The sequence below is a fragment of the Komagataeibacter melomenusus genome (assembly GCF_013155395.1).
Taxonomy (GTDB): domain Bacteria; phylum Pseudomonadota; class Alphaproteobacteria; order Acetobacterales; family Acetobacteraceae; genus Komagataeibacter; species Komagataeibacter melomenusus.
Genome location: NZ_JABJWC010000010.1, coordinates 1 through 87,721, shown reverse-complemented (window position 1 = coordinate 87,721; position 87,721 = coordinate 1). Strand labels below are relative to the sequence as shown.

The following is an 87,721-nucleotide window of genomic DNA, read 5'->3' as shown; positions in this document are numbered from 1 at the left end:
GGTGGGGTGTCATTGCTCATGCGGCGGTTATTTCTTCATGTCCTCGTGCCACAGATGGCCCGACTGCGAGAGCAGGTTGCGCGCGCCTTCCGGCCCCCAGGTGCCTGCGGCATAGGGTTCGAGCGGGGCCTTGTTCTCGCGCCAGCCCTGCTCGATGGGGTCGATCCAGCGCCATGCGGCGGCCACTTCATCGCGGCGGATGAACAGGATCGGGTCGCCGCGCACCACATCGAGCAGCAGGCGCTCATAGGCATCGGGGTAGCGGATGTTGAAGGCTTTCTCGAACTCGATGTTGATGTCGGCCTGGCGCAGGGCCAGGCTGTCGGTGGGGGTGGGGTCCTTGGTCGAGACCGAGAGCATCACCCCCTCATCAGGCTGGATGCGGATGATCAGGCGGTTGGGCTCGGGATTGTTGGTAAAGATCGAGCACGGGGCCGATTTGAACTGGATCACGATCTCGCTCGACTTTTCCGCCATGCGCTTGCCCGAGCGCAGGTAGAACGGCACGTTGCCCCACCGCCAGGTCAGGATCTCGGCCTTCAGCGCCACGAAGGTTTCCGTCTCGCTGGTCACGCCTTCGCCAAGGTCTTCAAGGTAGCTGCCCACTGTCCGCTCGCCCGTGGTGCCGCGCATGTACTGCCCGCGCGAGGTATAGATGGCCACGTCATCGGCCGAGATGGGCTTGAGCGCGTGCAGCACCTTGAGCTTCTCGTTGCGCACGCTGTCGGCCTCGAGCGAGACCGGCGGGTCCATGGCCACGAGGCACAGCACCTGCAGCAGGTGGTTCTGGATCATGTCGCGCAGGGCACCCGAGCGGTCGTAATACGCGCCGCGCCCCTCCACGCCCACGGTCTCGGCGGCGGTGATCTGCACGTATTCGATGGCATCACACGTCCACAGCCGCTCGAACACCGGGTTGGCGAAGCGCAGCGCGATCAGGTTCTGCACTGTTTCCTTGCCCAGGTAATGGTCGATGCGGAAGATGTGATTCTCGGGGAAGTGGCGGCCCACGCTGTCATTGATGGCCTCGGCGCTGGCAAGGTCGGTGCCGATGGGTTTTTCCAGCACCACGCGTGACTGTTCGGTCACCAGTCCCTCGCGGCTCAGGTTCTCGCAGATCTGGCCGTACAGCGCGGGCGAGGTGGCCAGGTAGTAAACCCGGATGCGCGTTGCGGGCACCGCGTCGAGCAGGGTTTTGAGCGTGGGCCAGTCGCTGTCGGCTTCCGCGCCGTTCAGGCTTACGTAATGGACCATGTTGATGAAGCGCTGCACGGTTGCCTCATCAAGGGCATCGGGCTTGACGTGCTCGTGCAGGGCGTCTGTCGCGCGCTGCTGGTAGTCCGCGCGTGAGAGCGGCGAGCGCGCGGTACCGATGATGCGCGAGGCATCGGGGATCTGCCCGTCACGGTAGCGGTGATACAGCGCAGGCAGCAGCTTGCGCATGGTCAGGTCGCCCGTTCCGCCGAAAACGATGTAGTCAAAGGTATCAACGGGGGGAAGATGTGCCATCGAACGTGGGCCTCCTGCCTGTATCTGGTGCCCCGCATGGCCGGGCGGGCATGCTTGACGTATGCGGACATGACGCGAAAGCGGCATATGGGGTGCAGCTTCGATTACGGCCCGGCTCTCCGGCCTGTCAAGTTGGCATTGACCATCGGGCGTCGGCGCGATAATCCCGCCGTTCCATCCCGTCGCCTAGTGACATTCCCTTCATGTGCGCGTGGGCGGGAGCGGCGCAATCACGATATCTGGAGAAACCTGCCATGAATGCTGATAATTTCGAGGCGGATGACAACCCTGCCGCAGTTGGTGGCATCGCAGCCGATCGCCTGCGCAGCATCATCGAACGTGTTGAGCGGCTGGAGGAAGAGCGCAAGGCGCTTGCAGGCGATATCAAGGATATTTTCACCGAGGCGAAGTCGGCTGGCTTCGATGTCAAGGTGATCCGCCAGATCATCCGCCTGCGCAAGCAGGAACCGGCGGAAGTGGAGGAGCAGGAAACCCTGCTCGACATCTACCGCCGCGCGCTTGGCATGTAACCCGCGCAGGTTGTAGGATCGTCCCTTCAACACCCGCGCTGCCGGTGCGTGGCGGCTGGCCGTGGCCGCGCCGGGGCACTGCCCGTTCAGGTTGCTCGCTGCATGATGTCATCGCTTTTTCCGCAATGGATGCCCGCCTGGGCGCAGGCCGTGCTGCTGGTGGGCGGCATGCTGTTTACCCTGTTGTGGATGCTGGTGCCGTTTGCCGTGTTTGGCGTAAAGGGGCGGCTCGATAACCTGGCCATCCAGCTTGATGACCTGCAGGCCGAACTGCGCGTGCTGGCCCTTGGGCTGAACGCACAGGCGACACAGCCCCCGGCCGTGGCCGAGGCACTGGCCGACCGGGCGCCGCCCCCACCCGCTGAGGCGCCCGTGTGGGAGCCGGCCCCGCCTGCGCCGTCCGTGGAGAGGGACCGGGGAGGCGATGCGCCTGACATCCCCGCCTATGAACGGCGCCCGCCGCGTGCCCAGCCTGCCTCCCCGCCTGCGCCCCCGCCACCTTCCCGGCCTGTTGAGCCCGCGTCCATGTCGGCTGCGCGCACGCCGGTGGAAGAGGATGGCTGGCCGCCCCCGTCGCGCGGGCCATCGCCCGCGCAGCCTTATGTGCCCCGTCGCCCCGTGCCCTCTCATGATGCCGGGGCGGAACCGGGCCTGGCCGAGTGGAGCCGTGAGCCGGTGCGGCCTGTGCCCCGTGGGGTACCGGCGGCGCGTCCGGTCCGCGCTTCGGTCTGGCCGCCTGAGCGCCGTGCGCGCGCCGAGCCAACCCTGCGTTGGCCGCCGCGCCCGGAATAGGCGCGGGAGGCGTTTTTCAGGGGGGAATGGTTCTGAAGCTTCTCTTCATATCAGCCTGTCAGGCTTTCCATTTTTGCCAGCAGCACCAGATCATCGCGGTGGATCAGTTCATCCGCGCCCTGCCAGCCCAGCAGGGCCTCGATCTCGTCTGACTGGTGGCCCGCGATGCGCCTTGCCTCATCTGCCGCATAGGCGGCCAGCCCGCAGGCAATTTTCTGCCCGCCCTGGTCCACCACTGCAATCATGTCGCCGCGATCAAAATCGCCGGTCACGTCGGTCACGCCCGCGGGCAGCAGGGAGGAACCGCCTGCCAGGGCGCGCACCGCGCCATCATCAATCACGGCTCGCCCCGCAGGGGTCAGGCTGCCTGCAATCCAGTTCTTGCGGGCCGAGCGGGCATCTTCTGCTGGCAGGAACCATGTGCAGCGCCCGCCATCGCGCAGGCGGGCCAGCGGGTGCAGCCCTTCACCTTTTGCAATGGCCATGGCGCAGCCTGCCTGGGTTGCGATGCGCGCGGCCATGAGCTTGGTGCGCATGCCGCCAGAGGAATAGCCCGGCGGGGGCGCGCCGCCCATGGCCTCGATGCTGGCGGTCAGTTCTGCTATTACGGGCAGGTGCCGGGCATCGGGGTTGGTGCGGGGATCAGCGGTGTACAGCCCGTCGATATCCGACAGTAGCACAAGCTGGTCGGCATTGATCATCTCGGCCACGCGCGCGCCAAGGCGGTCATTGTCGCCAAAGCGGATCTCGGTGGTGGCGATGGCGTCGTTCTCGTTGATGATCGGCACGCAGCCAAGTGCCAGCAGCGTGTTGAGCGAGGCCCGCGCATTGAGGTAGCGGTTGCGATTCTCGGTATCATCGGGCGTAAGCAGAAGCTGGGCCGCTGTTATGTCAAAGCGCGAGAGGGCATCGGTCCAGGCCTGCGCCAGCCGGATCTGGCCAACGGAGGCGGCGGCCTGCTTTTCCTCCAGCCGCAGCACGGGGCGCGTCAGGCCAAGCTGGTGGCGGGCAAGCGCAATCGCCCCTGATGAGACGACCACGACTTCCGTGCCCTGCGCCCGCAGGGCCGCGATGTCCTGCGCCACGCTGTCCAGCCAGGGCTGGCGGGGAGCCGCCTGCTGCGGGTCCACGATCAGGGCGCTGCCAATTTTTATGACAACGCGCCGCGCGTGGCTGAGCTGGGGCAGGGCGGTCTCGGTCATGTCTCGGGGGTCTCCGCTTTGTGCTGTTCGGCCTTCTCGGCGCGGTCGCGGGTCACGTAATCCTGCAGGCGGCGCAGCACGGTATCGACATGCATGTGCGCGACCGATGACATGGTCATGATTTTGTGCCCGCTGGCCTGCTCAAGGGCCGTGACCCGCTCCTCGATTTCCTCGGGCAGGAGGGCGTCGATCTTGTTCAGCACGATGATCTCGGGCTTGTCGGCCAGGCCGCCGCCATATTCGCGCAGTTCGTGGCGGATGGTGCGCCATGCATCCACCACGCCCTCGGTCTCGGCCGTGCCGTCGATCAGGTGCAGCAGTACCGCGCAGCGCTCGACATGGCCGAGAAAACGGTCGCCCAGCCCGCTGCCTTCATGCGCGCCCTCGATCAGGCCGGGGATGTCGGCAATCACGAATTCTTCCGTCACCGACAGCCGCACCACGCCAAGCTGCGGGTGCAGCGTGGTGAAGGGATAATCCGCAATCTTGGGCCTGGCCGCCGATACGGTAGACAGGAAGGTGGACTTGCCCGCATTGGGCAGGCCGACCAGCCCCACATCGGCAATCAGCTTCAGCCGCAGCCACACCCAGCGTTCCTCGCCCGGCCAGCCCTTGTCGGCCCGGCGGGGCGCGCGGTTGGTGCTGGTCTTGAAGTGCGCGTTGCCACGCCCGCCATCGCCGCCACGGCACAAAAGCAGCCGCTTGCCCGCCACATCAAGGTCGCCAAGCATGGTCTCACGGTCTTCATCAAAGATCTGGGTGCCGATGGGCACCTTGATCACCACCGTTTCGGCGGCAGCACCCGTGCGGTCCGAACCTGCACCATTGCCGCCCTTGCGGGCGCGGAAATGCTGGGTGTAGCGAAAATCGATCAGGGTGTTGAGGTTATCGACCGCCTCGAAGATGATATCGCCGCCACGGCCGCCATTGCCCCCGTCCGGACCGCCAAATTCGATATACTTCTCACGGCGGAAGGCCACGACACCGTCGCCCCCGTCGCCGGATTTTACGTAGATTTTGGCCTGGTCAAGAAACTTCATTGCCTGCGATCCGGTTGGGGCGAGAATGCGTGCCCCGTATGCATGCATGATACCAGAAAATGGCGTGCTGGCGTCATACGAAAAAGGGGGCGGCCAGAATGACCGCCCCCTTCAATTCGGGTAATCCCGTGGTGATAAGGCGTATGCCTTATTCCGCTGCCAGCGGCAGGGCTTCCACGGAAACGTGCACGCGGCCTTCAGCGCGGCGCACGAACTTCACATGGCCATCCACCAGGGAAAACAGGGTGTGGTCGCGGCCAACGCCAACGTTCACGCCGGGCTTCATCTTCGTGCCGCGCTGGCGCACGATGATGTTGCCTGCGACGACGCTCTCGCCACCAAATTTCTTGACGCCAAGACGACGCCCGGCGCTATCGCGCCCGTTACGGGACGAACCGCCTGCCTTTTTTTGTGCCATTGCCTGAACTCCTTAAAACTGAAATCTCTGATCTGACCTGCCCGGACCGTGCGGCCCGGAGAGGGATCAGGCGGCGTTGATCGCGGAGATGCGCACCACGGTCACCGGCTGGCGGTGGCCATTCTTGCGGCGGCTGTTCTGCCGGCGGCGCTTCTTGAAGATGATGACCTTGGCCAGGCGGTCCTGCGCGATCACGGTTGCCGTGACGGTCGCACCCTTGACGGTCGGTGCACCAATGGTCGTGCCGCTTTCGCCGCCAACGGCGAGAACCTGGTCGAACGTGATGGTGGCGCCGGCTTCGGCTTCCAGCTTCTCGACCTTCAGGACGGCATCTTTCGCAACGCGGTACTGCTTACCGCCGGTACGGATAACTGCAAACATTCTCTATCTATCTTTCCGATCTCTTGGCGTGCGCGGCATTGCGGGAATGCAGGCGGCACGGCCCAGTCGCTTTTTTATATTGGCCACATTGCAGCGGCGCCCCGTCCGCGCGGGGTGAATGCGGGCTTTTACTGGCTGCGGGCGGGCAGGTCAATATTTTTGTGGCGCTGTCGAATAGGTAAAAAAGACCCCTTGCGCGGGCGGGCATGCCACCCTATAAGCCGCTGCATCACCGCGTGCAGTTGGAGAGGTGCCGGAGCGGTCGAACGGGGCGGTCTCGAAAACCGTTGTGCGTGCAAGCGTACCGTGGGTTCGAATCCCACCCTCTCCGCCACTGCATCGCGTGTGTTTTTCCCAATTTAAATTGCTGATTTGCGCCATTGAGGCAGCAGTGGCATCGCGTGCGTCAGGCCGTGAAACACGGGCATGACGTGCGGTGCGGACTATTGATGGTGAGAACAAGTGCACGCGCCAAGCTGCACACGCTGTTGTGCGCAAGGACGGCAAGAGCCGCTATCTCTTGATAAAACATGATCATGTGCGGGAAAATGTTCCGTCGATGGGCACCGAACGTTTTCGGGCAGGTTCAGTCAGGTAGTCCCGCACTTCCGGGCTGGCTGGCAAAACCATGTATCCGGTATCCAGATCGCCCAGAAGTACAGACTCTTCACGTGGGCGAAGCCGCCAATGGAGTGCGATCAGTGCGCATAACGCGGCATCCAGTTTGTCCTGATCCTGCTTTCGTGGCCGCGCGATCTTGCCGCAGGCATGGCACCATTCTGCCAGTTCCTTGCAGCCCAGCAGATGTGCCTGTTGCGCGGCAGTGGCTACGACGCGGTTCCAGTCGTCCAGGTGGAAATTTTTTGTTCGGGCCGGGTTATATTTAGGAGCGCTTAGTCGCCCAAAGTACCCGTCGCCGAATGATGCCAGTGCAAGGGCTGGGAAAACCTCGATCAGATAAAGTCCATTGGTTGCTAGTCGGGCTTCTTCGGGATGTTCCCGTGCTTGCAGCGCGTTCAGGAAGCGCCAGATTGGCGAATCATCGCAGAACATGCCTTTTCTTTGCCTGTTGGATGGCTGTACGCCGCCGCCAAGCCAACTCACGAGTGAAGCTACTGCACGTTCTACCGGGCGCATACTGGTCAAGTTGGGCACTATTGTCGGCTGGTCCAGCGCGATAAGTGTGGTGCCGCTGTCATCGGGGGCGCGGCGTACGTTTCGTATGAAAGCGAGTGCCTGATCAAAGGATACCAGTCGTGGGGCATGAAACTGTACCGGATACCCATTTTTGATGCTGACGGCGCAGATGGCTCCGGGGGCTTTCGGATTATCTGTCCATGCGGAATCAAAACCTACATAAATGTCCATAATTGTTCATTAACCCTGTCATTGGGTCATGGTACGGTCATGCACCTTCGTGCCGCCCGCATAGGTCGCGCGGATGCTTCGGTCATCGCCCAGCATCATCAGCGTGAACAGCAGGTCGGCCGTGCTGTCGCACATTTCCGTCCGCAGGGCCTGTAGCGGCGTGGCCTTCGGGTCGAGAATGCACAGGTCGGCATCCATGCCCACGGCTACCGTGCCGATCCGTCCCTCAAGATGCAGCGCCTGCGCGCCGCCCCGGGTCGCCAGCCAGAAGGCCTGTACCGGGTGCAGGCGGTGGCCGCCCGTCTGCGCGATCTTGTAGGCCTCGTTCATCGATTGCAGGTGCGACAGGCTGGTGCCCGCGCCAATATCGGTGCCCAGCCCCGTGCGCACCGGGCGTTTTGCATCCATCACGTCAAACAGGCGGAAGGCCCCGCTGCCCAGGAACAGGTTCGACGTGGGGCAGTGTGCCAGCGCGCAGCCGCTTTCGTGGCAGCGGCACAGGTCGTGCTCGTCCACATAAATGCCATGCCCCATCACGCTGCGCGGGCGCACAAGGCCCGCGCGGTCATACACATCAAGGTAGGAGCGGCTGTCAGGGAAGAGTTCGGCTACCCATGCCACCTCGGCCCGGTTCTCGGCCAGGTGGGTCTGCATGAACAGGGTCTCGTCAGTCTTCAGCAGTGCGCCTGCCAGTTCAAGCTGTTCTGGCGTGCTGGTGGGGGCGAAGCGGGGGGTGACGGCATAGAACTGGCGGTTCCTGCCATGCCAGCGCTCGATCAGCGCGCGCGATTCATCGTAGCCGCGCCGGGCGGTATCGCGCAGGAAGTTGGGTGCGTTGCGGTCCATCAGCACCTTGCCCGCCACCATCAGCGTGCCCAGCCGGGTGGATTCGGTAAAGAATGCATCGACCGATTGCGGGTGCACGGTGCAGTACACCGCCGCCGTGGTGGTGCCGCAGCGCAGCAGTTCGCGCAGGAACGTGCGCGCGATGGTGGCTGCATATTCCCCATCGGCAAAGCGGCGCTCGGTGGGGAAGGTGTAGCGCTCCAGCCATTCCAGCAACTGCTCGCCATAGGCCGCGATCATGGGCAGTTGCGGGTAATGGACATGCGTATCGATAAACCCGGCCGAGATCAGGCATCCCCGGTAATCAGCCACTTCGGTGCCGGGCGGCAGGTGGGCCACGGTTTCGCTGTAGGGGCCAGCATGGGTGATGCGCCCGTTGGTGACCAGAACCAGCCCGTCAGGTTCCTCCACCAGCGCATCGGCGGGCGGCATGAGGAACGGGTTGCCCCGAAAGGTGATGATATGGCCGCGAAGGGCTGCGTGGGCCGGGGGCGTGGGGGCAGGGGTCATGTTGGCTCCATCTCCCTGCCGGTCCGGGCGGTGTGTCAGGACATCTCGCTGGTGCGGTAAGGCTGGGAGGCATCAAGGAAGGCGGCGTTGGCGCCAAGTTCATAGGAAATGACCAGCAGATACGCAATGGCGCGGGTGATCTCGATGCGCGACGTGATGTTGCCTTCCGCCGCCTCGAGCCGGCGCAGGCTGCGCGTGGCCCCACGCGCCACCCGCGCCGTGCGGCCAAAGCGCCCGTACCGCCCGCTGAACTGCGACATGCGGTTGAGGAACAGCTCGATGGCGCGATCCGCTGCCGGTGGCAGTTGCCCGCGTTCGAGCACCGTGCGCAGCCGGATGATGTTCAGCCCGATGGTCATGGCCGAGAGCGTGCCCTGCAGATAGGCCTCGATGGTGGGAGTGGGCGTGGGGCCGGCATGGCGGATCAGGCGCGAGAAACGATCGGTATTGCGCCCGATCCATGACTGCGTGCGCGGCATGGGCTGGGCGGAGGCCAGGTGGCGCAGGTCATGCAGCGTGCGGTTGCGCATGCGCCAGCGTTCCTCGTCATTGTCAAACGGCAGCACCGCGCGGAAGATCAGCACCGCAAAGCCGATGCTGCACAGCAGCGCGAAGGAGGCGTTGAAATACGCAATCTCGTTCAGGCGCGTCTGGTTGCCTGGCCCCACGAGGTTGGGCAGGAACAGACAGTAAGAGGCGGCAGCCCCTGCCGTGGCCGGGTTGCGCGCGGCAAGGCCACCGGCAATCATGGGCAGGGCGAGGACGGCGGCCAGCATCTCGAACTCGGCCGGGCGCGGCAGGAACAGAAGCACCAGAAAGCCCGAGACCAGCACCGCCCAGCACGCCCCACGCAGGAAGTTCATGGTGCCCACCACCGGGTTCTCGCGCGTGGCGAACAGGCCGCATGTGACCGCGACCATGGTGATGAAGCCGATGCCGTTGGCCCAGGCCGTGACCTCCCATATCAGGGCGGAGGCGCCAATGGCCACGGCGGCGCGGATGCCGTTGTAGGCGGCTTCCTTGAAGTCGCGGTGCGCCTCGATGCGGAAATGGAAGTGATCGCCCCTGATCTCGTGCTGGCTGGCATCGAATTCCGCAATGGCCTGTTCCAGTTCGCCCAGCAGCTCATCAAGCGCATTGTGCAGGATGCGGCAGTTCAGCAGGTCATCCACCTCGGCGGTCTCGATGGTGGAGTCGATGCTGATTTCATGGCTCAGCGCGTCGATGATGCGCTGGCGGCACACGCCACGCAGGTCCTGCAGGTCCTGCTGGATATGTGCAATCTCCGAATCGTTTTCCAGCCGTGCGGGCACGCCGAGCAGGAAGGTGCGGGTCAGCAGCGAGGTCTCGGTAAACTGCTCGTTGGTGGTTTCCAGCGCCTTGATGCGCGCCATCATGCCCAGGCCCCGCGAAAGCAGCACCGACACGGCGGCAAGGGCCGCGCGCGCGTGGTCGCCCTCATGCCCGTGCGGGCCCATCTCGACTTCACTGAACTCGATCTGGTCATTGATGCTCAGGATAGTGCCGAACAGGGCGCGCGAGCGCACGAAAGCCGCGTCATCGCCCGCGAGCAGGTTGGCCACGGCATCGGTTGAACTGCCCAGCGCCATCTGGATCTTCTGGCGCATGTTGCGCCGCGCGCTCGAGGCAAGGTTGTGCGCGAACAGCACCGCCACCAGCGTCTCGCACGTAATGCCCAGCACGATATAGGATGTGCGCGACATTGTGATCATGAAGATGTTGTCAGGATCGCGTGTCGCGGCAAGCGCGATGATGGCGCAGGTATAGCCCGACAGCACCAGCGCGTAAGAACGGAAGTTGCGCACCAGGGTCGCGCACATGCAGCATAGCCCGATCCATATGCTGATGGCGGGAAAGAACAGCCATGGCGCCTGCGGAAACGAGCAGACCAGGATCACCGCGCTGATGGCGCCCACGGCGGTGCCCACCAGTCGCCACCGTGCCTTGGAGAGGCTCTCCCCGCGCGAGCCCTGGGCTACGATCCACACGGTCATGGCGGCCCATGGCGGGTCGTCGAGTTCCATCCACATCGCGATCGTCAGCGCCATCAGGGCTGCGACCGTGGTGCGTACGGCAAAGCCGAGTGCTTCAGGCGTGGGGGCGTAGAGCCATTTCAGGCCGCTCATGCGCGCATAGCCCGGTGCGCGGATGGTGGGGAAATGCTTTCCGCTGAAAAGGCGGGTCAGGAAAGAGGGCAGAAGATTGAGGTCTGCAGGCACGATATACGGCTTCCGGCGGCAAGGGGCCCCATACCCATAACCCATCTTGGCATGACGTAATGGTGTTGCGCGTGCATATCAGGCATCGGCTTTCCTCGTGACGGATCATGTCACGGCAGGGGCCAGGCGGCTGGCGGCCAGGCGCAGGTCGTTGACAAAGCGGTCATATTCGCGCGCCCGCGCCGCCTCATCGGGCAGGCGCAGCAGGTAAGAGGGGTGAACCGTCACGAGTCCGTCCGATCCATCCTCCAGCGCAATGAGGCGCGAGCGCTCCCGGCTGATGGTGACAGCCCGCCCCAGCAGCGCCGAGGCCGCCGTGACGCCAAGCATGACCACCACCGCGGGGCGGATGATGCGCCGCTCGGCGGCCAGCCACGGGGCGCAGGCTGCAATTTCCGCCGGGCCGGCCTTTTCATGGATGCGGCGCGTGGGGGTGCGGCGGAATTTGAAGTGCTTGACCGTGTTGGTCACGTACGTATCGTCGCGCCCGATTCCGGCTTCGTGCAGGGCGCGGTCAAACAGTTGGCCCGCCGGGCCGACAAAGGGGCGGCCGGCGCGGTCTTCAATATCGCCGGGCTGTTCGCCTACGAACATCATGCGCGCCGTCTCCCGGCCTTCGCCAAACACGGTCTGGGTGGCATGGGCGGCCATGGGGCAGATCAGGCATGTTTTGGCCGCCAGCGCCACCGCGCGCAGCGACGTGATGCGGGTAATATCAAGGTCGGGCACCATGGGCAGGGCGGGTGGCGGCAGGCTGGTCGGGTCAAGGGGCCGTGGCGCCTGGCCGAGGGCTTCGCGCAGCATCTCGTGGCCGGTCCAGCGCAGCGTGCGGTCGGGCATGTCAAGCTGCCAGGGGGCGAACGAGCGTTGCAGGGTCAGGAACCGTGCATTGCTTTCGGGCACAAGGTCGGGCGTCTCCATGCGGCCCTGATACGGGGTGGTGCCATCGTGGCCGGAAAGGGCCTCGCGGAACGCATCGCGCAGGTGCCGGGTGTGGGTGATGACGTCATCCCTGGCCCTGGCCATGCGGTCCGCCGCCTCTTCACCTGTCGGCATGCCCATGACGTGGTCATAAACCAGCGTGTAGGCGAGGGTGAAGCGGTCGGGCAGGGCGGACTGCACCATGATGGCCGCAAGTTCCATGACCGCGCGCGGCACGGTAAAGCGTGCGGCTTCCGGGTCTGGCGCGGGCAGGGTGGCGGATTCGGTACCGCCTGCGATCTGCCATGTAATGTCGGCAGGCGGGGTGTGGCGGCCCGCAAGGCTGCGCGTGGCCGTGCGCCAGCCTGCGAAGTCGGCTTCATGGGCAAGGGTGACGGTCATGTGGGGCATGGTGGCGGTCTCATCACGGTGGCGGGCAGGCGCAGCAGTGCCCGCGCGGTGATCAGACAAGGCCCATGGCCCGCGCGCTGCGCCACATCATGTAGAGTGCCACGATAAAGATCAGGCATGCAAAGATCAGCCGCAGGCGTTGTGGGGTGCGGCCCAGCCTGCGCGCCGCAAGCGTGCCGCCCAGGCCGCCGACTGTTCCGCCCGCGACTAGAATGGCCGCCATGGGCAGGTCAACCATCCCGGCCGCGCCGTAGCTGACCGATGTGGTCAGCCCGAAGGCGCACACCGCCACCAGCGATGTCGCGATGGCATTGAGCATGGGCATGCCAGTTGCCGCCAGGAGTGCTGGCACGATCAGGAAGCCGCCCCCGATTCCGAAGAAGCCCGAGCAGAATCCTGTCGCCACGCCATAAAGCAGCACGGGCATCATGGTCGTGCGCTCGGCGGGGGCGGGGGGCTGCGCGTCCGTGCCGCAGCCGCGCGCCATCAGCCCGCCCACGCCCAGCATGACCAGCGCGAACAGGAACAGAAGGTGCTGCCCGTTGATGATCTTGCCGCACGCGGCCCCCACCAGCGCGCCCCCTACGCCTGCCCCTGCGAACACGCTGGCGCAGGCCCACCGCACGTTGCCCGCCCGGGCGTGGCTGGCAAGATTGAACAGGGCATTGACCGTAACCGCCACCGCACTTGTGCCGATGGCGCGGTGCGGGTCGCTCATGCCAACCACATAAAGCAGCAGCGGCACGGCCAGGATGGAGCCGCCGCCCCCCACAAGCCCGAGCGTGAAGCCAATGATACCGCCGCTGCCCAGCCCGAGGGCGACCTGCGCCAGGTTAGCCATGGGCGCCAGGTCAGCCATGGTGCGTGTGGCCGGGCATCGGGGGCTGGAACGGGTGGCTGGAGGTCATGTGGCGGGTCCGGTTCGTGGCATGTAGGGCTGACTAATGGTTTATCTGTTTAGTATATTATGTATGTGTTTTATCAAGCGCTATATTCCGCCCCTGCGGCAGGCGCGCTGTTGCACGGGGGGCGAATATGGTACAGCACGCGTACAAACCGCCAGTTGATAAGGGAGCTTCCCATGCCCAACATGCCCAGAACACGCGAAGTGGCCGAAAGCCTTGTGCAGCGCTTGCGGCTTCTGGCCCAGCCCCAGCGGCTCATGGTGCTGGCCTGCCTGCTCGACGGTGAAAAGAGCGTGGGCCAGATCGAAAGCGAGACCGGTATCGGCCAGCCAACCCTGAGCCAGCAGCTTGCGGAACTCCGGCGCGCCGAAATTGTTATAACCCGCAAGGAGGCCCGGCAGGTTATTTACAGTATTAAGGATAGTATGGAAGAAATGCGCGTGCGCCTGATCTGTGCCGTCTGTGACCCGGATTTTGACATGGAGCGCCTGGCAGGGCTGGTGCGCCGGGGAACGGCGGCACCCGCCCCGGCTCCGGTCAAGGATGAGCCGGCGGCCTGCTTCGCCCGGATATATATGGAATCGTGACGGCGCGGTTGGGAGCGTATTTCAAAACAACATATTGATGGGAACAATAAAAGCTTTCCCGCAGTGCTGCCTTTGTTCGGAATGGCGGCCTTTTCCGGGGCGTTCTGAAAAAAGCGGCTCGCAGAAAACGCCCATATGATGGCCGGAATTCTTCGGATTGAGTTTTTTCGGTGCATTTTGAATCAATTTTATACAAATAAACGCTTTTCATGGGCTCTGTTATTTAATACTGGATGTTCCATATAATATAAGAGGTATAGGTAATCAGAATAAGCGTTGTCGGTTTAATGTCGAGTATTGTATTCAACATTCTGTCCGTATATGTAAACGTAATGAAGGATCGTGAATAAATCACGAAATTTGATTGTAAGTTAAAAAGGCGCAAAAACCATGTCTGATACCGAGCAGGATTTCTCGTGTCTGGAACTGACCGCACAGATCGTGTCGGCGCATGTTTCCAATAACAGCGTCGGCGCCGATGTGCTGCCTGACCTGATCCGTAATGTTTACACTGCACTGTCAACCGTTGGGCGCCCGGCAGAAGAACCCGAGAAGCTTCAGCCTGCCGTGCCCATCAAGCGCTCGGTGTTCCCCGATTACATCGTCTGCCTTGAAGATGGCAAGAAACTCAAGATGCTCAAGCGCCATCTGCAGAGCGCCTATGGCATGACCCCAGACCAGTACCGCGAGCGCTGGGGCCTGCCCGCCGAATACCCCATGGTTGCCCCCAACTATGCCGAGCGCCGCTCGAGCCTTGCGCGCGAGATCGGGCTTGGCCGCAAGATCACCGCGGCCTCGGCTGCGGCAGCGGCATCTGAAGCCAGTGGGGCGGAAGGGGGTCGCGGGCGGCCGGGCCGTCGGCGCAAGGCATGATACGGGCCTGTTTTTACGTTTGATCCTGTCTTCGGTATGGGCAGTATCCATGGTATTGCCCTAACCATGGATACCAGCCCCGATATGTCTTTGCACGCCACGTCACGCCGCCGCCAGCTTCTGCTCTGGCGGGGGAGTGCCGTGGCTTTTTTTGTTCTGGCCTGCCTGCTGGCCATCAGCCGTTCGGGTGGGCTGGCGGGGCACGCGCCGCATCTTGTCCATCTCAAGCTGGCGGGCGTCATCGGCACGGATGAGCATGAGAATGTCGAGGCGCTGAAAAAGGCGGCGGATGATGCCTCGGTCAAGGGGCTGGTGCTTGAGGTCAACAGCCCTGGCGGCGCGGTGACGGGCGGGGAGGTGCTGCATGATGCCGTGGCCGCCTTTGCGCGCCGCAAGCCGGTTGTCGTGTCCATGGGCAGTGTTGCGGCTTCGGCGGGGTATATGGTGTCGGTGCCTGCCAGCCGCATTTTCGCCAACCGTTCCACCCTGACCGGCTCGATTGGCGTGCTGCTGGAATCGCCCGATGTGTCCGGCCTGCTCGAACGGGTGGGCGTGCATGTGGACCAGCTTGTATCCGGCCCCATGAAAGGCCAGCCTTCCGCCGTGCAGCCGCTCTCGCCACAGGGGCGCGAGATGCTGCAGGGGGTTATTGCCGATCTTTACGGTTTTTTCGTTACCGTCGTGGCGCAGGACCGGCACATGAAGCCCGAGCGCGTGCGTGAACTGGCCGATGGCCGCCCCTATACCGGCCAGCAGGCGCTCGGGCTCGGGCTGGTTGACCAGATCGGCTCGCTTGATGATGCGCGGCAGTGGCTGCTCGGCGCCACGCATCTGCCCGATGATGCACCGGTGAGCGATATCGGGCCGCAGGCAACCCGGGTCAACTGGCGGCACTGGATCGCGGGCGTGCTGTCGGGCGTGCCGGGGGCGGAAATGCTGTTGGGGGAAAGTAGTATGCTTGACGGGGCCGTTGCGATCTGGAAACTATAATTTCTCGTTTAATTTGAGGGGAACAGGATGACCAGATCGGAATTGATCGCCGAGCTTGCCGCTGCCCGACCCCATATCCCCCTGCGGGATGTGGAACGTATCGTTCAGGTCATCTTTGCTGAAATCAGCAATGCCCTGATGCACGGCGACCGGGTGGAATTGCGTGGCTTTGGGGCGTTTACCGTCAAGAAGCGCGATGCCCGCACCGGGCGGAACCCCCGCACGGGGGAAAGCGTATCGGTGGATGAGAAGGTCGTGCCCTTCTTCAAGGCAGGCAAGGAACTGCGCGAACGCGTCAATTCAGCCCCCGCTGCCGATTGAATGCGGCGGCGGGCATTGTGTTTTTCAACGATGCCCTGAAACAGGAAGAGAGAAGCCGATGGGTGCTGCCTTTTTTCAAAAAGGCGGCGTTCCTTCAGGCTTGTGGGCAGGCCGTCACCCCGGCCGGAAGGAACCGGCACGGGTGACGTCGTGCGCGCTTAATGGCGGGCGTTGATTTCCGCGAGCAGGAAGTCACGGAAAACGGCCACGCGCTTTGAGGTGCGCAGTTCCTCGGGGTAGACGAAGTAGGCATCCACCGTAGGCAGCGGCACCTCGGGCAGGATCTTGACGAGGTTGGGGTACTGCGATGCCGCATAAAGCGGAATCGAGCCAATGCCGATGCCGGCCGCGATGGCGCCCGCCATGGCGGCAAGGCTGTTGACCTCGAGGCGCGCCTGGCGGCGCTCATCGGAGGGTACGCCGGTCTCGGCCAGCCAGTTGATGTGCGGCACGGGCGGGTGATACCCCCCGAACAGGATCAGCTTGTGGGCGTTGAGTTCTTCCAGCGTGCGCGGCGTGCCGTAGTCATTGAGATAGGACTGCGAGGCATAGATCGGCAGCGGGAAGTCGGCCAGGTGCCGCTGGATCAGGTCCGGCTGGCGCGGCGGGTGCATGCGCACGGCCACGTCGGCCTCGCGCATGCCCAGATCAAGGTCGTTATCTTCCAGGATCAGGGTAATCGAAATATCGGGGTTGGTTTCCATGAACCGGTGCAGCCGTGGCGTAAGCCAGCAGGTGCCAAAGCCGGTTGTGGTGGTCACCCGTAGCCGACCGGCCGCCTTTTCCTTGCTTTCCGTCAGCAGGGACTGGGTCATGGCGAGCTTGGAAAAGACTTCCCGAACCGTCTGGTTCAGCGTCTCGCCCTGCTCGGTCAGGATCAGCCCCCGGGCATGCCGGTGGAAAAGGGGAACCTGCAGCGCTTCTTCCAGGGCTGAAATCTGCCGCGATACCGCAGACTGGCTCAGGTTAAGCACGTCGCCGGCATGGGTGAAGGACCCTGCCTCGGCTACAGCATGAAATATCCGGAGTTTATCCCAGTCCACGCGTTGACTCCGCTTTCTATTATAAAGGGCGCGCCAAATGTTATGACACTAAAGGCTTGTGGTGAAGGAAATGCTGGTGCAGGTCAAGGACTCATGCAGTCCTTTACTGACCTTGGGCAAGAAAGCGCTCGGCCTCGAGTGCGGCCATGCAGCCGGTGCCCGCGGCAGTGACCGCCTGCCGATATACCTTGTCCTGCACGTCACCTGCGGCAAATATGCCTGGCACCGAGGTGCGTGTGCTACCGGGTGTCGTGACGATGTAACCATCCGTATCAATGGCCACGACATCACGAAAAATTGTGGTATTCGGGGCATGGCCGATGGCAACGAACACGCCATCCACATCGATATGACTGCTCTCGCCCGTGACCGTGTCGCGCAGGTCCGCCCCCGTGACCACGGCGGGCGTGCCGCTGCCGGTAATGCGTTCGACCGCCTTGTTCCACAGCACCGAGATCTTGGGGTTGGCATGCAGGCGGTCCTGCAGGATCTTTTCCGCCCGCAGGCTGTCGCGGCGGTGGATCAGGGTGACGTGGCTGGCGTGGTGGGTGAGGTACAGGGCCTCCTCCACTGCCGTGTTGCCGCCGCCAATCACGGCCACGCGCCTGCCGCGATAGAAAAAGCCATCACACGTGGCGCAGGCCGAAACACCCCCGCCCTGGAACTCTTTCTCGCCCGGCACGCCCAGCCACTTGGCCTGGGCGCCGGTGGCGATGATGACGCTGCGCGCCTCGTACACCGTGCCGGAATCGCCCGTGGCGTAAAAGCGGCCGCTGCCGTCCCTGCGGGTGAAATCGCATGAAACGATGATGTCATCCATCATCCGGGTGCCGACATTGCGGGCCTGCTCGGCCATCTGCTCCATCAGTTCCGGCCCCTGTATGCCCTTGGCAAAGCCGGGATAGTTCTCGACATCGGTGGTGATCATGAGCTGGCCGCCGGGTTGCAGCCCGGCCACGAGAACGGGCGAGAGGCTGGCGCGCGCGGCATAGATGGCAGCAGTATAACCGGCGGGACCCGCGCCGATGACAAGCAGGTCGGTAGAAACGGTCTGGGGCATGAGATCGGGAAAACCTATCGTATCGTCATAATTTCCTTTGGTATGGTCGTCCACTGGCGTCCGTGCAAGGGTTGGAGTAGAAAGTGCTTCATTATCGTGGCACCCGGCCCGGCGGTTGCCCCCTTGTCGAGAGATGGAATGTGCATGGCGGAACGGATGGCTGATCTGGATGCGATTGATCGTCGGATTGTGGCCGAACTTCAGCTCGACGGACGCATGACGAACGTGGAACTGGCGCGGCGGGTCGGCATTTCCGCGCCTCCATGCCTGCGCCGCATGCGCAGGCTGGAGGAGGACCACGTGATCCGTGGCTACCATGCCGATACCGATGGCGCGCGGCTGGGCTGGTCAATCACGCTTTTTGCCCTGATCGGCCTGGACAGCCAGAAGGAAACCGTGCTCGCCGCCTTCGAGGCGCAGGTCTCGGCCTGGCCGGAGGTGCGCGAGTGCCACATGATTCGCGGCGGTGGCGATTTTCTGGTGCGCCTCGTAGCCCGCGACGCAACGCATGAAAACCTGCTGACCCGCCAGTTGACCGAAGCCACCCATGTGGTGCGCGTGCAGACGCTCCAGACCATCCGCACCAGCCTCAACCGCCCCGGCGTGCCTGTGTGAAGGCAAGGGCGTGACGTTCAGGGACCGCGGCTGGCTGTACCTGCTTGGCCTTGTGGCCTGCCTGCGGCTGGTGGTGGCGGCATTCCTGCCGCTTTCGCCGGATGAGGCCTATTACCGTATCTGGGCGCTGGCGCCTGCGGCAAGCTACCTGGACCACCCGCCCATGGTGGCGGCATGGATCAGGCTGGGTATGGCGCTTGGCGGCGATGATCCGTTTGGCGTCAGGCTGGTGGGCGTGCTGGCGGGGGCAGGGGCCTCGTTTTTCGTGTTCCGGGCGGTGCGTGACCTGCTGCCCGGGGCCACGCCCGCGCTGGCCTGGCGGGCCTGTGCGCTGTTGCAGGCAACCCTTGCGCTGGCCATCCAGTCCGTTGTCATGACACCGGACATGCCGGTGCTGTTCTTCCTGTCCGTGCTGCTGTGGCTCATGGGGCGCATCGTGGCCGGAGGGGGCGCGCGCTGGTGGCTGGCCGTGGGCCTTGTGGCCGGGCTGGCGTTTGACAGCAAATACACCGCCGTGCTGCCCGTGGCGGGGATTGGCCTGTGGTGGCTGGGCGTGAGCCTGTTGCAGCGCATGAAGGGGCAGGGCAGGCATTGGGCCGCGATTGCGGGTGGGCTGGTGCTGGCCGTGCTGTGCGCCATGCCCGTGCTGTGGTGGAACGCAACGCATGGCTGGGCCAGCTTTGCCCGCCAGGGGGGGCGCACGGCGGACTGGCACCCGGCAAGGGCCTCTCAGTTCCTGGGCGAATTGCTGGTTGGGCAGGTGGGGCTGATGACGCCGGGCATTGCCGCGTTTTTCCTGTGGGGGCAGGTGCGTGCATGGCGGCTGGCCCGACAGGTGCCCGGTGCGGCGCTGCTGGCCTGTATGGTCGCCGTGCCCGCCTGCGTGTTCGTGCAGCATGGCATAGGCGACCGGGTGCAGGCGAACTGGCCGGTGGTGATCTATCCGGCGCTGGCCGTGGCCACGGCGCTGGTGGGCTGGCGCTGGGGGCGGTGGGCGGTTGGCGGCGGGTTGCTGGTGGGCGCACTGGTGTACGGGCAGGCGCTGTTTGCCCCGCTGCCGCTTTCTGCCCATACCGATGTGGCGCTGCGGCAGATGGCAGGGTGGCGTGGGCTGGCGGCGGATATCAGCGCCGTGGCCAGACCCGGCGAATTCGTGGCCGCATGCGATTACGGCACGGCGGCGGAACTGGCCACGGTCCTGCCCGGCCGCACCGTAGTGGGCATGGAGCCGCGCTGGGCGCTGTTCAACCTGCCGCATGACGTGACGGGCGGAGGCATCATGGTCTGCAACCCGCGCCGCACGTTTGATACGGATGTCTTCGCCTCAGTGGACAGGCTGGGCACGGTGATGCGCGGGCGCAGGGGGCGTGTGGCCGAGCCGGTTGGCCTGTACCGCGTGCAGTTGCGCACTGACCTGTCAGCCGCCCGGCGCCAGGCAATGGCGCGCCTGCCGACAGCGGGCGGAAGATAGGACCGGACGCGGCAGGGGCGCGTGCAGGCACAAAGAAGATGCTTCATGCGCCCCGATTACTGGCGGCAAGGGGCCGGTTTGTTCGTATTCCCTGACATGTTCTGTCAGGAAAGGGCGCTTTATATCCTGCTTTCAATCGATATTCTGTCATTCCGGCCCGCGCATTCTCCGCACATAGCCCGTAAGGATGACTTCCGATTTCAAGAGCCTACCATAAAGGCAACGTTGCTGAAGATTTACGGATCGCCACCCGTAGAATACTGGAAACTGAACGGCTGGAAGATCTGTCGGTGCGTCGCCTGGCACGGGAAGTCAAGGTAGCGCCAGCTAACTTCTATAATCATTACGGTAATCTGGATGATCTTCTGCTGGAAATTGCTGCGGATTCCTTTCAGGCTTTCCGCAGCCAGATCGCCCATATCAGCCGGACATCCACGAACCGGACGGAAGCATGGAAACGGATCGTTTTCCATGTCGTCAACTTTGCCCGCCATAATCCCCAGCTCTATCGGCTGATGTCCGGCCATGTTCAGGATGCCTGGGCCTGTCCCCGCTACCGACTGGCGGCAGGCGCTGCGTTTGAAGACCTCATGGCGCTCATATATGGCTACAGGGTCTTTGCCATGACCGATGATTTCGGCCCCGATGACATGAAAACCCTTGGGGACAGGGTGCAGCTTGGCTACGGGCTGTACGCCATGCTGTGCGGTCTGTCGAACATGCTTGCTCTCAATGGTGGTATAAAATCATTTGCCCTGGCTGATACATCCCAAGACAGTCTTGCCGCTTTTCTGAACAGTATCCTCGATGCCTTCCTGAAAGGCAGGTTGCCGGAGGGTGCTGGCAATACGGCATGAATGAAAACGATAAATATCTTTGCTGAAGCTGCTTGCCAGAAAACCGCGGGCAAGGCGGTCTTCTGCCCCCACAGCCAGCCTGCCGGAATGTCCTCGCCGCATATGGCCGGTGGCGTGCGGGTGAGCGGCCCGCACGCGGCTCAGTCCACCACGGGCAGTGCCTGGCGTACCTGTTCGAGCATGGCCTTCATGCGGAAAGGTTTTTCCAGCAGCGGCAGGGGGGCGTAGCCTGCCAGGCGGTCAGGATCGCCGCTCATCACGATGACATGGCTGCCGCGCGCGCGGGCGGCGGCAATGAAGGCATCGGGCTCGCCATCGGGCAGGGTCAGGTCCACCAGCGCCAGTGCGCAGGGGTGGCTTTCCAGCGCGCGCATGGCATCGGCCACGCTGGGGCATATGGTGGCGGTAATGCCGTCGGTTTCCAGCATGGTGGCAACCAGTTCGGCAATCATGGCCTCGTCTTCAACGATCAGCGCGGTGCGGGCGGTCATGACAGGAGGCTTTCGGCCCGGTGGTGGGGGGCGGTATCGCCCGTGCGGGTTTGCGGGGCGAGTGGCCACGGCGCAATGCCACGGGCTGACAGGGCCAGGGCGCCGAGTTCGGGCAGGCCGGGGCTGAAGGCGGCCGGGTGGGCATGCACCTGCTCGAGATCGAACCAGTCCACCGCATCCGCGTCGTCGCCGGCATGGATGTCGGTCCAGCCATTGTCGTGGCATTTCACGGCCACGATCAGGTAGTGAAAGCGGATTTGGCCCCTGCTGTCACGATCGATCAGGTCAAAGGCGGTCAGCGTGCCTTCGGCATGGGTGATGAAGCCGGTCTCCTCGCGCAGTTCACGCGCGGCGGCATCGAAACAGGTCTCGCCATGCTCGATACGCCCGCCGGGAAAGCCCCACAGCCCCTGATCGGGCGGATTACGGCGGCGCACGAGCAGCATGCGCCCCTTGCGCACGATGATGGAAAGAACGGCTCCGGCCAGTGTCATGTTATCGGACATGAATGGAATATATCGGATCACGGCCCCGCATCCATGCCTGTACGGGACCGACGCGTTCCCGATTGCGTGAACACGCCCGCGCGGGGCGCGCGGCCAGACGCTATCGGTGCAGCACGATATGTGCCCGGCAGCGCGGCGTGCCATAGATGCCCACAATGGTCTTCCCCTCGGGGTGGGCCTCGAACACCATGGGGAAGGCCGCGCCCGAGGGCTGCTGGAGCAGGGTCTCGGCGTGGTAGTGGGCGTATTCCTTTTCGGGCTTGCCCCGCAGCGGCACGGAGCCATCGGCGGGGGTGAAGGTGAGGGTTTTCGACCCGACCTGGAAGGTGGAGGTATCGCGCGTCTCATCGGAGCAGTTGCCCTTGTCGGCCACGAGCTGGCCGGTCCACAACCCTTTCGGATCATGCAGCGCATCGGCTGCGGCGGGTGGGGCAAAGGCCACGATGCCGACAAGGCCAAGGGCCACCACTGCTGGCCGCGCGAGGCATGCAATCATGTAAACGGACCTCCGGGTTCGGTTTTGGAACACGGCAGGCGACATGGGCCTGCCTCATGCCTTATATTGTGCTATCTGCGCCCGAAAGACTATCCCACCCTTGCGCCGGGTCGCCCGTTCATGCTGGAAGCCCTGTGTATCGATAATGCCGCGACCGAAAGACACATGATGAACGACACCGTGAATACAGCCCCCCCACCGGCAGGACTTGATGAAACCCTGCATGAAGACCGGATCCTGATTCTGGATTTCGGCAGCCAGGTCACGCAGCTGATTGCCCGCCGCGTGCGCGAGAGCGGGGTGTATTGCGAAATCTGGCCGTATTCCAGCACGGCCGAGCGGATTCGGGCCTTTGCGCCCAAGGGCATCATCCTGTCAGGCAGCCCGGCCAGCGTGCTTGACGAGAATGCGCCCACCATTCCGCCGGTGGTGTTTGAACTCAACGTGCCGGTGCTGGGCATCTGCTATGGGCAGCAGGCCATGTGCCGCATGCTGGGCGGCAGGGTCGAATCATCCGAACACCGTGAATTTGGCCGCGCGCATATCGATATCATCAAGGATTGCGCGCTGTTTCGCGGCACGTGGGCGCGCGGTGGGCGCGAGCAGGTGTGGATGAGCCACGGTGACCGCGTGACCGCGCTGCCGCCCGGCTTCCAGGCCGTGGCCGTGAGCGAGGGCGCGCCGTTCGCCATCATCGCCGATGAAGGCCGCAGGCTCTATGGCGTGCAGTTCCACCCCGAGGTGGTGCACACCCCGCATGGTGCAGCCCTGCTGCGCAACTTCACGCACGGCGTGGCGGGGTGCCGGGGCACCTGGACCATGGCGGGCTTCCGTGACATGGAGATCGCGCGCATCCGCCAGCAGGTCGGCAAGGGGCGGGTGATCTGCGGGCTTTCGGGCGGGGTTGATTCCTCGGTGGCCGCCGTGCTGATCCATCAGGCCATTGGCGACCAGCTGACCTGCATTTTCGTTGATCCGGGCATCCTGCGCGCCGGTGAGGCGGATGAGGTGATCCGCACCTTCCGTGACCGCTTCAACATTCACCTGATTCACCGCGATGCCTCCGACCTGTTCCTCAATGCGCTTGAGGGGGTGAGCGACCCCGAAATCAAGCGCAAGACCATTGGCCGCCTGTTCATCGAGGTGTTCGAGGAAGAAGCCGCCAAGCTTGGCGGTGCCGAGTTCCTGGCACAGGGCACGCTCTACCCCGATGTGATCGAGAGCGTGAGCTTTACCGGCGGTCCGTCGGTGACCATCAAGTCGCACCACAATGTGGGCGGCCTGCCCGAGCGGATGAAGATGCAGCTTGTCGAGCCGCTGCGTGAACTGTTCAAGGACGAGGTGCGCGAACTCGGCCGCGAGATGGACATTCCCGAAGCGATCGTGGGCCGCCATCCGTTCCCCGGCCCCGGGCTGGCCATCCGCATCCCCGGCGCCATCACGCGCGAGAAACTGGCCCTGCTGCGCCGTGTTGATTCCATTTTCCTTGAGGAAATCCGTGCAGCCGGGCTGTATGACGCCATCTGGCAGGCCTTTGCCGTGCTGCTGCCCGTGCGCACCGTGGGCGTGATGGGCGATGGCCGCACCTATGATTACGCCTGCGCCCTGCGCGCCGTAACCAGCACGGATGGCATGACGGCGGATATCTATCCGTTTGACATGTCTTTCCTCAACCGTGTGGCCGGGCGTATTGTCAATGAAGTGCGGGGTGTGAACCGCGTGACATATGACATTACCTCCAAGCCGCCGGGAACGATTGAGTGGGAATGATTCACAAGGGGTCCTGAAGTATCCCATTCCCTCCCCGAACCCTACCTAACATACTGAAATAAAAAGTTAATGTCGTCGTCTGCTATTGCAGACTATCGATGTGCACAGGTTGGTTTTGACGGTATGCGTGACGGACCTCGTCAGGCTTGCCAGTCGGGAATTGTGTGAATACCGTCATGGGCAGATGGGCCTGTGACGGTATTTTTTTTACAATAAGTCTTTGTAAACAGATGCTTTTTCGCCGAAACAGCCCACCAAAATCCCTTGACGGTATTTTCGGGTCGGAGGCGGTGCAATGCTTACGGATGCTGCAATTAGATCGTTGAAACCAAAAGGAAAAAAATACAAGGTCGCGGACCGTGACGGGATGTATGTCCTCGTCACGGAAAAAGGCGTGGTGTCCTTTCGAATGGACTACCGTCTGAATGGACGGCGCGAGACCGTGTGTTTGGGGAAAGACGGTCCAGGGGGACTATCGCTCGCGCGTGCACGGGAGAAGTGTATTGATGCGAGACGCGCTCTCGCGGAAGGAATTTCTCCGGCGATCGAGAAGCAGCGCAACAAGCGGCGCCTCAAGGAGGCCAGAAGCTTTGGCAAGCTGGGAGAGAAATGGCTGCAGGCTGCAGCAATGGCCGATAGCACCCGGGCCATGCGTCGCGCAATTTTCGAACGGGAACTGCTTCATGTCTGGAGCAATCGTCTTCTGACCGAGATCACGCCGAATGATCTCAGGACGCATTGTGCAGCGATAGTCGATCGCGGTGCGCCGGCGACGGCGATACACGTTCGGGATATTGTAAAGCAGATCTACAACTTTGGTATTTTGCACGGAGAGAAGGTTGCCAATCCTGCCGACGAGGTCGGACCATCATCGATCGCGACCTTCGTTCCCAAGGACCGTGCACTTTCTCCCGCTGAAATTCGGGTGTTGTTCCGGGTGATAGAAAACGTACCGACGTTGCCGACCATCCGCCTGGGAATGCGGTTCTTTTTACTGTCCATGGTCAGGAAAAGCGAATTGCAGGACGCTGTCTGGGATGAAGTTGATTTCGAGAATGCTGTCTGGACAATTCCTAAAGAACGCATGAAGCGTTCAAAGGCACATAATGTGTATCTCTCTCATCAGATGCTGGACATATTGATCGCATTGAAAACGTGTGCAGGAAATTCGCGGTACCTACTACCGTCTCGCTATGATGCAGACGCGCCGATGTCCCGCGCGACATTCAATCGCGTGACCTATTCGGTCGTCGATCAGGCCAAAAAGGATGGGCTGTCGTTGGAAGCTTTTACGGTCCACGACCTTCGTCGCACGGGATCAACGCTTCTGAATGAACTGGGCTTCAATAGCGACTGGATTGAGAAATGTCTTGCTCATGAAGACGGGCGTTCTTCGCGGGGCGTCTATAATAAAGCAGAATACGAGCTACAACGGCGTCATATGATGCAGGAGTGGTCGAACACCGTGGATGCCTGGATCGCAGGTAAGAAATACGTGCCCAACCTGGTGTCACCATCTATGCCGTTGTTCGAGCCGGATCCTGCCCTTTGATCGGGCGCGTTCGCCTCTGCCTTACGTCGGGACCTCTTGCCGGCATATTTGGTTTCGAACGCCGTTCTTCCAACCATGCTTCCACTTCGGCCAGGTCCCACACGACACAGCGTGGCGAAAGACAGAAGCGGCGCGGGAATTCACCGCGTTGTTCCATTTCGTAAATTGTGCTGTCGGCCAGTGGCACCATTTCACGCAGTTGGTGCCGACGGATTGATTTCCGGGGAGACGATATGGCTCTGGCGTGCATTGATCTAACCTTTCCTGTTGGCGCTAATAATAAGAGCCAATAGGTATCGTTGTGCGGAAGTGTATTTTCTATCGCAGGAACAAACGGGATAGAAACGGATAAAAATAGGATAGGGGCAGCTGTTTATACAGGATCTGGATGTCTGTACAGCATAAGGTCAGTCTGTGAAGAGACAGTTCTCAATGCGTATGCCCTGTTGCATGATTGGCGGATCGTCGGAACACGCCTCATTGGCGACATGAGGAACCCAGATTGAAGTTCTGGATAACAGACGTTGCATTACAGTTCCCCCATTTCTGCAACGTGGGGATTTCAACCGATTGGCAAGTGTGGATTGACTGGCAAGAAAATCGGTCCGCCTCAGTACGCACAGGTCTTGAGGCGGCTGCCCAGCCTGAATGAGGGCAATCCAGCATGGATTTATTCATTCGGCCTCTTCCTCGGATAGGGACAAAGCAGAGACTGGCTCCGAAAAGGACACAGGACGCCGTGCTGCATCGTTGATATGCAGGCTGAAGACATCGGGACGGGCGTAATGTCCCGCAATGTCGAGGTCGTATTTCCCTCGGATGACATCATCCAGATCGATATCGGCCGTTATGATGGCTTCGCGGTCATAGACCGGGCCAGCGATGATCTCGCCAAGCGGATTGACGATTACGCTACCACCACGGATGAGCACGGTTTCGGGGTTGTTGCCCTGATGACACTCATACTGTTCCGGGGCATCGGCACGCGTCATGTACTGACACGCGCTCAGAACGAAAGTTCGTCCTTCATAGGCGACATGCCGCATCGAGGCCTGCCAGATGTCGCGCTCGTCCACCGTAGGCGCACACCATAGGTTGATACCGCGTGCATACATGCTCTGGCGCAGGTCCGGCATGTAATTCTCCCAACAGATTGCGGCACCGATACGGCCGATCCCCGTCTCGAATATCGGGATGGTGGAGCCGTCCCCCTGTCCCCAGACCAGCCGCTCGGTTCCCGTTGGCATCAGCTTGCGGTGCTTGCCAAGCAGCGTACCGTCAGGGCCGAAGAAAAGCGCCGTGCAGTAAAGCGTGGCGCCATCGCGTTCGATGACACCGACGACGAGATGCGCCTTCATCTTCGTCGCAAAGGAACCTATCCGCGCCGTCTCCAGCCCTGGTACGGCGATCGCCGACTTCCAGTAACGCAGATACGCGTCACGCCCTTCGGGAAAGCGGCTTCCCAGAACCGCCCCGAAAGTCAGCCCCTTGGGATAGCCCCCGACATAGGCTTCGGGAAAGACCGCAAGTTCGACACCCTGTGCCGCAGCGGCCTCGCAATGCGCCTCCATGCGCTCCAGGGTCCATGGCGTGTCAAATAGGCTGGTTCCCGTCTGGATGACGGCGACGCGATGCTGGCTCATGTCCTGATCTCCCGTGGCTGTGGCTGTGGCTGTGGCTGTGGCGGAGGGCGGTGGCGAGGAGAGTGGACTTTCGCCCGTTATCGGGCAAATTGAATGTTTTGATAGTCAGAATCACCATGGTCGATATTTCTCGTCTCGATTTCAATCTGGCCACCACCTTCCTGGCGCTTTGGGAAGAACGTAGCGTATCGAAGGCGGCACGGCGGCTGTCACTGAGTCAGTCGGCCGTCAGTGCGACGCTTGCACGCCTGCGTGAAGCGGCGGATGACCCCTTGTTCGTGCGCACGCGCGACGGGATGCAGCCGACCCAACGGGCCATTGCGATGGCCGAACCGCTGCAAAGTGGGGCGGCGCTGATCCATTCGGCTTTTTCGTCGGTGACTGCTTTTGATCCGGCAACCAGTCGTCAGCATTTTTCCCTGGGCATGTCAGACGATTTTCAGATTGCGGCCGGTCCCTTGATCGCCCGGCGACTGGCCGCAGAAGCACCGCGTGTTTCAGTAACCTTTAGGCAGGCCAACCGACACAGGGTCGAGGCTCTGTTCGAGGCAGGTGAAATCGACTTTGCCGTGGTCGCGCAGCCGACCGTGCGCTCCGGCCTACTGCAGCAGCAGATCGGACAGTCCGGTTATGCGTGCCTGCTTGATCCGGCCGCCTGTGGCATCACACTGCCCCTGTCACTGGAGGACTATCTGACGCTGCCGCATATTCTGGTATCGTTCTCCGGGCGCAAGGGGATTGTGGATCTGGTATTGAAGAAGATCGGGCGTACACGCCGGGTGCAATCTGCATTGACGCATTTCTCCGCATTGCCGCCGTTTCTGGCTGGCGCGCGCGCGGTTGCCACGCTGCCCCTTCATGCCGCAAGGAGCCTTGCCGCCGTCTCGGACCTGACCGCTTGCGCCGTCCCCATCAATCTGGGGCAGTACTCCGTCTCGTTACTCTGGCAGCGCATGGCGGATAATCCTTGGATGCGTCAGATTATCAGTGATGCATTCCGAGGGGTGTTACTTGATGTGGGGGCAAACTGTGAGGACTGACCCAGCATGCTCAGTGCCCGCATTTCGATAACGGACTTGCGGCTCCCCCCGCTTTCCCGCCTGTCTTCTGGGTAAGAACAAAGTGCATAGGCAGCAGTCGCCTTCATGTCGGTCATAAGATAAAGCCGTTGAGACATCCCGAAAGCGGTCATACCTTCGCGCAAAAATATGGATATACAAATGCGCATAAACATGTGCTATATTCTGGTCACTAGTATATAGGAGCAAAGCTATGGTTCGCGTGCATTCCGGCACTCCATCACGTCGCCCCACAAATGTGACGCTACCCGCTCAGCTGCTCGAAGAAGCCAAGTCGTTAGATCTCAACATCTCGCAGGCCTGCGAGCAGGGGCTTAAGTCAGCGATCGCGTCGATCCGTGCTCAGCAATGGCTGGCAGACAATCGCGCTTCTCTCGAAGCCTCACGGCAGTATGTTGAAGAGAACGGGCTTCCCCTGGCGGACTATCGGAACTTCTAAGTGGCCCGTTTTGATGTGTATCGTCTGGCCGGACGGGGAGAAGCACGTTTCGTTCTGGATGTGCAGGCAGATCTTCTGGACGCCTTGGGTACCCGTGTCGTTGTTCCGCTGCTGCCGCAGGGAACCGCACCAAAGCCTGCAAAGAGGCTGAACCCGGTGTTTATGGTTGACGACTGTCCCTTTGTCATGATGACGCAGTTTATGGCCGCAGTTCCAGACCATGATCTGAAGAAGATCATTGCTTCATTGTCGCTTTGCCAGGACGAAATTACTCAGGCGCTTGATTTGCTTCTCACAGGTTTCTGAAACGCGACGGTGGTCGGCTTACGCCTTGATCCCAGACATTCCGTCCGTAAGCGACGTTCCCGTAAGCCGACATTGATGGGTAGATTTCTGCGCGGCAACATTGCGGGGACTGAACGCACGACAGGGCAGGTGGAGAGACCAAAAATGCCACCTGCGGACACTAAACGTCTCGTCATTATGATGCGATCATCATCCTATAACGCTACCTGCCTAACAATGATCCTCTGACGCCAGTTCGTGCGTGATTATGAGCGCCGCATTGACGTGTCACAGTGTGAATAGCCCCAGAATTTATATTTAGGGGCAGCTGCTTTGGTGGGCATGAGAGATGTGTTTTTGATTTGCGACAATGAGAAATAGTTCATCACGCAGCAACTGCGTCGTTCAGAGTTCTCACAATTTGAATAATCTCTTTAGCCTGATCTCGGTTGAAGATGCCGGCGATGCCCATGTCGTCCAGATCGGTGAACGGACTCTCGTAGAAGCTGGCCGGGTCGACATACCCGGCCTCCGTCAGGCTATTGATAACCAAGTCGAGGAACTCGGTCTGGTCGGCGTTCAACTGGTGTAGCCCCACGAATGTGCTGAAAGCCTCCTTCGCGGCAGCTTTGTCCAAGCCGGTCAATGACCGCAAGAAGCGCCCGAGACCCCCTTCCTTGTCGAGGTCAGCGATGAGGGTATCATTCGCGATCTCCTGCTCGATCAGCATGCGCTGCAGCTCTTCGAGATCCTGCTTGGTCAGGGGCTCACCCCGGCGGACCTTGATCAGGGTGATGTGGTCACGATGATTGTCGATGAAGTGACGGACCTTCATCTTGAAGCGCGCCTTGTCCACGCCGCTGCCCACCTCCGGCATGGTGACCTCGGTCCCTTCGCCGATGTCATCCTCGAAGTCGGTGACGACCACCTTGCGCTCCACCGGCTTGATGAGCTCAGCCAGGTGGCGAAGGCGTCGACGCACGGTCTCCAGGATCTCCGGTGTGATGCTTTCCCAGAAGGTGTCAGTCTGAATGTCGAGAATCAGCTCCATTTCCTTCGCCACGAGAGGCACGTTGTCGATGCCTTCCAGCGCCGAAGCGAAGCTGATGATCCGCATCTGGAGCCGGGTGAAGGCTCCGGTCTGCTTCAGCAGCTCTAGCTGTGTGGTCAGAAGCAACAGGTCGAACTGCTTCGCGGGCAGGTTGCCATCCTCGAAGGCCGTTGGCAGCCCGGCGACCTCCCCGATCAGCGTCAGCCGGTCGTCGAGGGTCAGGTTGTCCCAGCCCTTCGGGTCGCGGAACTTCTCGACACTCCGCCGCTTGGCCCGGACGATGAAGTTGTCCAGTGGCATGCCAAGTACCTCGTCATGGAGCCGCCTTTTGATGTCCTTGATCAGCACCTCGTGCGGCTCGCCAGCGTCTGCCAGGGCCTCGATCAGTTCGACGCGTGAGCCGAACAGTCGCTCGCCTAGCGGCTTGGCCGCGGGGCCATCAGTCCTGTTAGGGTTCTCTTGGAAGAACTCAAGGTTCTGGCAGTAGTCGAAGATGACGAACTGCTGCTTGTCCTCGCCCGGGCCGAACAGATCGGGGCACAGGCGGGTGCCTCGACCGACCATCTGCCAGAACTTGGTCTTGGACCTGACGATCTTGAAAAAGACGAGGTTCACGACCTCGGGCACGTCGATGCCGGTATCCAGCATGTCGACCGAAACCGCGATGTGTGGGGCCTTGTCCGCTTCGGAGAAGTCGTCAATCAGCGACTGGGCGTAGCTGACGCTGTAATCGATCAGCTGGGCGAATTGCCCCTTGTAGTACGGATAGGCCTCATTAAAGCGGTCGACGATGAACCGGGCGTGCTTGCTGTTCTTGGCGAAGATGATCGTCTTGCCCAGCCGGTCGCCCCCCTCGACCTTGATCCCGTTGCGCATCAGGTGCTCCAGCACCTTGTCGACCGTGTCCTTGTTGAAAAGCCACTTGTTCAGGTCGGCACTTTCGACGCGGTCCCGCTCTGTGCCTTCCTCGTCCCACTCGATGGCGTCCCAGGCTTCCTTCTCTTCGTCGGTCAGCTGATCGTAGTCGATGCCGTCGCGCTGGAACTTCAGCGGCACGGAGATGGTGGTCGGCCGCACGAGGTAACCATCGCCCACGGCATCATCAAGGTCGTAAGCGTCGGTTGGCACGCCCTTCTCAAGCCCGAACAGGGAATAGGTGTCCTTGTCGATCTCATCGCGCGGTGTTGCGGTCAGCCCGACCAGCAGGCTGTCGAAATACTCGAAGATCGCCCGGTATTTGCGGTAGACCGACCGGTGCGCCTCGTCGATCACGATCAGGTCGAAATGACCGGGGCCGTAACGCTTTTCGCCGCCCTTGCTCTCCTCGATCAGCCCCATCATTGTTGGATAGGTCGACAGGCAGACCCGCGCTCCGGCGTGGTCGTTCTTCTTGGTGTCGTGCCGCTCAAGCAGGTTGGCCGAGGGCGTCGAGGGCAGATGCGCCTTGAACGCCCCGTGGGCCTGCTTCACCAAGGCGATCCGGTCGGCCAAGAAGAGCACGCGCTTCACCCGGTTGGCGCGCATCAGCTGGTCGATCAGGGCGATGACGGTCCGGGTCTTGCCGCTGCCCGTGGCCATGACCAGCAGGGCCTTGCGTTGAGCGTCGCGTTCGATGGCCTCCCCCACACGGCGAATGGCGCGCTGCTGGTAATGGCGCCCCGCAATCTCCGGGTCTACATCGACCTTCGCCAAGGGGCGGACGTTCTCGCGACGCTGCAAGAGCAGCTGCAACTCATCCTTCTTCAGAAACCCCGAGATCCGTCGCGGCGGATAGGCCTGGTCGTCCCAGATCCAGTGCTCATAGCCGTTACTGGTGAAAATTACCGGGCGGCGACCGTATCGCTTTTCCAGACAGTCAGCGTAGAGCTTCGCCTGCTGCTGCCCCGTCCGGCTGTCTTTTTTCGTCCGCTTGGCCTCGACCAAACCCAGTGGCTTCCCGTCGTCACCCCAGAGCACGTAGTCGACGTAACCGTCACCGCTCTGGGTGGGCATGCCCGTCACGGCGAACTCCCGGTCCCGCTCCTGATCGAGCGGCCAGCCCGCCTCGCTCAGAAGCAGGTCGATGAAGTTGTCGCGGGTCTCGGCCTCGCCGTAATCATGGTCGTCCTGCACCGTGCTGTTAGCCTTGCGCAGTGCGGCCATTTCCGCCCGAACGGCGGCTAGCTCCGCATCCAGCTTGGCGCGCCCCTCTTCAGAGGCACGAAGGGCTTCCTCGGCCTCCACTGCGCGCTTGCGCTCGGCCTTTATGTCCACTTCAATCTTCTGAATCTGCGCCACGGTGCTGGCGGTGATTGTCAGCGACTTCTCCAACTTCCCGGCGTCGAAAGTCAGCGCCGGGTCCGGGCGCTTGATCTTTGCGTAGGTCCGGGCAATCCAGTAGCAGACATGGAACAGCTCGCGCACACAGGCGCTGGCATCATAGGCGCTCAGAGGCTTGCCGGTGTCATGGGCGGCGCGGTTGCCCTGGTCCTTGATGTAACGGGCCTTGATGACGACGGCGGGGCCGGTCAGTGCCGCCAGGCTCGGCTCTGCAATCATCGCGGCCAGCGTGTCGGTGTAGACCCTCCGCAGCGCCGGGTCGGTCCGGTAGAGCCATTTCAGCGCCGTCTCAAGCGTCAGTCGCGCCCAGAAGCACGCGCCACGCGGGTCGGAGAGCGCGTGGGTCTCGGCCTTGCTCGCCGTCTTGAAGATGGCTGGAAAGTCCGCTGACAGAAAACTGAACTGGCTCATGTATTAGCCCCCTGAAAATCGAATTCCGTTTCACCCAGAATAGCTTGATCAAGAGAGAAATCGGCTCCTGTGGTCACGAACTGACGTATGCCTCTTTGGATTGCATAGTTTTGGTAACACTGGTGAAACTGGTGGTCATCTAATCCTCAACCCAAATAAATTTTTTCGCGATCAGTGGTCGAATTTAGGTAAGGGAAAAGCCCCGTGAGGACGACGGACATAGACAGCAAGTCACGCATATCAATTTCACACTTACGGCTTCTTGGGCGGCCAGCATGCCTAATGCCGGGATAATCTGAGGCAAACCGGTAGAGTTCTTTCGCTGAGTTCAAAACAGCAGCATGCGGCCACACCTGTGCCGTGTCGCACATCGCACCAAAAGTATTTACCTCATTCCTCCTGCGTGCTCCGCTAGCTATGTCCGCATTGAAAGCCAGTACATCCGGATGCTGGGACAGAAGTGCCTCCAGCAGATTGAATTGCGCGGCGATGCAGCGTTTGACCCGGGTCGGAGACCGTTCATCCCGCAGGTCAATGATCGTTTCTTCGAAAGCTGCCATCAACTCGGCCAGATCAGGATCCTGATCTGTTGCTGTCTTCAGCTCCCGCAGCATCTTTGTGAACATGCACGGGAGAGTCGGATAGATCGACATCCGGCGGTTATAGGACGGTCGGCGGACGTCGTAGCGAAAGCTGAACTTCTCAATGAAAGTCTGGACGGCAACGAGGTACGCGTTTGACAGCTGATCGCCGCCGGCATCATCGAAGGGTTTGAAGGATTTCTCCAGAATTTCGACAATGGCATGTTCCGAGGGCGCGTCATCGAAAAAGTTGCGGATGTAATCCCGCGCGAGCCCGTCGTCTGTGCTGGCATCCATGTAGGTCTCCAGCGTGGCTTGATGTCGTTCAAGAGCCGCTTCGTAGGTTGCCCGCGCCTCAAGGTCCTCCAGCAGGTGCAGCTCACCGTCGTTGTTGTAAGATTGGTATGTCGGGGCGACCGGCGGCATCGGCCTTGGTAACGCCGACTGCAGGATATCCAGCCACAAGTCTTCGACCTCGATTTCGTTTTCTTCAATGAACTCGAACAAAGGTTCAAGGACCTCGATCACCAGCAGGCTTTGAACACCCAGAAATTCACCACGCATCAGAGCTTCCCCCGGAAGGCGCGGTGCTGGAGGGAGGCGAAGATGGAGGTGGCTTTTTCCTGAGAAATTTGGTAAAATTCACGTTGTCTCTCTAGCTTCGTCACGCGATTTACGAAATTCTCCTGCGCACCAATGGGCGGCATTGGAATGTCAAATCGGCGAGTTTGATCAGTCGTCAAATTTGTCCAGATGGCACCTGTTCCCTTGGCCTTATTTTCGGTCATCCCAGCCAAAAGAACTTGATACAGGAAACGGGGCATAATCTTCTCAGAGAGATCTCGAAACCCGACAAATCCATCGTGGATACAGGCGTCACAGGCCAGAATTGCGGGTAATCCGACCGCTCCGCTGACAGCCATGACAACGGAACCAGCGTCCATATGTCGACTCTTTCTGGCTCCTGCCTCCGTCAAACTGTCGATGCAGGGAGTCACGAGCATTCCGTCTCGCGTAATGTCGGCAATCATCAGCCTCGGAACATCGCCACCAAAGTAGCGCGGATCACCTTGTGGTCTTGGTGAACTTCCTCGGACGATTGTGCAAAGCTCCCCGAGCAGTTTCCGGGGTATGTCGTGGTCGGACCGGGGAAACATCTCATGAAAGATTGCCTGACCGAGAGTGTTCAGTTTGTCGAGGGCGCGGGTGCGGAGGCGGCAGAGCTCTGCTGCCTGATCCAGTATTCCCGCAATCCGCTTCTGCTCCTCCAGCGGCGGGAGGGGGATTTTTAGACCACGCAGAACATCCAACTTGATGCCTTTGACCGTCGCGCCTGTTGCTTGTTCTAGGAGTTTGTCGCTGTTACCTAGGAGTGCGTGATATAGGTACCGGGTATCTACGTCAGGCTTTGGAAAGAGAGCTTTCAGATCTTGATTAATTGCAAGGTCGATAGTGTTGATTGCGGCCTTTCCAACCGCCATGCGAGTTGGAACAATGATATGGCCAGCAGGGATTACTTGGGTGGCTGACGCAGCGACACCTTCAGGCGTTATCCTGTCGACGGTTCGATCCAGAACTCCGCTCTTAAAATCCTTTACTGATGCCCATGGTATGTCTCCATTCCAATATGCTGGAACCTGCTTATCAGGGGTGCCTCCACCTCTGATGTCAACGATCTCTCCCAGAGGGATCAAATTCGTCATCCCAGCATCCCCTCAAGCCGATCCAGCCCCTCGGCGATCTCGGCCTCCAGCGCGCGCAGCTCGGCGATGATCTCGGCGGGGGCGACGTGGGTGACCTCCTCGTGCTCGATCTCCTTGTAGCGGTTCAGCGACAGGTCCCATGATCCGGTGGCGATGATGTCCTCCGCGGGCACCATGAAGCTTTGCGCGGTGCGGGGCCGCGCGGCCTCGGCGTCCCGATCATTCCAGCGGTCGAGGATGTCGGGCAGGTTGTTTTTCGCATGCTCCTCGGGCGAAAGCGCCTGCATCGGGCAGACGCCCAGCTTTTCGGCCTCCATAAGGGGCGTGCGCTTGTCATCAAGGCTGAAGCCGTCCGCCGTCATGTCGTAGAACCACACCCCCTCCGTACCGCCGACGCCGGTCTTGGTGAAGACCACGATGGCGCAAGACACACCGGCATAGGGACGGAAGACGCCCGAGGGCAGCTTGATGATGGCGTCGAGCTTGTGTTCCTCGACCAGCATCTTGCGAACGCCCTTGTGGGCGGTCGACGAGCCGAAGAGCACCCCGTCCGGCACGACCACGGCCGCGCGCCCGCCGATCCGCAGCTGCCGCAGGAAGAGCGCCATGAAGAGCAGTTCGGTCTTCTTGGTCTTGACGATCTTCAAAAGGTCCTTGGCCGTGGTGTCATAGTCGAGCGATCCGGCGAAGGGCGGGTTGGCAAGGATCAGGGAATAGGTGCCCGCGTCGGTGCCATGCTCCTCAGCCAGACTATCGCGGTAGGAAACATCGGCGTTCTCGACCCCATGCAGGGTCATGTTCATCGCGCCGATCCGCAGCATGGTCGCGTCGAAGTCGAAGCCGTGGAACATGCTATTGTGGAAGTGGTCGCGGGTTTCCTTTTTTCGCAACATCTCCGGGTGGTGGTCGCGCAGGTATTCGCCCGCCGCCACGAGGAAGCCGCAGGTGCCCGCCGCCGGGTCGCAGATGGTGTCGCCGGGCTGCGGCTTCATGATGTTGACCATCAACTCGATGATGTGTCGGGGTGTGCGAAACTGGCCATTGGTGCCCGCGCTGGCAATCTTGCCCAGCATGTATTCGTAAACGTCGCCCTTGGTGTCGCGGTCATCCATGTGGATGTCGTCGAGCATCTGCACGACCTTGGCCAGTAAGTTGGCGTTGGAGAAACCAAGCCGCGCGTCCTTCATGTGGGTGCCGTAGGACGAGCCTTCCTCACCTAACTGGCGCAGGAAGGGGAAGACGTGCTCATCCACGATGCGCATCATCTCTCGGGCCTCGAAATGCTTGAAGCGGGACCAGCGGAGATTGTCGTAGGGCTCGCCCTTGTCGTCGGCCCCTTCGGGGAAGATACGGCGGGCGATGGGAAGGCCGAGGTCTTCTGACTTGCGCTCCTCAACCGTCTGGAGGTCGTCAAGCCGCTTGATGAACATGAGGAAGGTGAGCTGTTCGATCACGGAAAGCGGGTTGGAGACCCCGCCGGACCAGAACGCGTTCCAGATCTGGTCTATCTGGGTTTTGATTGTGCCTGTGATCACTTGCTGCCTGCTGTAATTGTCGCGCGGTTCATGTGCATGAGGGGCGCCTTGTAAATGACCGGACTTCGATCTCATGGGCGCGGGCCATGACCGTTTCCAGCTCGTGGTTCATTTGCCGTTCCATCCAGGACCGGGCGGAGGTGCCGAATGCCTTTTCAAGGCGTAGCGCCATCTCCGGCGAGATGCCGGACCGCCCATTCAGGAGGTTGCTGAGAGTCTGACGGTTGCACCCGAGCACCCGTGCGGCATTGGTGACGGACAGGCCGTTGGGATCAAGGCACTCTTGGCGAACAAGGATTCCGGGATGGGTCATGCCTGCTCCTCCATTGCTGAAACCGTAGAGTGATAATCGACGGTTATCAATAGGTCGTCGTGCGCATAGTCGCGTGAATTAGTGGATAGGCCCACATTCACGCAGCCAAGATGCCGGTCAGAATGACAGTTGGGACGGAATGTCCGCTTCTACCTTGTGGCAAGGCTGCGTTCGCACGCGCGGCGAACTTCCGATATCGCCCTTTGTGTCGGAGCCTACCGCCATGCTGCGCTCGCCAGCTATGGGCCGCAACGACCTCGCCACGGCTGCGAGACTGGTGGCCTGGCCTTGGCTCGACAGTTATTTACCCCGATGCTTCGTTGCAAAGGGGGCCAGACCGACGCATAGCAGATGCAACTGGTCGAGCATGACACAATTCATGGTATCCGTTATCAATTCGGATAAATTTCCAATTATATATCGATAATTACTACAAATATAAAAAATAAAGTAGTAATTGTAGATAAAAACGATCACGATGGCAGTGGACACTCGTTCTAAAAATTGTACAGGCCTCGTTTCTACTGGGAACAATCGAAAGCCGACAGCAGCCCCAATGAATGTCCGTTATTTTGAGGTCTGCGCGGAAACTGGACATTCCGCTCTCCCCCCATTACCGACATCTTTCTACCGGGAAAGGGGGAGAGCGTGCTGGCTTGGGTGCAGCCGTCAGAGTCAGAGGGCTGCGCGGATTTTCGTGACGGGTTGAGAGGGTGGGAGAGTGTCTCCTGTCCGCCCGTCATGGAGTTTTCGCCATGGCGACCGCAATTCCCAAAATTACCCTGAGTTCCTCCCGTGACATTCCGTTCAACAGGTTGGTGCTGTCCCAGTCCAACGTGCGGCGTGTGAAATCCAGCCTGTCAATCGAGGAACTGGCCCGCGACATCGAGCGCCGCGGACTGCTGCAAAGCCTGAATGTTCGCCCCGTTCTCGACGATACCGGGGCCGAGACCGGTACCTATGAGGTGCCTGCCGGCGGACGACGCTTCCGTGCCCTCGAACTGCTGGTGAAGCAGAAGAAACTGGCTAAGACGGCACCCGTGCCATGCGTGGTTCGCGAAGCCGGATCGGCCATTTTTGCCGAAGATGATTCCTTGGCCGAAAACGTCCAGCGCGTGGCCCTGCACCCGCTGGATCAGTTTCGCGCCTTCCGTGACATGCTGGAGAAAGGCATGTCCGAAGAGGAAATCGCCGCAGCGTTCTTCGTCGCACCGGCCGTGGTCAGACAGCGCCTGCGGCTGATGACCGTGTCCGACAAGCTGCTTGAGATCTACGAGCAGGACGGCATGAAGCTGGAACAGCTGATGGCCTTTTCCATCAGCGATGACCATGCCCGCCAGGAGCAGGTCTGGGACATCGTGTCCCAGAGCCATAACCGTGAACCCTACGTCATCCGCCGCATGCTGACAGAAAAGACCGTGCGGGCTTCGGATTGTCGCGTACGCTTCGTCGGACTGGACACCTATCTTGCGGCCGGTGGGCCTATCATGCGCGACCTGTTCGAGGCCGATGACGGCGGCTGGCTGCAGGATCCGGCCATTCTGGACCGGCTGGTCATGGAAAAGCTGCAGGAGGCGGCTGAACAGGTCCGCGCCGAGGGCTGGAAGTGGGTCGAAACCGCCCTGTCGTTCCCATGGGGGCACACACGGCAGTTCGTCGAGATCGATGGCACGGAAGTGCCCCTGACCAATGAAGAGACAGCCCGTCTCGAAGCCCTGCGTGCCGAGCAGGAAACCATCGAGGCTGAATATGCCCAGGCCGATGAATATCCGGACGAGGTGGATGCAAGACTGGGCGAGATCGAGCAGGCCATTCTTGCCCTCGAAGAACGGCCTCTCGCATTTGATCCCGCCGACATGGCGCGGGCAGGTGTGTTCGTCAGCCTTGCCAGCGATGGTACGCTGCAGGTGGAGCGCGGCTTCGTGCTGCCCGAGGATATGCCTGCCGAGCGGGAAGAGACCGATGATGCCGACGGTTCGGATGAATACGCTCACGGTGCATATGATGGGCCGAATGAACGTATTGCTGATTATGGCAGTGATGAAGGCGCAGTGGGCGATAGCATTGCTGCCGACGTCGAACCCGAGGAAGAAGACGGGATAAAACCACTGCCTGACCGGCTTCTCAGCGAACTGACGGCCTGGCGCACGCTGGCCTTACGAGACGCGTTTGTCGGCAACCCGCACATCGCCCTGACCGAACTGCTGCACACCTTGGTGCGCGATGTTTACTGGCAGACACCGGGTGCGGATTGCCTGGAAGCCTATGTCCGGGAAATCTCCCTGCCGGTCCATTCGCCCGACATGCCGGGCAGCGTGCCGGCCCATGCGCTGCGCCAGCGCAACGAGGGTTGGAAGCATGATCTGCCTGAGGACGAGGACGCGTTGTGGCGCTGGATCGACGGGCTGGACGATGCCAGCCGTATGGCGCTGCTGGCCCACTGCCTGTCCTTCGGCATCAATGCGCTTTACGAGCGCATGCCATCGTATGGGGCGGTGTCCCAGCGCAGCGTCAGCGAGCGTCTCAAGCGTGCAGACCGTCTGGCGGCAGCCCTCAGCCTCGATCTGGTCGAGGCGGGCTGGCAGCCGACCGTCGAGAATTATCTCGGTCGGGTGACCAAGGCCCGCATCCTCCAGGCGGTGCGCGAAGCGCGCGGCGATGAGGCGGTCGAGCGCATTGCCCACCTGAAGAAGCCCGACATGGCGCGCGAGGCCGAGCGGCTGCTGGAGGGGTCGGGCTGGCTGCCCGAGGCGTTGCGGACCGCGAGGCTGGCCGATCAGGCACTGGTTGAAACAGTGACGGCAAGCGAGGACGTGGAGGCCATTGCCGCCGAGTAGTCTTTATGAGGTCTGGAACTTTGAGACAGCGGCTTCCGGTACCCGGAAGCCGCTTTTTTCATGTCCGCCCTCCCGGGAAGAGGGAGAGGTCGGCTTCGCCTTGGGTGCCGAATAACCGGCATCAGAGGAGAGTTTTCCGTGACCACAACCACCATCCTGCCCCCTGCGTCCCGTGGCGCCGCGTCTGGCGGCTTCCGGATTGATCCTTCCCGTGGCGAACGGAGCGCCCGCGTCTCGTCCGAATGGTTCTCGCGCCCGGATGACGAGCGCTACCTGTCCCTGTCTGACCTGCATGCCGCCACACTTGCCCGTGCCGAGCGCGCCACCGTCCGCACGGTGGAAAGCCGCGCCATTCGCGTGGAAGCATCCCGCGACAATGCCGAGCGCCTGACCCTGACCGTGCCGGGACAGAATGACCCGATCGCACCCACACACTGGTCTTTCGGCCAGATGTGCAGCCTGGTCGGCGCGCCATCGTCATACCTGCGCAATCTTCCCGCTCCGCTGGCGGCGATCAACCTGCAGCACGGGCTGCTGTCGCACCGCACAGAACTGGTGAAAACGCTGGAAACCGAGGACGGCCGCGTCGAACTGCGTGCCGTAACCGGTCCCGATTACGGCCGCATCTGGGATCATGAACTGGTCGGCGCAGTACGCAAAATCGCCGGTGATGGCACAGGCGATACCAACTGGAAGGTGCCGGGCGTGATCGACTGGGCCACCATGACCCACAATCCCTATGTCGACATCACGAAGGAAACCACGACGCTTTACGCATCGGATCGCGATGTCTTCCTGTTCCTGGTCGACGACACCCATCCGATCGAAGCCGGACGCCTGCCCAATGGCGATCCTGACCTCTATTTCCGGGGCTTCTATGCCTGGAATTCCGAAGTTGGTAGCAAGAGCCTTGGTATTGCGTCATTCTATCTGCGCGGAGTGTGTCAAAATAGAATGCTCTGGGGCGTCGAAAATTTCGAACAGATCACGATCCGGCATAGCAAGTTCGCCGCATCGCGTTTCGTGCATCAGGCGACACCGGCCCTGCGGAATTTCGCCACGACCAGCCCGGCGTCGTTCGTCTCCGGCATTCAGGCTTCGCGTCGGGCGCTGATGGCAAAAACTGACGAGGACCGCGAAAGTTTCCTGCGTCGTCGCGGGTTCTCGAAACCGGAAACCACGAAGATCATCGAGACGGTGCTGCACGAGGAGGGACACAAGCCCGAGAGCGTGTTCGATTTCGTGCAGGGAATTACGGCACTGGCGCGGACGAAGACCAATCAGGACACGCGGCTGGATCTGGAGGGCAGGGCACGCAAGCTGATGGAAAAAGTGATCTGACACGTTCCGAGATGAACCATGTGGTTTCACCAGGCCCGGCCCTGCGCCGGGCTTCTGCTTTTTCATGGAGACAGACCATGGCGGACTTCTTTACGCATTTCTCGTGCGTTCTTGATGTCGGCTCCGCACGCAACGCCGCCCGCGCGATGACGATCTATCTGGATCTGCTGGCCGAGTACCAGATCGATGACGCAGGGGGGATACCGTTTGCCGTCTCGGTAGAACCTGCCCATGGAGCCGGCAGGCTGTGGATTCGGGACGATAGGACGGGTGATCCCGCCCAGGTGGTCGTCTTTGTCCTGCGCTGCGCCCGTAAATTCCGGCTCACTGGCCGCTGGGGCTTTCAATGGGCCAATACCTGCACACGCCCGCGCGTGAACGCCTTCGGAGGCGGTGCGCACGTCATTGATCTGGGAAGCAGGGAGACGGTGGCATGGATTGCTACTTACGGATGGCTGGAGGATACCATTGCCGGAAAAACGTAAAAGCGGATCAGGGGGCGCTGACCGACAGCGTGCCAACCTTGGTGGCCGCGCGCATGAAACGCCTGTCGAATGTCGCAAAACCGCTGCAGCCCTTTGCCGCGGCAAGATGGAGCGCGTCCGCAAAGTCCATGCCCGCTTCCGCCCAATCGAAGGCCTGGGCCACAAGCGTCGCATCCTCGACCGTGACCGTGGGCAGGCCCGCAAAGGCGCGCAGGGCCGGGATCACCCTGTTCTTCGGCATGTCATACACCCCGCGCAGAACCCATTCGGTTTCCAGCACGACGGTGCGTGGCACGAAGACCAACTCCCCGTTGACCACCGCACGCGCCTTTTCGGCCTGTTTCGGATCATCGCCCGTCAGGTAGCGGACGATGATGTTAGTATCGACCGCGCGCATGGCGTTTCCTGATTTCCGCGTCCAGACCTGCCTGCATCTCATCAATCGATTTCGGGCCGCCTGTGGGCGGGAGGCTGCCAAATACATCTTCGGGCCGGGTGGCCGCGAAAGCTTCCTGCAGCGGACGGAGCAGGACGCCGCGTTCGGTGTTTTCAACCACCAGCCGTGTTCCGGCGGGCCAGTGCAACTGTTCGCGCAGCGCCTTGGGCAGGATCACCTGCCCCTTGGTCGAGACGGTTGTGGTGAGGGGATCGGCTGGCATCACCTGTCTCCATTGTAAGACAGGTGTAAGATAAGGATCGCCCCCGCCAGATGCAAGCAGATCCTTCCCAAGGGACGTTTATTTCCCGCCGTTCAACGCGTCCTTGAGCGCCTTGGCCGGGGTAAAGCCCAGCTTGCGTGAAGCCGCGATCTGGATCGTGGCACCCGTCGCCGGATTACGGCCTTCCCGGGCTGGTACATCCTTGACCTTGAACTTGCCGAAGTTCGGCAGGGTCACTTCCTCGCCCCTGATCGCAGCCTGGGTCATGGCCTCGACCACTGCGTCGATGACCTTGCGGGTATCGGCATTGCTCAGGTCAGCCTCGGCGGCCACGATCTCGACGAGATCCGAAACCTTCATGATGATGTCCTTTCTAGCGGCAAAAATGCGGTCTTCTGATCACCCGTTATGGCCAAAATCAGGCATGGCACAAGCAACAGACTGTCGCAGGCTGGCTGACGGCCACCGGTTGACAGGGAACAACCGTCCATTTTTTAGCCCATGGCCGCCGGTTTTTACATTCAGAAGCCAATACGCTTCCATCCTGCGTGGCCTCGCGGAAACTGGGTAACGCAGTCCCTTTCAACCATGATGTTCTCAGGAGGCATGATGCACCAGCACGATGCGGTCGACCTTGCCCGCCGTCTTGCCGGGCAGGCCGAAGCAGTCTGTCGGCATTATCTGCCTGCGGGACGCAGGCAGGGTAATTACTGGCTGGTTGGCGACGCGCGTAACACCCCGGGTCGCTCCATGTTTGTCCGGCTACAGGGCAGCGCAGAGGGAAAAGGCGCGGCTGGTAAATGGACTGATGCCGCCAGCGCCGAACATGGCGACCTGCTTGACATCATCCGCGAGGCGCGGGGCCTGACAGACTTCCGGGACGTGGCGGATGAAGCGCGCCATTTTCTGAGCCTGCCGCCGGCACATCTTTCATCGCGGCCTTCTCCGGGCAGCTCGTCTTCCTTTTCCCGTAATGGTGACGCGACAGGGTCAACGGAGGCGGCCCGTCGGCTATTTGCCATGAGCAGGCCGATTACGGGCACAATCGTGGAAACGTATCTGCGTAAACGCGGCATTACGGAACTGCACGAAACCGCTTCCCTGCGTTTTCATCCGCGCTGCTACTATCGGGCAGATGATGGCGGTTCCACCGAAACATGGCCTGCCCTGATTGCTGCAGTCACCGATCTGGACGGCAGGCTGACCGGTGTGCATCGCACATGGCTGTCACCGGACGGGGAGGGGAAAGCGCCAGTCAAAACGCCACGACGGGCGATGGGACAACTGCTGGGCCATGCGGTCCGTTTTGGCGCGGCATCCGGCGTCATGGCCATGGGTGAAGGGATCGAGACGGTGCTATCGATCAGCATGGTCTTGCCGGAACTGCCCCTGGCGGCCTGCCTGTCATCCGCCCACCTCGCGGCCTCCGCATTCCCGGCCTTGCTCAGGCGTCTTTATGTTATCCGTGATGACGATCCGGCAGGCGACCATACGGCGAAAGCCTTGTGCCAGCGGGCACAGGCTGTCGGGGTCGAGGCGATCGTGCTTTCGCCCCGGCTCGCAGATTTCAATGATGATCTCCGCCATCTTGGTCGCGGTGCGCTCCGGTCGGTCCTGCGTCCGCAGCTTGCCCCGCAGGACGTGGCACCTCTCATGGACGGTACGGTCTGATAACCGTTCGGTAGCGCTACAGGCCGGAACCCCCACCATCTCGCATGGTCAGGTCAAGGATTCCCCGTTCGGCAGGGCGCGCCCATGGCCTTCCAGGAGGGGAGCGGGCGACAGCCGGGCCGGGCCTGCAATGCCCGGTGGCAACTATTTTCCGTCGCGCGGCCAGCCGCGCTTTACATCGCGAAACAAAATAGCCGCCACCGGTCATCCTCCGCGTTGCTTCGGCCACGCGAGCGCGGTTCCGGCCTGTCCCGACCGCCGCAATCCGCCCCCGGGAAGGCCGCGATGGGCGCGGCCGACTGAAACCGGAGAGACCCCTCATGACCCGCACGCAGGATGACAGCTTCGAACCCGCCCACGCATCGTCACCGACAGATCATGTCCTTACCGAACTCCAGCTCTACGGCTATCGCCCTTTCGAAGACGAACCCGACGCCAGGCCGTTACCGGAAGCCAGCACCATTGGCGGCGCAGTGGCCGATATCTTTGACGCCATGGTGGCGACGCTGAGTGAAACCCGTCTGGAACCCGATCTTGAAACCCTGCTCTGGTCCATGGGCAATGTCTTCCACCGCACGGTGGTGCAGGTCGAGCGTGAACTGGACCGGAACGAACAGGCGCAGAAGCAGGCGCAGCGGGAGCAGGATGGGAGCGAGATCCGCTCGGTCGAACTCGAACGCATGCTGGCCGAGGGCCAGACCCTGATCGAACGACGCAATGCCTACGAGATCTTCCGCGATCATGCTGCCGATCTCTTTGAACGCCATACCGGTTCGTCCTGGCGCCCCGGACACGGCTCGCTGGTCAGTCGCCCCACCATGACCGCCACGATGGTCGACAGCAGGGATTTCCTGCATGCCCGTCGCAGGGCTGACACCGAACTTCTGGTCCCTCCAGGTCCGAAAGTGGCCATTACCGGTGGCCTGGACTTCAATGACCACCAGTTGATCTGGGACCGTCTCGATCGGGTGCGCGGTCGGCATCCTGACATGGTCCTGCTGCATGGAGGCTCACCCCGGGGTGCCGAACTGATTGCGGCCCGCTGGGCTGAACACCGCAAGGTCACACAGATCGTCTTCAAGCCCGACTGGTCCAGACACGCCAAGGCGGCGCCCTTCCGACGTAACGACACCATGCTGAACGTCATGCCGATCGGTGTCCTCGTTTTTCCGGGCACCGGCATTCAGGAAAACCTTGCTGACAAGGCCAGAAAACTCGGAATTCCGGTCTGGAAATTCGGCAGCGGTGGCGTGTAGGCGCCATCGTTTCCATAGCCGCATGACGGTTCCATATCAGGACCTGTCATGCGGCCATACAGTCGGAATCATTAAATAAAACTTCGTAACGGATATCGGGACGGACAGCCCGATAATGTTCTGGCACCTTCCTGATGACTGTTGAAACCGAATGCTTCCCATCCGCCAGCTTCCCGCATCCCTCTGCCTGTTACTGCCTCTCGCGCTGGGGGCCTGCCATGGACAGGGCCATGATCATGACACCACCTGTCGAAGGGGGCCGCCACCGGGAGGACGCCCCGATATGGGGGGCGGATTTCATGGTGGCATGACAGAGGGTTTCGGGGGCGGCTTTGGTCCCGGCGGCGGTATGTCGGGCATGATGCCGGGTGGTGGACCCGGCGGCATGATGGGCGGGGGCATGGGCGGCGATGGGCCGCCCGATGATGACTTCGGGAGCCACAGGAGGCCGCCACCGGATATGGACCGCTCTGCCACCCGCTGCGGTCCGCCACCCCGCCCACGCGAAGGGCAGAGGCAGGGCGGAACACCACCTACAAACGTGCACGAAGACGTGGATGTATCAAAAATTCAGATCGGCGGATCGGATTGAATGGCGTGTACGGTATCCCGTTTCATGGCGATCCTTTGCTGTTTCTGCTGTCTCTCCGGATGTGCCGAGCACCGGCAACCCCTAGACGATGACGGCCTGCCCGTTACCGACGGATCAGAAACCGGCGGTCCACCAGGCGGTGGCCGGGGCGGTCCGGGCGGTGGTGGAGGAGGCATCTGGTCGGATGTGCTGCATACCGCCATGCAGACCGGCATGGGTTTCCTGCATCACTAGAGACGGATCCGCATGGCGCGAACATGACCTGCATCGCGCCATGTTTTCAACGTGACGGCCGCCGCCGAATTCAGCTATAGTTTCCCTGCGTCAAGGTGGTGGTGGCAGACGCGATCGTTCAGCCGTGTCCAGCGGAGATCGCATCATGCTTGTTGTCGCACCTTTCCTCTGCGTCGCCAGCGTCGGCCTTCTGTGCTGGCTGGTCTTCACCCTTGCCATCTATGCCCTGCCTTTTGCCATTGGCGTGGTCGCCTTCCTGCATGCCATCCACGCCGGCGGTGGCGCGATCGGTGCCGTCGTGACAGGATTCCTGGCAGGCGTTGTGACACTGCTCGCGGGCCAGATGGCGTTTGCTCTGGTTGCAGTCGTCTGGTTCAGGATGATGCTGGCACTGATCTTCGCCATACCGGCAGCACTTGCCGGTTACAGCACGACGCTGGGACTGGCGCAGACCGACTTGTCCTCAGGCATCTGGGCACACCTGTTTGCCATAACAGGCGCCGCACTCGTCGGGGGCACCGCCTGGGTCCGTATGTGGGCGTTTATCCCGGCCGATGCACAGGAGCAGGATAGGGGCAGGCCCAGGTCCCATTCGCACCTTGGGTAACAGGTGCATCCAGACCTGGCTGTGTTTTCCTCGATTTATCACGCGTCCCTGAAACAGGATCGAAGGGAAAGGGTGTCGGAACGCCGATCGACCGTCCGTGGGACAGTGGTGGCCATGGGTTCGCCGGAATGCTGCCGCAGGGCGGCTTCGTTATCCCAGCATGCATGAACCCCAGTGACAGCCCGATGTCATTGGCACGGCAGGTCAGGGGCAGGCATGCGGTTCCTCGTCGGGATCCGTGAGTGCAGGTGGCACTTACGCCCTGATTGTAAGCATCGGCCGACCATGACGGAACAGCCAGTAGGGCCACGTCTTCTTCCGGGAATGCTGTCAGGCAGCGACCATCACGTCCTCTTCATTGGCTGATCTGCCCGAAGGACAGCTGCGCCTCGATCGCCCTTGGGCAACGGCACGTCGCAACTTTCTTCCCCTGGGGCTGCGCCCCATTCCTCGCGAGACAAGAAAGTTCCGCCGCTGCCGTCCTCCGCGATGCTGCGGTCCGCAAGCGGATGCCCGGTCGATCGCCTTCGGGCGGACGATCGCCATCGAGGCCGCGGTGGTCGCCGCCCGATAACAGCAGGAGAAGTCACATGGCCAACATCGGTTCCTTCAAGAAGGTCGGCAACGAAATTCAGGGCGAAATCGCCACGCTGTCCCTCCAGACGAAGAATGTCCGCATCGTGCCGGAAGCCAACCGCGCCAATGACAACGCACCCAGCTACCGGGTCTTTGTGGGCCGGGCCGAAATCGGAGCCGCCTGGTCGAAGCGCTCCGGCGAGGGCCGCGACTACCTGTCCCTCAAGCTCGACGACCCAAGCTTCAACGCTCCGATCTTCGCCAATCTGTTCCGGGACGAAGACGGCGAGGGATACAGCCTGATCTGGACCCGGCCCCGCCGGCCAAACGGGGACTGATCCCACCCAATGCCCCGCCCGGTTGTCCGGGCGGGGTTTCTCCCACCAGACGGACCCAGCCCGTGCCCCCGACAAAGGCGGCGCCTTATGACATCGGACTTGAACGACTCGAAAGCGACTAATATAGTCGTATTTCTGGTGCGGGCCGTCAGTCTGTCGGATGTGATCATGGATGATCACTGGCCGACAAGTCCGGGCGGCACGGGCCCTGCTGAACTGGACGCAGGAAGAGCTTGCCACGCACGCCCTTGTAGCGCTGACTGCCCTCAAGCGGCTTGAGTCCGAGCGCGGTCTGGCCGTTCATGAGAGCACTGCGGATCAGGTCCGTCGCGCACTGGAAACAGCAGGGATCCTCTTCATCACATCCGACAGGGGCCACGGCGTCATGTTTCTTAACGGGACTTCCGATCCAGTGGCAGGGCAGACTGACCGTCATCGTCCCCGCAACCGCTCCTGAGTAACCTGCCATGGACAAGCCGCCACGCGACCCTGCGGTTGCTGATGTCGCCCCTGAAGCCACCTATCTGACCGGGTATGACGAGCAGCACCTGATCACCTATCTGCGGCTACTGGATGCAGAAGCCGACCAGGCCGACTGGCAGGATGTTGCCCGCTTGGTCCTGCACCGTGATCCCGCGGTCGATCCGGAGCGTACCCGGCAGTGCTGGATGAGCCATCTTGCCCGGGCACACTGGATGACGTCTCATGGTTTCCGTCATCTCCTGCGTGGCGGTGCCCCCAACTGACCCTTGGCCCGTTGCATCAACCGCAACGGGTCTTGCGGTGCGCAGGGATAGCGCGAACGGTCATCTACGGACATAATCGGGCGGGGCGAATGCTCGCCCTGTTACCCCCGTTCTGCATCGGAGATGACGCCATGAGCCGCGCCAACTGGCGATCGGCGGGCGCGTACGAGAGCCTGCGGTCACTCAACGCCCCTGCCTTTGCCCTGCAGTTTCTGTGCCGTAATTCAGATTTCCAGCACGACCGGCGCAGGCTTCAGCTTGCGACACAGGCAGGAACGCTGCATTCCGATGACGCCGAGGCCTTCGCCCGGCACTGGGGGTTGCGATTTCGACCCTGCGGATCATGCGGAAGTGCCGTCATCTGCGGTTTGGACGGCGCGCGCGTTTCCGGGCGTGACGGTTCTGACCACGATGCCGGTGGACCTGACTGACGACCGCTTGGGTTTTCGGTCAACTCTGCCGGAGGCGACACAGGCAGTCGGAAACACCGAAACTGTCATTCATCTGGCCGGAACAACATTGCACGTCCTGGCTCTTACTCCGGAAAGCAACGGAGGGGCAGTTCTTCTGCCTTTTGATCGCCTGTTTGAAATCCGTATTGCTGCGGCCCTGCAACTGTGGCGTGCCGCCATGGGGCAGAGTGCCGGTTATGATCCCACCATACTGTCGCCAGCGCGCCGGGACCGACTGATTCTTGCCCTGCGTTTTCTGGATGGAAGCGGGGCAGGGGCCAGTCGTCGCGAGATGGCACCAGTCCTGTTTCGGCGGGAAGCCATTTCTGCACGGGACTGGATCGGGCATGACCTGCAGGCACGCATGGATCGTCTGGCCCGGCTTGCCAATTCCATGAGACAGAGGAATTATCGTCGTCTGTTGCTGCATCCGTTTCGGGAACGGATATGAATCATTTGGTCGATCCGTTATTGGTCGTCAGATGGAGGATATACGACAGTTCAGGCATCGTGAAAGTCTATGGCGTTTCCGTATCATTTTTGATGTTTCATATGTTTTTTCAGGTCTCCCTATCGAAGTCATGATCGGTGCCTGGTCCGTTCAGGCCAGCCTTGGGAAATGTTCATTCTATCTGACTGAAACGATGAATACGGAAATAGTATCCTGTGCTGGATGAACCACGTTGTTCCTGAAATTATCTTGTAAAAATGCAGTGGTGACGAACTGGCTTGAAACGGCTTACAATGTGAAGCAGATTGCGTATTTTACTACGCAATACATGATAAATATAAATCAGGGATAGTCATGGAAAAGCAGATTCATTCCATTCTGGATCAGGTTGACGGATTGCTTCCGCTTATACTCGGATATGCAAGTCAGTTCTTTCTGGCTCTGATCGTTCTTTTTGTGGGCTGGAAGCTCGTCAACGCCGTAACGCGGGCGATGGGCCGGATGATGGAAGCCAGTCATATAGAGCCGACATTGCGCGGATTCCTGCTGAGTGTGGTCGGGCTGTTTCTGAAAGCTCTACTGCTGATCAGTGTGGCATCCATGGTCGGCATTGCAACAACATCGTTCGTGGCGGTTCTGGGTGCCGCCGGTCTGGCGGTAGGCATGGCATTACAGGGTAGCCTCGCCAATTTTGCTGGTGGCGTGCTGATCCTGCTGTTTCGCCCGTTCAAGGTTGGGGATTCGATTGCGGCGGGGGGCAGTTCGGGAACGGTTACATCAATCGAGATGTTCCGTACCGTGCTGCTTGATGCCAATAATGAGATCATTTACATCCCCAATGGAACATTGTCGAACAACATCGTGATCAACAGCTCGGAGTCAGACCGGCTTGCCGGTTCGGTCAGCCTGCTGATTGATTACCAGGACGATCTGGACAAGGCCCGGGCACTGTTGCTGGGTCTTACGGAGAATGACACGCAGGTACTCAAGAATCCCGCGCCGTCAGTGTCTTTTCTGCCAAAACCGGCAAATATTCAGGTCACGTTGGGGTTCTGGTGCGCACCTGGTGATGTCTCGGGACTGGTTGCGAAATATTCCGAGGCCTCGATTAAAGTGCTCCAGAAGAATGGATATCGTCTTGGAGTCACAGCGCGGGCTGCTGCATGACCACGGCGGGTTTCACGGCGCTGTCCTGAAACCCGCCGATGAGCGAGGACAGACAGCTTCCTTCTTATGAAGATCATTTACGACCGCCAGATTACCCGCATCAAGGCAATCCGCATCGTTATGCCTCGACCGATGCATGACAACTGGCGGCCGACCTGACTGCTTCCCGACCGGATCGACATCATTGATCCCTGCTTCGGGCATGGTGAGGCGTCCTCCCCTCCAAACGGCAGTTCATTATGGCAAGGCAATTGATTCCCATGACCGATGCGCAAAACACACATCGACTGCCCACGCACCCAACCGCGTAGTGTTTATCGGCAACGGCAGTTCTAGTGCGGCAACACTGCTTCGGTTACTCTTCGGCAAGCTTGCCGACGCCATCACACATTTGGTTCGACGATGACCGCGCGCCTTGCGACGGTCACCAACTCAGGTCGACGCCGTTCAAGACGTCAGCAGGATGCAGATCTTCGACCTGAATGGAATTTATGCTTTCATACCATGTAAGCTTTTCTTCGCCACTCATGTCGCTACGTTGTGGTTTGGCTGGCCCTTATCAGGCGCTCGAATTCGTCGCAGGATTTTTCAATTCTGTTCCTGCGGCTATGAACTTTCGGGACGGTCTGCGGATGTATCGGTAGTGTTACACTTCGGGTGACCCGCCTTCTCTTTCGGAATAGCGGTAGCGCTTCACGATTACTCCGCTGCCTGATTTTCAGGGCCATTCACATTTTATTCTGAGGCCCATTCATCGACTGGCCGGTTGGCCATGTCATGTGCCCTGTATCCTTTTTTGCGCGCCCGGTCGCTGTCTTCGCTACCAGCCGGAAACAGCTTGCGGGCATCTTCATAGGCGAACATTGCCGCCTTCGCCGCTTTCAGGCGTTCATGCGCATTTTTGCTTGGATTCAGGGCTTTAGCCATCCAGGCGTCGCCTTTGCGTTCGCATTCATTGGCAGGGATCATCATGGGGCCTTTTCTGACCGGGTTTCCTGTACATAAAATACTCGAAAGAATACGGTCAGGTCCAGTCACAGCGCTGAAATCCCCGCGTTCTCGGGATAGGCAGGGTGAACGAAGCTTCGCACTGTTCAACCGTAGCCTGTGTTTTGCCAGCAGGTTTTGGCATGAAGGGCGGGCCGGAGGATAGGGCTTTCCCTCAGCCTTCCCATCGTACCATGCGCGAAGCGAACCGCGTCAAGGACGCACGGTCCCTCCAATTTTGCCTGGTGCCCCGTAACGGGCGCACCAGACAAAATCGGCTCCCCCACGCGCCGGCAAGCCGGTCGCCTGCGGCGATCCCTGACCCGGTCCGCCCGGGCATGAACTGTCTGTCCTGTCTTCGAAAAACGAAAGGAGCAGGACAATGATCACACTCAACGATACCATCCACGCGCTGCGTAACGAACTGACCAGCTTTCACCTGAGCCGCCGCGAGCGCCGACAGGTCGAGCGGGAACTCAGAGAAGCGCTCGCACGCCGTGATGCCGAGGCCCCCGTCTGACGGGGGCTTTTCTTTCCAGTTTTTGTGTCAACCCATCATAATGCTGAAAAAAACCAGTGTTCTCGCCAGTGCCTTCCTGCCCGGATGCCGTCATATGCCCTGATGAGATCGCGGTTCATATAGGCCAGCCGTGCAAGGGCCGAAGCGGACGTGTGAATACATAAGTGAAATGTGAACCAAGACTTATGTCCTGCTTCGATCCACTTTCAATAAAGACTGGTACAGCCTGCCTGTTTATTGCCGTTTTCCATTATGGGTGCGACCGGGCACACATTGTTGTGCCCGGTCGCGCCGGTTTCGTCAGAACGCCGCGTCGATATCAACGACGTTGATCAGCTTGTGGTTGATGAACTCCTTGATGCCAAGACCGATCAGTTCACGGCCATAGCCGGAGTTCTTGATGCCACCGAACGGCAGGTCCGCCTTGGGCGACAGCGGATGGTTGATGAACACCATGCCGGTGCGGATGGCACGGGCCACCCGTGCACCGCGCGCTTCGTCCTTTGTGAATACGGAACCACCCAGCCCGTAGGGGGAGTCATTGGCAATGCGGATGGCGTCCGCCTCGTCCTTCGCACGGTAGATCTGGGTTACGGGGCCAAAGAATTCCCAGTGACGGGCTGCATTCTTCCCATCAAGGTTGGACATCAGCAGCGGCTGGAAAAACGCACCCTGTTCGGGCACTGGTGCTCCGATGATCTCGACCTTCGCACCCAGGTCCATCGCCCGCGTAACCTGATCGCGCAGGTCGTTCGCTGTGGCCTGTGAGGACAGGGGGGCCAGTGTGGTGGCCGGGTCCATCGGGTCACCGGCCTTCAGGGCGGCAACACCTTCCTTGTAAAGGGCAAGGAACTGGTCATAAACCGCATCTGCTACGATCAGCCGCTTGGCCGAGACACAGACCTGACCGGCATTCCAGTGGCGGCCGATCACTGCCCAGCGGGCCGCCTTTTCCACGTCGGCGTCATCCAGCACGATGAAGGCATCCGCGCCGCCCAGTTCCATGGTCGCCTTTTTCAGCGCCTTGCCCGCAATGCCGGCGATAACGGTGCCCGCACCTTCCGAACCCGTCAGGGCGACACCGCACACACGCGGGTCGTTCAGGATCATGGCGGTGTGGGGGCGGGCTGCATACAGGTTGCGGAACAGGCCCTTGGGCAGACCCGCTTCGGCCATCAGCGTATCAAAGGCTGCGGCACACTGCGGCAGGTTGGAGGCATGCTTGAGCAGCACGGCATTACCGGCCGAAAGCTGCGGCGCGATGATACGCACGACCTGATAGAAGGGGAAGTTCCACGGTTCGATCGCCAGCACGATGCCCAGCGGTTCATGAACCAGCACGGGCTTGCCTTCCGCCGGGTTGGCGACGGGCAGGATTTCCGGCTTCAGCAGTTCTTCAGCGTGGTTTGCATAGTATTCGAAAATCTCGGCGGAAAGAATGACTTCCTTTTTTGACTCTTCAAACAGCTTGCCCATTTCCAGCGTGCCAAGGCGGGCATATTTATCAATGTCGCGGCGCAGGATGGCGGCCGCCGCGTTCATGACCTTTGCGCGGTCGGCAAAGGACGTGTCGCGCCAGCTTTCAAAAGCGGCATGTGCTTCGGCCAGTGCGGCCTGTACTTCCGCATCCGTTGCATCGGGGAAGGTTGCGACAACTTCGTTGGTATAGGGATTGGTTGATGCGTAAGCCATTTTGGATATCTGTCCCTTAATATAGTCCGTTATGTCCGGGATACGGCGTGTGGCCGTATCCCGGTGGTCGTTCAGTGGAAATCAGGTGGCGGCTTCAAGTATCTGGCGGCTGACATCCAGCGTGACATCACCGTTTTCACCCAGATGGGTCATGCCGTGATCTTCAAGCTGACCAACCAGGTCGTTGATGCCTTCAGCCCCGATGTCGTAGGCAGACAGGCGGGTCGGCACGCCAAGGTTTTCGAAGAATTCCTCGGTCTTGCGAATGACGGCATCGATCCGCTGGTCTTCCGTGCCCTCGGTCAGGTTCCACACCCGTGCGGCATATTGCAGCAGCTTGGCGCGCTTTTCGGTGCGGCGCACCTTCAGCAGGGCAGGGAACACCATGGCCAGCGTGCGTGCGTGGTCGATATGGTATTTCGCCGTGATTTCATGGCCAATCATGTGCGTGGTCCAGTCATGCGGCACGCCTGCGCCGATCAGGCCATTCAGCGCCAGGGTCGCAACCCACATGAGGTTGGAGCGCAGGTCATAATCATCCGGTGTTGCGACAATACGCGGCCCGATTTCCACCAGGCTTGACAGCAGCCCCTCGGAAAAGCGGTCCTGTGCCATGCCATCGACCGGATAGGTCATGTACTGCTCCATCACATGCACGAAGGAGTCCACGACACCGTTGATGACCTGCTTCATGGGCAGGCTCATGGTGCGCATGGGATCCAGCACGGAAAAGCGCGGATAGACCAGCGGGTTGGAGAACAGCAGCTTGTCGCCCGTGGACTGGCGTGAAATCACGCTCAGGCAGTTCATTTCGGACCCGGTGGCGGGCAGGGTGACAACGGTGCCCAGCGGCAGCGCCTTTTTTGCGGCCTCGCCCTTGCTGACCAGAATATCCCACGGCTCGCCTTCATACGGCACGGCGGCGGCAACGAACTTGGTGCCATCCATGACCGACCCGCCGCCCACAGCCAGCAAGAAATCGAGCTTCTCTTCCCGCACCATGGCCACGGCCTTCATCAGGGTTTCATAGGTCGGGTTGGCTTCAATACCACCAAACTCACGGAAGGTCCGGTTGCCCAGCGCCGCGCGGACCTCATTCAGCGTGCCGCTGCGTTCGGCGCTGGCGCCACCATACAGCACGAGCACGCGGGCTTCGGGCGATAGCTGTTCATCAAGACGGGCGATCATGCCCTTACCGAACAGGACCCGCGTGGGGTTGTAGAATTCGAAATTCTGCATCTTCACACCTATTGGACCGGTCGTCTCTATTAGACCGGTCATCTATTAAAATCGCGGAACAGGCCGTTGGCGGCATGTCCGACACGCTAGATTTCCAGAAGCAGCCTGCTTGCCTCCCAGGCATGATCAAACGGCGGAGAACTATGGGTGATCTTCACCATGAGCGTCGACCCCAGCCAGAGCTGATAAAGGGAAGCCGCCAGCATCAGCGCGGATTGTGTGCTGCCGATAGACCCTTCTTCCTGCCCTCTGGCAATGACGGTGCTGATCCGGTCAATGACAGTACGGGTGCCAACGTCCAGAATGGCGCGCATCCGTTCGGACAGGTCCGAGACCTCCGCTGCCAGCTTTACGATCAGGCATTTGTTGCCGATCTGCCCTTCGATATGGGTATCGCGCCAGAACTGGCAGTAGCGGGTAATCCGCTGTGCGGCGTTCTCATCGTCGTTTCCCAGGATGTCATCCATCTTTATCAGGTAATCGTCGATATAGGTCTGGAGCAGGGCCTCGCCAAAGGCTTCCTTTGATTCGAAGTAATGGTAGAACGACCCCTTGGGAATACCCGCGACTTCGAGTATCTGCGCCAGACCGACGGCCGAGAAACCACGCTGGCCGATAAGCGGCCGGGCCGCTTCCAGAATGTGCTGCCGGGCAGCGCGATGTTTCTCTGCGATCTTCATGGAAGTCTATATACGGGTGGCCAGTCGGGATGTCCAGACAAAAATTAGACCGGTCGTCTCTTTCCTGTTTTCTGACCGGATGAGGTAGGGGAAGGCGCGCCACCGCGGCAGCCTTGAAGTCCGCTGTCCCGATCAGAACAGCGGACTTTTAAGCTATCCGGCGGCAGGGACCGGCTTCCCTGTTCAGGCCGGGGTATGCACCAGTTTCTTGTTGATGAATTCTTCAATACCCAATGAGGACAGTTCGCGGCCATAGCCGGAATTCTTCACGCCACCAAACGGCAGGCCAGGGGCGGTCCATGTCGAACGGTTGATGAAAACCATGCCGGTCTCGATCTGGGCCGCTACCCGTTTTCCACGTTCGATGTCGGTCGTGATGACAGAGCCGCCAAGCCCGTAGGGGGAGTCATTGGCCAGGTCGATGGCCGACTGTTCATCCGGTACCCGGAAGATCATGGCCACGGGGGCAAAGAATTCCTGATGGAAAGCCGGATTATCCTTGTTGATATTGTCAAGGATGGTCGCCTGCAGGAAATAGCCGGGGCGATCGATGCGCTTGCCGCCGGTCACAACGCGCGCACCGTGGGCCACCGCCGTTTCAATCTGGCCCAGCACCAGTTTCAGCGCGCTTTCGCTGCATAGGGGGCCAAGCGTGGTCTTTTCATCCATCGGGTCGCCCGCCACCAGCTTTTCAAGCGCTGCCTTGAAGCGTGCGGTAAAGGCATCGGCAATCTTTTCATGCACGATAAACCGCTTGGCCGCGACACAGCACTGCCCGGTATTGTTCATCCGGCCCCAGACCGCCCATTTGATCGCGACATCCAGATCGGCGTCATCAAGCACGATAAAAGCGTCACTGCCACCGAGTTCCATGGTGTTCTTCTTCAGCGCGTTGCCTGCTTCGGCGGCCACGGCCTTGCCAGCGCGTTCGCTGCCGGTCAGCGCCACGCCGCGCACGCGCGGGTCGGCCACGACGGTTGCCGACTGTTCGTTGGTAATGAACACGTTTGAATACGTGCCTTCGGGCGCGCCCGCATCGGCAAACAGTTCTTCAAACATGACCGCGCATTGCGGCACACCAGGCGCGTGCTTCACGATCAGTACGTTACCGGCCATAAGGTTGGGGCCGGCCACGCGGGCCAGTTGGTAATAGGGGAAGTTCCACGGCTCGATGCAGAAGACGATGCCGATGGGCTGGCTCAGGATTGTGGCCTTGCCGTCGTCAACCTTCAGGTCAACGGGGGCAAGGAATTTCTCGGCATTGTCAGCATAGTAATCAAGGATATCGGCGCTCAGGTCCACTTCGGCCTGCGCCTCGCGGAACAGCTTGCCCATTTCCACGGTAATCGGCGTCGCAAAGGCATCGCGGTTATGCCGCATGATTTCAGCGGCCTTGTGCAGTATTGCGGCGCGCTGGGCGTAGGTTTTATTGCGCCAGTTCTTTTTATAGGTGGTATCCGCTTTTGTAATGATACCGGCAAGCTGGGCATCCGAATGCAGGTCGAATGTCTTGAGCGTTTCTTCCGTGTACGGATTGATGGACTGGTAAAGCATGGTGAACAGTGGCCTCCCATTTATTTTGTCAGCCAGCCCTTTTCCGTCCCTGCATAGGGGCCAGATGGGCCCGCAGGCACGTGACGATGTATCAGGACGGTGGGCTGTCGGCTGTGTTTGTCTATATACGGATATATATAGTCATCGACATATGACAAATGGATTCCCTCTCAAGATCGCGTGAAATACTCTTTATGGAGAGGGTGTTATGCGCTGAGTTCCATGCTGGGGCGATACTGGATCTCGGCGTTCTACACAGGTCCGGCATTATCGCCAGCCTTACCCTGTCCAGCTGCGATCTCGCACCGCCACGAGATCGCAGCTGGTCCCGATACACGCCGTTTTGTCACGCTGCTCCCCACAGGCCGCATCTGTCCCGCGACCTGCGATAGCTACAGGGAGCCGTCCCATGACATCCAGTCCCGACGTCACCATGCCACCGCGCTACCTGCGCACACCCGACGCCTCGCAATTTGTCGGTCTGTCCATCCGCACACTCGAAAAACACCGGATCTACGGCACCGGTCCCCGCTATTCGAAGCTGGGCGGCCGCGTTGTCTATCGGGTGGATGAACTGCAGGCCTGGGTAGACAGCGCCGCCCGCGCCCATACATCCGATACCACGGCACGCGTCATTCCGGCTGCAGCACGACGGAGTCCGCTGATCCCGCCATCTCCCGCACGCGGGGAGGAACGCTGATGGACGCTCCGCTTCCGCTGCGCTCCGAGCGGGCGAGCCTGCACCTGTTCCGTACGCTGCCCGGTGACATGGCGCCACGGGACATGCAGGATCTCATGGCCTTTCCCTTTTTCAGCCTGGCCAAGTCGCCCCGCATCGTTCCGATCGATTTCGCGGCTGGCGGCGTCACCATCCGGGTGGAGGCGTCGGCCGAACACGGCCTCGCCACGATCTGGGATGCAGACATCCTGATCTGGGCCGCGAGTCATATTGTCGAAGCCCGGGATGCTGGGCGTCGGATATCGCGTCGCATGGTCGCAAGCCCCCACGAAATCCTGCGTTTCATCGGCCGGGGCACAAGTATCCGCGACTATAACCGGCTGCGGGCCGCGCTCAACCGCCTTCAGGCGACCTCCATCATGACATCCCTGCGTCAGTCCGCCGAAAAACGCCTGCACCGGTTTTCATGGATCAACGAATGGGCCGCACGCACCGATAGCGGGGGGCAGAGCGATGGGGTCGAACTGGTGCTCCCGGACTGGCTTTATGCGGCCCTGCTCGATGACACGCTCGTGCTGACGATTGACCGGGCCTATTTCTCCCTGACAGGCGGGCTGGAGCGCTGGTTCTACCGCGTCGTGCGCAAGCATGGTGGCCATCAGCGACGTGGCTGGCGCTTCGAATTCCGGCATCTGTACGAAAAATCGGCCAGCCTGTCGTCCTTCACACGGTTCAGCCTCGAACTGCGTCAGATGGCACGCCGCCAGCCCCTTCCGGGATACCGGTTATCGGTGGAACGCAACCGCGACGGGATCGAAATTCTGGTGTTCGCCCGCGTCAGGTTATCCACACCCTCCTGTGGACTTCCTGTGAATCCGCTCGTGCCATCATGTGTGGATAAGCACGTGCCATCACGTCATCGGGACACGTGCTATCATGCATCGAAAACGCCGAATCAGGACGTAAAAACCGATGGTTACGGCGCCCTTAACTTAGACTCTAACTTAAAAGAATCTAACTTTGTTGATGTTGCTGGCGCCTCGGACCTGTGGATAAGTCAGGAGGGCACGCCATGATCGTGGCCTTCCTTAACCAGAAGGGTGGCGTCGGCAAGACCACCCTGGCACTGCATCTTGCCGGGCAGTGGGCTCGGGAAGGGCGACGCGTGACGGTCATCGACGCCGACCCGCAGGGTTCGGCGCTGGACTGGTCGGAACAGCGTGCCCGTGAAGGCCTGCCCCGGCCGTTCGGGGTCATCGGGCTGGCACGCGACACGCTGCACCGGGAAGCACCCGAACTGGCCCATGAGGTGGATCACGTCGTCATCGACGGGCTGCCCAGGGTTGCAGGCCTGCTGCGTTCGGCCCTGCTTGCGGCCGATCTCGTGCTGATCCCGGTCCAGCCCTCCCCGTTCGATGGCTGGGCTTCGGCGGAGATGCTGCGCCTGCTCTCCGAGGCACGGCTGTTCCGTCCGACGCTTCTGGCCCGCTTCGTGCTCAACCGCTGCGGGGCGGGGACCACCATCGCCCGCGAAATCGGTCTGGCGCTCGCCGATCACGATCCACCCGTGCTGGCGGCACGGATCGGGCAGCGTGTCGCCTTCGCCGATACGGCGCGCACCGGACGCCTGGTCACGGACTGGTGCACGCGTGTGGACTTGTAACGGTTTTGTGCCGGTCAGGAAGTGCTTATGCCACTCTTGCTTCAAAAGCGAGTGGGCTGATACCGCCCAGATATGAATGGCGTCGACGTGGATTGTAGAAACCATTGATATACTGGAAGATGGCGGCGGTAGCCTGACGGCGGGTTGGCCAGTTTTGTCTCCAGAGCCACTCCGCCTTCAGGCTTTTGAAAAATGTTTCGACGGCAGCGTTGTCAAAACAGTTTCCCTTTCCGGACATTGAAGCCAGCAGCCCATGGGCCAGCAGCTTTTTCTGGACATCATGGGAGCCATACTGGCTGCCACGATCGGAGTGGAAAATGCAGCTGCACCGCCATATCCAGGGCACGGATGGCCAGATCCTTTTTCATCCGGTCGCATGCCCCCCACCCGATCACACGACGACTGAACAGATCGATGACGCCAGCGAGGTAGAGCCAGCCCTCGGCAGTCCAGACATAACTGATATCTCCCGCCCATTTCCGGTTGGGGCCATCGGCAAGGAAATCACCGTCCAGAAGGTTGGTCGCAATGTCAGACTGGTGGTGGCTGTCGGTCGTCACCTTGTGGCGACGGGTGCGCACGGGCCGGATCCCGTTGTCCTTCATGACGCGGCCAACGCGACGTTCCCCGACATCAAGCCCGGCTTCCCTGAGTTCCATGGTCATGCGCGGCCGTCCGCTGGAACGGTTGCTCAGGGCAAAATGCTCACGGATATGCGTCAGTACCTTCAGATCGGTACGTTGCCGCTGGCAGGCCGGTCGGGATGTCCAGGCCCGGTAACCCCGTGCCGAGACCCGCAAGACCTGGCTCAGCCTCCCGATTGGCCATTCATGCCGATGTCCGTGGATGAAAGCGAACCTCATGGTTTTTGGCTCGCGAAGAACTGGGTAGCTTTTTTTAGGATTTCCCTCTCCTCCCGTAAAATCCGGTTCTCCAGGCGAAGACGAAGACGTTCATTCTCGCGGGCCAGATCAGCCTGAGGCCCTGATGCCGGCTTGCCCGGACGATAATCTGCTATCCATTTCGCCAGGGTGGATTTGCCAATACCCAGATCGGCCGCAACACGCGTGCGTGACAGTCCGTTGCTTAACGCGATCCTTACGGCCTCGCGCTTGAAATCTTCCGTATGCTTCATGGTCTTGTCGGTCTCCTCATGCGAGCTTTAAACGCTCAGATGACCGGCACAAAACCGTTACAAGTCCAATCCGCAAGGGGACAAAGTTGCGCCTGCATTATCGCGATCAACAGGGCACGCCAACCGGGCGTACGGTATGGCCTGTGGTGCTCGGCTATTCGGACACCACGCGCATGCTGATCGCCTGGTGCGAACTGCGGCAGGACTTCCGCCATTTCCGTATGGACCGGATGGGGGCGGTGGAAATTCTGGATGAGCCGGCAGGCGAGCCGCACGCCCGACTGCTGCGGCGCTGGGAGGTACGGCGTGCATCGGAACTTGCAGGAGTTACGAATGCAGCACGGTGACGGTCTCTTTACACTATCTGGCATAGAGCAATGCGCGAGTACAGTGGCGCTGCCCCGGTTTTGATGCCGCGACGGAACAGGCAGGGCAGGCCCGGCGGTGAAAGTTCGGGTTTTGGCACCGATCTCTGTGGATTTTCCATTCAGTGCAGTCGGATCAGGGGTGCAGGGATGACAGATCTTTGGCAAAATTCTGCCTGCACCCCATTATATTCAGCATAAATAGCCAATCCCCCCGATACGGCCGTGCTCGCATTAAAAACCGGAGATATCCGTGAGATAACCTGCAGTTGGATATTAATATATTGGGTTGTCTATATTTCATAATAACCATACAAAATCTATCAATGCTTTTATCATAAGCGCTGTTTATGATCTTATGTATAATCTGTCTTGGACGTCATGCGTCTGACTGATCTAGTACGCTTATCCACGACACCGAAGCATGTGTCCGTCTTTCTGGCTGGTTCATTGCTTGCGGCGCCACTATGCCGAGAAGTTATTTATAACTGTTATTTCTCTCGCCATAAGTTTTGGAAAGTATAGATGCAATACGCACATGACCCGGCACTCCTTCTGGCGCGCTTCCAGTTTGCCTTTACCGTAGGTGTTCATATCATCTTTCCGGCCTTCTCCATCGGGCTGGCGGCCTATCTTGCCGTGCTGGAAGGGCTGTGGCTCAGGACGGGACGGCCCGTATTCCTTGATCTTTACCGATACTGGATCAAGGTCTTCTCCATCGTCTTCGGCATGGGCGTGGTGTCGGGACTGGTCATGTCATATGAATTCGGCACCAACTGGTCGGTTTTTTCCAAAAAGGCCGGGCCGATTACCGGCGTGCTCCTGTCCTATGAAGTCATGACCGCGTTTTTTCTTGAGGCAGGCTTCCTCGGCGTCATGCTGTTCGGCATGAACAAGGTGGGGCGCGGACTGCATTTTGCGGCCACATGCTGCGTATCGGTCGGCACCCTGATTTCCATGACATGGATACTGTCCTCCAATTCATGGATGCAGACGCCGCGCGGCTACACCATCGACCCCGCCACCGGGCGCTTCATGCCGGCGGACTGGCTGGCCATCATCTTCAACCCGTCCTTTCCGTTCCGCCTTGTGCATATGGGGCTGGCGGCGTTCCTGTCGGTGGCCTTCATCGTGGGGGCCACGGGGGCGTGGCATATGCTCAAAGCCCGCAAGGCGGGAAAGATCTCGAGCGAGCCGGTGCGGGTCATGTTTTCCATGGCCATGTGGATGGCGGCGATCGTGGCCCCGCTCCAGATCCTGGCGGGCGACGCACACGGGCTTAACACGCTCAAATACCAGCCCGCCAAGATTGCCGCGATGGAAGGGGACTGGGTCTCGGAAGACCACGCGCCCGAACTGCTGTTCGGCATTCCCAACATGAAGACCGAACACACGGATTATGCCGTCAAACTGCCGCTGGCCGGATCGCTGATCCTGACGCACAGCCTGAACGGCAAGGTGCCGGGCATGAAGGATTTTCCGCGTGACCAGCGGCCGCCATCACCGGTCATCTTCTTTTCTTTCCGCATCATGGTGGCTCTTGGCATGCTGATGATGCTGGTCGGGTTGTGGTCGCTCTGGCTGCGGCGCAACAGCACGCTGTTCACCAACCCGCTCTTCCACCGTGTTGCACTGTGCATGGCGCCGGCGGGCTTCCTGGCGCTGCTGTGCGGCTGGATCACGACCGAGGTGGGGCGCCAGCCCTGGACCGTCTATGGCCTGCTGCGCACGTCTGACAGCGTCTCACCCGTTGCCCTGTCCTCCATGGCGTTCTCGATGACAGCGTTCGTGGTGGTCTACGTGCTCGTGTTTGGCTCAGGGCTGGGCATTCTGGTGCGCATGCTGGGCCGTGCGCCGCAGGAGGGCGAGCATGATACCCCGCCATCCCACGCATCCGGGATTCTGGCGACCAGCATGCATCCGGGCGTGATTGATCCCTCTACTGGCAAAGGAGCCTGAGGCATGATGGACTTCGCATACTGGCTTCCCATCATATGGGCCGTCATTCTGGTCGCCGCCATTTCGATCTATGTCGTGCTTGACGGCTTTGACCTTGGCATCGGGATGCTGTTCGCACTCGAACGCCACCCGGACCGCCGCGATGTGATGGTCAACACCATTGCCCCGGTGTGGGATGGCAACGAGACATGGATGGTACTGGGCGGGGCCGTGCTGTACGGCGTCTTTCCCGGTGCCTACGCCACCCTGCTGCCCGCCTTCTACCTGCCGATCGTGCTGATGCTGCTCGCCCTGATCTTTCGCGGCGTGGCGTTCGAATTCCGGGTCATGACACGTGGCACGGGCAGGGAAGGGATGTGGAATGCCGGTTTCATGGCAGGCTCCGCCATCGCCGCCTTCTGCCAGGGCGCGATCCTTGGCGGCGTGGTGCAGGGCATCAGGGTTGTTGATGGCGCCTTTGCCGGTGGCCCGCTCGACTGGCTCACGCCGTTCAGCATCCTGTGTGGCCTGTCGGTCATGTGCGGTTACGCCCTGCTCGGCGCAACGTGGCTGATCTGGCGCACAACCGGCGTGCTGGAGGCATCCTGCCGCCGCTGGGCCGCGCGGCTGGCCGTGGGCCTGTTCATCGGCATTGTCGCGGTCAGCCTGTGGACACCGCTGCTGCACGCCCCGTACCTGCGCCGCTGGACCGACTGGCCCAACATCGCATTCGTCGCCCCCGTGCCGGTTCTGGTGGTCGTGCTGGGCGCGCTGTTTGTCATGGGGCTGCGCAGGGGCCACTCGAAGGGGCCCTTCCTGTGCGCGCTGGGCTGGTTCTTCCTGTGCCTGTCCGGTCTGGGCATTACGGTGTGGCCCTATGCCGTGCCGCCGGGCCTGACGTTGTGGGATGTGTCATCCCCGCCATCCAGCCAGTTCTTCCAGCTGATCGGCACCGCCATCCTGCTGCCGATCATCCTGACCTACACGATCTATTCCTACCACGTCTTTCGCGGAAAGGTGACACAGACCGATGGGTATCACTGATATTGTCCGGGGCAACGGAGATGACGCACCCCCGCGCAGCGCGGCACGGATCGCATGGTTCGTTGCGATCTGGTCGCTGAGCACCGCGGTGTTTTTCGGGGCGGCGTTGCTGCTGCACCTGATCGTTCCCCGGTAAAGCGGGTCGCGTGTCCACCTGTTGTTTCCCTCCCTCCATTACGGGATCTGGCCCAATGCTTTTTGACTTTGAACGTGACTTTGCAGGCTCCCTGCGGTGCATTCCCATGATCGCGCGGCAGAAGCTTGATATTGTCGGCATAAAACTGAGCCTGCGCCAGTGGAGCCGCTTTACACGCGAGGAAAGGGGCCAGCTTGCCGAGCAGCCGTGCGAAACCGTGGCCGAACAGGCGGCCTACCGCGAACGGGTCGCCCACCTGATCGCGACCCGCAGCGACGAACCGCTGCGCCCGCTTGCCGTGCGCGGACTGGAAGACTGGCGCGAAGAAGGCCGGATGCCCGAGGCAGTCAGGATACAGGCACAGGCTGATGGCATAGCGCCACCCACGGCGCAGCAATGGGCCAGCCTGCTGCCACTCCAGAGATTTGCGCTGGTGAAGCTGGCCCGCTCGAAGCATGAGAATGAAAACTTCGTGCCCGCGATGCGGGAGTTCGGCCTGCTGCAACAACATGCTGGGGTGCTGCATGATGCGGGTGCCCACGCCCGCCTGCCCAACTGAAGGAAGAGGGTCAAGATCATGAGCAACGAAAAAACGCCTGAATACAAACCCTATCATCATCCGGCGGGCGGGTGGGGTGCGGCCGGGGCCACTGCAAAAGTGCTGATGGAACAGAGCGTTCTGGTCAAGGGATCGCGCGGGCTTTTATCCATGAACCAGCCGGGCGGTTTCAAATGCCCCAGCTGCGCATTCCCTGACCCCGACCATCGCAAGACGCTGGAGTTCTGCGAAAACGGAGCCAAGGCGCTGGCGCATGAAGTCACAAAGGGGCGTGTGACGCGGGAGTTCTTTGAAAAATACACCGTTACCGAACTGATGCAGAAAAGCGATTACTGGCTGGAAATGCAGGGCCGCCTGACCGAGCCGATGCGCTACGACGCCGAAAGTGATCGCTACGTGCCCGTGGCATGGGATGACGCATTTGCCCTGATCGGCCAGCACCTGCGCGCCCTCGACAGCCCGCATCAGGCGGAGTTCTATACATCGGGCCGCACGGCGAACGAGACCGCGTTCCTGTATTCCATCTTCGTGCGTGAATTCGGCACCAACAATTTCCCCGACTGCTCGAACATGTGCCACGAGCCGACCAGCCGTGGCCTGCCGCCTGCCATCGGCATTGGCAAGGGCACGATCGTCATGGGCGATTTCGAGCATGCCGAAGCAATCTTCGTGGTGGGGCAGAATACCGGCACCAATTCGCCGCGCATGATGACCAACCTGGTCGAAGCCCGCAAACGCGGCGTGCCGATCGTGCTGATCAACCCGATGCCCGAGCGCGCGCTGATCCGCTTTACCGAGCCGCAGGATGTGCTGCAGATGGGCACGTTCGGCTCGACCCCCATCTCCAGCGAATTCGTGCATGTGCGCATCGGTGGCGACCTCGCCATCTTCAAGGGCATGATGAAGGCGCTTTTTGAGGCCGAAGCACGCGGCGAGAAGGTGCTGGATCGCGACTTCATCAATGAGCACACCGCAGGCATTGAAGCCCTGCGGGATGATGTCATGGGCTGTAGCTGGGACGAGATTACCCGCATCTCGGGCATAACCGAGGAACAGATCCGCAAGATCGCGGATATCTACATGAAATCCAATGCCACGATCATCTGTTACGGCATGGGCCTGACACAGCATCAGGAAGGATCGCGCCTGATCCAGCAGGTGGCCAACCTGCTGCTGCTGCGCGGCAATTTTGGCAAGCCCGGTGCCGGTATCGCGCCGATCCGTGGCCACTCCAACGTGCAGGGCGACCGTACGGTGGGCATTGATGAAAAACCGACCCAGGCCTATCTGGACCGCGTGCGCGATGTGTTCGGCTTTGAACCACCGCGCGAACATGGGCACCATGTGCTTGAAGCCGTCGAGGCCATGGAAGCGGGCACCGCCAAGGTGTTCTTTGGCATGGGGGGCAATTTCATCCGCGCCGTGCCCGATACGGACCGCTCCTATGCGGCCATGCGCAACCTCAACCTGACAGTTGGCGTGGCGACAAAGCTGAACCGGGGGCATCTGGTGCATGGCAAGGATGCACTCATCCTGCCGGTTGTGGCCCGCTCGGAAATCATCCGCACGCAGGCAGGCGAGCAGTTCGTGACCATTGAGGATGCGATGGCGAATGTCACGGCATCGCGCGGCGTGTTCGAGCCCGTGAGCGAGCATGTGCTGCCGGAAACCGAGATCGTCTGCCGCATGGCCATGGCGGCACTGCCCAACTCCCGCACGCCATGGGCGGATTACATGGTCGATTATACCCTGATCCGGGACAGGATTGCCGACGTCTATCCTGAAATCTATGCGGATTTCTCTGAAAAGATCAAAAATCCGCATGGCTTCCACCTCGACATCCCGCCCCGTCGCCGCGTGTGGAAGACACCCAATGGCAAGGCGAATTTCCTCGTGCTGCCGGGGCTGGAAGTCGATGTGCCGGTCAAGGACAAGGCCATGCTGCGCCTGGCCACCATCCGTTCGCATGACCAGTATAATACGACCATCTACAGCAACAGCGATCGTTACCGTGGGGTGTACAACACCCGTCTTGTCGTGTTCATGAACAAGGATGACATGGCAGAACGCGGCCTGGCGAACGGGGATGTGATTGGCCTTGAAACCTACAGCGATGACGGGATCAGGCGCTATGTCGATGGCCTGAACGTGCTCGACTACCCCATGCCGCGCGGCGCCATAGCCGGATACTACCCGGAACTGAACCCGCTGCTGCCGCTGGACTATTTTGACGAGATCAGTGGAACGCCCGCAGCCAAATCGATCCCGGTCAGGGTGGTGGAAAGTGTTGCATCCGCACCGCCCATCCGGATTGCGGGCTGACAGGGCAGGCGGCCATGGATGACGATCAGAACAGCCGCGCGGCCCTTGCCGTGCCGCCTGTCGACCAGCTTGGCCGCGCGCTGCGTGACCTGCGTATTTCGGTCATGGACCGGTGCAATTTCCGGTGTCCCTACTGCATGCCCGAAGCGACCTATCACGAGGGCTTCCGGTTTCTGGGGCCAGGGGAACGGCTGGATTTTGACGAGATCGAGCAGGTCGCGCGCATGGCCGCTGAACTGGGTGTTGCCAAAATACGGCTGACGGGTGGCGAGCCTCTCCTGCGGCCCGGCCTGCCTGATCTGGTCCGCCGCCTGAGCACCCTGCCGGGCATTGAGGATGTGGCGCTGACAACCAATGGCGTGCTGCTGCCACGCTTTGCGCCAGCCTTGCGTCAGGCGGGGCTGCGGCGTGTAACGGTCAGCCTCGACAGTCTTGACCCGGCCGTGTTTGCCCATATGAGCGGTGGCAGGGGTGATCTGGCTGCCGTGCTGAAGGGCATTGATGCCGCCTGTGCCACAGGCTTCGAGGGCGGTGTCAAGATCAACACCGTGGTGCAGCGGGGCGTGAATGATGCGGGTGTGCCCGATATCCTCGCGCGCTTTCGCAAGACCGGCGTAACCGTCCGTCTGATCGAATACATGGACGTGGGCAATCGCAACGGGTGGGACCGTGCCGATGTCGTGCCCTCAGGCGAACTGCGCGCCCGCATCGCGGCACGCTGGCCCCTTGAAGCGTTGCCGCCCCGCTATCGTGGTGAGGTGGCACGTCGTTACCGCTATGCGGATGGGGCAGGGGAGATCGGGTTCGTCTCGTCCGTCAGTGCACCATTCTGTGGTGCCTGCTCGCGTGCGCGCCTGTCTTCTGATGGGAAGCTTTATACCTGCCTGTTCGCTACGGCTGGCACGGATCTGCGTGCACTCCTGCGCGGGAATACCGGTGATGCCGAAATTGATGAACAACTGCGCACAATTCTGTCACGGATCTGGCGTCATCGAACGGATCGTTACAGCGAGGAACGGATGTGCCAGCCAGAATTACGGGCCAGCGGGGAAAAGGCATTCCGGCAGGAAAAAATCGAAATGCATTATATCGGGGGATGACATGGATTTCCGGCGCACATCCCAATATTCACCGGGGCGCAAGCCATGACGGCGTTACTGTACGGGCTTGTCCTGGCCGGTGGGGCAAGCCAGCGCATGGGCCGGGACAAGGCGGCCCTGCCTTATGGTGGCCGCCCGCAGCTTGCCCGCGCTTTTGACCTCGTGGCGCGGCATGTAGGGCGCTGTTTCCTCTCGATACGTGCTGATCAGCAGTCTGATCCGCTCCGCGCGGCCTATCCCTGCATTATGGACAGGCAGGAGATAAAGGACAGGCTCGGCGGCGGCCCGATGGTCGGTGTACTCTCCGCCCACGTGGCTTGTCCGGATGTGGCGTGGCTGGTCATTGCCTGCGACCTGCCGATGCTTGACGATACGACGCTTGCCGCTCTTGTTAACGAACGCAACGCGGATCTGGCCGCCACGGCCTATGTGAGCGAAAGCGACGGAGCGCCCGAGCCGCTCTGTACGATATGGGAACCCGCAACGCTGGCCGCCCTGCACGGCCAGGCAGCAGGCCAGACAGTCCGGCCGCGCCGGATACTCGCCCGTTCGGCGGTTCGTCTCCTTGAAGTAGAAAAAACAGGTGCGCTGGAAAACGTCAACGCGCCAGATGAACGCGAGCGGGTACTGAAATACTTTGAATGTTCTGAACAGGACGTAAAATGCCAGACATAGAGTTACAGTATTTCGCCCAGCTTCAGGATGAAGCCGGGCGGGGACATGAAAGACGACAGACCCCGGCCCCCACGGCCGCAGCACTCTATGATGAACTCCGTAACGTCTATGGCTTTGCGCTGGCGCCCGCCTGCATGCGTGTTGCGATCAACGCTGCCTTCGCCCCATGGGATCAGCCTTTGCGCGAAGGCGATCACGTTGCCTTCATTCCGCCGGTGACGGGCGGATGAACGACTTCATCATGGCGGATGCGCCAATGGATACCAGCGCCCTGCGCAGGGCGCTCCTTGTTCCCCAGGCAGGCGGGTTCTGCTCCTTTGAGGGATGGGTCAGGCAGGCGAACGAAGGTCGGGCCGTTTGCGGCATCGACTACAGTGCGTTCGTGCCACTGGCGCTGACGGAAGGGCAACGCATCTTGCTGGAGGCAAAACAGCGTTTTGCCATCTGTCGTGTCACCGCCATGCACCGGACGGGCTACCTGCCCATAGGCGAGACGGCGGTATGGATTGGCGTTGCCGCGGCCCATCGCGATGCGGCTTTCAGCGCCTGTCGCTACATTATCGATGAGATCAAGCAGCGCGTCCCGATCTGGAAACATGAGCATTATGCCAGCGGTGAGACCGGATGGGTGCCGTGTCACACCCGCTGACCATTGAACACTGTCCCTCTCGATGCCTGAGGCTGCCGTAATGCCCGCTCTCTTTTACCCGTTGGATGTGCGTTCCCTGTCGCGTCCGGATGAACGGTTCAGCCTGAACGTGGCGGAGGAAGTGCCGGTCAGCCTCCTGTTCAACGGGATCTTTCCCTATGGCACGATGATGATGACGCCCGCGGACCTTGAGGATTTTGCCTACGGATACTGCATGACCGAACAGATCGTGGGGTCAGTTGCAGAAATCCGCTCGGTAAATATTGTCACGATGGAAGATGGCCTGACCCTTGATATTGTCATCAGGGGAAGGGCACTGACGCAGCTTATGCGCCGCAATGTCCGCATGCAGGCAGGCCATTCGAGTTGCGGCATATGCGGCAGCGAGGCCGTGCCGGCCTATGACGCTGTAGCCGCCGCCCCGTTGGGGGAAGGTCCGTGCCTGTCGGTGGCCGCAATCCGCACTGCCTTGCATGAACTGCGCACGTGGCAGACGCTGAATGCGGCAACACGGATGGTCCATGCGGCCGCATGGGCAGATAATCATGGTCATATTCACATGATTAGGGAGGACGTGGGGCGGCACAATGCGCTGGACAAGCTGATCGGTGCGTGTGCCCGCGACCCGCAGGCGTGCCCCGAAGGCTTCTGTCTGCTGACAAGCCGCTATTCGTTTGAAATGGCGCTCAAGACGGTGCGGGCCGGTATTGCCGTTGTAGTCGCGATTTCGGCCCCGACATATCGTGCCTTCCGGACGGCTGAAAAAATGAACCAGACCCTGATCGCCATTGCGCGCCACGATGAACAGACGCTGTTCTGTGGTGGAAAGCGCCTTGCTGGATAGTATTCCACGCCCTGAAAAAATAAAAATGACCCGGCCCACAGGCTGTAAGCCGGTCAGCATGCGCTGGCGTGTGACATGTTTTTCAGGCAGCCGTTACCCGGTTTGAACAAGTAACGGATAAACGATCTGCATCCGCGTTTATTTTCGCTGTCGCGATAAAGCTTTAATGCATGTTTCATCATATGCAGGCTGGGGCGGTAAAAGGGGGGCTACGTGGCGGGAAAGGTGAATGACGGGCTGCGGTTTTTCTGGGGCAAGGCCCGTCCCGCCGGTCAGGCGGAAGACGTAACGGCCCCGACCCACCCCCTTGTCGCCCATATGCTTGATGTGGCGGCCGTGGCGGTCCTGTGGCCCGGTAGCAGTCGGCTGGGGCTGGACCGCCGGCAGCTTGGCCTGCTTGTGGCGCTGCATGATATGGGCAAGGTGACGCCAGCGTTCCAGGCCAAGGTTCCGGCGCACTGGCCGCGGCAGGCGCTCGGGCCATTGCCTGATACGGTGGTGGACTCACGCCATGATGTGGATGGCCTGATTCTGCTCGACCGGGTCTGCGCGGATGTGCTGGCGCCGTTATTTGGCGCGGATGCCGATGGGCTGGAATGGGAAGCCGATGACAAGGCGCAGCTATGGCGCGCCGTTGCGGGGCATCACGGCCAGCCGGTCGCAATAGATGAAACGAGAGCCCGTACTCTGGGCCATGCCGCCTGTGCGGCCCATGCCCGCGAACTGGCCGGTCTGCTCCTTGACGTGTTTCGCCCGCCGCCCATTCCCGTCCCGTCGCTGGATCAGTTGCGGCAACTGGAATGGCAGCTTGCGGGTGTCACGGTGGTGACGGACTGGATCGGCTCCCGGCAGGACTGGTTCCCTTACGTGCAGCCTGATGACGTGGCCGATGCTGCCGGGTATTTCTGGAACCACGCGCTGCCGCGTGCCCAGCACGCCCTGGCCCGCGCAGGGCTTGGCCCCGTAACGGTTGCGCCCTTCAGGGGCATCGGGCACCTGTTCGCCCATGTCCAGGTGCCATCTCCCGTTCAGGCCCTGCTGGAGGAGATTGCCCTGCCTGCCGGGCCGGCGCTGGTGGTGATCGAGGACATGACAGGCTCGGGCAAGACCGAGGCGGCTCTGGTGGTAGCGCACCGGCTGATGGCGTCTGGTCGGGCCACGGGCCTGTTTGTGGCACTCCCCACAATGGCGACCGCCAACGCCATGTTCGACCGGATAGCTGCGGCCTATCGTGGCCTGTTCCAGCCATCTGCCCATCCCTCGCTCGCACTTGCGCATGGCCGTGCTTTGCTCGATCCGCGTTTTGCTGCGGTCGTGGCGCCGGATGATGCGCTTGATGCCGCAGCCGTGCCACAGGCGCGCATGGAGGCGGCTGAAGTGTCGTGCGCTGCGTGGCTTGCGGGTGAATCGCGCCGGGCGCTGCTTGCACAGGTGGGCGTGGGCACCATTGATCAGGCCCTTATGGCGGTCTTGCCGGTCCGGTTCGCCACCATCCGGCAGGCCGGGCTGGCGGGCAAGGTGCTGCTGGTTGATGAATGCCATGCCTATGACCCCTACATGCAGGCGGAAATGGCGGCCCTGCTGCGCTTCCATGCCAGCATGGGGGGCTCCGCCATACTGCTTTCGGCAACATTGACCAAGGCCGTACGGCAGAAACTTGTGGCGGCATTCCGGGCGGGATTGCAGCAGGAGGCGCCGGTCAGCCTGTCCAGCACGGCCTATCCGCTTGTTACGCTCGTAGGCTGCGATGGCATGACCGAGCAGCCCTGTGCCCCGCGCCCGGGCCTCGCGCGCCGCATTGCGGTCAGGCAGTCAGGGAGCGAGGCTGCGGTCATGGTGGATGTCGTGGCCGCTGCAGGGCAGGGGGCGGCTGTAGCGTGGGTGCGCAATACGGTGGATGACGTGATCGCCACGGCCCGGGCACTGGCGCAGCAGGGGGTTGAGGCGCAGGTGTTTCATGCCCGTTTTGCCATGATCGACCGCCTGGCCATCGAGCGCGACGTGCTGGCGCGCTTTGGCAGGAACAGCATGCCCGCTGACCGGGCCGGGGTGCTGGTGGCCAGCCAGGTTATCGAGCAGTCCCTTGACCTGGATTTTGACGTGCTGTGCACGGATCTTGCCCCGATGGACCTGATTATCCAGCGTGCGGGCCGCCTCAGGCGCCACCAGCGTGCGGCGCGACCGATAGACCGCGATGAAATCTGTGTTCTGGCGCCCGCCCCGGTGGATGATCCGGACCCGGAATGGATCCGTCGCCTCCTGCCGGGCACGGCGGCCGTTTATCGTGATCCCGCCCTGCTGTGGCGCACGGCGCGCGCGTTGCTGCGCATGGGCACGATAGAAAGCCCCGGCAATGTGCGTGACCTGATCGAGGCGGCGGGCGATACATCCATAACGCCGGAAGGACTGGCCACGGCGAGTAGCGTGGCAACCGGGCACGGCCTTGCTGCCCATGATGCGGCCCGGCGGAACATACTGCATCATGAATGGGGCTACACGCCAGGCAGCGGCTTATGGGAGCCCGATATCCGCACGCCCACGCGGCTGGAGGAACGGCCTTACGTGACCGTGCGCCTTGGCGTGCTCAGGGCAGGGCAGGTGTGGCCCTGGGCTGCGCTGAAAGACGAGACCCTTGCCGCCGCCCATGCGCACCGGCGGGCATGGGCGTTATCCGAAGTTTCGGTGGCGCAGGGCAGGCTTGCCTCATGCCATGTTGCAGAGGACGCGCGTGAAGCCGTAGCCACCGCCCGTGCAGGCTGGTCGCGTTGGGAACGCGAGGCAGACGACCGGTTTCTCCTGTTGCTGTTAACCGAGGTCGAGGGCGGGGCCGAAGGGCGTGGGCACAACGCGAAAGGCCACGCGGTTGTCGTGCGCTATGATAACCGATATGGTCTGGAGGTTGTTCCCGCACCTGCGGGATGACCCGTCTTGCAGAGTCAGATGGTCAGCGTTCCCTGCTCTGGCAGGGATTATATAGTGAACATTTCCGGGTGCCACCTTTCCGAAAAAAAGGTGGCATTCCTTTGAAGTGAAAAAAGCTTCTTCAGGAACGTTTGCCTGAATGCAGTCTACCGGCTGCATTTTTCAATGCGGCATGGGCCGGATGAGCGCATGCTTCTCTGTCCAGATTCCCCCTTGCAATCTTCTTGTGCAGGCCCGGTCTGTGGTTTTTCGAACGTATGAAAACATAAGTCTTGAAAAGTAAGATATAAATCTTTACTCGTTGGTTCAAACGGGGCTACAAAAAGACAGCCACCCCAAGTGGGTTTGAGGTGGCTGAAATTGACAGGAAGGGAGCGTAACGTGCGGCACACGTTGGTTATAATAGTATTAAGCGCAGATTAAGCTGCGTTTACCAGATTCTGGTTGCCAGATTGCAGCTAGAAACCAAGATTCTGATCTGTTTCTTTCTGGATGTCTATTTGAATGACAGAAATTCATCCCCTTAACCTGATTACAGAAGCATGGCTGCCAGTGCGCCGCCGCTCTGGCGCCTGTTGTCTCATGCGCCCCGGCCAGATCGTGGAAGGGCTGGATGATGACCCCGTCATTGACTTCGCGTGGCCACGCGCGGATTTCCGTATCGCATCCTTCGAGTTCCTGATCGGCCTTGTGGCAACGGCCTGTCCCCCGGCAGACCGGCGCGCATGGCCGAAGGACTGGCGCAAGCCACCCACCGTTGACATGCTGGACAAAGCCTTCGCCCGTATCGCGCCTGCCTTCTGGCTTGACGGTCCGGGGCCACGTTTCCTTCAGGATCATGAAGAGCTGGCCACCGGCCCGGAGCCGGTTGAACGCCTGCTGATCGATGCACCGGGCGAGAGCACCATAAAGCGCAACGCGGATCTGTTCGTGCATCGCGATCAGGTCGCGCGCCTCGGGCGGGGGGCCGCGGCCATGGCGCTGTTCACGCTCCAGTCATGGGCGCCAAGCGGGGGGGCGGGCAACATGACCGGCCTGCGCGGCGGCGGCCCGTTGACAACCCTGGTCATGCCATCGGCCGAGGCCAGCCTGTGGCAGGTCATCTGGGCCAACGTGCCCTGCGGCAGGGCTGTTGCGGATGCTGATCTTTCACGGGTGTTTCCGTGGCTGGCGCCCACCATCATCTCGGGCAAGGGCGGCACGGAGGTGCGGGTGGATCACAACGCCCATCCTTTGCAATGCTGGTGGGGCATGCCACGGCGCATCCGCCTTGATTTTGAAAACAGGGCTGACGGCACCTGCGATCTTACGGGCCGGGCTGATGGTGTTGTGGTCACCGGCTGGCGCCAGCGCCCCTATGGCCCGAAATATGCGGGCTGGATCGGCCAGCCTTACGCGGCGGATGGCCTCATCCATCCGCTCACCCCGCGCTACAGACAGAAAGAGGGTACGGAATGGCTGGCCGTGCATCCGCAGCCCGGTGGCATCGGCTACCGGCACTGGACCGGCGTGGTGGTGGAAAGCACCGATGCCAACAGGCTCCCGGCCAGTTGTGTCACAACCTGGCGCAACGCGCGCGCGCGGGCGGCTGGCTTTACGGAACATCCCCGTCTGCTGGCTGCCGGGTTTGACATGGATAACATGAAAGCCCGCGGCTTTGTGGAAAGCGCCATGCCGCTGCCCGGCACGCATGATGAAGACAGGCAGCACGAACTGGATGATTTTGCCCGGCAATGCGTGGGGGCGGCAACGCAGGTGGCTGATCTGCTGCGCGGCAGCGTGCGCGAGGCGCTGTTTGGCAAGGGTAGTGTATCGGTCGATGCGACGCTGATCGCCAATGTGCGTGAACGCTTCTGGCTCGAGACCGAAACGCCTTTCTTTGCCCTGCTGCGCGAGGCAGTCGTGGCAGGGAGTGACCTGCTGGTGCTGAAAAAAGCCTGGCTGAAAACACTGAAGCAGGCAGCGTTGCGCGAATTTGACGCAATGGTCGTGCTCGAGCCGGACATGGACGTAAAAGAAGCGCAACGTTCAGCCCTGGCCCGCATGGGGCTGCTTGGCGCGGTATCGGGCACGAACACGGCTGGCAAAAAGATCATGCAGGTTCTGGATCTTCCTGTTCCTGTCGCAACGAAACAGAAAAAAGCAGGCGAGGTGTCCTGATGCTGACAGATGATGAAACCACGGTGCGCAAGGTTGTGGGCTGGTGGCGCGGATTGCAGCCCGACCCCGAAAAGCAGCAGCCCGGAGATCGCGCCGCCCTTGCCCGCCTGCGGCGCTGCACGAGCGTGACCGAGGCCTTGTTCGAGCCGGAAACGCAGGCGCTCGTCCAGCGCTGTGGCGCGCGTTCGGATGCGGCCATGGCACGGCTGGCGCTGGCGGCGGCGGTTCTGGTGCATGTGCGTGATGAGCGCCGGGAGGGCAGCGTGGCGCGGCAGGTTGGCGTCAGCAAACTGGCGGATACGGATCAGATCGAGGCGCTGTGCAAGCCGCTGCGCTTTCGCAAGCTGATGGATGCCGGAACGTATGACGAATGCCTCAGGGCCTTCCGGCGGCTTGTGGCGCTGGCAGGCAGGAAAGTGAATGTGGCCGACCTGACCGAAGCCCTGCTGAAATGGCCGCGTGAAGGCGCGCGTGACGATGGCAAGGGCGAACATATCCGCCGCAAATGGGTATACGCCTACTGGAACGCGGGCCAGCCCCGGAGCGGACCAGAAAACATAAGTAATGTATAATCTGAATAAAAAATTCTGATCTAAAAATATCCAGCAACAAGATGAAAGTTTTTGGTGAAGGTTTTTTCAAAAAACTTCAGGGAATGCCGTTTTTTGAAAAGTGTGGCACGCCAGAGTTTTCATTTCAGGAAAAGACCTGAATAAAGGACAGTCAATAATGAGCCGTTTTCTCCAGTTGCATCTGCTGACCTTCTACCCGCCTTCCAACGTCAACCGTGATGACACGGGCCACCCCAAGACCGCCACGGTTGGTGGTGCGACACGGCTGCGCATTTCCTCGCAGGCGCTCAAGCGGGCCTGGCGCACCTCGGCCATTTTTGAATCCGCCCTGGCAGGCCATATGGGCCAGCGCACCCAGCGCCTGGGCGAGGAAGTGCTGGCGCATCTGGACACGCAGGGCGTGGAAGGCAAGAAGGCCGAAACCATCGCCCGCGAGATTGCGGGCGTGTATGGCAAGGTCAAGGCCGAGAAGGACAGAAACCCCACCCGCACCGAGCAGCTTGTGTTCATTTCCCCCGCCGAGCGCACGGCGGCCCTCGCCCTGGCCGACCGGCTGGCCGCAGGCGAAAAAATCGACCCGAAAAAGGAGCAGGACACCCTGCTGCATCACGCGGATTCAGCGGCCGATATTGCCCTGTTTGGCCGCATGCTGGCAGGCGCGCCCGCCTTCAACCGCGAGGCCGCCGTTCAGGTGGCGCACGCCATCACCACCCACCGGGTTACGGTGGAGGATGATTACTATACTGCCATCGACGACCTCAAGCAGCCGGAGGAAGATGCTGGCGCAGGCTTTCTGGGCGAGGCCGGGTTCGGCTCCGGCGTGTTCTACCTTTACCTGTGCGTCAATCGCGACCTGCTGAAAAAGAACCTGGGCGGCGAAAGTGAAACCGGCGTGGCACAGGCTGCCCTTGGCGCCCTGATGGAGGCGGCGATGACGGTCTCGCCCTCGGGCAAGCAGAACAGCTTCGCCGCGCTTGCCCGCGCGGGCTACGTACTGGCGGAAAAAGGCGATGCCCAGCCCCGCACGCTTGCAGGCGCGTTTGCCCGCCCGGTAGGGGGCGATGACCTGATGGCGCAGTCAATCAGGGCACTTGCGGGCTTCCGCGCCGAACTGGCCCGCGTTTATGGTCCGGGCGTTGACGAGACCTGCGAAATGGCGCTGGGCGATGCAAAAAGCGCCACGCTGGCCGATCTCGTCGCCTTCTGCCGGGCCTGAATGCCATGCGGCTGTTCCTGACATTTGCCATGGTCGCGCCCATGGCCTCGTTCGGCACGCTTGCGGTAGGCGAGCGACGCGACGGGGGCGATCGGCCCGCACGCTCCGCCGTGCTGGGGCTGATAGGCGCCTGTCTTGGCCTTGAGCGCGAGGATGAAGCCGCGCAGGCGGCACTGGCGCGGGATTACGGGCTGGCGGTGCTGTGCCATGCGCCCGGTCGGCTGCTCACGGATTATCACACGGCCCAGACCGCACCCGCCCGGCGCAACTGGCGGCCTGCCACGCGCGCGCGTGAACTGGCTGATGCACCGGGTGAACTGGCCACCATCCTCTCGCGCCGCGACTACCGCATGGGCAGTTGGCATCTGGGCGCGGTGTGGGCGCGCGCTGACCAGCCACGCTGGGCGCTGGCGGACCTGCGCGCTGCGCTGCGCGCGCCTGTCTTCGCGCCCTCGCTGGGGCGTAAATCCTGCCCGCCCGGCCTGCCGCTTGCCCCCCAGCTGGCGGAGGCGGAACATGCCGCCGCCGCCCTTCTGGCCCGGCATGACAACGGGCCGGAAAGTCGGTTGCGGGCGCGTTATGGCCTGTTTCGCGATCAGGTCACAGGGCAGGGCAGCAAGGCGGATACGCTCATCATGCTGGATGCGGCGGATGTAGGCGAACAGGGGGGCGGGCATGCCGTCATGCGGCGGGAAATGCGGCGTGACCAGCCGCTGTCGCGCACGCGCTGGCAGTTCGGGCTGCGTGAGGAAGCGCTGCTTGTGTGCCCGAAGGGAGCAGGCGCATGAGTGGCGCATTTCTCTCACGCGTGTCCCTGCGGCGCGATGCGTCGGTGCAGGCGCTTGCCCGCCTTCTGGTGCCGCAGGGGGAAGGGCGGCAGCATGGTGCGGCACACCATCTGCTGTGGGTGCTGTTTGGCGATACGCCCACGCGCCAGCGCGACTTCCTGTGGCGCCAGACCGAAGCCGGGCGCTTCATGGTCCTTTCCGCGCGCCAGCCGGTGGATGCGCACGGTCTTTTCGCGTTGGAAAGCCGTCCCTTCGCGCCTGTCCTGAAGGAAGGCGATCGCCTGCGCTTCCTGCTACGGGCCAACGCGACGGTGGACCGCAAGACGCCGGGGCGCGTGCGCAGCAAGCGCCATGATGTGGTGATGGATGCCCTGCACGCCATTCCCCACGGCCAGCGTGCACAGGGGCGTGACAACATCGTGCCCAAAGCTTTTGCCGCCTGGCTGGGCCGACAGGGCGCGCGGACGGGTTTCGCGCCGCAGGCGGACGGGCTTGTGGTCGAGGGGTGCGACGTGCTGCGTATTCCGCGTGGGCCGGGGCAGCGCGAGGCCAGCTTTGGCGTGGTCGATGCTGCGGGGGAACTGAGCGTGACCGACCCTGCGCTGTTCGTGCCCGCACTCATGCAGGGGTTCGGGCGCGCGCGGGCGTTCGGGTGCGGGCTGATGCTCATCCGCCGCGCACCCGGCGGGGTGTAGGCGCATGCCCCGCCCCATGCCCGGCCTGCCGCCGCCGCGGCCTGTGCCATTAAAGGAGCGGGCCTCCATCGTGTTTGTATCGATGGGCCAGATTGACGTGCTTGATGGCGCGTTCGTGGTGGTGGACCAGCGCGGGGTGCGCACGCATATCCCCATTGGCGGGCTGGCCTGCCTCATGCTCGAACCCGGCACGCGGGTGAGCCACGCGGCCGTGGCGCTGGCCGCGCGGGCGGGCACATTGCTGATCTGGGTGGGCGAGGCGGGCGTGCGCCTGTATGCCGCGGGCCAGCCGGGTGGGGCGCGGGCGGACCGGCTGCTGTTTCAGGCGCGGCTCGCACTTGATGATACGGCCCGGCTGAAGGTGGTGCGCCGGATGTACGCCCTGCGTTTTGGCGAGGATGCGCCCGAGCGGCGCTCGGTGGACCAGTTGCGCGGCATTGAAGGCGCGCGGGTGCGTGAGACCTATCGCCTGCTGGCCAGTTTGCATGGGGTGAAATGGGATGGGCGCCGGTATGATCCGCATGCGTGGGATACGGCCGATGTGGTCAATCGCTGCCTGTCAGCCGCCACGGCCGCCCTTTATGGCATTACCGAAGCAGCCATTCTTGCAGCCGGTTACGCGCCCGCCATCGGGTTTTTGCACACTGGCAAGCCGCAGAGTTTTGTTTACGATATTGCTGATATCGTGAAGTTTGACATCGTGGTGCCCGAGGCCTTTCGCGTGGCTGGGGCGGTGCAGCGCGACCGCCCGCTTGATGGCCAGCGCGTGAGCGACCCGGTGGCCGCCGTGCGGCACCGGTGCCGCGACCAGTTCCGCCGGAGCAGCATTCTGGGGCGGCTCATTCCCATGATCGAGGATGTGCTGGCGGCAGGCGGCCTGCAACCACCGCCTGCGCAGGAGGAAGCCATGCCGGTGGCCTTTACTGAGATGAAAGGGCTGGGCGATGCTGGTCATCGTGGTTGAAAACGCGGCGCCACGCCTGCGCGGGCGGCTGGCGGTCTGGCTGCTTGAAGTGCGGGCAGGCGTTTATGTTGGCAGCTACGGGCGGCGCGTGCGCGAGATGATATGGGGGCAGGTCTGCGCCTATATCGAGGCGGGCAATGCCGTTATGGCATGGGCGGCCCCCAATGATGCCGGTTTCGCGTTTGATACCTGCGGCCAGAACCGCCGGGTGCCGGTCGATTTCGATGGCCTGCGTTTGGTTGCCTTTGGGCCGGAAGCCGCCCTGCCCACGCAACCCGGCCCGGCTACAACGACCCTTCCGCGACGGCGTGGAAAAGGGTAGCAAAACAGGGCGTTTTGGTTGGTAGATTCTTTGACAGTTAAATAAGACTTTGGAATCAATTGGTTCCACGAAGAGTGTTCCCCGCACACGCGGGGATGAACCGAGCATGGCCTCGGCCCAGTCGGGCATGGCCTCGTGTTCCCCGCACACGCGGGGATGAACCGGCCCTCAAGGGCAGGAATGGCAGTGATATTCGGTGTTCCCCGCACACGCGGGGATGAACCGGTGTGACCTCATGCGAAAGCCTTTTGTAAATAGTGTTCCCCGCACACGCGGGGATGAACCGCCGAATACTGGATGCGGGTGAGCAACCTGCTGGTGTTCCCCGCACACGCGGGGATGAACCGCAGGATAACGTGGGCCTGTATAATGCCCTCGTGTGTTCCCCGCACACGCGGGGATGAACCGGAGCGCAATCCGGGGCGCTACTTCTTTTTCGAGTGTTCCCCGCACACGCGGGGATGAACCGCCGCTCTCTTGCGTCCCACCAGTTGAGGGCCAGTGTTCCCCGCACACGCGGGGATGAACCGAACGACAGGCGCGGCGCGCCCTTGGGGTCGATGTGTTCCCCGCACACGCGGGGATGAACCGCAGTTCCTGCCGCTGTGCCGCGCGCGTGATATGTGTTCCCCGCACACGCGGGAATGAACCGAACGCTACGTTGCATCTGTTCCTACTGCCGGTGTGTTCCCCGCACACGCGGGGATGAACCGGGCAGGCACAGGCCGCCGGTTGACGCGCACGCGTGTTCCCCGCATACGCGGGGATGAACCGGCACCAGCAGGCACGGGTAAGACTCGGCACATGTGTTCCCCGCACACGCGGGGATAAAACGGGCGGGCATTCCCGCAGGACCCGCCGCAGGGCGGAATGTGATCTGCCTTGCAGCCCTGAACCGTCAGTGCAAGACTGCGCTTTTCCAGGTGTCGGCATGACAGGGCCTCAAAGGTAACTTCCGCCAGGGGCTGGCTGCGGCCTGGAGCGGGAAAGTCTGTTTCAGTCCCCATGGCTGGCGGGCATCATGCTGCCGCGCGGGGCGAAGAACCTTGTGCCCGCGCAGGAAAACAATACTCTGAACAGGGTGGAAACAACATGAAAACCATTGGTTATGCCGCGCGTGATGCACAAACCCCGCTGGCACCCTATACCTTCGAGCGCCGTGCGTTGCGCGATAATGATGTGGCCCTCGAAATCCTGTACTGTGGCGTCTGCCACTCCGACCTGCACCAGAGCCGTGATGACTGGAAGGAGTGGGGCCCAACACTCTACCCCTGCGTGCCGGGGCATGAAATCATTGGCCAGGTCGTGGCCGTCGGCCCCAAGGTGACGCGCCACAAGGTGGGGGATGCCGTGGCCGTGGGCACCATTGTCGATAGCTGCCAGCAATGCGACCAGTGCCGCCGGGGCGAGCAGCAGATGTGCCGCGAAGTCCCGACCCTGACCTATAACGGCCGCGACCGGCTCACCTGCGAAACCACGCATGGCGGCTACTCCAAGCATATCGTGGTGCGTGATGAATTCGTGCTGCGCCTGCCTGAAGGGCTTGATCCCTCCCGCGCGGGGCCGCTGCTGTGCGCGGGCATTACCGTCTATTCCCCGCTGCGCACATGGAATGTGGGGCCGGGCAGCCGCGTGGGCGTGGTGGGCATTGGCGGGCTGGGGCATCTGGCCGTGCGGCTTGCGGCAGGGCTGGGTGCGACCGTTACGGTCATTACGCGCAGTGCCGCCAAGGCGGCGGAAGCAAGGGCGCTGGGGGCGGATCATGTCATCGTTTCCACCTCGGACGAGGCGATGAAGGCCGGGGCCTCGTCACTTGATGTCATTATCGATACCGTGCCCGTGGCGCATGATGTCTCGCCCTATGTCGCCCTGCTCGATGTGGAAGGGGTGCTGGTGATCGTGGGCAATCTCGGCCCGGTGCCCGCATTCAGTTCGCTGCCGCTGGTGCTGGGGCGGCGGCGCATTACCGGCTCGCCCGTGGGCGGCCTGCCCCAGACACAGGAACTGCTCGACTTCTGCGCGCGCAAGAACATCCTGCCCGATTGCGAGATCGTGCCCATGCAGCAGATCAACGAGGCCTTCGCCCGCATGGACCGGGGCGATGTGCATTATCGCTTCGTCATCGACATGGCCTCCCTCACCGCAGCCTGACAGTCATGCACGCTGGCGGATGCCGCCTGTTTTCCGGGGCGGCATCGTGCCATGCACGCGGCCATGGCTTGCGGGGCGGGCTGGCATGGTTTAATTCCATCCGGACGGAATGAAACCATGGAGGCCCCGCGCATGGCGCGCCCGAGAACCATCGACCGCGACAGGGTGCTTGATTGCGTCGAGCACCTCGTGCAGCGCGAAGGGGCGGCCGCGCTTACGCTCGATGCCGTGGCGCGTGAGGCCGGCATTACCAAGGGCGGGCTGCAATACTGCTTTGGCAGCAAGGATGACCTGATTACCGCGCTGATCGACCGCTGGATCGCCGCTTTTGATGCGCAGGTGAGCCAGAACATGCCCGGCACCCCCGATGCCACCGAGCGGGCACGCGCCTATGTGGTGGTGGCCAGCCAGATTGACGAGGCCACGCAGGCCCGGATGGCAGGCATGCTTGTTACCCTCATGCAATCCCCCAAGCACCTGCACCGGCTGCGGGCGTGGTATGCACGGTGGTTCAAAGTGTGTAATCCGGCCTCTGCCGTGGCGCGTCGGGCCCGCACGGCGCTTTTTGCCGCCGAGGGGGCATTTTTTCTGCGCAGCACAGGGTTTATTGAAATGGATCAGGCGGAGTGGGAAACTGTCTTCGCTGATTTTGAGCAACTGGTCACGTCCCCGCAGGCCAGCACGGATTGACAAGGCCCCTGACTATTATATCGCCCACAGGTATGGATGAAATGAACAGCGAAAGTCGCCCTCTCCGCAAGCAGGCCGGAACTTCCGGCCCCGACAAGACCGAATCCCGCCCCGATTCCGCTCCGGCGGCGGCTTTCAGGGGCATTGACAACAGCCTGACGCACACGATCTCCTCTGCCTGCAAATGGCTGATGGAGCAGCAGAAGCCCGATGGCCACTGGGTGGGGTCGGTGGCCTCGAACGCCTCGATGGAGGCCGAATGGTGCCTCGCTTTGTGGTTCCTTGGCCTTGAGGACCATCCCCTGCGTCCCCGCCTGGGCAAGGCCCTGCTGGAAATGCAGCGCGAGGATGGCTCATGGGGCATCTATTACGGCGCGGGCAATGGCGACATCAACGCCACCGTCGAATCCTACGCCGCCCTGCGCTCGCTGGGTTATGCCGCCGATGACCCCGCCCTGAGCCGGGCTTCCACATGGATTGCAAGCAAGGGCGGCCTGCGCAACGTGCGCGTGTTCACCCGCTACTGGCTGGCCCTGATTGGGGAATGGCCGTGGGAGAAGACGCCCAACCTGCCGCCGGAAATCATCTGGTTCCCCAACAAATTCGTTTTCTCCATCTACAATTTCGCGCAGTGGGCGCGCGCGACCCTGGTGCCGCTGGCCATCCTGTCCGCGCGGCGCTCGTCGCGCCCCCTGCGCCCGGAAGACCGGCTGGATGCGCTCTTTCCCGCAGGGCGCGAGAATTTCGATTACGAACTGCCCCCGCGTGACGGGCAGGACCTGTGGGCCACCTTCTTCCGCAAGACCGATCGCGCGCTGCACTGGCTGCAGACCAGATTCCTCAAGCGCAACACCATGCGCGAGGCCGCGATCCGGCACATGCTGGAATGGATCATCCGCCATCAGGATGCCGATGGTGGCTGGGGCGGTATCCAGCCGCCATGGGTCTATGGCCTGATGGCGCTGCATGGCGAGGACTACCAGTTCCATCACCCGGTCATGGCCAAGGGGCTGGCGGCACTTGATGATCCCGGCTGGCGCTATGACCGGGGCGATGCAAGCTGGGTGCAGGCCACCAACAGCCCGGTATGGGACACCATGCTGGCACTCATGGCCCTGCATGATGCCGATGCCGAGACCGATTTCAGCCCCGAGATGGACAAGGCCCTGGGCTGGCTGCTCGAGCGCCAGGTGCGGGTGAAGGGCGACTGGTCCGTCAAGCTGCCGGACCTGGAGCCCGGCGGCTGGGCGTTTGAATATGCCAATGACCGCTACCCCGACACCGATGACACCGCCGTGGCCCTGATCGCGCTGGCGGCCTGCCGCGACCGCGAGGAATGGAAGAGCCGGGGCGTGGAGGCCGCCATCACCCGCGGCGTGAACTGGCTCGTGGGCATGCAGAGCACCTGCGGCGGCTGGGGCGCGTTTGACAAGGACAACAACCGCGCCCTGCTGTCCAAGATCCCGTTCTGTGATTTTGGTGAAGCACTTGACCCGCCCTCGGTCGATGTCACGGCGCATGTGCTTGAGGCCTTTGGCGTGCTGGGCCTGCCGCGCGACATGCCGGCACTCCAGCGCGGGCTGGCCTATATCCGTGCCGAGCAGGAACCCGATGGCCCGTGGTTTGGCCGCTGGGGCGTCAATTACCTGTATGGCACGGGGGCCGTCCTGCCTGCGCTTGCCGCGATTGGCGAGGACATGACCCAGCCCTATATCGGCAAGGCATGTGACTGGCTCGTGGCCCACCAGCAGGAAAATGGCGGCTGGGGCGAAAGCTGTGCCTCCTACATGGAGATCGCCTCCATCGGGCGCGGACCAACCACGCCATCACAGACCGCCTGGGCGCTGATGGGCCTGATCGCGGCCAACCGCAAGCAGGACCATGAGGCCATCGTGCGCGGCTGCCGCTACCTGATCGACCTGCAGCAGGCTGATGGCCACTGGGATGAGAAAGAGTTCACCGGCACCGGCTTCCCCGGCTACGGTGTGGGCCAGACCATCAAGCTCGATGACCCGGCCCTGACAAGTCGCCTGCAGCAGGGTGCGGAACTCTCGCGCGCGTTCATGCTGCGCTATGACCTGTACCGGCAGTTTTTCCCCATCATGGCGCTGAGCCGGGCTGCGCGCCTGCTTAAAAGCAGCACCTGAAATAAAGGCAGGCGCATTTAAAATGCGCCTGCCCACCTGAGTTTAAAAAACCAAAAGAAGTGTTTGGTGAAGCTTTTTTCAAAAAGCTTCAAAAAAGCGCTGCCTTAAATAAAACAGCACTTTTTTTATTTCTGTAATCCGTCTTTCCCGGTCGTGGCGGGACTGGCTTCAATCTCGAGCGGTGGGGCTTTCAGCGTGTCAGCCCCTGGCTCGCCATTAAGGCGGATGGCCGCGATCCTGCGCAGGATCGGCGCCTTGGCGCGCGACAGGGCGGCGGTCAGCAGCCTGTCCATGCCGGTCCTGCGCAAAACGATCTGGGCATGCGGCGGCAGGTGCGCGATGACCAGATCGGCAAACCGGGCAATAATCAGTTCATCGGCCAGAATATCGAACGCGGTGGACGAGGCGAACTGCCGGATGGCCTGCTCGATCAGCGGGCCATATTTTTCCAGCAGTTCGGACTCCCTGATGGACCGGGTCCTGTCGCGCAGCCACTGCATCTTCTCCTGCGTGGCATCGCTTCTGTAATAGTCCTGCACCCCTTCCTTGACCCTGGCCGTGCTGGCACGCACCGAGGCGATGCCGGATTTCAGCCATCCCTTTGTGCCGCCGTTTCCAGGGGGCAGGGGGGCATCATCGCCTTCGGGATGGTTCTGGTCTGCTGTCATCACGTTCTCCGGCCACGTGGCTTTACACGAAAGGCCCCATGCCTGTCGGGTCAGGTGTAAAATCCGGTTTATTGACATTCATGGGGGGCTTTATCATAAGCACGGCCTCAATTCCTGCCCGTGAAAGAACCGCCCATGCGTTTTTCATTTAAATCCCTGCGTTCCGGCCTTGTCCTGCTGCCCGTGCTGGCGCTGACGGCCTGTGGCGGCCCTTCGACGGGCGATATCCAGACAGCTCTGGACAAGAGCATGAAGCAGGAACTGGATCAGGCAAACCACCTTAGCATGGAACTGATCGGGCGGCCCAACCCGCTCGTGTCACAGAACCCGCAGGTCAAGGTTGTCGATAGCGACTGCCACACGAAGGAAGGCGATGATTCCATCTATACCTGCAAGATCACCCTGAAAAACGCGCAAGGCGACGTGCGCGAGGCGACCCTGCCGGTCAAGAAGGTCGAGGGCGAATGGGTTATTCTCAAAAACTGAAAAGGTTTTTGAAAAATAACAGAAGTTTCCAGGTGCCGCCTTTTTGCAAAAAGGCGGCGTTCCCTATGGCTTTTTAAAAATCAGTTCGCACCTGGTGTCACGCAGGCAAAGCTGCGGGCATCATCCATGTCGCCCTGCCCGTCGTAACGCGCAACGGCGGGCCAGGCGCAGAGCGGGCGGGTGCGCACGACCTGCCCTCCGTCAACGCGGGCGGCCACGATCATGTCGGGCGCCTGCCCGTGGCTGACCCAGTCATCGATTGCGCCGAGCTTGCTGAAGGTGTCGCACCCCGCACCGCCCTGGCAGTGCCCCATGCCGGGAATGGTGATGAGCCTGACCCCGTCACGGCCTGCAGCCCCCGCGTGGCGCTGCACGGCCTGATAGTAGGTGGCGAGCTGCTGGGGGTTATGGCCGTCATTCCAGCCAATATAAAGCAGCAGCCTGCCACCACGGGCGAGGAAGGGCGCAAGATTGTCATCCACATGCAGGAGCGGGCCGACCTTGCGCGTGGCCTCCTGCACGTCGGTATCCCATTTCAGGGTGGTCCAGTCCCAGTCCGGGTTCTGGAAGGCGGCATACCTGAACAGGTCAAGCGCTACGGGGAAGGCCTTGCCATCCGCCGAGAAACCATCCTCGCTGCCCTTGGCCGGGCCGGGGAAGATGACCGTGTGCGTCTGCGGGTCAACGGGGCCCTGGTAGATGTTGCGCGCGGCGCGGACTTCATCGGCGGTCAGGCAACTGGCCGTGTTGCTGCCCGGTTTGCATAGAATCTGCTCGGGCCGGAAGGCGCAGCGGTCGGGTTCATCCACAAAGCCCTGCTTCCTGCCCACCGGCCCGGCGCAGGCATTCATGACGGCGGTATTGAGCAGCCGGAACTTGTCGCGCGGCACGCGCAGCGCGGGGTCATGATAGCTCATCCACCCCGCCCAGAGCTGTTCGGCATTGAAGTTGACAATCGGGTTGGGCGGCGCGCCCGCTACGATGCCATCATAATCCTCGGGGTAGCGTTTGGCCTCGATCAGTCCTTCCAGCCCGCCAAGCGAGCAGCCGATCCAGTAGGCGTGCGTGGCCTCGTGGCCATAAAAGGTTTTGACCAGCGCCTTTGCCGCGACCGTCATCAGGTGGTCGGCGCGGTAGGCGTAGTCGATCATTTTCTCGGGGTGGCCCAGCGTAAAGCGGCCGCCCTGGCCCTCGGGGGTGGCGCTGTCATGCCCGGTATCGGTGCTGGCCACCGCGTAGCCTTCACCCAGGCCGGTAGCCATGCCGTAATACATGAGCGACCCCGCCCAGCCAAAATTGCCCACGCCCAGCAATTTGCCGTTCCAGCCCTTCAGGGGCAGCCAGACCTCGGTGCGGATCCGGGAATCCGCCGTGGGGTGCAGGGTCAGGGCCACGCGGCAGAAGGCGGGGTTCGCGGCCTCGGCCGTGTGCCCGGCCAAGTTCATGCCCGGCGTGAACATGATGTGGCTGAGCTGGTCCTGTGGCGGGTGCCAGCTTCCGGCCTTTACGGTTTCAATGGTGGTGAAGGTGGCATCGGGCAGGGCGTGGCGGGCAAGGTCGCTACAGCCTGTGGCCCGTGCCGCGCAGGCCCCGGCCACCATGAACAACGGGGCGGCAAGCAGGGCGCGTGCCATGGTGCGCCGGCAAGAACGCCGCTGACGGGGCGCGGGCAGGGGATCGGGG

Annotated in this window: 85 protein-coding genes, 1 tRNA gene, 3 pseudogenes and 1 CRISPR repeat array; of the genes and pseudogenes, 53 read left to right on the top strand and 36 right to left on the bottom strand. The window is 61.6% G+C overall.

Annotated features, from left to right (window positions below; all coding sequences use genetic code 11):
* Positions 1-27: 27 nt before the first annotated feature.
* Positions 28-1,509, bottom strand: coding sequence for a glucose-6-phosphate dehydrogenase (gene zwf, locus HNW77_RS06300; protein ID WP_172156147.1), 1,482 nt, complete (start codon positions 1,507-1,509; stop codon positions 28-30).
* A 254-nt stretch (positions 1,510-1,763) separates the two neighbouring features.
* Between zwf and HNW77_RS06295 the strand changes: the two genes are divergently transcribed.
* Positions 1,764-2,039, top strand: coding sequence for a DUF2312 domain-containing protein (locus HNW77_RS06295; RefSeq protein WP_061275776.1), 276 nt, complete (start codon positions 1,764-1,766; stop codon positions 2,037-2,039).
* Between the two features lie 102 nt (positions 2,040-2,141).
* Complete coding sequence (locus tag HNW77_RS06290) at positions 2,142-2,831, top strand: hypothetical protein (protein WP_172156145.1); 690 nt, start codon at positions 2,142-2,144, stop codon at positions 2,829-2,831.
* Positions 2,832-2,881: 50 nt separating this feature from the next.
* Here HNW77_RS06290 and proB read toward each other — a convergent pair whose 3' ends face one another.
* The 4 genes from proB to rplU all read right to left on the bottom strand — a co-directional run bounded on the left by proB (position 2,882) and on the right by rplU (position 5,872).
* A complete protein-coding gene (gene proB / locus HNW77_RS06285) occupies positions 2,882-4,033 on the bottom strand; it encodes a glutamate 5-kinase (RefSeq protein ID WP_172156143.1) in 1,152 nt (383 codons plus the stop codon).
* Entirely contained in the window at positions 4,030-5,073 is a 1,044-nt protein-coding gene (gene obgE / locus HNW77_RS06280) for a GTPase ObgE (RefSeq protein WP_172156141.1), read from the bottom strand. Before obgE ends, proB begins: the two co-directional genes overlap by 4 nt.
* A 148-nt stretch (positions 5,074-5,221) precedes the next feature.
* Positions 5,222-5,491 carry a 50S ribosomal protein L27 gene (rpmA, locus tag HNW77_RS06275; RefSeq protein ID WP_130730451.1) on the bottom strand — a complete coding sequence of 90 codons (270 nt, stop codon included), beginning with the start codon at positions 5,489-5,491 and terminating at the stop codon, positions 5,222-5,224.
* Positions 5,492-5,557: 66 nt separating this feature from the next.
* Entirely contained in the window at positions 5,558-5,872 is a 315-nt protein-coding gene (gene rplU, locus HNW77_RS06270; RefSeq protein ID WP_061275787.1) for a 50S ribosomal protein L21, read from the bottom strand.
* Between the two features lie 244 nt (positions 5,873-6,116).
* Here rplU and HNW77_RS06265 point away from each other — a divergent pair.
* Positions 6,117-6,206 (top strand) — tRNA-Ser (locus tag HNW77_RS06265).
* Positions 6,207-6,406: 200 nt separating this feature from the next.
* Here HNW77_RS06265 and HNW77_RS06260 read toward each other — a convergent pair.
* From HNW77_RS06260 to HNW77_RS06240, 5 genes are all read right to left on the bottom strand, one after another.
* Complete coding sequence (locus HNW77_RS06260; protein WP_172156140.1) at positions 6,407-7,240, bottom strand: DUF429 domain-containing protein; 834 nt, start codon at positions 7,238-7,240, stop codon at positions 6,407-6,409.
* A gap of 18 nt (positions 7,241-7,258) precedes the next feature.
* Positions 7,259-8,596, bottom strand: coding sequence for a guanine deaminase (gene guaD / locus HNW77_RS06255; RefSeq protein ID WP_172156138.1), 1,338 nt, complete (start codon positions 8,594-8,596; stop codon positions 7,259-7,261).
* A gap of 35 nt (positions 8,597-8,631) precedes the next feature.
* Entirely contained in the window at positions 8,632-10,836 is a 2,205-nt protein-coding gene (locus HNW77_RS06250) for an FUSC family protein (protein WP_172156137.1), read from the bottom strand.
* A 105-nt stretch (positions 10,837-10,941) separates the two neighbouring features.
* Entirely contained in the window at positions 10,942-12,168 is a 1,227-nt protein-coding gene (locus tag HNW77_RS06245; protein WP_172156165.1) for a UdgX family uracil-DNA binding protein, read from the bottom strand.
* A 52-nt stretch (positions 12,169-12,220) separates the two neighbouring features.
* Positions 12,221-13,009: a sulfite exporter TauE/SafE family protein gene (locus HNW77_RS06240; RefSeq protein WP_172156163.1), complete on the bottom strand. Its 789-nt coding sequence runs from the start codon at positions 13,007-13,009 to the stop codon at positions 12,221-12,223.
* A 240-nt stretch (positions 13,010-13,249) separates the two neighbouring features.
* Between HNW77_RS06240 and HNW77_RS06235 the strand changes: the two genes are divergently transcribed.
* From HNW77_RS06235 to ihfB, 4 genes are all read left to right on the top strand, one after another.
* Complete coding sequence (locus tag HNW77_RS06235) at positions 13,250-13,660, top strand: ArsR/SmtB family transcription factor (protein WP_172156135.1); 411 nt, start codon at positions 13,250-13,252, stop codon at positions 13,658-13,660.
* 390 nt (positions 13,661-14,050) lie between these two features.
* The gene (locus HNW77_RS06230; protein WP_172156133.1) at positions 14,051-14,533 is read left to right on the top strand and encodes a MucR family transcriptional regulator; all 483 of its coding nucleotides are present in this window, start codon (positions 14,051-14,053) and stop codon (positions 14,531-14,533) included.
* 66 nt (positions 14,534-14,599) lie between these two features.
* A complete protein-coding gene (sppA, locus tag HNW77_RS06225; protein ID WP_172156131.1) occupies positions 14,600-15,523 on the top strand; it encodes a signal peptide peptidase SppA in 924 nt (307 codons plus the stop codon).
* Positions 15,524-15,550: 27 nt separating this feature from the next.
* Positions 15,551-15,844 (top strand): integration host factor subunit beta, encoded by a 294-nt coding sequence (gene ihfB, locus HNW77_RS06220; RefSeq protein WP_110569229.1) that lies wholly within the window; start codon positions 15,551-15,553, stop codon positions 15,842-15,844.
* Positions 15,845-16,002: 158 nt separating this feature from the next.
* On the opposite strand, the gene HNW77_RS06215 is transcribed toward ihfB, so the two are convergent.
* Positions 16,003-16,887 (bottom strand): LysR family transcriptional regulator, encoded by an 885-nt coding sequence (locus HNW77_RS06215; RefSeq protein ID WP_014104779.1) that lies wholly within the window; start codon positions 16,885-16,887, stop codon positions 16,003-16,005.
* A gap of 103 nt (positions 16,888-16,990) precedes the next feature.
* Positions 16,991-17,947, bottom strand: coding sequence for a thioredoxin-disulfide reductase (gene trxB, locus HNW77_RS06210; RefSeq protein WP_172156130.1), 957 nt, complete (start codon positions 17,945-17,947; stop codon positions 16,991-16,993).
* 144 nt (positions 17,948-18,091) lie between these two features.
* Between trxB and HNW77_RS06205 the strand changes: the two genes are divergently transcribed.
* Both HNW77_RS06205 and HNW77_RS06200 read left to right on the top strand, forming a co-directional pair.
* The gene (locus HNW77_RS06205) at positions 18,092-18,562 is read left to right on the top strand and encodes an Lrp/AsnC family transcriptional regulator (protein WP_061275817.1); all 471 of its coding nucleotides are present in this window, start codon (positions 18,092-18,094) and stop codon (positions 18,560-18,562) included.
* 10 nt (positions 18,563-18,572) lie between these two features.
* Positions 18,573-20,033, top strand: a complete 1,461-nt coding sequence (locus HNW77_RS06200) for an ArnT family glycosyltransferase (RefSeq protein ID WP_276592061.1) — start codon at positions 18,573-18,575, stop codon at positions 20,031-20,033.
* Positions 20,034-20,269: 236 nt separating this feature from the next.
* Here the strand turns inward: HNW77_RS06200 and HNW77_RS18065 are convergent, their stop codons facing one another.
* On the bottom strand, positions 20,270-20,560 hold the full coding sequence (locus tag HNW77_RS18065; RefSeq protein ID WP_306665925.1) for a hypothetical protein: 291 nt from the start codon (positions 20,558-20,560) through the stop codon (positions 20,270-20,272).
* Between HNW77_RS18065 and HNW77_RS17675 the strand changes: the two genes are divergently transcribed.
* The gene (locus HNW77_RS17675; protein ID WP_241694327.1) at positions 20,549-20,890 is read left to right on the top strand and encodes a hypothetical protein; all 342 of its coding nucleotides are present in this window, start codon (positions 20,549-20,551) and stop codon (positions 20,888-20,890) included. The genes HNW77_RS18065 and HNW77_RS17675 overlap by 12 nt on opposite strands.
* 140 nt (positions 20,891-21,030) lie before the next feature.
* On the opposite strand, the gene HNW77_RS06190 is transcribed toward HNW77_RS17675, so the two are convergent.
* The 3 genes from HNW77_RS06190 to HNW77_RS06180 form a co-directional block, all read right to left on the bottom strand.
* Positions 21,031-21,381: a response regulator gene (locus tag HNW77_RS06190; RefSeq protein ID WP_172156126.1), complete on the bottom strand. Its 351-nt coding sequence runs from the start codon at positions 21,379-21,381 to the stop codon at positions 21,031-21,033.
* Positions 21,378-21,908, bottom strand: a complete 531-nt coding sequence (locus tag HNW77_RS06185) for an NUDIX hydrolase (RefSeq protein ID WP_408886766.1) — start codon at positions 21,906-21,908, stop codon at positions 21,378-21,380. The genes HNW77_RS06190 and HNW77_RS06185 overlap by 4 nt, the downstream gene beginning before the upstream one ends.
* A gap of 79 nt (positions 21,909-21,987) precedes the next feature.
* Positions 21,988-22,383 (bottom strand): hypothetical protein, encoded by a 396-nt coding sequence (locus tag HNW77_RS06180; protein ID WP_241694322.1) that lies wholly within the window; start codon positions 22,381-22,383, stop codon positions 21,988-21,990.
* A 168-nt stretch (positions 22,384-22,551) separates the two neighbouring features.
* Here HNW77_RS06180 and guaA point away from each other — a divergent pair, with 168 nt between their 5' ends.
* A complete protein-coding gene (guaA, locus tag HNW77_RS06175) occupies positions 22,552-24,153 on the top strand; it encodes a glutamine-hydrolyzing GMP synthase (RefSeq protein ID WP_172156155.1) in 1,602 nt (533 codons plus the stop codon).
* A gap of 295 nt (positions 24,154-24,448) precedes the next feature.
* Positions 24,449-25,705 (top strand): tyrosine-type recombinase/integrase, encoded by a 1,257-nt coding sequence (locus HNW77_RS06170; protein WP_172156125.1) that lies wholly within the window; start codon positions 24,449-24,451, stop codon positions 25,703-25,705.
* Here the strand turns inward: HNW77_RS06170 and HNW77_RS06165 are convergent.
* Together HNW77_RS06165 and HNW77_RS06160 are read right to left on the bottom strand one after the other, a co-directional pair.
* Entirely contained in the window at positions 25,671-25,955 is a 285-nt protein-coding gene (locus HNW77_RS06165) for a helix-turn-helix transcriptional regulator (protein ID WP_172156123.1), read from the bottom strand. The two genes, HNW77_RS06170 and HNW77_RS06165, sit on opposite strands and share 35 nt — an antisense overlap.
* A 424-nt stretch (positions 25,956-26,379) precedes the next feature.
* Positions 26,380-27,348: a carbon-nitrogen hydrolase family protein gene (locus HNW77_RS06160; protein ID WP_172156121.1), complete on the bottom strand. Its 969-nt coding sequence runs from the start codon at positions 27,346-27,348 to the stop codon at positions 26,380-26,382.
* A 116-nt stretch (positions 27,349-27,464) separates the two neighbouring features.
* On the opposite strand from HNW77_RS06160, the gene HNW77_RS06155 reads away from it, so the two are divergent.
* The 3 genes from HNW77_RS06155 (at position 27,465) to HNW77_RS06145 (ending at position 29,172) form a co-directional block, all read left to right on the top strand.
* Positions 27,465-28,388, top strand: a complete 924-nt coding sequence (locus HNW77_RS06155; protein WP_172156119.1) for a LysR substrate-binding domain-containing protein — start codon at positions 27,465-27,467, stop codon at positions 28,386-28,388.
* Between the two features lie 277 nt (positions 28,389-28,665).
* On the top strand, positions 28,666-28,866 hold the full coding sequence (locus HNW77_RS06150) for a type II toxin-antitoxin system CcdA family antitoxin (RefSeq protein WP_010512663.1): 201 nt from the start codon (positions 28,666-28,668) through the stop codon (positions 28,864-28,866).
* A complete protein-coding gene (locus tag HNW77_RS06145) occupies positions 28,867-29,172 on the top strand; it encodes a CcdB family protein (protein ID WP_172156117.1) in 306 nt (101 codons plus the stop codon).
* Between the two features lie 364 nt (positions 29,173-29,536).
* Here the strand turns inward: HNW77_RS06145 and HNW77_RS06140 are convergent, their stop codons facing one another.
* The 5 genes from HNW77_RS06140 to HNW77_RS06120 form a co-directional block, all read right to left on the bottom strand.
* Entirely contained in the window at positions 29,537-32,932 is a 3,396-nt protein-coding gene (locus tag HNW77_RS06140) for a DEAD/DEAH box helicase family protein (RefSeq protein WP_172156115.1), read from the bottom strand.
* Positions 32,933-33,078: 146 nt separating this feature from the next.
* On the bottom strand, positions 33,079-34,077 hold the full coding sequence (locus tag HNW77_RS06135; RefSeq protein ID WP_172156113.1) for a hypothetical protein: 999 nt from the start codon (positions 34,075-34,077) through the stop codon (positions 33,079-33,081).
* The gene (locus HNW77_RS06130; protein WP_172156111.1) at positions 34,077-35,216 is read right to left on the bottom strand and encodes a restriction endonuclease subunit S; all 1,140 of its coding nucleotides are present in this window, start codon (positions 35,214-35,216) and stop codon (positions 34,077-34,079) included. Before HNW77_RS06130 ends, HNW77_RS06135 begins: the two co-directional genes overlap by 1 nt.
* Positions 35,213-36,826: a type I restriction-modification system subunit M gene (locus tag HNW77_RS06125; RefSeq protein WP_241694321.1), complete on the bottom strand. Its 1,614-nt coding sequence runs from the start codon at positions 36,824-36,826 to the stop codon at positions 35,213-35,215. The genes HNW77_RS06130 and HNW77_RS06125 overlap by 4 nt, the downstream gene beginning before the upstream one ends.
* Positions 36,780-37,064 (bottom strand): HigA family addiction module antitoxin, encoded by a 285-nt coding sequence (locus HNW77_RS06120; RefSeq protein ID WP_172156109.1) that lies wholly within the window; start codon positions 37,062-37,064, stop codon positions 36,780-36,782. Before HNW77_RS06120 ends, HNW77_RS06125 begins: the two co-directional genes overlap by 47 nt.
* Positions 37,065-37,819: 755 nt before the next feature.
* Between HNW77_RS06120 and HNW77_RS06115 the strand changes: the two genes are divergently transcribed.
* The 3 genes from HNW77_RS06115 (at position 37,820) to HNW77_RS06105 (ending at position 41,727) form a co-directional block, all read left to right on the top strand.
* Positions 37,820-39,901: a ParB/RepB/Spo0J family partition protein gene (locus HNW77_RS06115; protein ID WP_172156107.1), complete on the top strand. Its 2,082-nt coding sequence runs from the start codon at positions 37,820-37,822 to the stop codon at positions 39,899-39,901.
* Between the two features lie 138 nt (positions 39,902-40,039).
* Positions 40,040-41,242, top strand: a complete 1,203-nt coding sequence (locus HNW77_RS06110) for a DUF932 domain-containing protein (RefSeq protein ID WP_172156105.1) — start codon at positions 40,040-40,042, stop codon at positions 41,240-41,242.
* 77 nt (positions 41,243-41,319) lie between these two features.
* On the top strand, positions 41,320-41,727 hold the full coding sequence (locus tag HNW77_RS06105) for a hypothetical protein (RefSeq protein ID WP_172156103.1): 408 nt from the start codon (positions 41,320-41,322) through the stop codon (positions 41,725-41,727).
* A gap of 7 nt (positions 41,728-41,734) precedes the next feature.
* Here HNW77_RS06105 and HNW77_RS06100 read toward each other — a convergent pair whose 3' ends face one another.
* The 3 genes from HNW77_RS06100 to HNW77_RS06090 form a co-directional block, all read right to left on the bottom strand.
* Positions 41,735-42,124: a type II toxin-antitoxin system VapC family toxin gene (locus tag HNW77_RS06100; RefSeq protein WP_172156100.1), complete on the bottom strand. Its 390-nt coding sequence runs from the start codon at positions 42,122-42,124 to the stop codon at positions 41,735-41,737.
* Positions 42,105-42,386 (bottom strand): AbrB/MazE/SpoVT family DNA-binding domain-containing protein, encoded by a 282-nt coding sequence (locus HNW77_RS06095; RefSeq protein WP_039999970.1) that lies wholly within the window; start codon positions 42,384-42,386, stop codon positions 42,105-42,107. The genes HNW77_RS06100 and HNW77_RS06095 overlap by 20 nt, the downstream gene beginning before the upstream one ends.
* A gap of 78 nt (positions 42,387-42,464) precedes the next feature.
* On the bottom strand, positions 42,465-42,746 hold the full coding sequence (locus HNW77_RS06090; RefSeq protein ID WP_087608829.1) for an HU family DNA-binding protein: 282 nt from the start codon (positions 42,744-42,746) through the stop codon (positions 42,465-42,467).
* Positions 42,747-42,995: 249 nt separating this feature from the next.
* Here HNW77_RS06090 and HNW77_RS06085 point away from each other — a divergent pair, with 249 nt between their 5' ends.
* Positions 42,996-44,057, top strand: a complete 1,062-nt coding sequence (locus tag HNW77_RS06085) for a DUF7146 domain-containing protein (RefSeq protein ID WP_408886768.1) — start codon at positions 42,996-42,998, stop codon at positions 44,055-44,057.
* Between the two features lie 320 nt (positions 44,058-44,377).
* Positions 44,378-45,313: a DUF2493 domain-containing protein gene (locus HNW77_RS06080; protein ID WP_172156096.1), complete on the top strand. Its 936-nt coding sequence runs from the start codon at positions 44,378-44,380 to the stop codon at positions 45,311-45,313.
* 190 nt (positions 45,314-45,503) lie between these two features.
* Here HNW77_RS06080 and HNW77_RS06075 read toward each other — a convergent pair whose 3' ends face one another.
* On the bottom strand, positions 45,504-45,755 hold the full coding sequence (locus HNW77_RS06075; RefSeq protein WP_010510536.1) for a hypothetical protein: 252 nt from the start codon (positions 45,753-45,755) through the stop codon (positions 45,504-45,506).
* A gap of 529 nt (positions 45,756-46,284) precedes the next feature.
* Here HNW77_RS06075 and HNW77_RS06070 point away from each other — a divergent pair.
* Both HNW77_RS06070 and HNW77_RS06065 read left to right on the top strand, forming a co-directional pair.
* Positions 46,285-46,746 (top strand): hypothetical protein, encoded by a 462-nt coding sequence (locus HNW77_RS06070; RefSeq protein ID WP_172156094.1) that lies wholly within the window; start codon positions 46,285-46,287, stop codon positions 46,744-46,746.
* Positions 46,747-47,336: 590 nt separating this feature from the next.
* Positions 47,337-47,660, top strand: a complete 324-nt coding sequence (locus HNW77_RS06065; RefSeq protein ID WP_010510531.1) for a DUF736 domain-containing protein — start codon at positions 47,337-47,339, stop codon at positions 47,658-47,660.
* Between the two features lie 166 nt (positions 47,661-47,826).
* Here HNW77_RS06065 and HNW77_RS18215 read toward each other — a convergent pair whose 3' ends face one another.
* Positions 47,827-48,096, bottom strand: a complete 270-nt coding sequence (locus HNW77_RS18215) for a hypothetical protein (protein ID WP_172156092.1) — start codon at positions 48,094-48,096, stop codon at positions 47,827-47,829.
* A gap of 31 nt (positions 48,097-48,127) precedes the next feature.
* Between HNW77_RS18215 and HNW77_RS06055 the strand changes: the two genes are divergently transcribed.
* The 4 genes and pseudogenes from HNW77_RS06055 to HNW77_RS06045 all read left to right on the top strand — a co-directional run bounded on the left by HNW77_RS06055 (position 48,128) and on the right by HNW77_RS06045 (position 50,476).
* Positions 48,128-48,406, top strand: a complete 279-nt coding sequence (locus HNW77_RS06055; protein WP_116701584.1) for a DNA -binding domain-containing protein — start codon at positions 48,128-48,130, stop codon at positions 48,404-48,406.
* An 89-nt stretch (positions 48,407-48,495) separates the two neighbouring features.
* Positions 48,496-48,678 (top strand): annotated as a pseudogene (locus HNW77_RS17665) (transcriptional regulator domain-containing protein); the annotation flags it as partial.
* Between the two features lie 16 nt (positions 48,679-48,694).
* A complete protein-coding gene (locus tag HNW77_RS06050) occupies positions 48,695-49,309 on the top strand; it encodes a DUF2285 domain-containing protein (RefSeq protein ID WP_172156090.1) in 615 nt (204 codons plus the stop codon).
* A 348-nt stretch (positions 49,310-49,657) separates the two neighbouring features.
* Positions 49,658-50,476, top strand: a complete 819-nt coding sequence (locus HNW77_RS06045; protein ID WP_172156151.1) for a mechanosensitive ion channel domain-containing protein — start codon at positions 49,658-49,660, stop codon at positions 50,474-50,476.
* A 735-nt stretch (positions 50,477-51,211) separates the two neighbouring features.
* On the opposite strand, the gene HNW77_RS06040 is transcribed toward HNW77_RS06045, so the two are convergent.
* The gene (locus HNW77_RS06040; protein WP_172156088.1) at positions 51,212-51,448 is read right to left on the bottom strand and encodes a hypothetical protein; all 237 of its coding nucleotides are present in this window, start codon (positions 51,446-51,448) and stop codon (positions 51,212-51,214) included.
* Between the two features lie 397 nt (positions 51,449-51,845).
* On the opposite strand from HNW77_RS06040, the gene HNW77_RS06035 reads away from it, so the two are divergent.
* A complete protein-coding gene (locus tag HNW77_RS06035; protein WP_167376419.1) occupies positions 51,846-51,983 on the top strand; it encodes a hypothetical protein in 138 nt (45 codons plus the stop codon).
* Between the two features lie 300 nt (positions 51,984-52,283).
* Here HNW77_RS06035 and HNW77_RS06030 read toward each other — a convergent pair whose 3' ends face one another.
* The 4 genes from HNW77_RS06030 to HNW77_RS06015 all read right to left on the bottom strand — a co-directional run bounded on the left by HNW77_RS06030 (position 52,284) and on the right by HNW77_RS06015 (position 57,148).
* Entirely contained in the window at positions 52,284-53,675 is a 1,392-nt protein-coding gene (locus HNW77_RS06030) for an NAD-dependent succinate-semialdehyde dehydrogenase (protein WP_172156087.1), read from the bottom strand.
* Positions 53,676-53,756: 81 nt separating this feature from the next.
* Positions 53,757-54,914 (bottom strand): iron-containing alcohol dehydrogenase, encoded by a 1,158-nt coding sequence (locus HNW77_RS06025; protein WP_172156086.1) that lies wholly within the window; start codon positions 54,912-54,914, stop codon positions 53,757-53,759.
* Between the two features lie 86 nt (positions 54,915-55,000).
* The gene (locus HNW77_RS06020; protein ID WP_172156085.1) at positions 55,001-55,594 is read right to left on the bottom strand and encodes a TetR/AcrR family transcriptional regulator; all 594 of its coding nucleotides are present in this window, start codon (positions 55,592-55,594) and stop codon (positions 55,001-55,003) included.
* A gap of 183 nt (positions 55,595-55,777) precedes the next feature.
* The gene (locus HNW77_RS06015) at positions 55,778-57,148 is read right to left on the bottom strand and encodes an NAD-dependent succinate-semialdehyde dehydrogenase (protein ID WP_172156084.1); all 1,371 of its coding nucleotides are present in this window, start codon (positions 57,146-57,148) and stop codon (positions 55,778-55,780) included.
* A 409-nt stretch (positions 57,149-57,557) separates the two neighbouring features.
* Between HNW77_RS06015 and HNW77_RS06010 the strand changes: the two genes are divergently transcribed.
* From HNW77_RS06010 to parA, 3 genes are read left to right on the top strand one after another with little or no spacing between them, the layout of a single operon-like run.
* Positions 57,558-57,848 (top strand): helix-turn-helix transcriptional regulator, encoded by a 291-nt coding sequence (locus HNW77_RS06010; RefSeq protein ID WP_172156083.1) that lies wholly within the window; start codon positions 57,558-57,560, stop codon positions 57,846-57,848.
* Positions 57,848-58,903: a replication initiator protein A gene (locus HNW77_RS06005; RefSeq protein WP_172156082.1), complete on the top strand. Its 1,056-nt coding sequence runs from the start codon at positions 57,848-57,850 to the stop codon at positions 58,901-58,903. The genes HNW77_RS06010 and HNW77_RS06005 overlap by 1 nt, the downstream gene beginning before the upstream one ends.
* Positions 58,900-59,490 (top strand): ParA family partition ATPase, encoded by a 591-nt coding sequence (gene parA, locus HNW77_RS06000; protein ID WP_187353192.1) that lies wholly within the window; start codon positions 58,900-58,902, stop codon positions 59,488-59,490. Before HNW77_RS06005 ends, parA begins: the two co-directional genes overlap by 4 nt.
* Before the next feature lie 25 nt (positions 59,491-59,515).
* On the opposite strand, the pseudogene HNW77_RS05995 reads toward parA, so the two are convergent.
* Positions 59,516-60,625: pseudogene (locus HNW77_RS05995) on the bottom strand (IS3 family transposase).
* A gap of 65 nt (positions 60,626-60,690) precedes the next feature.
* Between HNW77_RS05995 and HNW77_RS05990 the strand changes: the two are divergent.
* From HNW77_RS05990 to shc, 22 genes and pseudogenes are all read left to right on the top strand, one after another.
* A pseudogene (locus tag HNW77_RS05990) lies at positions 60,691-60,972 on the top strand (helix-turn-helix transcriptional regulator); the annotation flags it as partial.
* A 543-nt stretch (positions 60,973-61,515) separates the two neighbouring features.
* Positions 61,516-62,949 (top strand): cytochrome ubiquinol oxidase subunit I, encoded by a 1,434-nt coding sequence (locus HNW77_RS05985; protein ID WP_172156081.1) that lies wholly within the window; start codon positions 61,516-61,518, stop codon positions 62,947-62,949.
* A 3-nt stretch (positions 62,950-62,952) separates the two neighbouring features.
* On the top strand, positions 62,953-63,972 hold the full coding sequence (cydB, locus tag HNW77_RS05980; protein ID WP_172156080.1) for a cytochrome d ubiquinol oxidase subunit II: 1,020 nt from the start codon (positions 62,953-62,955) through the stop codon (positions 63,970-63,972).
* The gene (locus tag HNW77_RS05975; RefSeq protein ID WP_172156079.1) at positions 63,959-64,108 is read left to right on the top strand and encodes a DUF2474 domain-containing protein; all 150 of its coding nucleotides are present in this window, start codon (positions 63,959-63,961) and stop codon (positions 64,106-64,108) included. Before cydB ends, HNW77_RS05975 begins: the two co-directional genes overlap by 14 nt.
* 55 nt (positions 64,109-64,163) lie before the next feature.
* Positions 64,164-64,667, top strand: coding sequence for a nitrate reductase associated protein (locus HNW77_RS05970; RefSeq protein ID WP_172156078.1), 504 nt, complete (start codon positions 64,164-64,166; stop codon positions 64,665-64,667).
* 18 nt (positions 64,668-64,685) lie between these two features.
* Complete coding sequence (locus HNW77_RS05965) at positions 64,686-66,989, top strand: FdhF/YdeP family oxidoreductase (RefSeq protein WP_172156076.1); 2,304 nt, start codon at positions 64,686-64,688, stop codon at positions 66,987-66,989.
* 14 nt (positions 66,990-67,003) lie between these two features.
* Complete coding sequence (gene moaA, locus HNW77_RS05960; RefSeq protein ID WP_172156074.1) at positions 67,004-68,089, top strand: GTP 3',8-cyclase MoaA; 1,086 nt, start codon at positions 67,004-67,006, stop codon at positions 68,087-68,089.
* Between the two features lie 45 nt (positions 68,090-68,134).
* Entirely contained in the window at positions 68,135-68,764 is a 630-nt protein-coding gene (locus HNW77_RS05955) for an NTP transferase domain-containing protein (protein WP_172156073.1), read from the top strand.
* Positions 68,752-68,994, top strand: coding sequence for a MoaD/ThiS family protein (locus HNW77_RS05950; RefSeq protein WP_172156072.1), 243 nt, complete (start codon positions 68,752-68,754; stop codon positions 68,992-68,994). Before HNW77_RS05955 ends, HNW77_RS05950 begins: the two co-directional genes overlap by 13 nt.
* Positions 68,991-69,413, top strand: a complete 423-nt coding sequence (locus tag HNW77_RS05945; protein WP_172156071.1) for a molybdenum cofactor biosynthesis protein MoaE — start codon at positions 68,991-68,993, stop codon at positions 69,411-69,413. Before HNW77_RS05950 ends, HNW77_RS05945 begins: the two co-directional genes overlap by 4 nt.
* Positions 69,414-69,453: 40 nt before the next feature.
* Positions 69,454-70,257 (top strand): formate dehydrogenase accessory sulfurtransferase FdhD, encoded by an 804-nt coding sequence (fdhD, locus tag HNW77_RS05940; RefSeq protein ID WP_172156070.1) that lies wholly within the window; start codon positions 69,454-69,456, stop codon positions 70,255-70,257.
* A 213-nt stretch (positions 70,258-70,470) separates the two neighbouring features.
* Complete coding sequence (gene cas3, locus HNW77_RS05935) at positions 70,471-73,179, top strand: CRISPR-associated helicase Cas3' (RefSeq protein WP_276592062.1); 2,709 nt, start codon at positions 70,471-70,473, stop codon at positions 73,177-73,179.
* 504 nt (positions 73,180-73,683) lie between these two features.
* Positions 73,684-75,339 (top strand): type I-E CRISPR-associated protein Cse1/CasA, encoded by a 1,656-nt coding sequence (casA, locus tag HNW77_RS05930; RefSeq protein WP_172156069.1) that lies wholly within the window; start codon positions 73,684-73,686, stop codon positions 75,337-75,339.
* Positions 75,339-75,911, top strand: a complete 573-nt coding sequence (gene casB, locus HNW77_RS05925) for a type I-E CRISPR-associated protein Cse2/CasB (protein WP_172156068.1) — start codon at positions 75,339-75,341, stop codon at positions 75,909-75,911. The genes casA and casB overlap by 1 nt, the downstream gene beginning before the upstream one ends.
* A 157-nt stretch (positions 75,912-76,068) precedes the next feature.
* Positions 76,069-77,127 carry a type I-E CRISPR-associated protein Cas7/Cse4/CasC gene (gene cas7e / locus HNW77_RS05920; protein WP_172156067.1) on the top strand — a complete coding sequence of 353 codons (1,059 nt, stop codon included), beginning with the start codon at positions 76,069-76,071 and terminating at the stop codon, positions 77,125-77,127.
* A gap of 5 nt (positions 77,128-77,132) precedes the next feature.
* Entirely contained in the window at positions 77,133-77,915 is a 783-nt protein-coding gene (gene cas5e / locus HNW77_RS05915) for a type I-E CRISPR-associated protein Cas5/CasD (protein ID WP_172156066.1), read from the top strand.
* Entirely contained in the window at positions 77,912-78,610 is a 699-nt protein-coding gene (cas6e, locus tag HNW77_RS05910) for a type I-E CRISPR-associated protein Cas6/Cse3/CasE (protein ID WP_172156065.1), read from the top strand. The genes cas5e and cas6e overlap by 4 nt, the downstream gene beginning before the upstream one ends.
* Positions 78,611-78,614: 4 nt before the next feature.
* A complete protein-coding gene (gene cas1e, locus HNW77_RS05905; RefSeq protein WP_172156063.1) occupies positions 78,615-79,574 on the top strand; it encodes a type I-E CRISPR-associated endonuclease Cas1e in 960 nt (319 codons plus the stop codon).
* Positions 79,555-79,896 (top strand): type I-E CRISPR-associated endoribonuclease Cas2e, encoded by a 342-nt coding sequence (gene cas2e, locus HNW77_RS05900; protein WP_172156061.1) that lies wholly within the window; start codon positions 79,555-79,557, stop codon positions 79,894-79,896. The genes cas1e and cas2e overlap by 20 nt, the downstream gene beginning before the upstream one ends.
* A gap of 74 nt (positions 79,897-79,970) precedes the next feature.
* Positions 79,971-80,731: direct repeats of the CRISPR family, unit length 29 nt; unit sequence GTGTTCCCCGCACACGCGGGGATGAACCG.
* A gap of 257 nt (positions 80,732-80,988) precedes the next feature.
* The gene (locus HNW77_RS05895) at positions 80,989-82,047 is read left to right on the top strand and encodes an NAD(P)-dependent alcohol dehydrogenase (RefSeq protein ID WP_172156059.1); all 1,059 of its coding nucleotides are present in this window, start codon (positions 80,989-80,991) and stop codon (positions 82,045-82,047) included.
* Positions 82,048-82,179: 132 nt separating this feature from the next.
* Positions 82,180-82,737: a TetR/AcrR family transcriptional regulator gene (locus HNW77_RS05890; protein ID WP_172156058.1), complete on the top strand. Its 558-nt coding sequence runs from the start codon at positions 82,180-82,182 to the stop codon at positions 82,735-82,737.
* Positions 82,738-82,778: 41 nt separating this feature from the next.
* Positions 82,779-84,884 (top strand): squalene--hopene cyclase, encoded by a 2,106-nt coding sequence (shc, locus tag HNW77_RS05885; protein ID WP_408886765.1) that lies wholly within the window; start codon positions 82,779-82,781, stop codon positions 84,882-84,884.
* Between the two features lie 125 nt (positions 84,885-85,009).
* On the opposite strand, the gene HNW77_RS05880 is transcribed toward shc, so the two are convergent.
* Positions 85,010-85,552, bottom strand: a complete 543-nt coding sequence (locus HNW77_RS05880; RefSeq protein ID WP_172156054.1) for a hypothetical protein — start codon at positions 85,550-85,552, stop codon at positions 85,010-85,012.
* 135 nt (positions 85,553-85,687) lie between these two features.
* Between HNW77_RS05880 and HNW77_RS05875 the strand changes: the two genes are divergently transcribed.
* Positions 85,688-86,038 (top strand): hypothetical protein, encoded by a 351-nt coding sequence (locus HNW77_RS05875; RefSeq protein ID WP_172156052.1) that lies wholly within the window; start codon positions 85,688-85,690, stop codon positions 86,036-86,038.
* A gap of 80 nt (positions 86,039-86,118) precedes the next feature.
* On the opposite strand, the gene HNW77_RS05870 is transcribed toward HNW77_RS05875, so the two are convergent.
* Entirely contained in the window at positions 86,119-87,711 is a 1,593-nt protein-coding gene (locus HNW77_RS05870) for a tannase/feruloyl esterase family alpha/beta hydrolase (RefSeq protein ID WP_241694323.1), read from the bottom strand.
* Between the last annotated feature and the right edge of the window lie 10 nt (positions 87,712-87,721).

Coding starts and splice junctions, on each gene's coding strand:
- zwf (WP_172156147.1), bottom strand. CDS start 1,509: ATGGCACATCTTCCCCCCGTTGATACCTTTGACTACATCGTTTTCGGC.
- HNW77_RS06295 (WP_061275776.1), top strand. CDS start 1,764: ATGAATGCTGATAATTTCGAGGCGGATGACAACCCTGCCGCAGTTGGT.
- HNW77_RS06290 (WP_172156145.1), top strand. CDS start 2,142: ATGATGTCATCGCTTTTTCCGCAATGGATGCCCGCCTGGGCGCAGGCC.
- proB (WP_172156143.1), bottom strand. CDS start 4,033: ATGACCGAGACCGCCCTGCCCCAGCTCAGCCACGCGCGGCGCGTTGTC.
- obgE (WP_172156141.1), bottom strand. CDS start 5,073: ATGAAGTTTCTTGACCAGGCCAAAATCTACGTAAAATCCGGCGACGGG.
- rpmA (WP_130730451.1), bottom strand. CDS start 5,491: ATGGCACAAAAAAAGGCAGGCGGTTCGTCCCGTAACGGGCGCGATAGC.
- rplU (WP_061275787.1), bottom strand. CDS start 5,872: ATGTTTGCAGTTATCCGTACCGGCGGTAAGCAGTACCGCGTTGCGAAA.
- HNW77_RS06260 (WP_172156140.1), bottom strand. CDS start 7,240: ATGGACATTTATGTAGGTTTTGATTCCGCATGGACAGATAATCCGAAA.
- guaD (WP_172156138.1), bottom strand. CDS start 8,596: ATGACCCCTGCCCCCACGCCCCCGGCCCACGCAGCCCTTCGCGGCCAT.
- HNW77_RS06245 (WP_172156165.1), bottom strand. CDS start 12,168: ATGCCCCACATGACCGTCACCCTTGCCCATGAAGCCGACTTCGCAGGC.
- HNW77_RS06240 (WP_172156163.1), bottom strand. CDS start 13,009: ATGGCTAACCTGGCGCAGGTCGCCCTCGGGCTGGGCAGCGGCGGTATC.
- HNW77_RS06235 (WP_172156135.1), top strand. CDS start 13,250: ATGCCCAACATGCCCAGAACACGCGAAGTGGCCGAAAGCCTTGTGCAG.
- HNW77_RS06230 (WP_172156133.1), top strand. CDS start 14,051: ATGTCTGATACCGAGCAGGATTTCTCGTGTCTGGAACTGACCGCACAG.
- sppA (WP_172156131.1), top strand. CDS start 14,600: ATGGATACCAGCCCCGATATGTCTTTGCACGCCACGTCACGCCGCCGC.
- ihfB (WP_110569229.1), top strand. CDS start 15,551: ATGACCAGATCGGAATTGATCGCCGAGCTTGCCGCTGCCCGACCCCAT.
- trxB (WP_172156130.1), bottom strand. CDS start 17,947: ATGCCCCAGACCGTTTCTACCGACCTGCTTGTCATCGGCGCGGGTCCC.
- HNW77_RS06205 (WP_061275817.1), top strand. CDS start 18,092: ATGGCGGAACGGATGGCTGATCTGGATGCGATTGATCGTCGGATTGTG.
- HNW77_RS17675 (WP_241694327.1), top strand. CDS start 20,549: ATGTCCGGCCATGTTCAGGATGCCTGGGCCTGTCCCCGCTACCGACTG.
- HNW77_RS18065 (WP_306665925.1), bottom strand. CDS start 20,560: ATGGCCGGACATCAGCCGATAGAGCTGGGGATTATGGCGGGCAAAGTT.
- HNW77_RS06190 (WP_172156126.1), bottom strand. CDS start 21,381: ATGACCGCCCGCACCGCGCTGATCGTTGAAGACGAGGCCATGATTGCC.
- HNW77_RS06180 (WP_241694322.1), bottom strand. CDS start 22,383: ATGATTGCATGCCTCGCGCGGCCAGCAGTGGTGGCCCTTGGCCTTGTC.
- guaA (WP_172156155.1), top strand. CDS start 22,552: ATGAACGACACCGTGAATACAGCCCCCCCACCGGCAGGACTTGATGAA.
- HNW77_RS06170 (WP_172156125.1), top strand. CDS start 24,449: ATGCTTACGGATGCTGCAATTAGATCGTTGAAACCAAAAGGAAAAAAA.
- HNW77_RS06165 (WP_172156123.1), bottom strand. CDS start 25,955: ATGCACGCCAGAGCCATATCGTCTCCCCGGAAATCAATCCGTCGGCAC.
- HNW77_RS06160 (WP_172156121.1), bottom strand. CDS start 27,348: ATGAGCCAGCATCGCGTCGCCGTCATCCAGACGGGAACCAGCCTATTT.
- HNW77_RS06155 (WP_172156119.1), top strand. CDS start 27,465: ATGGTCGATATTTCTCGTCTCGATTTCAATCTGGCCACCACCTTCCTG.
- HNW77_RS06140 (WP_172156115.1), bottom strand. CDS start 32,932: ATGAGCCAGTTCAGTTTTCTGTCAGCGGACTTTCCAGCCATCTTCAAG.
- HNW77_RS06135 (WP_172156113.1), bottom strand. CDS start 34,077: ATGCGTGGTGAATTTCTGGGTGTTCAAAGCCTGCTGGTGATCGAGGTC.
- HNW77_RS06130 (WP_172156111.1), bottom strand. CDS start 35,216: ATGACGAATTTGATCCCTCTGGGAGAGATCGTTGACATCAGAGGTGGA.
- HNW77_RS06125 (WP_241694321.1), bottom strand. CDS start 36,826: ATGAGATCGAAGTCCGGTCATTTACAAGGCGCCCCTCATGCACATGAA.
- HNW77_RS06120 (WP_172156109.1), bottom strand. CDS start 37,064: ATGACCCATCCCGGAATCCTTGTTCGCCAAGAGTGCCTTGATCCCAAC.
- HNW77_RS06115 (WP_172156107.1), top strand. CDS start 37,820: ATGGCGACCGCAATTCCCAAAATTACCCTGAGTTCCTCCCGTGACATT.
- HNW77_RS06105 (WP_172156103.1), top strand. CDS start 41,320: ATGGCGGACTTCTTTACGCATTTCTCGTGCGTTCTTGATGTCGGCTCC.
- HNW77_RS06100 (WP_172156100.1), bottom strand. CDS start 42,124: ATGCGCGCGGTCGATACTAACATCATCGTCCGCTACCTGACGGGCGAT.
- HNW77_RS06095 (WP_039999970.1), bottom strand. CDS start 42,386: ATGCCAGCCGATCCCCTCACCACAACCGTCTCGACCAAGGGGCAGGTG.
- HNW77_RS06090 (WP_087608829.1), bottom strand. CDS start 42,746: ATGAAGGTTTCGGATCTCGTCGAGATCGTGGCCGCCGAGGCTGACCTG.
- HNW77_RS06085 (WP_408886768.1), top strand. CDS start 42,996: ATGCACCAGCACGATGCGGTCGACCTTGCCCGCCGTCTTGCCGGGCAG.
- HNW77_RS06080 (WP_172156096.1), top strand. CDS start 44,378: ATGACCCGCACGCAGGATGACAGCTTCGAACCCGCCCACGCATCGTCA.
- HNW77_RS06070 (WP_172156094.1), top strand. CDS start 46,285: ATGCTTGTTGTCGCACCTTTCCTCTGCGTCGCCAGCGTCGGCCTTCTG.
- HNW77_RS06065 (WP_010510531.1), top strand. CDS start 47,337: ATGGCCAACATCGGTTCCTTCAAGAAGGTCGGCAACGAAATTCAGGGC.
- HNW77_RS18215 (WP_172156092.1), bottom strand. CDS start 48,096: ATGACGGTCAGTCTGCCCTGCCACTGGATCGGAAGTCCCGTTAAGAAA.
- HNW77_RS06055 (WP_116701584.1), top strand. CDS start 48,128: ATGGACAAGCCGCCACGCGACCCTGCGGTTGCTGATGTCGCCCCTGAA.
- HNW77_RS06050 (WP_172156090.1), top strand. CDS start 48,695: ATGACGCCGAGGCCTTCGCCCGGCACTGGGGGTTGCGATTTCGACCCT.
- HNW77_RS06040 (WP_172156088.1), bottom strand. CDS start 51,448: ATGATGATCCCTGCCAATGAATGCGAACGCAAAGGCGACGCCTGGATG.
- HNW77_RS06035 (WP_167376419.1), top strand. CDS start 51,846: ATGATCACACTCAACGATACCATCCACGCGCTGCGTAACGAACTGACC.
- HNW77_RS06030 (WP_172156087.1), bottom strand. CDS start 53,675: ATGGCTTACGCATCAACCAATCCCTATACCAACGAAGTTGTCGCAACC.
- HNW77_RS06025 (WP_172156086.1), bottom strand. CDS start 54,914: ATGCAGAATTTCGAATTCTACAACCCCACGCGGGTCCTGTTCGGTAAG.
- HNW77_RS06020 (WP_172156085.1), bottom strand. CDS start 55,594: ATGAAGATCGCAGAGAAACATCGCGCTGCCCGGCAGCACATTCTGGAA.
- HNW77_RS06015 (WP_172156084.1), bottom strand. CDS start 57,148: ATGCTTTACCAGTCCATCAATCCGTACACGGAAGAAACGCTCAAGACA.
- HNW77_RS06010 (WP_172156083.1), top strand. CDS start 57,558: ATGACATCCAGTCCCGACGTCACCATGCCACCGCGCTACCTGCGCACA.
- HNW77_RS06005 (WP_172156082.1), top strand. CDS start 57,848: ATGGACGCTCCGCTTCCGCTGCGCTCCGAGCGGGCGAGCCTGCACCTG.
- parA (WP_187353192.1), top strand. CDS start 58,900: ATGATCGTGGCCTTCCTTAACCAGAAGGGTGGCGTCGGCAAGACCACC.
- HNW77_RS05985 (WP_172156081.1), top strand. CDS start 61,516: ATGCAATACGCACATGACCCGGCACTCCTTCTGGCGCGCTTCCAGTTT.
- cydB (WP_172156080.1), top strand. CDS start 62,953: ATGATGGACTTCGCATACTGGCTTCCCATCATATGGGCCGTCATTCTG.
- HNW77_RS05975 (WP_172156079.1), top strand. CDS start 63,959: ATGGGTATCACTGATATTGTCCGGGGCAACGGAGATGACGCACCCCCG.
- HNW77_RS05970 (WP_172156078.1), top strand. CDS start 64,164: ATGCTTTTTGACTTTGAACGTGACTTTGCAGGCTCCCTGCGGTGCATT.
- HNW77_RS05965 (WP_172156076.1), top strand. CDS start 64,686: ATGAGCAACGAAAAAACGCCTGAATACAAACCCTATCATCATCCGGCG.
- moaA (WP_172156074.1), top strand. CDS start 67,004: ATGGATGACGATCAGAACAGCCGCGCGGCCCTTGCCGTGCCGCCTGTC.
- HNW77_RS05955 (WP_172156073.1), top strand. CDS start 68,135: ATGACGGCGTTACTGTACGGGCTTGTCCTGGCCGGTGGGGCAAGCCAG.
- HNW77_RS05950 (WP_172156072.1), top strand. CDS start 68,752: ATGCCAGACATAGAGTTACAGTATTTCGCCCAGCTTCAGGATGAAGCC.
- HNW77_RS05945 (WP_172156071.1), top strand. CDS start 68,991: ATGAACGACTTCATCATGGCGGATGCGCCAATGGATACCAGCGCCCTG.
- fdhD (WP_172156070.1), top strand. CDS start 69,454: ATGCCCGCTCTCTTTTACCCGTTGGATGTGCGTTCCCTGTCGCGTCCG.
- casA (WP_172156069.1), top strand. CDS start 73,684: ATGACAGAAATTCATCCCCTTAACCTGATTACAGAAGCATGGCTGCCA.
- casB (WP_172156068.1), top strand. CDS start 75,339: ATGCTGACAGATGATGAAACCACGGTGCGCAAGGTTGTGGGCTGGTGG.
- cas7e (WP_172156067.1), top strand. CDS start 76,069: ATGAGCCGTTTTCTCCAGTTGCATCTGCTGACCTTCTACCCGCCTTCC.
- cas5e (WP_172156066.1), top strand. CDS start 77,133: ATGCGGCTGTTCCTGACATTTGCCATGGTCGCGCCCATGGCCTCGTTC.
- cas6e (WP_172156065.1), top strand. CDS start 77,912: ATGAGTGGCGCATTTCTCTCACGCGTGTCCCTGCGGCGCGATGCGTCG.
- cas1e (WP_172156063.1), top strand. CDS start 78,615: ATGCCCCGCCCCATGCCCGGCCTGCCGCCGCCGCGGCCTGTGCCATTA.
- cas2e (WP_172156061.1), top strand. CDS start 79,555: ATGCTGGTCATCGTGGTTGAAAACGCGGCGCCACGCCTGCGCGGGCGG.
- HNW77_RS05895 (WP_172156059.1), top strand. CDS start 80,989: ATGAAAACCATTGGTTATGCCGCGCGTGATGCACAAACCCCGCTGGCA.
- HNW77_RS05890 (WP_172156058.1), top strand. CDS start 82,180: ATGGCGCGCCCGAGAACCATCGACCGCGACAGGGTGCTTGATTGCGTC.
- shc (WP_408886765.1), top strand. CDS start 82,779: ATGAACAGCGAAAGTCGCCCTCTCCGCAAGCAGGCCGGAACTTCCGGC.
- HNW77_RS05880 (WP_172156054.1), bottom strand. CDS start 85,552: ATGACAGCAGACCAGAACCATCCCGAAGGCGATGATGCCCCCCTGCCC.
- HNW77_RS05875 (WP_172156052.1), top strand. CDS start 85,688: ATGCGTTTTTCATTTAAATCCCTGCGTTCCGGCCTTGTCCTGCTGCCC.